At 64.6% G+C, this 107466-nt stretch carries 120 protein-coding genes and 1 pseudogene (1 of these 121 only partly in view); 74 read left to right on the top strand and 47 right to left on the bottom strand.

From position 1 onward, the window contains the following. On the top strand, nucleotides 1-686 hold the 3' end of the coding sequence (gene alaS / locus KJJ24_RS12720; RefSeq protein ID WP_250544785.1) for an alanine--tRNA ligase. The gene continues 1954 nt to the left of window position 1, outside the view; only the last 686 of its 2640 coding nucleotides appear in the window; the start codon falls outside the window, past its left edge; its stop codon occupies nucleotides 684-686. A 105-nt stretch (nucleotides 687-791) separates the two neighbouring features. Then, nucleotides 792-995: a hypothetical protein gene (locus tag KJJ24_RS12725; protein ID WP_214339263.1), complete on the top strand. Its 204-nt coding sequence runs from the start codon at nucleotides 792-794 to the stop codon at nucleotides 993-995. A gap of 28 nt (nucleotides 996-1023) precedes the next feature. On the opposite strand, the gene KJJ24_RS12730 is transcribed toward KJJ24_RS12725, so the two are convergent. Next, entirely contained in the window at nucleotides 1024-1581 is a 558-nt protein-coding gene (locus tag KJJ24_RS12730) for a cyclic nucleotide-binding domain-containing protein (protein WP_214339264.1), read from the bottom strand. Nucleotides 1582-1690: 109 nt separating this feature from the next. On the opposite strand from KJJ24_RS12730, the gene KJJ24_RS12735 reads away from it, so the two are divergent. Continuing rightward, nucleotides 1691-2401 carry a Crp/Fnr family transcriptional regulator gene (locus tag KJJ24_RS12735; RefSeq protein WP_214339265.1) on the top strand — a complete coding sequence of 237 codons (711 nt, stop codon included), beginning with the start codon at nucleotides 1691-1693 and terminating at the stop codon, nucleotides 2399-2401. On the opposite strand, the gene speA is transcribed toward KJJ24_RS12735, so the two are convergent. Next, nucleotides 2386-4323, bottom strand: coding sequence for a biosynthetic arginine decarboxylase (speA, locus tag KJJ24_RS12740; protein WP_214339266.1), 1938 nt, complete (start codon nucleotides 4321-4323; stop codon nucleotides 2386-2388). The genes KJJ24_RS12735 and speA overlap by 16 nt on opposite strands. Before the next feature lie 68 nt (nucleotides 4324-4391). Here speA and ndk point away from each other — a divergent pair, with 68 nt between their 5' ends. Next, nucleotides 4392-4847 carry a nucleoside-diphosphate kinase gene (gene ndk, locus KJJ24_RS12745; protein WP_214339268.1) on the top strand — a complete coding sequence of 152 codons (456 nt, stop codon included), beginning with the start codon at nucleotides 4392-4394 and terminating at the stop codon, nucleotides 4845-4847. A gap of 34 nt (nucleotides 4848-4881) precedes the next feature. Here the strand turns inward: ndk and KJJ24_RS12750 are convergent, their stop codons facing one another. After that, nucleotides 4882-5211: a DUF3307 domain-containing protein gene (locus KJJ24_RS12750; protein WP_214339270.1), complete on the bottom strand. Its 330-nt coding sequence runs from the start codon at nucleotides 5209-5211 to the stop codon at nucleotides 4882-4884. A 107-nt stretch (nucleotides 5212-5318) separates the two neighbouring features. Next, nucleotides 5319-6428: a glycine oxidase ThiO gene (thiO, locus tag KJJ24_RS12755; protein WP_214339272.1), complete on the bottom strand. Its 1110-nt coding sequence runs from the start codon at nucleotides 6426-6428 to the stop codon at nucleotides 5319-5321. Between the two features lie 101 nt (nucleotides 6429-6529). Between thiO and gatB the strand changes: the two genes are divergently transcribed. Further along, on the top strand, nucleotides 6530-8011 hold the full coding sequence (gene gatB / locus KJJ24_RS12760; protein WP_214339274.1) for an Asp-tRNA(Asn)/Glu-tRNA(Gln) amidotransferase subunit GatB: 1482 nt from the start codon (nucleotides 6530-6532) through the stop codon (nucleotides 8009-8011). A 78-nt stretch (nucleotides 8012-8089) separates the two neighbouring features. On the opposite strand, the gene KJJ24_RS12765 is transcribed toward gatB, so the two are convergent. Together KJJ24_RS12765 and coaE are read right to left on the bottom strand one after the other, a co-directional pair. Further along, nucleotides 8090-8425 (bottom strand): hypothetical protein, encoded by a 336-nt coding sequence (locus KJJ24_RS12765; RefSeq protein WP_214339276.1) that lies wholly within the window; start codon nucleotides 8423-8425, stop codon nucleotides 8090-8092. Between the two features lie 167 nt (nucleotides 8426-8592). Further along, complete coding sequence (gene coaE / locus KJJ24_RS12770) at nucleotides 8593-9231, bottom strand: dephospho-CoA kinase (RefSeq protein WP_214339278.1); 639 nt, start codon at nucleotides 9229-9231, stop codon at nucleotides 8593-8595. A gap of 64 nt (nucleotides 9232-9295) precedes the next feature. On the opposite strand from coaE, the gene argJ reads away from it, so the two are divergent. After that, complete coding sequence (argJ, locus tag KJJ24_RS12775) at nucleotides 9296-10525, top strand: bifunctional glutamate N-acetyltransferase/amino-acid acetyltransferase ArgJ (protein ID WP_214339280.1); 1230 nt, start codon at nucleotides 9296-9298, stop codon at nucleotides 10523-10525. 138 nt (nucleotides 10526-10663) lie between these two features. On the opposite strand, the gene KJJ24_RS12780 is transcribed toward argJ, so the two are convergent. Beyond that, nucleotides 10664-10915, bottom strand: coding sequence for a helix-turn-helix transcriptional regulator (locus KJJ24_RS12780; protein ID WP_214339282.1), 252 nt, complete (start codon nucleotides 10913-10915; stop codon nucleotides 10664-10666). A gap of 512 nt (nucleotides 10916-11427) precedes the next feature. Between KJJ24_RS12780 and KJJ24_RS12785 the strand changes: the two genes are divergently transcribed. After that, nucleotides 11428-11727 (top strand): hypothetical protein, encoded by a 300-nt coding sequence (locus tag KJJ24_RS12785; RefSeq protein WP_214339284.1) that lies wholly within the window; start codon nucleotides 11428-11430, stop codon nucleotides 11725-11727. A 32-nt stretch (nucleotides 11728-11759) separates the two neighbouring features. On the opposite strand, the gene KJJ24_RS12790 is transcribed toward KJJ24_RS12785, so the two are convergent. Next, the gene (locus KJJ24_RS12790; protein ID WP_250544786.1) at nucleotides 11760-12020 is read right to left on the bottom strand and encodes a hypothetical protein; all 261 of its coding nucleotides are present in this window, start codon (nucleotides 12018-12020) and stop codon (nucleotides 11760-11762) included. A 594-nt stretch (nucleotides 12021-12614) separates the two neighbouring features. Here KJJ24_RS12790 and KJJ24_RS12795 point away from each other — a divergent pair. Then, on the top strand, nucleotides 12615-13355 hold the full coding sequence (locus KJJ24_RS12795) for a LysR substrate-binding domain-containing protein (RefSeq protein ID WP_214339286.1): 741 nt from the start codon (nucleotides 12615-12617) through the stop codon (nucleotides 13353-13355). An 11-nt stretch (nucleotides 13356-13366) separates the two neighbouring features. Here the strand turns inward: KJJ24_RS12795 and KJJ24_RS12800 are convergent, their stop codons facing one another. Then, nucleotides 13367-14347 (bottom strand): LysR substrate-binding domain-containing protein, encoded by a 981-nt coding sequence (locus tag KJJ24_RS12800; protein ID WP_214339288.1) that lies wholly within the window; start codon nucleotides 14345-14347, stop codon nucleotides 13367-13369. A gap of 127 nt (nucleotides 14348-14474) precedes the next feature. Here KJJ24_RS12800 and KJJ24_RS12805 point away from each other — a divergent pair, with 127 nt between their 5' ends. From KJJ24_RS12805 to KJJ24_RS12815, 3 genes are read left to right on the top strand one after another with little or no spacing between them, the layout of a single operon-like run. Further along, complete coding sequence (locus tag KJJ24_RS12805; protein ID WP_214339290.1) at nucleotides 14475-15008, top strand: hypothetical protein; 534 nt, start codon at nucleotides 14475-14477, stop codon at nucleotides 15006-15008. A 50-nt stretch (nucleotides 15009-15058) separates the two neighbouring features. Beyond that, the gene (locus tag KJJ24_RS12810; protein WP_214339292.1) at nucleotides 15059-15364 is read left to right on the top strand and encodes a hypothetical protein; all 306 of its coding nucleotides are present in this window, start codon (nucleotides 15059-15061) and stop codon (nucleotides 15362-15364) included. Further along, nucleotides 15364-17043, top strand: a complete 1680-nt coding sequence (locus KJJ24_RS12815; protein ID WP_214339294.1) for an AarF/ABC1/UbiB kinase family protein — start codon at nucleotides 15364-15366, stop codon at nucleotides 17041-17043. The genes KJJ24_RS12810 and KJJ24_RS12815 overlap by 1 nt, the downstream gene beginning before the upstream one ends. Nucleotides 17044-17066: 23 nt before the next feature. Here KJJ24_RS12815 and eno read toward each other — a convergent pair whose 3' ends face one another. After that, nucleotides 17067-18359: a phosphopyruvate hydratase gene (gene eno / locus KJJ24_RS12820; RefSeq protein WP_214339295.1), complete on the bottom strand. Its 1293-nt coding sequence runs from the start codon at nucleotides 18357-18359 to the stop codon at nucleotides 17067-17069. A gap of 125 nt (nucleotides 18360-18484) precedes the next feature. Between eno and gloA the strand changes: the two genes are divergently transcribed. The 8 genes from gloA to rplL all read left to right on the top strand — a co-directional run bounded on the left by gloA (nucleotide 18485) and on the right by rplL (nucleotide 25168). After that, nucleotides 18485-18886: a lactoylglutathione lyase gene (gloA, locus tag KJJ24_RS12825; RefSeq protein WP_214339296.1), complete on the top strand. Its 402-nt coding sequence runs from the start codon at nucleotides 18485-18487 to the stop codon at nucleotides 18884-18886. Next, nucleotides 18876-21566 (top strand): ATP-dependent Clp protease ATP-binding subunit, encoded by a 2691-nt coding sequence (locus KJJ24_RS12830; protein ID WP_214339297.1) that lies wholly within the window; start codon nucleotides 18876-18878, stop codon nucleotides 21564-21566. Before gloA ends, KJJ24_RS12830 begins: the two co-directional genes overlap by 11 nt. A gap of 72 nt (nucleotides 21567-21638) precedes the next feature. Next, on the top strand, nucleotides 21639-21851 hold the full coding sequence (secE, locus tag KJJ24_RS12835; RefSeq protein ID WP_214339298.1) for a preprotein translocase subunit SecE: 213 nt from the start codon (nucleotides 21639-21641) through the stop codon (nucleotides 21849-21851). A gap of 27 nt (nucleotides 21852-21878) precedes the next feature. Then, the gene (gene nusG, locus KJJ24_RS12840; protein WP_214343686.1) at nucleotides 21879-22538 is read left to right on the top strand and encodes a transcription termination/antitermination protein NusG; all 660 of its coding nucleotides are present in this window, start codon (nucleotides 21879-21881) and stop codon (nucleotides 22536-22538) included. A 118-nt stretch (nucleotides 22539-22656) separates the two neighbouring features. Further along, the gene (gene rplK, locus KJJ24_RS12845; protein WP_214339299.1) at nucleotides 22657-23082 is read left to right on the top strand and encodes a 50S ribosomal protein L11; all 426 of its coding nucleotides are present in this window, start codon (nucleotides 22657-22659) and stop codon (nucleotides 23080-23082) included. Between the two features lie 93 nt (nucleotides 23083-23175). After that, on the top strand, nucleotides 23176-23883 hold the full coding sequence (rplA, locus tag KJJ24_RS12850; protein ID WP_214339300.1) for a 50S ribosomal protein L1: 708 nt from the start codon (nucleotides 23176-23178) through the stop codon (nucleotides 23881-23883). A 302-nt stretch (nucleotides 23884-24185) separates the two neighbouring features. After that, on the top strand, nucleotides 24186-24719 hold the full coding sequence (gene rplJ, locus KJJ24_RS12855; protein WP_214339301.1) for a 50S ribosomal protein L10: 534 nt from the start codon (nucleotides 24186-24188) through the stop codon (nucleotides 24717-24719). Between the two features lie 62 nt (nucleotides 24720-24781). Beyond that, complete coding sequence (rplL, locus tag KJJ24_RS12860) at nucleotides 24782-25168, top strand: 50S ribosomal protein L7/L12 (protein WP_214339303.1); 387 nt, start codon at nucleotides 24782-24784, stop codon at nucleotides 25166-25168. Between the two features lie 271 nt (nucleotides 25169-25439). Here the strand turns inward: rplL and KJJ24_RS12865 are convergent, their stop codons facing one another. Continuing rightward, nucleotides 25440-26108, bottom strand: a complete 669-nt coding sequence (locus KJJ24_RS12865; RefSeq protein ID WP_214339305.1) for a DUF3747 domain-containing protein — start codon at nucleotides 26106-26108, stop codon at nucleotides 25440-25442. A 62-nt stretch (nucleotides 26109-26170) separates the two neighbouring features. Between KJJ24_RS12865 and KJJ24_RS12870 the strand changes: the two genes are divergently transcribed. The 6 genes from KJJ24_RS12870 (at nucleotide 26171) to KJJ24_RS12895 (ending at nucleotide 32548) form a co-directional block, all read left to right on the top strand. Then, a complete protein-coding gene (locus KJJ24_RS12870) occupies nucleotides 26171-26935 on the top strand; it encodes a ribonuclease H (protein ID WP_214339307.1) in 765 nt (254 codons plus the stop codon). Next, nucleotides 26928-28088: a quinone-dependent dihydroorotate dehydrogenase gene (locus tag KJJ24_RS12875; protein WP_214339309.1), complete on the top strand. Its 1161-nt coding sequence runs from the start codon at nucleotides 26928-26930 to the stop codon at nucleotides 28086-28088. Before KJJ24_RS12870 ends, KJJ24_RS12875 begins: the two co-directional genes overlap by 8 nt. Before the next feature lie 31 nt (nucleotides 28089-28119). Further along, nucleotides 28120-28971 carry a hypothetical protein gene (locus KJJ24_RS12880; protein WP_214339311.1) on the top strand — a complete coding sequence of 284 codons (852 nt, stop codon included), beginning with the start codon at nucleotides 28120-28122 and terminating at the stop codon, nucleotides 28969-28971. Beyond that, nucleotides 28968-29663, top strand: coding sequence for a PilN domain-containing protein (locus KJJ24_RS12885; protein WP_250544787.1), 696 nt, complete (start codon nucleotides 28968-28970; stop codon nucleotides 29661-29663). Before KJJ24_RS12880 ends, KJJ24_RS12885 begins: the two co-directional genes overlap by 4 nt. Further along, a complete protein-coding gene (locus KJJ24_RS12890; RefSeq protein WP_214339313.1) occupies nucleotides 29660-30325 on the top strand; it encodes a hypothetical protein in 666 nt (221 codons plus the stop codon). Before KJJ24_RS12885 ends, KJJ24_RS12890 begins: the two co-directional genes overlap by 4 nt. Nucleotides 30326-30415: 90 nt before the next feature. Beyond that, nucleotides 30416-32548 (top strand): type II secretion system protein GspD, encoded by a 2133-nt coding sequence (locus KJJ24_RS12895; protein WP_371811740.1) that lies wholly within the window; start codon nucleotides 30416-30418, stop codon nucleotides 32546-32548. Here KJJ24_RS12895 and KJJ24_RS12900 read toward each other — a convergent pair. Further along, nucleotides 32545-33345, bottom strand: a complete 801-nt coding sequence (locus KJJ24_RS12900; RefSeq protein WP_214339315.1) for a pentapeptide repeat-containing protein — start codon at nucleotides 33343-33345, stop codon at nucleotides 32545-32547. The two genes, KJJ24_RS12895 and KJJ24_RS12900, sit on opposite strands and share 4 nt — an antisense overlap. An 83-nt stretch (nucleotides 33346-33428) precedes the next feature. On the opposite strand from KJJ24_RS12900, the gene KJJ24_RS12905 reads away from it, so the two are divergent. Beyond that, nucleotides 33429-34547, top strand: a complete 1119-nt coding sequence (locus tag KJJ24_RS12905; RefSeq protein ID WP_214339317.1) for a histidinol-phosphate transaminase — start codon at nucleotides 33429-33431, stop codon at nucleotides 34545-34547. Here the strand turns inward: KJJ24_RS12905 and KJJ24_RS12910 are convergent. Next, the gene (locus KJJ24_RS12910; RefSeq protein ID WP_214339319.1) at nucleotides 34508-35584 is read right to left on the bottom strand and encodes a glycosyltransferase; all 1077 of its coding nucleotides are present in this window, start codon (nucleotides 35582-35584) and stop codon (nucleotides 34508-34510) included. The genes KJJ24_RS12905 and KJJ24_RS12910 overlap by 40 nt on opposite strands. 54 nt (nucleotides 35585-35638) lie before the next feature. On the opposite strand from KJJ24_RS12910, the gene KJJ24_RS12915 reads away from it, so the two are divergent. Beyond that, nucleotides 35639-36373 (top strand): hypothetical protein, encoded by a 735-nt coding sequence (locus KJJ24_RS12915; protein WP_214339321.1) that lies wholly within the window; start codon nucleotides 35639-35641, stop codon nucleotides 36371-36373. Here the strand turns inward: KJJ24_RS12915 and KJJ24_RS12920 are convergent. Both KJJ24_RS12920 and KJJ24_RS12925 read right to left on the bottom strand, forming a co-directional pair. After that, nucleotides 36363-37205, bottom strand: a complete 843-nt coding sequence (locus KJJ24_RS12920; protein WP_250545031.1) for an NAD(P)-binding domain-containing protein — start codon at nucleotides 37203-37205, stop codon at nucleotides 36363-36365. The genes KJJ24_RS12915 and KJJ24_RS12920 overlap by 11 nt on opposite strands. A 59-nt stretch (nucleotides 37206-37264) precedes the next feature. Next, nucleotides 37265-37738, bottom strand: coding sequence for an EF-hand domain-containing protein (locus KJJ24_RS12925; protein WP_214339323.1), 474 nt, complete (start codon nucleotides 37736-37738; stop codon nucleotides 37265-37267). Nucleotides 37739-37867: 129 nt separating this feature from the next. Here KJJ24_RS12925 and KJJ24_RS12930 point away from each other — a divergent pair, with 129 nt between their 5' ends. From KJJ24_RS12930 to KJJ24_RS12940, 3 genes are read left to right on the top strand one after another with little or no spacing between them, the layout of a single operon-like run. Continuing rightward, a complete protein-coding gene (locus KJJ24_RS12930; RefSeq protein WP_214339325.1) occupies nucleotides 37868-38608 on the top strand; it encodes a response regulator in 741 nt (246 codons plus the stop codon). Further along, nucleotides 38586-39872, top strand: coding sequence for an ATP-binding protein (locus tag KJJ24_RS12935; RefSeq protein ID WP_214339327.1), 1287 nt, complete (start codon nucleotides 38586-38588; stop codon nucleotides 39870-39872). The genes KJJ24_RS12930 and KJJ24_RS12935 overlap by 23 nt, the downstream gene beginning before the upstream one ends. A 58-nt stretch (nucleotides 39873-39930) precedes the next feature. Further along, on the top strand, nucleotides 39931-40302 hold the full coding sequence (locus tag KJJ24_RS12940) for a hypothetical protein (protein ID WP_214339328.1): 372 nt from the start codon (nucleotides 39931-39933) through the stop codon (nucleotides 40300-40302). Nucleotides 40303-40308: 6 nt separating this feature from the next. Here the strand turns inward: KJJ24_RS12940 and pgk are convergent, their stop codons facing one another. After that, nucleotides 40309-41514 (bottom strand): phosphoglycerate kinase, encoded by a 1206-nt coding sequence (pgk, locus tag KJJ24_RS12945; protein ID WP_214339329.1) that lies wholly within the window; start codon nucleotides 41512-41514, stop codon nucleotides 40309-40311. 124 nt (nucleotides 41515-41638) lie between these two features. Between pgk and KJJ24_RS12950 the strand changes: the two genes are divergently transcribed. From KJJ24_RS12950 to KJJ24_RS15005, 4 genes and pseudogenes are all read left to right on the top strand, one after another. Further along, nucleotides 41639-42016 carry a universal stress protein gene (locus KJJ24_RS12950; protein ID WP_214339330.1) on the top strand — a complete coding sequence of 126 codons (378 nt, stop codon included), beginning with the start codon at nucleotides 41639-41641 and terminating at the stop codon, nucleotides 42014-42016. Further along, a complete protein-coding gene (gene ylqF / locus KJJ24_RS12955) occupies nucleotides 42013-42882 on the top strand; it encodes a ribosome biogenesis GTPase YlqF (RefSeq protein WP_250544788.1) in 870 nt (289 codons plus the stop codon). The genes KJJ24_RS12950 and ylqF overlap by 4 nt, the downstream gene beginning before the upstream one ends. Further along, nucleotides 42879-43832 (top strand): annotated as a pseudogene (locus KJJ24_RS12960) (RluA family pseudouridine synthase); the annotation flags it as partial. The gene ylqF and the pseudogene KJJ24_RS12960, both read left to right, overlap by 4 nt. A gap of 27 nt (nucleotides 43833-43859) precedes the next feature. Continuing rightward, nucleotides 43860-44093: a Nif11-like leader peptide family RiPP precursor gene (locus KJJ24_RS15005; RefSeq protein ID WP_250545032.1), complete on the top strand. Its 234-nt coding sequence runs from the start codon at nucleotides 43860-43862 to the stop codon at nucleotides 44091-44093. Between the two features lie 68 nt (nucleotides 44094-44161). Here the strand turns inward: KJJ24_RS15005 and KJJ24_RS12965 are convergent, their stop codons facing one another. The 5 genes from KJJ24_RS12965 to KJJ24_RS12985 all read right to left on the bottom strand — a co-directional run bounded on the left by KJJ24_RS12965 (nucleotide 44162) and on the right by KJJ24_RS12985 (nucleotide 48874). Then, the gene (locus tag KJJ24_RS12965; protein ID WP_214339332.1) at nucleotides 44162-44632 is read right to left on the bottom strand and encodes a hypothetical protein; all 471 of its coding nucleotides are present in this window, start codon (nucleotides 44630-44632) and stop codon (nucleotides 44162-44164) included. Nucleotides 44633-44645: 13 nt separating this feature from the next. Continuing rightward, on the bottom strand, nucleotides 44646-46052 hold the full coding sequence (locus tag KJJ24_RS12970) for a hypothetical protein (protein ID WP_214339333.1): 1407 nt from the start codon (nucleotides 46050-46052) through the stop codon (nucleotides 44646-44648). 107 nt (nucleotides 46053-46159) lie between these two features. After that, complete coding sequence (locus tag KJJ24_RS12975; protein ID WP_214339334.1) at nucleotides 46160-46876, bottom strand: response regulator transcription factor; 717 nt, start codon at nucleotides 46874-46876, stop codon at nucleotides 46160-46162. 40 nt (nucleotides 46877-46916) lie between these two features. Beyond that, nucleotides 46917-47072 carry a hypothetical protein gene (locus KJJ24_RS12980; RefSeq protein ID WP_214339336.1) on the bottom strand — a complete coding sequence of 52 codons (156 nt, stop codon included), beginning with the start codon at nucleotides 47070-47072 and terminating at the stop codon, nucleotides 46917-46919. 182 nt (nucleotides 47073-47254) lie between these two features. Beyond that, nucleotides 47255-48874, bottom strand: a complete 1620-nt coding sequence (locus KJJ24_RS12985) for an ABC transporter ATP-binding protein (RefSeq protein WP_214339338.1) — start codon at nucleotides 48872-48874, stop codon at nucleotides 47255-47257. Nucleotides 48875-48988: 114 nt separating this feature from the next. Between KJJ24_RS12985 and KJJ24_RS12990 the strand changes: the two genes are divergently transcribed. From KJJ24_RS12990 to KJJ24_RS13050, 13 genes are all read left to right on the top strand, one after another. Beyond that, nucleotides 48989-51328, top strand: a complete 2340-nt coding sequence (locus tag KJJ24_RS12990; RefSeq protein WP_214339340.1) for a bifunctional (p)ppGpp synthetase/guanosine-3',5'-bis(diphosphate) 3'-pyrophosphohydrolase — start codon at nucleotides 48989-48991, stop codon at nucleotides 51326-51328. Then, nucleotides 51325-52602, top strand: a complete 1278-nt coding sequence (locus KJJ24_RS12995; RefSeq protein ID WP_214339342.1) for a chloride channel protein — start codon at nucleotides 51325-51327, stop codon at nucleotides 52600-52602. The genes KJJ24_RS12990 and KJJ24_RS12995 overlap by 4 nt, the downstream gene beginning before the upstream one ends. Continuing rightward, the gene (locus tag KJJ24_RS13000) at nucleotides 52599-53747 is read left to right on the top strand and encodes a cyclic nucleotide-binding domain-containing protein (RefSeq protein ID WP_214339344.1); all 1149 of its coding nucleotides are present in this window, start codon (nucleotides 52599-52601) and stop codon (nucleotides 53745-53747) included. Before KJJ24_RS12995 ends, KJJ24_RS13000 begins: the two co-directional genes overlap by 4 nt. 14 nt (nucleotides 53748-53761) lie before the next feature. Continuing rightward, nucleotides 53762-54574, top strand: coding sequence for a class I SAM-dependent methyltransferase (locus KJJ24_RS13005; protein ID WP_214339346.1), 813 nt, complete (start codon nucleotides 53762-53764; stop codon nucleotides 54572-54574). 129 nt (nucleotides 54575-54703) lie between these two features. Continuing rightward, nucleotides 54704-54892, top strand: coding sequence for a hypothetical protein (locus tag KJJ24_RS13010; RefSeq protein WP_214339348.1), 189 nt, complete (start codon nucleotides 54704-54706; stop codon nucleotides 54890-54892). Between the two features lie 46 nt (nucleotides 54893-54938). Beyond that, the gene (gene mnmE / locus KJJ24_RS13015; RefSeq protein ID WP_214339350.1) at nucleotides 54939-56297 is read left to right on the top strand and encodes a tRNA uridine-5-carboxymethylaminomethyl(34) synthesis GTPase MnmE; all 1359 of its coding nucleotides are present in this window, start codon (nucleotides 54939-54941) and stop codon (nucleotides 56295-56297) included. A gap of 48 nt (nucleotides 56298-56345) precedes the next feature. Next, nucleotides 56346-56852, top strand: coding sequence for a hypothetical protein (locus tag KJJ24_RS13020; protein WP_214339352.1), 507 nt, complete (start codon nucleotides 56346-56348; stop codon nucleotides 56850-56852). Then, nucleotides 56852-57706 carry a carboxylating nicotinate-nucleotide diphosphorylase gene (gene nadC / locus KJJ24_RS13025; protein WP_214339353.1) on the top strand — a complete coding sequence of 285 codons (855 nt, stop codon included), beginning with the start codon at nucleotides 56852-56854 and terminating at the stop codon, nucleotides 57704-57706. The genes KJJ24_RS13020 and nadC overlap by 1 nt, the downstream gene beginning before the upstream one ends. An 87-nt stretch (nucleotides 57707-57793) precedes the next feature. After that, a complete protein-coding gene (locus tag KJJ24_RS13030) occupies nucleotides 57794-58738 on the top strand; it encodes a DUF3365 domain-containing protein (RefSeq protein ID WP_214339354.1) in 945 nt (314 codons plus the stop codon). After that, entirely contained in the window at nucleotides 58735-59673 is a 939-nt protein-coding gene (locus KJJ24_RS13035; protein WP_214339355.1) for a PhnD/SsuA/transferrin family substrate-binding protein, read from the top strand. The genes KJJ24_RS13030 and KJJ24_RS13035 overlap by 4 nt, the downstream gene beginning before the upstream one ends. Next, on the top strand, nucleotides 59673-61742 hold the full coding sequence (locus tag KJJ24_RS13040) for a protein kinase (protein WP_214339356.1): 2070 nt from the start codon (nucleotides 59673-59675) through the stop codon (nucleotides 61740-61742). The genes KJJ24_RS13035 and KJJ24_RS13040 overlap by 1 nt, the downstream gene beginning before the upstream one ends. A 44-nt stretch (nucleotides 61743-61786) precedes the next feature. Beyond that, nucleotides 61787-63580, top strand: a complete 1794-nt coding sequence (argS, locus tag KJJ24_RS13045; RefSeq protein ID WP_214339357.1) for an arginine--tRNA ligase — start codon at nucleotides 61787-61789, stop codon at nucleotides 63578-63580. Between the two features lie 4 nt (nucleotides 63581-63584). Continuing rightward, nucleotides 63585-64691 (top strand): histidinol-phosphate transaminase, encoded by a 1107-nt coding sequence (locus KJJ24_RS13050; protein WP_214339358.1) that lies wholly within the window; start codon nucleotides 63585-63587, stop codon nucleotides 64689-64691. 25 nt (nucleotides 64692-64716) lie between these two features. On the opposite strand, the gene KJJ24_RS13055 is transcribed toward KJJ24_RS13050, so the two are convergent. The 6 genes from KJJ24_RS13055 to prfB all read right to left on the bottom strand — a co-directional run bounded on the left by KJJ24_RS13055 (nucleotide 64717) and on the right by prfB (nucleotide 68489). Next, nucleotides 64717-65463, bottom strand: a complete 747-nt coding sequence (locus KJJ24_RS13055) for an MBL fold metallo-hydrolase (RefSeq protein ID WP_214339360.1) — start codon at nucleotides 65461-65463, stop codon at nucleotides 64717-64719. Nucleotides 65464-65500: 37 nt separating this feature from the next. Beyond that, a complete protein-coding gene (locus KJJ24_RS13060) occupies nucleotides 65501-66097 on the bottom strand; it encodes an aminodeoxychorismate/anthranilate synthase component II (RefSeq protein WP_214339363.1) in 597 nt (198 codons plus the stop codon). A gap of 23 nt (nucleotides 66098-66120) precedes the next feature. Then, on the bottom strand, nucleotides 66121-66594 hold the full coding sequence (locus KJJ24_RS13065) for a diacylglycerol kinase family protein (protein WP_214339365.1): 474 nt from the start codon (nucleotides 66592-66594) through the stop codon (nucleotides 66121-66123). Nucleotides 66595-66630: 36 nt separating this feature from the next. Next, nucleotides 66631-67206, bottom strand: coding sequence for an rRNA maturation RNase YbeY (ybeY, locus tag KJJ24_RS13070; protein ID WP_214339367.1), 576 nt, complete (start codon nucleotides 67204-67206; stop codon nucleotides 66631-66633). 3 nt (nucleotides 67207-67209) lie between these two features. Next, complete coding sequence (locus tag KJJ24_RS13075; RefSeq protein WP_214339369.1) at nucleotides 67210-67368, bottom strand: DUF3285 domain-containing protein; 159 nt, start codon at nucleotides 67366-67368, stop codon at nucleotides 67210-67212. Further along, nucleotides 67361-68489, bottom strand: a protein-coding gene (prfB, locus tag KJJ24_RS13080; RefSeq protein WP_214339371.1) for a peptide chain release factor 2 whose coding sequence is annotated in 2 segments (ribosomal slippage) — nucleotides 67361-68413 and nucleotides 68415-68489 — 1128 coding nt in all. Because the reading frame shifts where the segments join, the coding sequence is not laid out codon by codon here. The genes KJJ24_RS13075 and prfB overlap by 8 nt, the downstream gene beginning before the upstream one ends. A gap of 93 nt (nucleotides 68490-68582) precedes the next feature. On the opposite strand from prfB, the gene grxC reads away from it, so the two are divergent. Further along, complete coding sequence (gene grxC, locus KJJ24_RS13085) at nucleotides 68583-68846, top strand: glutaredoxin 3 (protein ID WP_214339373.1); 264 nt, start codon at nucleotides 68583-68585, stop codon at nucleotides 68844-68846. After that, nucleotides 68843-69838, top strand: coding sequence for a glutathione synthase (gene gshB / locus KJJ24_RS13090; protein WP_214339375.1), 996 nt, complete (start codon nucleotides 68843-68845; stop codon nucleotides 69836-69838). Before grxC ends, gshB begins: the two co-directional genes overlap by 4 nt. Nucleotides 69839-69850: 12 nt before the next feature. On the opposite strand, the gene KJJ24_RS13095 is transcribed toward gshB, so the two are convergent. The 3 genes from KJJ24_RS13095 to KJJ24_RS13105 are packed head-to-tail and all read right to left on the bottom strand — an operon-like array spanning nucleotide 69851 to nucleotide 72453. Then, nucleotides 69851-70165 carry a hypothetical protein gene (locus KJJ24_RS13095; RefSeq protein ID WP_214339377.1) on the bottom strand — a complete coding sequence of 105 codons (315 nt, stop codon included), beginning with the start codon at nucleotides 70163-70165 and terminating at the stop codon, nucleotides 69851-69853. A 36-nt stretch (nucleotides 70166-70201) separates the two neighbouring features. Continuing rightward, nucleotides 70202-71026, bottom strand: a complete 825-nt coding sequence (locus KJJ24_RS13100) for an ion transporter (RefSeq protein ID WP_214339379.1) — start codon at nucleotides 71024-71026, stop codon at nucleotides 70202-70204. Further along, complete coding sequence (locus KJJ24_RS13105) at nucleotides 71023-72453, bottom strand: isochorismate synthase MenF (protein WP_214339380.1); 1431 nt, start codon at nucleotides 72451-72453, stop codon at nucleotides 71023-71025. Before KJJ24_RS13105 ends, KJJ24_RS13100 begins: the two co-directional genes overlap by 4 nt. Nucleotides 72454-72575: 122 nt before the next feature. On the opposite strand from KJJ24_RS13105, the gene menA reads away from it, so the two are divergent. The 4 genes from menA to KJJ24_RS13125 are packed head-to-tail and all read left to right on the top strand — an operon-like array spanning nucleotide 72576 to nucleotide 75957. Next, on the top strand, nucleotides 72576-73439 hold the full coding sequence (gene menA, locus KJJ24_RS13110) for a 2-carboxy-1,4-naphthoquinone phytyltransferase (protein ID WP_250545033.1): 864 nt from the start codon (nucleotides 72576-72578) through the stop codon (nucleotides 73437-73439). Further along, on the top strand, nucleotides 73436-74413 hold the full coding sequence (locus KJJ24_RS13115) for an o-succinylbenzoate synthase (protein WP_214339381.1): 978 nt from the start codon (nucleotides 73436-73438) through the stop codon (nucleotides 74411-74413). The genes menA and KJJ24_RS13115 overlap by 4 nt, the downstream gene beginning before the upstream one ends. Next, complete coding sequence (locus tag KJJ24_RS13120) at nucleotides 74395-75627, top strand: AMP-binding protein (protein ID WP_214339382.1); 1233 nt, start codon at nucleotides 74395-74397, stop codon at nucleotides 75625-75627. The genes KJJ24_RS13115 and KJJ24_RS13120 overlap by 19 nt, the downstream gene beginning before the upstream one ends. Nucleotides 75628-75675: 48 nt before the next feature. Further along, nucleotides 75676-75957, top strand: coding sequence for a TM2 domain-containing protein (locus tag KJJ24_RS13125; protein WP_214339383.1), 282 nt, complete (start codon nucleotides 75676-75678; stop codon nucleotides 75955-75957). A gap of 162 nt (nucleotides 75958-76119) precedes the next feature. Here the strand turns inward: KJJ24_RS13125 and KJJ24_RS13130 are convergent, their stop codons facing one another. Genes KJJ24_RS13130 through KJJ24_RS13140 form a run of 3 tightly spaced genes read right to left on the bottom strand, consistent with a single transcriptional unit; the run spans nucleotide 76120 to nucleotide 78167 of the window. Then, on the bottom strand, nucleotides 76120-76569 hold the full coding sequence (locus KJJ24_RS13130; RefSeq protein ID WP_214339384.1) for a thioesterase family protein: 450 nt from the start codon (nucleotides 76567-76569) through the stop codon (nucleotides 76120-76122). Continuing rightward, a complete protein-coding gene (locus tag KJJ24_RS13135; RefSeq protein ID WP_250544789.1) occupies nucleotides 76566-76931 on the bottom strand; it encodes a DUF2752 domain-containing protein in 366 nt (121 codons plus the stop codon). Before KJJ24_RS13135 ends, KJJ24_RS13130 begins: the two co-directional genes overlap by 4 nt. A gap of 51 nt (nucleotides 76932-76982) precedes the next feature. Continuing rightward, nucleotides 76983-78167: an NAD(P)H-quinone oxidoreductase subunit H gene (locus tag KJJ24_RS13140; protein ID WP_214339385.1), complete on the bottom strand. Its 1185-nt coding sequence runs from the start codon at nucleotides 78165-78167 to the stop codon at nucleotides 76983-76985. Nucleotides 78168-78292: 125 nt separating this feature from the next. Between KJJ24_RS13140 and rsmH the strand changes: the two genes are divergently transcribed. Then, nucleotides 78293-79147 carry a 16S rRNA (cytosine(1402)-N(4))-methyltransferase RsmH gene (gene rsmH, locus KJJ24_RS13145; RefSeq protein WP_371811809.1) on the top strand — a complete coding sequence of 285 codons (855 nt, stop codon included), beginning with the start codon at nucleotides 78293-78295 and terminating at the stop codon, nucleotides 79145-79147. Between the two features lie 64 nt (nucleotides 79148-79211). Here rsmH and KJJ24_RS13150 read toward each other — a convergent pair whose 3' ends face one another. Together KJJ24_RS13150 and KJJ24_RS13155 are read right to left on the bottom strand one after the other, a co-directional pair. Continuing rightward, a complete protein-coding gene (locus KJJ24_RS13150) occupies nucleotides 79212-79982 on the bottom strand; it encodes a hypothetical protein (protein ID WP_214339386.1) in 771 nt (256 codons plus the stop codon). Nucleotides 79983-80071: 89 nt separating this feature from the next. Beyond that, nucleotides 80072-81220 carry a cysteine desulfurase family protein gene (locus KJJ24_RS13155; protein ID WP_214339388.1) on the bottom strand — a complete coding sequence of 383 codons (1149 nt, stop codon included), beginning with the start codon at nucleotides 81218-81220 and terminating at the stop codon, nucleotides 80072-80074. Between the two features lie 44 nt (nucleotides 81221-81264). On the opposite strand from KJJ24_RS13155, the gene KJJ24_RS13160 reads away from it, so the two are divergent. From KJJ24_RS13160 to KJJ24_RS13175, 4 genes are all read left to right on the top strand, one after another. Further along, nucleotides 81265-81816 carry a hypothetical protein gene (locus tag KJJ24_RS13160; protein ID WP_250544791.1) on the top strand — a complete coding sequence of 184 codons (552 nt, stop codon included), beginning with the start codon at nucleotides 81265-81267 and terminating at the stop codon, nucleotides 81814-81816. Between the two features lie 9 nt (nucleotides 81817-81825). Next, on the top strand, nucleotides 81826-82572 hold the full coding sequence (locus KJJ24_RS13165) for a response regulator transcription factor (protein WP_214339392.1): 747 nt from the start codon (nucleotides 81826-81828) through the stop codon (nucleotides 82570-82572). Then, complete coding sequence (locus tag KJJ24_RS13170; RefSeq protein ID WP_250544792.1) at nucleotides 82565-83620, top strand: pseudouridine synthase; 1056 nt, start codon at nucleotides 82565-82567, stop codon at nucleotides 83618-83620. Before KJJ24_RS13165 ends, KJJ24_RS13170 begins: the two co-directional genes overlap by 8 nt. A 356-nt stretch (nucleotides 83621-83976) precedes the next feature. Then, nucleotides 83977-84240: a hypothetical protein gene (locus KJJ24_RS13175; RefSeq protein WP_214339394.1), complete on the top strand. Its 264-nt coding sequence runs from the start codon at nucleotides 83977-83979 to the stop codon at nucleotides 84238-84240. 75 nt (nucleotides 84241-84315) lie between these two features. On the opposite strand, the gene bchM is transcribed toward KJJ24_RS13175, so the two are convergent. Both bchM and KJJ24_RS13185 read right to left on the bottom strand, forming a co-directional pair. Further along, nucleotides 84316-85041, bottom strand: a complete 726-nt coding sequence (gene bchM / locus KJJ24_RS13180) for a magnesium protoporphyrin IX methyltransferase (RefSeq protein ID WP_214339396.1) — start codon at nucleotides 85039-85041, stop codon at nucleotides 84316-84318. Nucleotides 85042-85085: 44 nt separating this feature from the next. Next, nucleotides 85086-86219 carry an N-acetylglucosamine-6-phosphate deacetylase gene (locus KJJ24_RS13185; RefSeq protein ID WP_214343706.1) on the bottom strand — a complete coding sequence of 378 codons (1134 nt, stop codon included), beginning with the start codon at nucleotides 86217-86219 and terminating at the stop codon, nucleotides 85086-85088. A gap of 53 nt (nucleotides 86220-86272) precedes the next feature. On the opposite strand from KJJ24_RS13185, the gene purE reads away from it, so the two are divergent. The 3 genes from purE to KJJ24_RS13200 are packed head-to-tail and all read left to right on the top strand — an operon-like array spanning nucleotide 86273 to nucleotide 88553. Continuing rightward, nucleotides 86273-86803, top strand: coding sequence for a 5-(carboxyamino)imidazole ribonucleotide mutase (purE, locus tag KJJ24_RS13190; protein WP_214339398.1), 531 nt, complete (start codon nucleotides 86273-86275; stop codon nucleotides 86801-86803). A 55-nt stretch (nucleotides 86804-86858) separates the two neighbouring features. Further along, on the top strand, nucleotides 86859-87467 hold the full coding sequence (locus KJJ24_RS13195) for an oxidoreductase (RefSeq protein ID WP_214339400.1): 609 nt from the start codon (nucleotides 86859-86861) through the stop codon (nucleotides 87465-87467). A gap of 12 nt (nucleotides 87468-87479) precedes the next feature. Beyond that, nucleotides 87480-88553 carry an AI-2E family transporter gene (locus KJJ24_RS13200; RefSeq protein WP_214339403.1) on the top strand — a complete coding sequence of 358 codons (1074 nt, stop codon included), beginning with the start codon at nucleotides 87480-87482 and terminating at the stop codon, nucleotides 88551-88553. On the opposite strand, the gene KJJ24_RS13205 is transcribed toward KJJ24_RS13200, so the two are convergent. From KJJ24_RS13205 to KJJ24_RS13215, 3 genes are all read right to left on the bottom strand, one after another. Continuing rightward, nucleotides 88539-89837: a class A beta-lactamase-related serine hydrolase gene (locus KJJ24_RS13205; protein ID WP_214339405.1), complete on the bottom strand. Its 1299-nt coding sequence runs from the start codon at nucleotides 89835-89837 to the stop codon at nucleotides 88539-88541. The two genes, KJJ24_RS13200 and KJJ24_RS13205, sit on opposite strands and share 15 nt — an antisense overlap. Nucleotides 89838-89854: 17 nt before the next feature. Continuing rightward, nucleotides 89855-90505 (bottom strand): adenylyl-sulfate kinase, encoded by a 651-nt coding sequence (gene cysC / locus KJJ24_RS13210; protein ID WP_214339407.1) that lies wholly within the window; start codon nucleotides 90503-90505, stop codon nucleotides 89855-89857. A 208-nt stretch (nucleotides 90506-90713) separates the two neighbouring features. Further along, nucleotides 90714-91037, bottom strand: coding sequence for a translation initiation factor (locus tag KJJ24_RS13215; protein ID WP_214339410.1), 324 nt, complete (start codon nucleotides 91035-91037; stop codon nucleotides 90714-90716). A gap of 48 nt (nucleotides 91038-91085) precedes the next feature. Between KJJ24_RS13215 and KJJ24_RS13220 the strand changes: the two genes are divergently transcribed. Beyond that, entirely contained in the window at nucleotides 91086-91307 is a 222-nt protein-coding gene (locus KJJ24_RS13220; protein WP_214339412.1) for a hypothetical protein, read from the top strand. A gap of 16 nt (nucleotides 91308-91323) precedes the next feature. Then, nucleotides 91324-92577 (top strand): tryptophan synthase subunit beta, encoded by a 1254-nt coding sequence (trpB, locus tag KJJ24_RS13225; RefSeq protein ID WP_214339414.1) that lies wholly within the window; start codon nucleotides 91324-91326, stop codon nucleotides 92575-92577. Between the two features lie 3 nt (nucleotides 92578-92580). Here trpB and KJJ24_RS13230 read toward each other — a convergent pair whose 3' ends face one another. Further along, nucleotides 92581-93666 (bottom strand): heat-inducible transcriptional repressor HrcA, encoded by a 1086-nt coding sequence (locus KJJ24_RS13230; protein WP_214339416.1) that lies wholly within the window; start codon nucleotides 93664-93666, stop codon nucleotides 92581-92583. Beyond that, nucleotides 93623-93967, bottom strand: a complete 345-nt coding sequence (locus KJJ24_RS13235; protein WP_214339418.1) for a rhodanese-like domain-containing protein — start codon at nucleotides 93965-93967, stop codon at nucleotides 93623-93625. Before KJJ24_RS13235 ends, KJJ24_RS13230 begins: the two co-directional genes overlap by 44 nt. A gap of 77 nt (nucleotides 93968-94044) precedes the next feature. Between KJJ24_RS13235 and KJJ24_RS13240 the strand changes: the two genes are divergently transcribed. The 10 genes from KJJ24_RS13240 (at nucleotide 94045) to KJJ24_RS13285 (ending at nucleotide 101890) form a co-directional block, all read left to right on the top strand. Beyond that, nucleotides 94045-95643 (top strand): DUF3352 domain-containing protein, encoded by a 1599-nt coding sequence (locus tag KJJ24_RS13240; protein ID WP_214339420.1) that lies wholly within the window; start codon nucleotides 94045-94047, stop codon nucleotides 95641-95643. Between the two features lie 3 nt (nucleotides 95644-95646). Further along, a complete protein-coding gene (sixA, locus tag KJJ24_RS13245; protein ID WP_214339422.1) occupies nucleotides 95647-96204 on the top strand; it encodes a phosphohistidine phosphatase SixA in 558 nt (185 codons plus the stop codon). A gap of 62 nt (nucleotides 96205-96266) precedes the next feature. Then, a complete protein-coding gene (locus tag KJJ24_RS13250; protein ID WP_214343707.1) occupies nucleotides 96267-97439 on the top strand; it encodes a citrate synthase in 1173 nt (390 codons plus the stop codon). 73 nt (nucleotides 97440-97512) lie between these two features. Next, nucleotides 97513-98631: an NADH-quinone oxidoreductase subunit NuoH gene (gene nuoH / locus KJJ24_RS13255; RefSeq protein WP_214343709.1), complete on the top strand. Its 1119-nt coding sequence runs from the start codon at nucleotides 97513-97515 to the stop codon at nucleotides 98629-98631. 63 nt (nucleotides 98632-98694) lie between these two features. Further along, nucleotides 98695-99294, top strand: a complete 600-nt coding sequence (gene ndhI, locus KJJ24_RS13260; protein ID WP_214339424.1) for an NAD(P)H-quinone oxidoreductase subunit I — start codon at nucleotides 98695-98697, stop codon at nucleotides 99292-99294. Continuing rightward, entirely contained in the window at nucleotides 99294-99896 is a 603-nt protein-coding gene (locus KJJ24_RS13265; RefSeq protein WP_214339426.1) for an NADH-quinone oxidoreductase subunit J, read from the top strand. The genes ndhI and KJJ24_RS13265 overlap by 1 nt, the downstream gene beginning before the upstream one ends. Then, nucleotides 99893-100222: an NADH-quinone oxidoreductase subunit NuoK gene (nuoK, locus tag KJJ24_RS13270; RefSeq protein ID WP_214339428.1), complete on the top strand. Its 330-nt coding sequence runs from the start codon at nucleotides 99893-99895 to the stop codon at nucleotides 100220-100222. Before KJJ24_RS13265 ends, nuoK begins: the two co-directional genes overlap by 4 nt. Before the next feature lie 27 nt (nucleotides 100223-100249). Further along, complete coding sequence (locus tag KJJ24_RS13275; RefSeq protein WP_214339430.1) at nucleotides 100250-101161, top strand: NAD(+) kinase; 912 nt, start codon at nucleotides 100250-100252, stop codon at nucleotides 101159-101161. An 8-nt stretch (nucleotides 101162-101169) separates the two neighbouring features. Next, nucleotides 101170-101688, top strand: a complete 519-nt coding sequence (locus KJJ24_RS13280; RefSeq protein WP_214339432.1) for a CYTH domain-containing protein — start codon at nucleotides 101170-101172, stop codon at nucleotides 101686-101688. A 28-nt stretch (nucleotides 101689-101716) separates the two neighbouring features. Then, complete coding sequence (locus KJJ24_RS13285; protein WP_214339434.1) at nucleotides 101717-101890, top strand: hypothetical protein; 174 nt, start codon at nucleotides 101717-101719, stop codon at nucleotides 101888-101890. On the opposite strand, the gene KJJ24_RS13290 is transcribed toward KJJ24_RS13285, so the two are convergent. After that, entirely contained in the window at nucleotides 101869-102111 is a 243-nt protein-coding gene (locus KJJ24_RS13290; protein WP_214339436.1) for a response regulator transcription factor, read from the bottom strand. The genes KJJ24_RS13285 and KJJ24_RS13290 overlap by 22 nt on opposite strands. Nucleotides 102112-102258: 147 nt before the next feature. Here KJJ24_RS13290 and KJJ24_RS13295 point away from each other — a divergent pair, with 147 nt between their 5' ends. After that, the gene (locus tag KJJ24_RS13295) at nucleotides 102259-103089 is read left to right on the top strand and encodes a methylenetetrahydrofolate reductase (protein ID WP_371811810.1); all 831 of its coding nucleotides are present in this window, start codon (nucleotides 102259-102261) and stop codon (nucleotides 103087-103089) included. Here KJJ24_RS13295 and KJJ24_RS13300 read toward each other — a convergent pair. The 4 genes from KJJ24_RS13300 to KJJ24_RS13315 form a co-directional block, all read right to left on the bottom strand. Further along, nucleotides 103073-104254, bottom strand: a complete 1182-nt coding sequence (locus tag KJJ24_RS13300) for an NDP-sugar synthase (RefSeq protein WP_214339440.1) — start codon at nucleotides 104252-104254, stop codon at nucleotides 103073-103075. The genes KJJ24_RS13295 and KJJ24_RS13300 overlap by 17 nt on opposite strands. A gap of 46 nt (nucleotides 104255-104300) precedes the next feature. Then, nucleotides 104301-105182: a segregation/condensation protein A gene (locus KJJ24_RS13305; RefSeq protein WP_214339442.1), complete on the bottom strand. Its 882-nt coding sequence runs from the start codon at nucleotides 105180-105182 to the stop codon at nucleotides 104301-104303. A 64-nt stretch (nucleotides 105183-105246) separates the two neighbouring features. Continuing rightward, complete coding sequence (locus KJJ24_RS13310) at nucleotides 105247-105606, bottom strand: LapA family protein (protein ID WP_214339444.1); 360 nt, start codon at nucleotides 105604-105606, stop codon at nucleotides 105247-105249. Nucleotides 105607-105694: 88 nt separating this feature from the next. Further along, nucleotides 105695-107326: an NAD(P)H-quinone oxidoreductase subunit 4 gene (locus tag KJJ24_RS13315; RefSeq protein ID WP_371811741.1), complete on the bottom strand. Its 1632-nt coding sequence runs from the start codon at nucleotides 107324-107326 to the stop codon at nucleotides 105695-105697. Nucleotides 107327-107466 lie beyond the last annotated feature (140 nt).

A 107466-nucleotide genomic window follows, 5' to 3' on the forward strand; every position in this document is an offset into this window, starting at 1 on the left:
TGGTGGATGTGCCCGGTGTGTCGATGGAGCTCTGCGGCGGCACCCACGTGGCGAACACCGCCGAAATCGGCCTGTTCAAAATTGTGAGTGAGAGTGGCGTGGCGGCCGGGATCCGGCGCATTGAAGCCGTGGCAGGCCCCGCGGTGCTCGCTTACCTCAACGAGCGCGATGGGGTGGTGAAGCAGCTGGGCGAGCGCTTCAAGGCCCAGCCCGCCGAAATCGTGGATCGCGTGGTGCAGCTGACCGATGAGCTCAAGGCCAGTCAGAAGGCCCTGGCTGCAGCGCGTGAGGAGCTGGCCCTGGCGAAGTCGGCGGCGCTGGCTGGGCAGGCGGTGTCCGTGGGTGCGCACCAGCTGCTGGTGGCCCGCCTCGATGGCGTGGAGGGTGGCGGCCTGCAGAGCGCGGCCCAGGGACTGGTCGATCAACTGGGCGATGGCGCGGCCGTGGTGCTGGGCGGCCTGCCTGATCCCGCGGAGCTGGGCAAGGTGATCCTGGTGGCGGCCTTTGGCAAGGCGGTGATTGCGGCAGGCCCCAAGGCCGGAGCCTTCATCGGTGGCATCGCCAAGGCTTGCGGCGGCGGCGGCGGCGGTCGGCCCAACTTGGCTCAGGCTGGTGGCCGCGATGGCGCAGCCCTCGATGGTGCCCTCGATCAGGCCCGCGCTGAGCTCACGGCGGCGCTGGGCTGATGCCCCGCCCGCAGGGCCAGCCGGATCGCGAACCGCTCCCTGCGGGTGGCACTCGGTGATAGCCGGGGAATGCTGCAGCTAGTTCGTTCTCAGGAGCTGCATGCCATGGCCAGCAGCTTTTCCATCCATGCCCGCCAGCACTGGACCTTCCAGCTGGTGTTCCTGGGCAGTCGTCTCAGGCTCGAGGGTTGCCGTGCGGCCAACGGCCCGGGCGATGAGCCCCTGCACTGCTCCACCTGGCTGCAGCCGCAAGATGTCCCTTACGACGTAGCGCATGAGTTAATGGCGCATCCGAGCTGCTGCGTTTAACCCAGCTCCACCCGGTTGCGGCCGCCTGTCATCGCCGCAGGTCCTCCAAGTGATCCGCAGCAGCAGCGATCGAATGGCCCCGGCGGCGTAGGGCCGTGCAGGTTTGCTGCAGCAGGGCTGCATCGCCGCTGTGGGCGGCCTTGATTCCATCGAGCAGCAGGCCCACCAATTCGTTGCCCTGCAGGCAGCGCTGGCTGATCAGGTCGAGCAGTTCGATCGAGAGGTCGGCATCAAACAGCATCGCTTTGAGCAGCTGGTCGCTGTCCACGGCGATCAGCTGGGCGGGCGCATCGAGCACCTGCACATCGGCGGAATGCACGCCGTTGCCGAACAGCCCCATCTCCCCCAGCAGCTCTTCGGCTTCCACGATCGCCAGGGTGTGGGGGTGGCCATCGCTCTGTCGCACCTGGATGGCCACCGTGCCTTCGGTGAGGAGCAGCACCCGTTTGGCTGGGGCGCCCTGGCGCAGCAACAGTTCACCGGGTTCGGCGCGGAACTCCACCGGCACGATTTCGCTGTCGTGGGACGCCAGGAGCAGTTTCATCCGCTCCCGCACGATGCTGCGCTGTGTTTCGATCCCCCACATCGGCTGCCCTGCGGCGTGCGCTCATCCTGGTGGGGGTGTCCCCGCTTGGCCACTGGCATTGCCGTGGCGCTTCAACTGGGCTTGGGTGGTTCCGCTCCCCTGCACGGTCATGGCCGATTTCACCCCTGAGCAGCTCCAGGCCTGGCCGCTGTTCGCTTCCCTCAGCGCCGAGCAGTGCACGCAGCTGCTCGATCGCCACCTCCAGAGCAGCCATGGCCCGGAGCAAGTGTTTGTGATGGAGCAGGACTGGGGTGAGTCGCTGTTCCTGTTGCGGAGCGGCATGGCGAAGGTGCGCACCACCACCGCTGATGGCGACGAGGTGGTGATGTCGGTGTTGGGGGAAGGTGATGTGTTCGGGGAGATGGCGGCCCTCGATGGCGCAGCCCGCTCGGCCGACGTGGTGGCGCTCACGCCGGTGACCTTGGTGAAGCTGCGGGCCGCACCGTTTGCGGGCTTGCTACAGCAGGACGCCGGTTTTGCCCTGGCCCTGGCGCGGCTGGAGGCCTCACGGCTGCGGGATCTCAACCAGCGTTTCGCGATCCAGAGCGGAGATGCCACCACACGCTTGCTCGATGCATTGGCCTACCTGGCCCGGCGCAGCAGCAGCGCCAATGATCCCCAGGCGGTGATCCCGGCGCTGGCACAACGGGAGCTGGGTCTCCTGGCCGGCTTGGCGCGGGAGACGGCCTCGCGCACCCTGAGCAAATTGCGCAGTCGCGGCACGGTGGACGAGCTGGAGGGTGGTCTGCGGATCGCAGATCTGCAGCCGCTGATCAAGCGTGGGCTGCTGCCAGCGGATGCGGCTCACTCCTGCAGATAGGTGGTCTGGCGCAGGCTGGTTTCCAGGTGATCCATCAGCCGGCGGGCTTCGTTGATCTTCAGCTGGCCCCGTTGAATGGCCGCTTCGCTGGTCACCCGTAGGCGCTCCAAGAGCAGCTCCGGATCGTGCTCCATCGCCTCCAGCACCTGGGCATTGGTGTTGCCGCGCACCACATGGTCGAGCTGATAGCCGCCACCAGGCGCCAGGCGGATGTGCGCGGCATTGGTGCTGCCAAACAGGTTGTGCAGGTTGCCCATCACCTCCTGATAGGCCCCCCCCAGGAACAGTCCGATCAGGTAGGGCTCCCCGGGGTTCAGGGCATGCAGCTCCAGCAGCGGCTTGGCCTGCCCATCGCCGATGAAACGGGCGAGCTTGCCGTCGGAATCGCAGGTGAGGTCAGCGAAATGGCCCAATTGCGTTGGTTCCTCATCGAGCCGATGGATCGGCATCAGCGGGAAGAGCTGCTCGATCGCCCAGGTGTCCGGGGCGGAGCGGAACACCGAGAGATTGGCGTAATACGTGCCGGCCATGGCGGCCCGCAGCTGGCGTAGATCGTCGGGGATGGCGCCGCCGCGGGGCAGCCGCGCCACGATCGCTTCAGCGCAGGCCCAGGTGAGCTGCTCGGCCATGGCCCGCTGCGGCAGCGAGATGTAGCCCAGGCGGAAGGCGGCGAGTGCGTCGTCTTTGAATTTGATCGCATCGTTCCAGGCCTCCTGCAGCCGCGACAGCACGCCGTCGTCCTCAGCGGCCGTTGCTGTGATGCCCTTCAACGTCTCCCGCAGGTTGCGAACCGTGAGGGGCTCGCTCTCCTCCTCGGCAGGTACAGCTCCAGGCATCGCCGCACAGCCCAGCACGTTGAACACCAACACCGAGAAGTGGCTGGCGATGGCGCGGCCGCTTTCGCTCACCAGGGTGGGCACGGCGACGCCGTGGGGTTCGCAGCACTCGCGCACCGTGGCGACCACGTCGTTGGCATAGTTCTGCAGTGAGTAGTTGGTGGAGGCCGCCGTGGCGGTGCGGCTGCCGTCGTAGTCGATCCCTAAGCCGCCGCCCACATCGAGGAAGCCCATCGGGGCCCCCTGCTTGGTGAGCTCCACGTAGATCTGGCCGGCTTCCTGCAGCGCGTCCTTGAGCACGGCGATGTCGTTGATCTGGCTGCCCACGTGGAAGTGGAGCAGGCGCAGATCCGCCAGTAGATCCGCCTCGCGCAGCGCCTCCACGGTGGCGAGTAAATCCGGGATCGAGAGGCCGAATTTGGCCTTGTCGCCCACGGAGCTGCCCCAGCGGCCGGTGCTGCGGCTGGAGAGCTTGGCGCGTACGCCGATGAAGGGGGCGGCTCCGAGGGTGCGGCTGGCGCTGATGATCCGCTCCACCTCATCGGCCTGCTCGATCACCACCACCGGCTGGCGGCCGAGGCGGCGGGCCAGGATCGCGGTTTCGATGTAGCGCTGGTCTTTGTAGCCGTTGCAGATCAACAGCGCCTCGGGGTCGTCGATCAGCGAAAGGGCGATCAGGAGCTCAGCCTTGCTGCCGGCTTCCAGACCGAAATGCCAACGGCGCCCGCAGCTCACCAGCTCCTCCACCACGTGGCGCTGCTGGTTGCACTTCACCGGGAACACGCCCTGGTAGCGGCCGGCGTAGCCGTATTGAGCGATGGCGCGCTCGAAGGCGGCGTGCAGGCGCTCAAGCCGGTCTTCGAGGATGTCGTCGAAGCGGATCAGCAGCGGCAGGCCCAGGTTGCGCCCCTCCAGCCCCTGCACGAGCTCCATCAGATCCAGGCTGCCGCCGCGCTCGCCCTGGGGCTGCACGCTGATGTGGCCGCGGGCGTTCACGGTGAAGTAGGGCTCGCCCCAGCGGCTGAGGCCGTAGAGCTCGGCGCTATCGGCAGGCGTCCAGGTGGTCAAGGGCCGGGCGGTGATCACGGCACCACTGTGCTTGCCAAGCGGCAGCCCCGCCGCGGACGATGGGCCGGATCTGACGCTTTTCTTCCATGGCTGAACGCACTTTTATTGCCATCAAGCCCGATGGCGTGCAGCGTGGCCTGGTGGGAGAAATCCTCGGTCGCTTTGAGCGCAAGGGCTTCAAGCTGGTGGGCCTCAAGCAGCTCACCCCCAGCCGTGAACTGGCTGAGAGCCACTACGGCGTGCACCGCGAGCGCCCCTTCTTTGCCGGCCTGGTGGACTTCATCACCTCCGGCCCCGTGGTGGCGATGGTGTGGGAAGGCGACGGCGTGATCGCCAGTGCCCGCAAGCTGATCGGCGCCACCAAGCCCCTCGAGGCTGAGCCCGGCACCATCCGCGGTGATCTGGCCGTGAACATCGGCCGCAACGTGATCCACGGCTCCGATGCTCCCGAAACGGCTCAGTTCGAAATCGGCCTCTGGTTCCAGCCCTCCGAGCTGAGCGACTGGACTCCTTCCGACCAAACCTGGCGCGTGGAGGGCTGATCCTTCGGATCGCCTCCGGGCAGTGCTGGCCGGCTCAGGCCTGGGCCAGTGCTGCCCAAATCCCTTTGCACAGCAGATGCAGCCCCTGATCGGCGCCCATGCTGTAGCGCCGCTGGCATTTGCCCAGATCGATCAGCGTGTGCAGACCCCACTCCGCCAGGCCCAGCAGCGGTTGGCCGGTGATCAAGCCCACCAGCAGCCCATGGATGGCGCCATGGCCGGTGAGCCACCAGCGCCACGACACCGCGCCTGAGCAGCCCGGGCATTTTCCCTGGGCCATGCGGTCGTTCTGCAGACCGAAATCTCCCAGGAAATGGCCCATGCAGAGCAGGGCCAGCAGATTGATGAAGGGGAGCGGCTCCATCGCGCAGGCCGATGCGGCTGAGCAGGGGTGCCGCCATGCTGATCGCGATCCCGCTGCCGGCTTTGCAGCTGAGGTGAACCGTTGCGCACCAGTTGGCCGCGGTGGACCTAGCCGTTGAAGCGATCCCAGCGGAAGTCCTCGAGCAGGGCTTGCTGTTCAGGGGTGCAGCCGCCTGGTTGGAGGCAGGCCCCCACGAGCTCCGCCGTGATCGCCGCCAGCAGCACGCCATTGCGGTGATGCCCGGTGGCCAGCCACAGCCCCTCCACGCCACTACGCCCCAGCAACGGCCCCTCATCGGGGGTGCAGGGGCGGAACCCCCACCAGCGCTCCATCGGCGGCCATTGGCTGGCCTCGGGCAGCAGCGCTTCGATCCCGGCCTGGAGCTGCCGCTGGCCAAACGGGGTGAGCCCCTCCGTGAAGCCCGCCTCGCGTTCACTGGTGGCACCCACCACCAGCAGTCCGTCCTCCCGGGGCACCAGGTAGGTGCCGGGACCAAAGATCACGCGTTGCAGCGCCTCGCGCGGCCCTTGCAACGACAGCATTTGTCCCTTCACCGGGAACACGGGCAGCTGCGGCAGCAATTGACCGCTCCAAGCGCCACTGCAGAGCACGGCGGTGGTGGCCTCCAAGATCTGCTCCGTAGCGGCGGCATCGCGGACCCGCACGCCCCTCAGGCGATCGCCCTCCTGCAGGAGCTCCAGCACCTCCACACCCTCCTGGAAGCGCACCCCCAGTTCCACACAAGCCCGCTCGAGGGCGCGCATCAGCTGGCGGCGGTTGTCGATCTGTCCGTCCTGGCGGAACAGCAATCCCGCCTGCCAGCCGGGCCCGATCCCCGGTAGCTCCCGTTCAAGCCCTTCACGATCGAGAGCTTCCCCCCAGGCGGCTGTGGGATAAACATCGCGTTCGGCGGCTGTGGCGAACGGCACCACGATTCCGCAGGGGCGAAGGCCGCAGCTGAGGCCGCTATCGGCTTCGATCTGGGCCACCCAGGCGGGCACCCGCTCGAGGCTCCGCTGGCCAAGCTGCAATAGGGAGCCGCTGAGACCTTCAGCGTGGGGCGCCAGCATGCCCGCCGCCACGAAGCCGGCCGCTTCGCTGCGGCGCCGGCTCAGCACTTCAACCGCCCGGCCGCGGCGCGCCAATTGGTGAGCTACCGCAAGACCCATCAGGCCCCCGCCCAGGATCAGCACCGGTGACTCGGTGGAGGCCGCCATGGCTCGCGGGCAGTTGCAGAGAGCTCTTCAGTGTTTCAGCCCAGCGCTGCCCGTGGCCACCAGGGCCTTCCATAGGATCGGCCAACGCTTGGAGATGAACGATGGCAGCTGAGGCCGCCTGGGAAGCCGTGATCGGCCTGGAGACCCACGTGCAGCTGGGGACCAACAGCAAGATCTTCACCAGTGCCTCCACGGCCTTTGGCGACGATCCCAACACGCACATCGATCCTGTGGTGTGCGGGTTGCCGGGCACGTTGCCGGTGCTCAATCAGAAGGTGCTCGAGTATGCGGTGAAGGCGGCCATGGCGCTCAACCTCAACATCGCGGAGCACAGCAAGTTCGACCGCAAGCAATATTTCTATCCCGATCTGCCGAAGAACTACCAGATCTCCCAATACGACGAACCGATCGCTGAAGACGGCTGGATCGAAGTGGAGGTGGCTGAAAAAGGGAAAGACACCTATCTCAAGCGTATTGGGATCGAGCGTCTGCACATGGAAGAGGACGCCGGCAAGTTGGTGCATGCCGGTAGCGATCGCCTAGCGGGTTCCACCCATTCGCTGGTGGATTACAACCGCGCCGGCGTGGCTCTCGCTGAGATCGTGAGTAAGCCGGACCTACGCACTGGCCGCGAGGCTGCTGAATACGCCTCCGAGATCCGTCGGATCATGCGTTATTTGGGGGTGAGCGACGGCAACATGCAGGAGGGATCCCTGCGTTGCGACGTGAACATCTCCGTGCGCCGTGGGCCCGATGCGCCCTTTGGCACGAAGGTGGAGATCAAGAACATGAACTCCTTCTCGGCCATTCAGAAAGCGTGTGAACACGAAATCCAGCGCCAGATCAAGGCCTATGAGGCCGGTGAGCCTGTGGTGCAGGAAACGCGCCTCTGGGATGAGGGCAAGCAGCTCACCAAGAGCATGCGTAGCAAGGAAGGTGCCAGTGACTACCGCTATTTCCCCGATCCCGATCTCGGCCCGATCGAGGTGAGTGTGGAGCGGCGTGAAGGCTGGCGCGCTGACTTGCCTGAGCTGCCGGCTGCCAAGCGCCACCGCTACGCCGAAACGCTTGGACTATCGCAATACGACGCCCGAGTGCTGACGGATGAGCGCCCCATGGCTGAATACTTTGAGGCCGCCGTGGCCGCCGTGGCCGCCGGCGCCGATGCCAAGGGCCTGGCCAATTGGATCACCGGCGACATCGCCGCCTTCGTGAATGCCAACCGCCTCTCCTACGCCACGCTGCCGTTCCGCCCGGAGCAGTTGGCCGAGATGGTGCAGCTGATCGATGGCGGCAAGATCAGCGGCAAGATCGCCAAGGAGATCCTGCCCGAGCTGCTGGAGAAGGGTGGTTCGCCGGCCGCGATCGTGGAGGCCAAGGGCCTGGGCATGATCAGCGACCCGGCCGCGATCACCGCGATCGTGGAGGAGTTGCTGGCGGCCCACCCGGAAGAGGTGGAGGCGTTCCGCGGCGGCAAAACCAAGCTGCAGGGCTTCTTCGTGGGGCAGCTGATGAAGAAAACCGGCGGCAAGGCCGATCCGAAGCTGGCGAACCAGATCCTCAATCAGAAGCTGAAGGGCTGAGTTTCAGCAGCTAAGCAAACCCCTCAGGACAAAAAACCTCAGGCTTGTGGCCTGAGGTATCGCCAGTCGTGGGGTAGATCAGAAGGGCAGTCGACCGCCCAGGTTGCCAGGAAGGGTGACTTTGCGGGAGGGCTTGGTTTCCGCAGTGGTTTTGTCAGCATTGTTCCCGCGCTTCTGATCGTGGTAGCGATGCACCTCCGTGCGGTTGCTGCCATTGATGGCATTGCCGATCACACCGCCAATGGCGCCACCGAGCACACTGCCAAAGAAGGATTCACCAGCTGAAGGCGCAGGAGTCACAGACGCCTGCTCAGGAACAGCCTGCACATATGACACCTGAGCGCCAACACCGTTTTGCACGCAGGCCAGGTTTTCGTTGCTCAGATCCAGGCAGGGCTGTACCGGCAGCGGCAACGGCAAGAGCAGCGAAACCGGTGATGGCCTTTTGAGCGAAGAAAGCAGGCATGACGGTTAGGGGGTGAGGAGTGGAGGGAGAGGCGTGCTTCCCTCTCGATGACCACAACCTCGCCGAAATCAGAGGATCTCTTGATGACTGGGCTCAAGGCCTGCTGTGATGTTCATCACAGGTCGTCGAACGGTTTGTTGAGCAGTTGCATCAGCTGTTGATTCAGGCCTTCTCTGTCTCCCCTGTTGTTAATGACGTGATCCGCCAGCGACCGTTTGCGCTCCAATGGCCACTGGGCCTCGATACGGGTCTGGGCCTCCTCTGCGCTGAGCCCATCGCGTTCCATCAGGCGCTGCAGCTGCTGTTCTGCTTCACAGTCCACCAGCCACACCTCGCTGCACAGTTGTTCGAGGCCTACCTCGAACAGCAGTGGAATCACCAGCACCACGCCCGGAGCTGACTTGAGCGCTGCAAGCTCCGCATCGAACCGCTCGCGCACCAGCGGATGCACCAAGTTCTCCAGCCATTGCCGTTCCAACGGATCACGAAACACGATTCGCCCCAGCTCAGCGCGATCGATCACGGCTGCAGCTGGCGCGCTCCCCGCCGCTTGAGTCACCTCGCCGTAGCGATCGATCACTGCCTTAGCGCCGGCGCTGCCCGGCGCAAGCGTTTCCCGTGCAAACACATCCGCATCCAGCACGGGTAGTCCTTGCCCCGCCAGCCAACGGGCCACCGTGCTCTTGCCGCTGGCAATCCCGCCGGTCAGGCCAATGAGGCGTTGCGGGCCACGCCAGCGGGGTGAGACAGGCATGTGTAGGCCGGTTGCCGGGCGATCACCGCTCAGAATCGCAGCAGTCCTGTAAGAAGCGCCGGCCGTGACGCAGCCCTGGCACCCCATCTCTGGCGGCATCACGGCCCCGCAAGGATTTCTCGCTGCCGGCATCACCGCTGGTCTCAAGCCCTCCGGCAAGCCTGATCTCTCGCTGTTGCTCGCTCCCGAGGGGGCTGTTTGTGCCGGCACCTTCACCACCTCCCTGGTGCGCGCCGCCTGCGTGGATCTCTGCGCTGAACGGCTGCATGCCAGTGGCGGCAGAGCCCGGGCCGTGCTCACCAATTCCGGCCAGGCCAATGCCTGCACAGGCGATCGCGGCTTGATTGATAGCCAGCGCGCTACTCAGGCCATGGCCGAGCGCTTGGGGCTCTCGGCAGACGAGGTGCTGATCTGCTCCACCGGCGTGATCGGCGTGCCGATCCCAATGAACACACTGCTGGCAGGCCTCGATCCACTGCTTGAAGCCCTCAGCCCAAGCGGTGGTGCTGCGGCCGCCAGTGCCATCCTCACAACCGATCTCACCGACAAGCAAATCGCCCTGGAGGCGGAGCTCGGTGGCCGCACCGTGCGGATTGGCGGCATGGCGAAGGGCTCGGGAATGATCCACCCGAACATGGCCACCATGCTCGGCTACCTCAGCTGCGATGCCGGAGTGCCAGCGGAGGTTTGGCAGGCGATGGTGCAGCGGGCGGTGGATCGCTCGTTTAATGCGATCACGGTGGACGGCGACACCAGCACCAACGACACGTACCTGGCGTTTGCAGCCGGTGAGCCCCTGAACTCCGAGCACTTCGATGCACTGGAGGCCGGCCTGACGGCGGTGTCGCAACACTTGGCCAAAGCCATCGCCCGTGATGGTGAGGGAGCCACCTGCCTCGTGGAAGTGCAGGTGGAGGGTGCGGGCGATGATGCCGCCGCTCGCGCCATCGCCCGCACCATCTGCGGTTCTTCGTTGGTGAAGTGCGCCGTGCATGGCCGGGACCCCAACTGGGGCCGCATCGTGGCGGCCGCGGGCCGCGCTGGTGTGGCTATGGATCCCGATGCAGTGGCCCTGTGGCTGGGGGATCATCAGCTGATGGCGGCCGGTCAGCCGCTCGAGTTTGATCGCCCAGCGGCATCGGCTTACATGCGTGATCGTGCCGCTGGTGCTTATCTCGAGGACGACACGGTGCTGATTCAGATCCAGGTGGGTTCGGGCTCCGGGGTTGGCTCTGCCTGGGGATGCGACCTCTCTGATCAATATGTCCGTATCAACGCCGATTACACGACGTAGGACAAAAATCGTTCTGCTGCAAAGGTTCTGATGGGCACCTGGTCAACGTATGACGCAATGCTTACCTCGAAGTTGGCCGTAAACCCAAGTGGATCGATGGCAAGCGGTTCTGGGATCGCTGAGACGATTGCCATCCAGTTAATCGTCCACAGCCTCCAATAAATCCTCGATTCCGCAATCCAGCACCGTAACAATCTTGGATGCCAAATCTAGTGATAGTGCTGACGCTGCTTTCTCATCGGTTCGCGCCAGTCTGGTCACGGTGGTTGCCGCCACTCCCGCCTGAACTGCTAACGCGTTCATGGTGATGGGTTTCTCGCCTGCTTCAGCGCGGCGCAGGTTTGCCTTGGCGATTGCCTTGGCGAGGGTCAGTCGAACTTGCTTTGCCATCAAGAGCTCCATACTCCCAGCACCCAGAGATCATATGTTGGCGCCAGGAGCATGATGCTTAGCGCTTGGCGCTACGACAGCCTGAGTGCTAACTCCAACGTGAAGAACCCTGCGACGGCGGCGAGCGCCAGCAAGGAAGGCAAGGCGAGCAAGAGATGCGCCCAAAGATCCCATCCTTTCTAAAGCAAATCTGAAGGCGGAACCCGTCACCACACGAGCCAGAACAACTCGGGTCATTTCGCAATGTCTGGCAGCGCCAGAAGCTGGTAATGCTGCGTCATGTGCTCTTTCTATTGCGTTGAGAGCAGGAGGCCTGTAGAGGACTGCCCTTTCAACCCTTCCTCGAGCCCCGCAGGGACTCGGCCCATGCCTTCGGATCTCTCCACGCTTCACCTGGCGTCAGTGATTCAGGCAAACCACCAGAGCGCCAACCAAGCCACCACCCTCTCTGTGGCCTACGCGCGTAGCCCCACGAAAAAAGGGGGTAAGATGTTGCAACTTGTAAAGCGGTTGTGTTCGCCAGTCTCTTCGGATTTCTCTTTGCAATGTTGTCCTTCGTCCAGGTGCCCCAGTGGGACAACGATTGGACCAAATGCTCTGTCTCAGTCCCAGACACCGCTTGCCATTGGTATGTCGTGAATCCCGATAACACCTTTGGTAAAGGCTTTAGTTGGATCACTGCTCCTGAATACGACGTGAAGACCCTTCGTGACATCGGCATGCAGCATGAAGTCACAGTGGCACAGGGTTATCAGACCACCGTTGAGATGATGGATGCCGACTCAACTGTTAAATATGGGGACGACTACTGAACGTTCGGACAACCTGAAGGTTTACCTCGGTATCAGCGGCGGAAGATTCGCTTGAGGTGGACAATTGGATTATTCTGATCGTGACCTCGTACGGTCCAGAATTCTGTGTCACCGCTGGTTAGTAGCGCACGAAAGTCGTCGGCATCAATCAAGATGCCTGTCTCAATTGCAAGATTCACCATCTCCTCTGGCGTGTTGGCGGCATAGAAATCATGCTCAACGTCAGGATCGCCTTCCACCTGATGGCAGAGGTGATCCAGCGCATCCAGTAGTGGTTGCGAGTAGCAGTCCACGCTTCTTCAGCGGGTGCTCATAAGCTTACGAAAGCACCGGCAGCAGCAGCACATAACTTTACAGTGAGAATGTTAAGCGCTATGTCCGTCGCGTCGAAATCTATAAAGGATCCAGTGAATACACAAGCTTGCAATCTATGAAATTCATGCGCCCAGTATCCTCGGTGCCCTCACCTTCGCCTTGTGTCTCACTGCTGAAGCCCTGGCAGATCTGATAGGCCCCATAGACCCTCCTCACCCCAGGATCAGGAAGCAGGGCCAGTCGACGCTGACGGGCTGAGCCTGGAACACAATGGCTGACCAATTTCCTCGCCGGGTCCCTGGGTAGTGATGGAGGTTCCATCGCTTCAGCAGGTTGGTGGAGCTGTGTTAATTGCTGGGTGGATCCGGTACTCGAGTGCTGCTTGCGCAGGTCTGATTGGGTTTCATTTCGTTTCGATTGAGTTGCATTGTAGTTAAAATTGTAGATCTAATCTACTCAGGGCCTATCAGCTTCGCTTTATGTTCTCCTTTCGGCAGCTATGTTGTCTGGACTATTTGGTTTGGCTGAGGTCTGGAAATGAGGCGGCGAAGCGTTTGCATTGTGATCAGTCGTTGATATCCCGCAATGCGGCTCTGATCGTGAAGTCTCTGGGTTTGCGGTCGTTTAAGGGTGATGGTGAGTGGCGGGTTGATGGTGATGCCACTCTCCTCAATCTGGAGCGAGAGGTGCATCAGCTCAGTCGTTGGAAGCAGAAGAGCGGTTTGCGCATCGACGCTATTTATGGAGATGCTCCCCTGTATTTCAAGGAGCCAGTTGATGGTTGGGTTTTGGGAAGCTTTGATTTTATGAACATGGCATTCCCTTTGTCTTTACTCAGGGATGGGGTGATCGATGCCTGGATGGGGATTTATCCAGATGTTCCCGAAGCAGATGATGAAGAGTTTTCTGTTTTTCACTTAACGCGTTTCCCGGCTCATCTGGTGGTTGATCCGGAGCATCCGCTGCTGCGCTCGGCTGAGGGCCTGTCCTGGTCGGATCTGGCCGGCTATCCGTTTACATCGTTGCCGGATCAGGCGTTTCCGAAGATGGCAGCGATGTTGCGCAGTCTTGGGTGTGGCTCTGCAACGCCTGGAATCACGAGATATAGCCATGCGAAGTGGGAGGGACGCACCGCCGATCAGCTCACGATTTCCTACGCCTCTCCATTGACCCTTCAGCAACGTGCAGCTGGTCGGGTGGTGCTACCGGTGGGTAGCCCTTTCTCTCTGGGTGATTCTCTGGTCGTGAAAAGGAAGTTTGCTGATCACGCCACCCTCGCGCACCTGCTGGATGTCTTGAGGGATCGAGCTTAGCAGCTTGCCCGTCAGTTTGCTGAGGTGGAGTTGGTTAATGGTTGAGTCACGTTCCGGTGAATCACCACATCGGGGTGGCCGGCGGCCTGGACGGTGAGGTGATCGAGCAGCTGCGCGCGCAACATCAGCGTGCGGGGATGCGCGCTGAACTCCTGATGCACCATCAGTACATCGCCCGCCTGCACGGGTAGTTGTTGCTCGAGCCGCACCCATCCTGGGCCGTAGGCGTGCAGCGTGAGCGGTGAGCTGTAGCCAATCAGCATCTCCTCCACCGTTCGCTTGCCCCACCAGGGGGCCTGGCGCATGGCTTGTTCTCTCTCGGGGCATGGCAGCAGGCTGCAGCGCTCAAGCACGCTTTCAAACACTGGGAAGGCGCCATGGGGCAGGGGAAGCACTGGATAGGGCAGGAGCTCCTCCCAGGGGATGGTGCCGCGGTGCTCCGCCAACGGATGGCCGATCGGCACCATCAGGTTTATGGGCATGGTGGTGAGTCGCAAAGCACTCAATCCAGGCCGTACAGGTGCATCCGGTTCTGAGCAGATCCAGGCGTCGATCACCCTGTCTTCGAGCAGGGCGAGGGGTTGTTCGTAGTCGAGTTGGTTGAAGTTGCCCCGTTGCCAGTCGGGCAGATCCAATGCGTCCAGCCCGGGTGCCGACCAGTGCTGGGCTTCCAGACGCAGCTTGAGGTTGCGTTCCCAGCGCGTTTTCTGGTGCACCCGTCGCTCCAGATTGATCAGCTCGGTGTCGCCGATCAGGCGCCACTCGCTGCGTTTACGGGCGAGCTCTAGGCCGAACACCTCCAGGCACTTCCGGCTGTTGCGGCTCACCGTGGGCTGCGCGCAGGCGAGGGCAGCGGCGGCGCGTTGACCAGTGCGCAGCCAGATCATGTAATCGAGGGCGGCCAGGCACTCCAGCGAAATCACGGCGGTTTGACCCTGGCTCGAAGCAAAAATAAGGGAAGGAATTGCCAAAACCTGGCTGATTGCCGGCATTCGCACATCGGAGTGGCGCTTGATGCAAAATCTGCATAAGCGGAGGGGGTGGCTGAGTTGGTGCGCTGGCGCTGTTCTGGTGTCGTAGCCGGTTTTTGCTTAAGGTCGCTTCTCCCTTAAACGGCTCATGGCACGGGTGTCTCAGTCAGCCCAGCCCAGGCCGCAGCAGATCTGGCGGGGGCCGTTGGTGGCGGGTCTCTGTTTTGGTGTCGCCTACGGCGTCACCCAGCGGTTGCTCAGCGTCAACGTGGTTGAGCTGATCCGTTTCGGCCCTGGCTTCGATGTGCAGGTGTTCCCGGGCACGAGCCTCGAGAGCATGAAGCTGCGCTACGGCGCCGCCGAGGCGGAGATCCGCGGTGATCTCGAACTGCAGGAGCTGGAGCGGCAGCAGCAGGCGGAAGCGAAGAAGCGGGCCGAAGAAGCGAAGCAGGCCGAGGAAGCGCTCAAGCGTTCTGCCGCCGCTGAGCCCCTGAGCGAGCCCGATCTTCCGGCGGTCGATCCACTCCCCGCACCCGAACCTCTGTTGGCACCGAAGCCCAAGCCCAAACCCAAACCCAAGCCTGATCCGGCTCAGCAACCCAGGCCCGCGGCAATGCCAGCTCCTCTGCCCGTGCCCGCGCCACAACCGGTTCCAACGGCGCCTCCCGCTCCCCAGCTCTGATCTGCCACAGTTTCAGCAGATCTCCCCTGGCCTCGGCCCGATCGGCTGCCATGAGCACACCCCAGACCCTGGTGCAGGCAGCACTGAATCGGCTTTCGGCCCGCCTTGGCAGTGGTTTGGCTGATGTGGCGGCCGGCTTGGCCGTGCTCGCCCAGGACGCGCCTGAGCGGTTTCGCCAGGAGTGGGATCTGTTTCGTGAGGAGGTGGAACTGGAGGCTCAACGGCTTGAGCGGAGTGAGCCTGATCCTGCTGTGGATCCTGAGGTGCACCCCGTGCCGGCGGATCCTCAGCAGCAGATTGATCAGCTGCGCGCCCAGGTGGCTCGGGTGGCGCGGTGCCTGGAGGAGCAGGCCTGATGCCCGCTCTCACGCAGGGCTTTCGCAGCGCTAGCCGGGTGCTGCGCATTTGGTCGGCCGTGTTTCAGCTTTTGCTCTGGCTGTGGCTCGATGCCCGCAACTGGAGCTACCCCGGTGGCGTGAGCGAGGCACGCCGCGCGGCGCGTCAGCGGCGCCGGGCCCGTTGGCTCACGGCTGAACTGCTCGAGCTGGGCTCGGCCTTCATCAAATTGGGGCAGCTGCTCTCGGCACGGCCTGATGTGCTGCCCGCCAGTTGGGTGGACGAGCTCTCTCGCTTGCAAGACAGCGTTCCCGCGTTCTCGTTTGAAACCGCACAGGCGCTGCTGGAGCAGGAACTGGGCGACCGCTGTGCCGAGATCATCGACCTCGACCCCGATCCCCTCGGCGCCGCCAGCCTTGCGCAGGTGCACCGCGCCAGCTTGCGCAGCGGGCGCCAGGTGGTGTTCAAGATCCAGCGCCCAGGTCTGGAGCGGTTGTTCCGACTGGATTTGGAGGTGATGCAGCAGGTGGCCGCTGTGTTGCAGCGCCATCCCAGCTGGGGCGTGGGGCGCGATTGGGTGTCGATCGCCCAGGAGTGCCGGCGGGTGTTGTTGCGGGAGCTGGATTTCCGCCTGGAAGCGGAGCATGCCGCCCGTTTCCGCCAGCAGTTTCTCGACGATCCAGGCATTCGCATTCCAGCGGTGGTGTGGGAGCTCACCACTCGGCGAGTGCTCTGCCTTGATTACGTGCCTGGCATCAAGATCAACGACCGCGAAGCGATTCTTGAGGCCGGTATCGATCCGGCTGTGGTGGCGGAGAAGGGAGCAGCGAGTTATCTGCAACAGCTGGTGCGCTTTGGTTTCTTTCACGCCGATCCCCATCCGGGCAACCTGGCCGTGGCCCGCGATGGCGCGCTGATCTACTACGACTTCGGCATGGTGGGCAGCCTGTCGCAAGGGCTGCGCAGTCGCTTGGGCCGCATGGTGACGGCCGCCGCTGCCAGGGATGCCGGCGCTTTGGTGAGCGAATTGCAGGCCGCCGGTGTGATCGCTGCCGATATCGACCCAGGCCCGGTGCGGCGTCTGGTGCGGGTGATGCTCACCGAAGCGCTCACGCCACCCTTCTCCGCCAATGTGATTGAGAAGCTCTCGGGAGATCTCTATGAGTTGGTATACGGCCAGCCATTCCGGCTACCGCCGGAGCTGATCTTCGTGATGCGCGCTCTGTCCACCTTTGAGGGGGTGGGCCGCAGCCTCGACCCCAGCTTTAGCCTCGTGGCCATCGCCCGCCCCTACCTGCTGCCGCTGATGACTGGTTCTGGCAATGCTCCCAACGACCTGTTCAATCAGCTGGGACGCCAGGCGGTGGAGGTGGGCAGCCGCGCACTGGGCTTGCCCCAGCGCTTGGATGACAGTTTGGTGCGGATTGAGCAGGGTGACCTGCAGGTGCAAATCCGCGCTGGCGAAACCGACCGCCAATTGCGGCGCATGGTGACCGCTCAGCACGCGATTGGTCAGTCGGTGTTGCTGGGGTGTCTAAGTCTGGCCACAGCACTCCTCGCCGCAAGTGCGCGGCCAGCGTTGGCGGTGGCACCGTTGATCCTCGGTGTACCGGTGGGATTGAGCTGGCTGAAGCTGCAGACACGCTTGCGCCGGGACATACGCATTGAAAAGCTGCCCGGCGCAAGCGCAGGCAGCTGATCAAGAAGGCTGAGGCGTGGGGATCAGGCCTTGCCGCGGGGGCCGCGGTCTTCAGCGCCGGCATACACCGCCTGGCTACCCAGTTCGTCTTCGATGCGCAGCAGCTGGTTGTATTTGGCGACGCGCTCGCTACGGCTCAGGGAACCGGTTTTGATCTGGCCGGCGCGGGTGGCTACCGCCAGGTCGGCAATGGTGGTGTCTTCGGTTTCACCGGAGCGGTGAGAGATCACGCTGGTGTAGCCGGCGCGGCCCGCTAAGTCGATGGCCTGCAGGGTTTCGGTGAGGGTGCCGATCTGGTTCACCTTGATCAGGATCGAGTTGGCCACCCCCAGGTCGATGCCGCGCTGCAGGCGGGCGCTGTTGGTCACGAACAGGTCGTCGCCCACCAGTTGCACGGTTTTGCCCAGTTTCTCGGTGAGCAGGGCCCAGCCATCCCAGTCGTCTTCGGCCACGCCATCCTCGATCGAGGTGATCGGGAAGCGGCTCACCAGGGCTGCCAGCTGATCCACCATCTCAGCGCTGGTGTAGTGGCCGCCGTCGAAGGCGTAGCGGCCGTCTTTGAAGAACTCGGTGCTGGCCACATCCAGGGCCAGGGAGATCTGATCGCCAGGGCGGTAGCCGGCCTTTTCGATGGCCTGAACCAGCAGGTCGCCAGCTTCGATGTTGCCCAGGTCGGGAGCGAAGCCGCCTTCATCGCCCACGGCGGTGCTCAGGCCCTTGTCTTTGAGCAGGCCCTTGAGGGTGTGGAACACCTCGGTGCCCATGCGTAGCGCCTCCCGGAAGGTGGGGGCACCGTGGGGCACCAGCATGAATTCCTGAAAATCCAGGCTGTTGGCCGCGTGGGCGCCGCCGTTGATCACGTTCATCAACGGCACCGGCAGCAGGTTGGCCATCGGGCCGCCCAGATAGCGGTAGAGGGGGAGGCCCACGCCGTTGGCGGCGGCCCGGGCGGTGGCCAGGCTCACGGCCAGGATCGCGTTGGCGCCGAGGGCGCTCTTGTTGGCACTGCCATCGAGCTCGAGCATCGCCGCATCCACGGTGCCCTGATCCAGGGCGCTCAGGCCGCAGAGGGCAGGGGCGATCTTCTCTTCAATGTTGCTCACCGCCTGCAGCACGCCTTTACCGCAGTAGCGGCTGCCGCCATCGCGCAGTTCACAGGCTTCGTGGGCGCCGGTACTGGCGCCGCTGGGCACGATGGCGCGGCCGCTGGCCCCGCCCTCGAGCATCACCTCGGCTTCCACCGTGGGGGTCCCGCGGGAATCGAGCACCTCCCGGGCCACGATGGTGTCAATCACGAGGTCGAGGGTGTCGATCACAGCGGCCTAGGTGTGTCTCGGTGGTCCTTGAAGGGGATCCTATGGGTCGCCCCTGCCGCCCCTCTTGTGCCCGTTGGCACCGAACGGTGAGCTCTGGTCAGAATGCGCCTGGCTGATTTGCTTCCATGCGCTTACTCCACACGATGCTGCGGGTCGGCGACCTGGACCGCTCGATCACCTTCTATACGGAGGTGCTGGGCATGCGATTGCTACGCCGCAAGGACTACCCCGGTGGACGCTTCACCCTCGCCTTTGTGGGTTATGGCGAGGAGAGCGACACCAGCGTGCTCGAACTCACCCACAACTGGGACACCAGCAGCTACGAGATCGGTACGGGCTATGGCCACATCGCTCTCGGGGTAGACGACATCGTGGGGGTGTGCGATCAGATCCGCGCCAAGGGCGGCCGGGTGGTGCGTGAACCGGGTCCAATGAAGAACGGCAGCACGGTGATCGCCTTCGTGGAAGACCCCGACGGCTACAAGGTGGAACTGATCGAGTTGAGCTCCCGCACCCATGCGGCCTGACACCCTCACCGCCGAACCCGATCGCTTCAGCGAAGCCGCCTGGGATCTTCTGCTGGCCAGCCAGGAGCAGGCCCGCCGCTGGCGCCACAGCGAGATGGATGTGGAGCATCTGCTGCAGGTGCTGTTCAGCGATGCCCGCTACGCCAGCTGGATCGACCCACTGCCCTTGGATCCCGAGGCACTGCTCGATCAGCTGGATGATTTCTGCGCGGATCAGCCCACCGGCTCGGGCCGTGAGCTCTACATCGGCGAAGCGCTTGAAGCGCTGCTCGACGGCGCTGAGCGCCGCCGGGCTGTTGCCGGTGCCCAGCTGATTGATGTTCCCCAGATCCTGCTTGCCCTCCTGGAAGATCCACGCCTGGGCCGCCCCTTGCTGGTGGCTCAGGGCTTGAGCGAAGACCTGTTGCTGCGTCAGCAACGGCCTGAACCGGTGCGTCGCGCTCCTGAGCCCTCTCCCCCGCCAGCGGCACCTTCCGCGCCGCCTCGCTCGGCGCCAGCTCCGATCAGCGCAGCAGCCCCAGAGCAGCCTGCGCTCACCTTGGAGCAGGAACCCAGCGCTCTCGAGCAGTTCGGCCGCGATCTCACCGCCGCCGCCCGCGCCGGCGAGCTGGATCCCGTGATCGGCCGCGACACCGAGATTCGCCGCTTGATGCAGGTGCTCTCCCGCCGCGGCAAGAACAACCCCGTGCTGATCGGAGAACCGGGCGTGGGTAAAACCGCCATCGCGGAGCTGCTGGCCCAGCGGATCGTGGCCGGTGAGGTGCCCGATGCCCTCAAGGGTCAGCGCCTGATCAGCCTCGATCTGGGGGCCCTGATCGCCGGTGCCAAATTCCGCGGGCAGTTTGAGGAGCGCCTGCGCAGCGTGCTCAACGAGGTGCGCGAGGCCGAGCGGGACGGCGCCGGCGTGATCCTCTTCATTGATGAGCTGCACACGGTGGTGGGGCCTGAGCGCTCCAGCAGCGATGCGGGCAGCATCCTCAAGCCGGCCCTGGCCCGCGGCGATCTGCGCTGCATCGGTGCCACCACCCCTGAGGAGTACAGCCGCACGGTGGAGAAGGATCCGGCCCTCAACCGCCGTTTCCAGCAGGTGCTGATCAAGGAGCCCGGGCTCGAGGAGAGCACCCTGATCCTGCGCGGCCTGAAAGAGCGCTACGAGCTGCACCACGGCGTGGCGATCACCGATGGCGCGGTGGTGGCGGCGGCGCGGCTAGCGGATCGCTACATCACGGATCGCTGCCTGCCCGATTCAGCCATTGATCTGATTGATGAGGCGGCAGCCCAGCTGCGCATGGAGGTCACCTCCAAACCGCGCCTGGTGGAGGAGGCCGAAGCGGAATTGCGGCGGGTGGAGTTGGCACTGCTCTCGGCGGAGAGTGCCCCGGAGGTTGAGCGGGTGACGTTGCAGGAGCAGCGCCGCCTGGCCAGCAGCGCCCTGCAGGAGTTGCAACAGCGCTGGCAGGGCGAGCGCGAGGAGCTGGCCGAGCTGCGTCAGCTGCTGGCCGACGACGAGAGCCTGCGGCTGCAGATCGCGGAGGCCGAGCGCGATGGGGATCTGGAAGAGGCGGCGCGCCTGCAATACGACCAGCTGCATGGGGTGCAGCAACGGCGCAGCACGCTGGAGGAGCAGCTGTTGGAGCAGCAGCGCTCGGGCCAGTCGTTGCTGCGTGAGCAGGTGGAGGAGGGCGATATCGCCGATGTGGTGGCGCGCTGGACGGGTATTCCCGTGCAACGTCTGCTGGCGGGAGAGCGCCAGAAGCTGCTGGAGCTGGAGCAACGGCTGGGCAAGCGGGTGATCGGGCAGCGGGAGCCGGTGGCGGCGGTGGCTGCGGCGATTCGCCGTGCCCGGGCCGGCATGAAGGATCCCCGCCGGCCGGTGGGCTCGTTTTTGTTTCTTGGCCCCACGGGTGTGGGCAAAACGGAGCTGGCCAAGGCCCTGGCCGCGGCCCTCTTCGACGAAGAGGACGCGCTGGTGCGGCTCGACATGAGCGAATTTATGGAGCGCAATGCCGTGGCCCGGCTGCTGGGGGCTCCTCCCGGCTATGTGGGCTACGAGGAGGGTGGCCAGCTCACCGAGGCCGTGCGCCGCCGCCCGTATGCGGTGCTGCTGCTCGATGAGGTGGAGAAGGCCCACCCGGATGTGTTCAATGTGCTGCTGCAGGTGCTCGACGACGGCCGCCTCACCGACTCGCAGGGCCGCACCGTGGATTTCCGCCACACCGTGGTGGTGATGACCAGCAACCTGGCCAGTCGCGCCATCCTCGACAACGCCCGCGGTGGCGGCGATCCTGCGGCGCTGGAACAACAGGTTGATCAGGCCCTGGCCAGCCAGTTCCGGCCGGAATTCCTCAACCGTATCGACGAGGTGATCCGCTTCCAGCCCCTTGGGCCTGAAGAGCTGCAGAGCATCGTGCATCTGCAGCTGGCCGAGCTGGCGGCGCTGCTGCGGGAGCAGGGCCTGGAGCTCCAGGTGGATCCGCCGGTGGTGCCGTGGCTAGCCCAGCAGGGATACGAGCCGGAGTACGGCGCACGGCCGCTGCGTCGTCTGCTGCGTCGCCGCATCGAAAATCCTCTGGCCACCGAACTGCTCGAGGAGCGCTTCCTCGGCGCGGCCGCCGTGCAGGTGAGCCTGGCTGAGGCTGAGGGCGCGCTGCACTTCAGTCCCGTCGGCCAGGCCGTTTGATCACGTCCGGTAGGGTGGCTGTTTGCGCAACAGCGTGAGCGCTCGCTGTGCGAACCCCTTCTGGACACTCCGGTGGAAACCCCGACAGAGCCACAACCCAACCCGCCAGCCTCCGAGGGCTTTGTGGGCAACACCGTGGCCGAGCTCCGCAAGGTGGTGTGGCCCAGTCGCCAGCAGCTGTTCGCCGAGTCGGTGGCTGTGATCCTGATGGTGACCCTCTCGGCCTTCGCCATCGCCGCCATCGATCGCTTCTACAGCTGGGTGAATGCCCAGGTGTTCCGCTGATTCATCGTTCTTCCCTTGCCGTTGCCCGTGTCCGACGTTGATCTGAGCCCCGAAGAGTTGGCTGTTGCCGATGTGGCCGAGGTGGCTGAAGCCCCGGCTCCTGCCGTTGCCGAAGGGCGTGCTCCGATCGCCCGCTGGTATGCGGTGCAGGTGGCCTCCAGCTGTGAGAAGAAGGTGAAGGCCACGCTCGAGCAGCGCGCCGTGACCCTGGGCGTGGACAACCGCATCCTCGAGATCGAAATCCCGCAGACCCCGGCGGTGAAGCTCAAGAAAGACGGCAGCCGCACCAGCACCGAAGAGAAGGTGTTCCCCGGCTATGTGCTCGTGCGCATGGTGCTGGATGAGGACACGATGATGGCGGTGCGCAGCACCCCGAACGTGATCAACTTTGTGGGCGCTGAAGATCGCCGCGCCACCGGCAAGGCCCGCGGTCACATCAAACCCCGCCCCCTCAGCCGCTCCGAGGTGGATCGCATCTTCAAGCGCGCCGCTGAGAAGAAGCCTGTGGTGAAGGTCGACCTCACCGAGGGCGATCAGATCTTGGTCACGGCTGGTCCGTTCAAGGATTTCCAGGGCGAGGTGATCGAAGTGTCGGGCGAGCGCAACAAGCTCAAGGCCCTGCTCTCAATCTTCGGCCGGGAAACCCCGGTGGAACTCGAGTTCTCCCAGATCAGCAAGCAGAGCTGATTCCGGTGCGGCCGTCTCCCTGCGGAGGGCGGCCACAGGCGGTGTTCCGGTCTCCGGGATCCGCCGCACCCGCTGCCCTAGGGTCGCGGATCCGCAGATTGCTCAAGACGCCAGGACGATGGCAAAAAAAGTTGTAGCTGTGATCAAGCTGGCCCTCCAGGCCGGTAAAGCCAACCCCGCGCCGCCGGTGGGCCCTGCCCTCGGTCAGCACGGCGTGAACATCATGGCGTTCTGCAAGGAGTACAACGCTCGGACGCAGGACAAGGCTGGCTATGTGATTCCGGTTGAAATCTCGGTTTTTGAAGACCGCAGTTTCACCTTCATCACCAAGACCCCTCCCGCTTCCGTGCTGATCAACAAAGCAGCCGGCATCGAGAAGGGTGCTGCCACCTCCTCCAAGGGTTCCGTGGGCGCCATCAGCCGCGCACAGCTCGAGGAGATCGCCAAGACCAAGCTGCCCGACCTCAACTGCACCAGCGTTGACTCGGCTATGCGCATCATCGAAGGCACCGCCCGCAACATGGGCGTTGCCGTGAAGGACTGAAATCAGCGGGCCTCGGCCCAACGCTGATCCCCGTCCCCTTCTTGTCCCTTATCGGGGGAGAGCCCTTGGGCTCGCCTGCACCCCACGCCTGACATGCCCAAAGTTTCCAAGCGTTATTCCGCCGCCTTCGGCAAGGTTGAGACCCGCACCTATTCCCCGTTGGATGCGGTGGAACTGGTGAAGGCCAACGCCACCGCCAAGTTCGACGAGACCGTTGAGGCCCACGCCCGCCTCGGCATCGACCCGAAGTACACCGACCAGCAGCTGCGCACCACCGTGGCGCTGCCCCACGGCACCGGCCAGAGCATCCGCATCGCCGTGATCGCCCGTGGTGAAAAGGTTGCCGAGGCCAAGGCTGCCGGCGCCGACCTGGCTGGTGACGACGAGCTGGTGGACACCATCGCCAAGGGCGAGATGGAGTTCGACCTGCTGATCGCTACCCCCGACATGATGCCCAAGGTGGCCAAGCTGGGTCGTGTGCTCGGCCCCCGTGGCCTGATGCCCAACCCCAAGGCAGGCACGGTCACCACCGATCTGGCTGGCGCCATTAGCGAGTTCAAGGCCGGCAAGCTTGAGTTCCGCGCTGACCGCACCGGCATCGTGCACGTGCGTTTCGGGAAAGCCAGCTTCGACGCCGCCAAGCTGCTCGACAACCTCAAGGCCCTCCAGGAGACCATCGACCGCAACAAGCCCAGCGGTGCGAAGGGTCGCTATTGGAAGAGCCTCTACATCACCTCCACCATGGGTCCCTCGGTGGAAGTGGATGTGTCCGCCCTGCAGGACATCAAGCAGGACGGCTGATCGTCAGCGCCTGTCGGCGGGGATCCCCTGCCGCCTTGCCCCCGCTCCGGCGGGGGCTTTGTTGTATGTTTGCAAGCTGGCTAACGCCAGAAGGGCACGCGCCCTACCCAAGACAGCAGGTCTGCCCAAGTTCGGCGTTCACTCCGGTGATTCGCTGCCGTAAGCCGTAAACCCTGCCGAGGTGCACGCGACTGGTTTTGCCCTGGCGGTTCGCTGCTGGGGGAATGCAAGCCGCAGCCCCTCGAGTGCATCCGCACTGGGGCTGCGTACCCGGCTTGTTCCCCCGATCCGATCCGTTTCCTATGGGCCGCACGCTGGAGAACAAGCAACAGATCGTCGAAGAGCTCAAGCAGCTCCTCGGTGAGGCCGAAATGGCGCTGGTTCTTGATTACAAGGGCCTGTCCATCAAGGAGATGTCTGATCTGCGGACCCGTCTGCAGGCCAGCAACGGTGTGTGCAAGGTGACCAAAAACACCTTGATGCGCCGTGCCATTGATGGCGACAGCGCTTGGTCGGAACTGGATTCCCTCCTCACCGGCACCAACGCCTTCGTGCTCGTCAAGGGCGACGTGGGTGGTGCCGTGAAGGCCGTTCAGGCCTTCCAGAAGGACACCAAGAAATCGGAAACGAAGGGCGGCCTTTTCGAAGGCAAGCTCCTCTCGCAGACCGAAATCAAGGCCATCGGGGATCTGCCCTCCAAGGAGGTGCTCATGGCGCAGATCGCAGGTGCGATCAACGCTGTGGCTACCAAGGTGGCTGTGGGCATCAACGAAGTTCCCTCCGGTCTTGCCCGGGCGCTCAAGCAGCACGCCGACGGCGAGGGCACGGCCAACTGAGGCCTGCTCTGCTGAGCTCTCCGCTCCGACTGTTCACACAGATCTGTTGCTGATTCCCAACCATGTCTGCTACAACCGACCAAATTCTCGAGCAACTGAAGTCGCTCTCTCTGCTTGAAGCTTCCGAGCTCGTCAAGCAGATTGAAGAGGCTTTCGGTGTGTCCGCCGCCGCGTCTGCCGGCGTTGTGATGGCCGCTCCCGCCGCTGGTGGTGGTGCTGAAGCCGCTGAAGAGAAGACCGAGTTCGACGTCGTTCTCGAAAGCTTCGACGCTGCTGCCAAGATCAAAGTGCTCAAGGCCGTGCGCGAAGCCACCGGCCTGGGCCTGGGCGAAGCCAAGGCTCTCGTGGAAGGCGCCCCTTGCTCCGTCAAGGAAGGCGTGTCCAAGGCTGATGCCGAGACCCTCAAGAAGGCCATTGAAGAGGCCGGCGGCAAGGTCACCATCAAGTGATCACGCCCGTGGCCCGCTCGTTGGGCCACACCACTCCATCGCCAGCCGGTCCTTCGGGGCCGGCTTTTCTCATGCGGGTCACACCGGTTGGCTGCCCTGCGACCTGCCAATAAAAAAGCCCCGCCGAAGGCAGGGCTTTGAGTTCGGAACGCTTCTGGGAGTCTGTCCTCGTTTCGACCCCGGAAGTGGTGTCCCGCACTCCTCACACAAGAGAAACTTACGGCAGGAGGAAAACATGGGCCAGGGGAGGTGGACCGCTGTGTGAGCTGGCCTACGGCTTGTAGGGGATCACTTGCAGGGCGATGGGGCCGCTGCTGTTGTCCGGTTGCGGTGGCAATGGCTTGAGCGCGCCGAGGGCGGCCGGCATGGCGGTGGTGGTGCTGTTGCGGCTGGCTTTGGCGATCAGCTGGCTGAGAGGGGTGCCGTTGGCGAAATACACGTGGCTCAGGGTCTGGCTGCCGTAGGCGCGCCGCTCCAGGTTCCAGCCCGGCTCCAGCTTGATGGCCACGAAGCCATTGCGGTCGCGCTTGGGCAGGGGCCCTGTGCCCACCAGGAGTTCCGCGGGCTGGCTGGGGCTCATCGCGACCAGTGCCACGCCCTGGCCCTGCTGCTCCAGTCGCAGCCGGTAGCGGCTGGCCAAGTCTTGATCAGCCACCCGTAGCGAGTAGCCGTTGCTGTCCAGGTAGCGGCTGCAGATGCCGCTGAAATCAAAGCGGTTGAGGGCCGGATCGATCAGCCCATCGCCGCGTTGTTCCCAGCAGAGGGGCTGTGGCTTGATCTGCTCGAGCACCAGCAGCTTCCACTCGCTGTTGCCCACGGGCTGCGCCAGCACGGCGAAGCGCTCCTGCTCCAGCGGCTGGCTGCTGAACACACCGGCTGCCCAGGTGGGCGCTGCGGCTGCCGCGACCACGGCCAGGAACGGCAGGTAGGTTCGCTGCATGGGGGTCTCTCCTGCGCTCGGCAACAGGAGAGAGTTGTACCGGACTTGGAGGTGAACGCCCAGTGCCCGATCAGCCAGTGGTGGTAGCGGCCGCCTGTGATGGAGCCTGTAGCGGCAACCCCGGTCCCGGAGGCTGGGGGTGCCTGCTGCGTTTCAGCGATGGTTCGGTGCAGGAGTTTGGTGGCTTTGAAGCCAACACCACCAATAACCGCATGGAGCTCACAGCAGCGTTAACGCTGCTCGAGAAGCTGGCAGTGCTGCCGCGTGATCCCAACCTCACGATTCGCACCGATTCCAAATATCTGATCGATGGCTTCAGCAAGTGGATCAATGGCTGGAAGCGCAAGGGCTGGCGCACCGCTTCCGGCAGCCCTGTGCTCAACCGCGATCTCTGGGAGGCTCTTGATGCCGCTCGCGTGAACGGTCTGCCGTTCTCCTACGTGAAAGGTCACAGCGGCGATCCCGATAACGACCGCTGCGACGCCATTGCCGTGGCCTTCTCGAAACGCCAGCAGCCCCAGCTGGCGCAGGGCGACTACGGCGGTCTGATGGTGAGCGAGCCTGAGCCGGCGCCCGACCTGGCGCCGCCGGCACTGCAGCAGCTGCTCACCCGCCTGGAGTTGGCTGATCGCCTGGCGGATGGTGGCTATGGCCTCAGCCTGATGGAGCTCGCCCAGCTGGTGGAGCAGCCACTCAAAAAGCTTGAGGCGCGCACGGAATCCTGGCGCTGGCGCGACTGGCAGGTGCAGCCAACCGCTGACGCGCGCTGGCGCCTGGCCAGGGACGCGTCAGGATCAGGTGAGGTGGAGAGAGATCTGGATGGCTGAACTCGGCACCGGGGCTCTCTATCAGCGTTTTGTAGGGCCACTGCTCAGCCGCGATGAGGGGGCAGATGCCGAGCAGCTCAGCCAGCTCACCCTCCAGGCCTTAGGCCAGGCCTCGCTGCGGCGCAACTGGCCGCTGGTGAGCGGCAGCCTGGCAGGGTTGGGCGCCGAGCTGGAGGTGCGCGATCTGCGCCTCGAGCAAACGCTGTTTGGTTGCCGCTTCCGCAATCCCGTGGGTCTGGCCGCCGGGTTCGACAAAAACGCCGTGGCCGCTGGCATCTGGCATTTGTTTGGTTTCGGCTTTGCCGAGGTGGGCACGATCACCTGGCATGCCCAGCCCGGCAACCCCAAGCCCCGGCTGTTCCGGCTGGCGGCGGAGCGGGCGGCCCTCAATCGCATGGGTTTCAACAATCGTGGTGCCCTGGCGGCCCGCCGCACCCTGGAGCGGCAAGCCTTGCCAGCGGTGGGTCAGCGGCCGGCGGTGCTGGGGATCAATCTCGGCAAGTCCAAAATCACCTCCCTGGAGCAGGCGCCAGACGATTACGCCTCGTCGCTGGAGCTGCTGGCTCCCCTGGCGGATTACGCCGTCATCAACGTGAGCTCCCCCAACACCCCGGGCCTCAGGGAGTTGCAAGACGATGCCCAGCTGCGCCGTCTGGTGGAGCGGTTGCGGCGCCTGCCTGCCTGCCCGCCGCTGCTGGTGAAGATCGCTCCCGATCTCGAGGATGAAGCCATCGATGCGATTGCCCGCCTGGCCTACGAGGAGGGCCTGGCCGGCGTGATCGCAGTGAACACCAGCCTCAACCGCCTCGGCCTGGAGCAGCGCCGCATCGTGCAAACCGGCCGCAGCCTGGCCGAAGAAGCCGGTGGCCTCAGTGGCGCCCCGCTCCGCGGCCGCGCCTTGGAGGTGCTGCGGCGCTTGCGGGCGGTGGCGGGTCCCGGCCTGCCCCTGATCGGTGTGGGCGGCATCGATTCCCCCGAGGCGGCCTGGGAGCGCATCTGTGCTGGCGCCTCGTTGATTCAGCTCTACACCGCCTGGATCTATGAGGGCCCGCAGCTTGTGCCCACGATCTTGGAGGGGCTGGTGCAGCAGCTGGATCGCCACGGCTTCCGCAGCATCAGCGAAGCGGTGGGCAGCGGCGTGGGCTGGCGATAGGTTGCGCGCAGATGGCAGCTGAGCTGCGGTGGTGCTTGCGGGCGTCCGAGATCGTTTAGCGCCGCTGCAGAGCTGGCTGTTCCCGCGCCGGGTGTACCTCCAGCTGGAGGATCAGGCTCTCGTGGCGATGGTGCTGGAGGCCGAGCGCCTGGTGTGGCATGAGCGGGTGCCTCTGCCTCAGGGCGTGTGTGAGAACGGGGCGCCTGTAGCGGTGGAGGCCTTGGGCGATCTGCTCGGGGATTGGCTGATTGAGCGCGGTTATCCCGGGGCGCATGTGAAGGCCGTGTTGCCTCGGGCAGCCACCGCCTGGCGGGTGATCGAGTGGCCCGATGGGCAGTGGCCCGAGGCTCCCGAGCTGGTGGTGCGCCAGCAGCAGGGAGAGCTGGATCTGCCCTGGTCGTTGCAGGATGCAGACCTGTGGATCGAGCCGTTGCTGGGCGATCCGCCGCGGTCGTTGTTGTTGGCAGTGCAGCGGCAGCTGCTGGAGGCCTGGATCGAGGTGTGCAGCCAGGCGGGCATCGCCCTCGATGGCCTCGAAGCGCTGCCGATCTGCCTCTGGCGCGCCGTGAAGCCTCAGCTCGAGGATGGCGTGCAGGTGGTGCTGCAGCTGGACGACCAGCAGAGCTGGCTCTTGGCCCTTGAGCAGGGTCAGCCGCTGGGGGAGTGGCCCTGCCCACCGGCTGGCGAGCTACTGGAGGCACCACTGCGCCGCTGGGCTCAGCGCTACAGCCCCAGCGCCGGACTCTTGATCGGCTCGGAATCCATGGTGCAAACGTGGCTTCCACAGCTGACGGCCTGGTTGGGCTGCCCGGTGACGCCCTTTGAGCCTGGAGCAGGCACCGCAGCGCTTTGGGGGCTGGCAGCGGGAGAGCGGCAGCCGTGAGCAGGCCGAGCTGGCTGGAGAGCGATGGCGACCTTCTGCGTCAGCGGCGCCTGGAGCGCGGTTTGCCGCCACAGGCGGAGCCGTTGCCGCCGGCCAAGGGGCTGCTGCTGCGTGGGGCTGCCCTGGGGGGAGGGTTGTTGGCGGCTGTGCTGTTGGGTTGGGGTTGGCTGCTGTGGCGCCAGAGCCAGATCAACCAGGAGTTGCAGGATCTGCGGGGCATCACGGCTCAGGTGCAAGCGCTGGAGAGCCAGGCCATGGGCCAGCGCCGCAAGCTCAGCAGCTTGCAGCGCAGCAACGACGGGCTGGCCAAAGGCTTGGTGGCGGTGTCGTCGGGATCGGCTCTGATGGCGCAGTTGGCTGCGATCACTCCTCAGGGCGTTCAGCTCACGGAGGCTCAGGTGCAGGGCAGCAACTTGAAGCTGAAGGGGGTGGCCGCAGATCCGCAGGCGTTTCGGCGGGTGAATGCCTTGAGCCTCTTGCTGGCTGAATCCCTCTTGTTTGACGCGAAGGGTGTGAAGGTGGTGAAGCTCAGCCGTGATCCGGCGAAGCCAGGCGCACCGGTGGATTGGGACCTAACCGCGGCTTTCGCAGCAGTGCCTGCACCGCAGCAGGTTCAGCTGCTCGAGACACTCGGCGCGCAGGGGTTGGCCAGGCGCCTGCAGATCCTGGACCAAGCGGGGGTGCTGCCATGACCAACCTGCAGACGGGGCAGTCGCCCCCCTTCAAGCGCCACTGGTTGCTGGTGGGGTTGCCCATTGCTGCCGGTGTGATCTTGAGCGTTGGGTTGGCAGCGGGGGGAGTGTGGCCCGCCTGGCAGCGCTTGCAGATTGATCAGCGAGAGCTTGAGCAACTGGCGGAGCAGCGCCAGCGCTTGCCTTTGCTGCGGGCCCAGCTCGTGAAGCTGAGCGACAACGTTGCACAAGAGGAGCAACGCAGTCGCCAGATCCTCGGCTTGATTGCAGGCAGCGGCCAGATCAAGACCTTCATGGCCCAACTCAGCGCTGAAGCCCAGCGCAGCGGAGTGGCTCTCGATGGGTATGAGCCGATCACGATCGCGGCACCGAGGGCTGATGCCCAAGCGGCCAAACCCAATGCAGCCAAGGACAAAACCCCAGCTCCCCCACCCGATCCGTTGTTGGCACCAGGTCTGCAGAAAACGTCGTTCCTGCTGAGCGCCAGGGGTTCAGGCCCCCAGCTGCTCAATTTTTTGAGGAGGCTCGAGGCCCTCAGCCTGCTCGTGGTGCAGAGCGATCTCAGCCTGAAGCACGACAGCAACGATGCCGCCACTGCCACGCAACTGCGCCTCAATTTGAGCCTCTACAGCCAAGCCGAGCCGGGCAACGCATCCCCCTGAAGCCTGGCCTGGCCTGGTATTTGCCGATACCATCCGCCTAAAACCGCCTGGGGATCAAGCGTGACGCTGCGTTGTGGCCTGGTTGTGGCCGTGTTGGCCGCCGCGGCAACGCTGCAGCCCATGGCGGCCATCTCCCGACCAACTGGTGCAGCTGCTCCGTCTGCACCGCCATCAAGCACGGGTGGTTCCATGGTGCTCACCCTCAGGCGTTCCACCGAGAGCGTTGAGCTGGTGATCGAAGGCACGGGGGCAGCCCCGGTGTTGCAACAGAGCCGCGATGGACAGCGTTGGCGTGGTGATCTGCAGATTGGTGCCCCGGCAGCGCTGCGTGTGGGGCCACAGCGCATCACGCTGCCTGAAGCCGGCTTGCAGAGCGTGAGTCTGGCCGGATCAGGCCGGGACTATCAGCTTGAGGTGGTGCCGATGCCCGGTGCGCCGCTGAGTCGGCCGGTGGTCAGTGCCGATGGCCGCAATCTGATCATTCGTTTTTCAACGCCGACCCAACCCACGGATCAGTCAGCTCGGTTGAATCTGCGGCAACCCGGCGCTGTTCCTCAGCCCTCCTATGCACCACCGCTTCAGCCCCGGGCGGTGGCACCACCGCTTGGGGATATGGCGGTGGGAACGATGGTGCTCTCCAACCGCAGTTTTCTGAAGCTGGATGGCCCACCGGTCACGATGACGCTGCGGAATGCACCACCCAAAGATGCCCTGATGGCGCTGGCGCAACTGGGGGGATATGGCTTCGTTTACGTGGCAGATGATGCCTCGTCTACGCGGGCCAGTGCTGCTGGCCAGCCGTCAACGGCATCGACGCCTGAGGCATTGGTGTCGTTGGCGTTTCGCGGTGAATCGTATGCACGGGCAGTGAATTCAGTCTTGCTGGCTGCAGGCTTGCAGGGCAGGCTCGAGGGTCGGATGTTGATGGTTGGCCCCTCTGTGTTGGGCAAAACGTTTGGTGCACAACTTTCGAAGGTGTATCGGCTGAATCAGGTCTCCGCTGACTCGGCAGCTAACTATCTGGCCAGCTTGGGAGCGCGGATCACCAAAGTCACCTCGATCACCAATGTTGTGACGTCGGGTCAGTCACTGTCTAATCAGGTTGCAGGTGCGGAGCAAATCCAGCAGAGCAAGCAGGAAACCATCACATCGACTGAAACCTATGGGTCTGCATCGGGTCCGTTGCTGGGTTTGATTGGTACGACCGACTCTCGGCTTCAGACAGTGACCTTGGTTGGTGATGGACAGCTGGTGAGTATCGCAGAGAACTATTTGCGTCAGATCGATCTTCGCCAGCGGCAGGTTGCTTTGACCGTGCGGATCCTGGATGTCACGCTGAAAAATGATACCGACATCAAGAATAGCTTTGCTTTTAGGAATGGAAATAATTTCATCGTTAGCCAGGAGGGGCAAATGGTTGGAGCCTTTAACAGCCGGCTCCCTCCTATCTCGGCGGACCCGTTGATCCCTGGCCCTGTCAATCCTGGCGAGAACTATGCATCCAACAATTTCTACGATCTGGTTCGTGCGCAGATTCAGTCTGAAAATACCAAGGTTTTGGCGAGTCCTACGCTGATTCTGAGTGAAAATTCGGAGCCGATCCAGGGAGGAGCCGCCGTTGCTGCGGCAGCGGGTGAGGGCGGTAATGCCGTGCTCAATACGGCATCGATTGGACGTCCGTTTGCCAATGAATCATTTGTGACTGTTGGCACCCAGGTGATTACGGATTACACAGTTCAGGCTGGGCAGAATGGTGCCCCTAATACCTGCCAGCCTGAGTTTGGTACGGCTGGGCTCACATTTGGCGCCAAGGTGTCCAAAATTGATGACAATGGATTTGTAACCTTTGCCTTGTCGCCGGCTGTTTCGGCGGTGGCTGATACGCCCCAGCAGATTCAGGGCTGTGGCAGCGTCAGTATTTTGCGTGTGCGTCGCCTGGATACGGGATCTGTGCGTGTTCGTGATGGGCAAACGCTGATTCTCACCGGTGTGATTTCGGATGAAGATCGGCAGGCTGTCACCAAGTGGCCGATTCTTGGTGACCTGCCTTTTGTGGGACAGTTTTTTAGGTCCTCGTCGAATACGCGCTCCAAAAACGAGCTGGTGATTTTGGTTACGCCAAGAATCGTTGACGATGTTCAAGGTGGTGCCTTTGGTTATGGTTATCAGGCGACCACTCAGGATGCGCGCCAGTTCATCGGTGCACCTGCGCCTGCGTTTTAGAAGGGGATCGGAAGCATCGTTTTTGCTGCGAGTGGGGCGAGCATTTGAAAGGCGGTGATTGCTGCACCCACCAGTTGTGAGCCTGCTCCATTGCCTCCTTTAGGTCGAGGGGCAGGTTCAAGTAGCAGGGTGGCGGCTTTGTTGAGCGCTTCAGCCTGTTCTGTGTCACCCATCGAGGCGTAAAGCGAGGCTGCGTAGCGGAGGTCGCGAGCGGCCATGGGCACATGGCCTTGTTCGGCTCTGCTCAGGCCTCGTGCAACCCAGCTGATCGCTGCATCGGGCATGCGTTGAATGGCACTGCTAAACCAATGCTCTGCATCAGGGTGGCGCCCTGCTTGAGTAGCCCTGATTCCCGCGTTGTGCAGTTCTGCGTAGCTGTGGGCTGATAGGGAAATTCCCTTCGTTTGTTGCCAGTGGCTTCGGCTCAGGGCCCCGCTGTCCAGTTGGGCACCGCTGAGATCGGCATGACGCAGATCGGTTCCGATCAGCCTGGCTCCGCGAAGATCAGCGCCGCGTAGTGATGCACCTGAAAGGCTGGTGAAGCTGAGATCAGCCTGTTGAAGATTGGCACCATCCAGCCTTGCTCCGCTGAGATTGGCCCGTTGAAGCTTGGCTCCCTGCAGCCGGGAATCTCTCAGGTCGGCGTGAACCAGATCCGCATCTTGCAGGTCGCAACCTTCACATCTTCTCTGCTCCAGTGTGCGGATCACAGCTGTTGCCTCCGCGGCGCCCACCGGCAGGGCGTTCAGGGTCGCGGCAAACGCCAAGGCACGGGCCAGCAAGCCGAGCTGTGGCATTCGCGGCGGGGAGGAGCTCAGCTGTTTTAACGGTTGCTTGGCGTGGCGTCGATCAGGCTGGTGGTCGTGTGTGCTGGTGTGGTGTGCCCGAAGCCCACGGTGGCAATGTTGAGGATGCAGCGCGCCGCTTGGGCTGTCGGCCCGACCAGCTGCTGGATGCCAGTGCATCACTGGCCCCCTTCCGTCTGCCTTGGGGAGCTCGCGCGAGGCGTCTAACTGCCCCGTTCAATGCCTATCCAGATCGCCGATTGGCAGGCCTCACCGGTTGCATCGGTGCAGTGCATCGATTGCCAGCGGCGTATGTGCTGCCCGGGAACGGGGCCGCTGAACTCTTCACCTGGGTGGCCCGCGATGCGGCAGCAGCGGGATCATCCTTGCTGCCTCAACCCGGCTTTGCCGACTATCAGCGGGCTCTGGCGTGCTGGAGCGGTTCCACGGTTGCGTTGCCGTTGCCGCTGAACTGGGGAAGTCCGGGGCCTGCTCCCTTCCCTGCCGTGTCATGTCATGCAGAGGTTGCCTGGATCACCAACCCCCACAACCCCACCGGTCAGCTGTGGAGTCGCGCTTCGCTTGAGCCCCTGTTGCAGCGCTGTGCCCTAGTGATTTGCGACGAAGCCTTTCTACCCCTGGTGCCCGGTGGCGAGGCGCAGTCCCTGATCCCTCTGGTGGAGGTCTACCCCAACCTTGTGGTGATCCGCAGCCTCACCAAGCTGTATGGCATCGCTGGGCTGCGGTTGGGCTACGCCGTGGCCCAGCCTGAGCGGTTGCAGCGCTGGGCGCGATGGCGCGATCCCTGGCCCGTGAATGCCATGGCAGCGGCGGTGGCTCAGGCGTTGCTCCGCAGCCCCGCGCGTCATTCGGCCTGGATGCGCCGTGTTCAGCGCTGGACGGCGGAGGAGGGTGCTTGGCTGACGCAACAGATCGCTGATCTGCCCGGCCTTGTGCCGATGCCTTCGGCGGCGAACTATCTGTTGATCCGTGGTGAGTGTGCTGGGGTGCCGTGCTCGCTTCAGCCCTTGCGGGAGGCCTTGGAAACGCGCCATCGCATCCTGTTGCGCGATTGCCGCTCGTTTGAAGGGCTGGATGACTCCTGGTTGCGCATCGGCTATCAAAACCGACGCGGCAATCGGCGCATCATTCATGCGATGCGCCAGGAGCTTCCTCAGGCGCTCAACTCCAGCAACACCCCCGCCAGCAACTGATCGGCATCGCGCACCGCCAGCCGCTCCATCCCGGCCCGCAGCTGCAGCAGCGGATCCATAGCCGGATCGCAGCCCCGCAGCCGCGGACCGAGCAGCCGCCAGATCGCCTGCCCCAGGGCGGGGTGATCTGGCGGGTGTTGCCACACGATCACGGCGGCGCCAAAGGCTGCGGCGGCACCGGCATTGGCGTCTTGGTGTTTGTCGGCCGCTTGGGGGAAGGGCACCAGGATTGTGGGGCTGCCGCACACCGCCAGTTCGCTGAGGCTGCCGGCGCCGGCGCGGCTGATCACTAAGTCGGCGTGTTGAAGCAGGCCTGGCACCTCATCGCTGAAGCGGCGCTCGCCGTAGGCGGGGTGCTGCAGCTGGCCGCTGTCGGGATCGTTGCTGCCGCTGAGGTGCACCACCCGGCAGCCTGCAGCGAGCAATTGGGGCAGCAGCGGCCGCACCATGCGGTTGAGCCCCACGGCCCCCTGGCTGCCGCCCATCACCACCAGCAACGGCCCGGATCCTGCGGGCATCCAGGCGGGCAGCGGCGCTGGTTCCAAAAACTCCCGTCGCACGGGGGTGCCCGTCACCCGGGGCTGGCAGCCGGGTAGGCGTTCGGCGGCCTGGGGCAACCCCACGGCTACGCGGCTGCAGAGCTTGCCGAGCAGGCGCGTGACCCGGCCGGGCACGCCGTTGGATTCGTGCAGCACCACGGGCACGCCGCACCAGCGGGCCGCCAGGATCGCTGGTGCGGCGATGTAGCCGCCGGTGCTGAACACCACGCGGATCCCCTCGCGGCGGATCAGCTGGCGCACGCTCCAGCTGGCCCCGAGCAAGCGCAAGAGGTTGAGCAGTTTCTGCAGGCCGCGCCCTTGCAGGCCGCCGGCGTTCACGGTGTGGAGCGGGATGTCGGCGGGCACCAGTTCGGTTTCGAGCCGGTTGGGCACCCCCAGCCACTGGAGTTGCCAATCGGCCGGCAGGGCCCGGGCCACCGCCAAAGCCGGAAACACATGTCCGCCGGTGCCGCTGGCCGCGATCAACAGGCGGGACATGGGCGCGGCGGGAAGGCGCGCCTAACTTAAGGGCCGTGTGTTGGTTGAGTTCCAGTGCTGTTGCGCCCTCTCCTGCCGGCTGCCCTTGCCCTGGCCGGCCTGGTGACGGCCGCACCGCTGCGGGCGGCCCCCAGCCTGCAGGCGCTGCAGGAGGCCCTCAACAGCAGCTCCCCTGAGGTGCTCACCACGGTGCTCGAGCCCGGCAAGGGCCTCGACCCCGACGAAGTGGCAAATCGCCGACTCCTGCTGCGCGAGCAGTTCCCCGATGCCAGCTGGACTGTGCAACCCGGTGCTCCGCTGAAAGATGGACGCGCCACCACGCAGATCAACGTGGCGGGCAGCCGCGAGGAAGGGGCTTACCGCTTCCGCTTTGAGGCGCAGCAGCAGCTGGTGCTCGGCGCCAGCGGCGATCGCTTCAACAGCCAGGAGGTGATTCGGGAGAGCTCGATCCTGCGCAGCGGTGACAGCGACCTCAAGGTGAGCCTGTTGATCCCCGATGCCGTGCTCACCGGCCAGCGCTACGACGTTGATGTGGTGTTCGATGAACCCCTCGACGGCGCGGTGGTGGCCGGTGCGCTCCAGCCGGTCTCCGCTGCCGACCTCCTTCGAATGCGCACTCCCGACCTGCAGCTCGAAGCCCTGGGCGGTGGCGGCATCTTCAAGAGTGCCCAGGCGCCTTATCAGCCCGGTACCCAGACCTGGGCTGTGCTCCTGGTGCACCCCAAGGGCATCGTGGCCGCCAGCAAGCAGGTGAAGGTGGTGGCCGATCGGGCCGCGCTCAGCTTCTGAACCAGCGGGCCAGGGCCGACACATCGAGATCGCCGTGGCCGCTGGCGAGCAGGGCGTCTTCCATGGCGGCCACCTGTTCGGTGACGGGCAACTCCAGCTGCTGGGCCGCGGCGGCCTCCAGGGCAATGCCCAGATCCTTGCGGTGCAGCGCCAGCTTGAACCCCAGCGGGTAGTGATCGTTGATCATCCGCTCGCTGCGGTGCTCGAGGGCCCAGGAGCCGGCGGCACCGCCCTTGAGGGCCTCCACCACCTGCTCACGGTTGAGCCCCAGCCGCTCCGCCAGGATCAGGGCTTCGGCCACCGCGGCGTAGCTGCCGGCCACCAGCACCTGGTTCACCGCCTTGGCCTCCTGGCCGGCGCCCACCGGGCCGAAGTGGGTGATCGAGCTGCCGAGCACCTGCAGCAAGGGGCGGGCCCGCTCCAGTTGGTCGGTTTCGCCCCCCACCAGCACCGAAAGCGTGCCGGCCTTGGCGCCTTCTGTGCCACCGGTGACCGGGGCATCGAGGTAGTGAATCTGCTTCTCAGCCAAGGCGGCAGCGAGGCGGCGGCTGGTGGCGGGGGCGATGGTGGAGCAGTCGATCACCAGGGAGCCTGGGCTCAGGCCGTGCAGCGCCGCATCGCGTAAATCCGTACAGTCTGTACAGAAATCGAGCAGTGCGGCCTTTGCGGCGCGATCGTCGCTCACGCACAGCAGCAGCACCTCGGCGTTGCGCGCTGCCTCCGCCGGGCTGGCCGCCACGTGGGCACCGGCCTCCTTGAGGGGTGCGCAGCGGCTAGCGGTGCGGTTGAACACGGTGAGTGCGTACCCGGCTTGCAGCAGGTTGAGGGCCATCGGTGTGCCAAGTGCCCCCAGCCCGATCCAGGCCAGGCGCAGGTGAGATGGATCGGCGTTCAAGGCTGGGCAGGGGCGGAGAGTTGGCGGCGCTGCTCGGCCAGGCCCTGCAGCTCCTGCCGATCCACACTGCCATCACCGTTGCGATCGGCCTTGCCGAAGTGGCGCAGCAGCCAGCTGTAGGCCTCCGCTTCGCGCCGGTCGATGCGGCCATCGCCATTGCGATCGGCCTGGCTGAAGAAGCGTGTTGCCCGTTCACCCCGAGGCGTCTGGGCCGGCATCAGATCCGTTGGGGTGAGGTAGCCGCGCCGGCGGCTGTCCAGCCGCTCGAAGTGCCGTTCCAGATAGGGCTGGCCTTGCACCTCCTGACGCTGCAACCGCTGATCGCTATTGCGATCGAGCTGCCGGAACAGTTGCTGCATCCGCTGCTGATAGCTCTGCTGCTCGGCCGGGGTCTGCCCCCAGGCGGCACCGGACGTGCCCAGGCTGATGCCTAGAACAATCGCCAGGATGGGAAGGCGGCAGCGTCGCATGGCTCCAGGCTATGGAGCGGGCCCGGATGGGAGGCAGCTGGCACCCCGCCAACCTGTGACCAGATCTGTCTGGTGCGGTTGCAGCGCCGTGATCTCCATACAGTCGAGCCAGCCTCGCTGAACCCGTCCATGGTTGTTGCGCAGCGCAGCTCCCAGGCGCGCATCTGGGTGGTCGACGACGACCCCGAACAGCGGCGACTGCTCGGCACCTATCTCATCGATCAGGGTTACGACGTGCGCTGCCTCAGTAGTGGCGAGCAGCTGGTGGCCCGGCTGGAGGGTCAACGCCCTGATCTGGTGGTGCTTGATGTGATGCTCCCCGGCGATGACGGCCTCACCCTGCTGCGCCGTCTGCGCGATGGCGGCGACGATCTGCCCGTGGTGATGCTCACCGCCCGCGGTGATGGTGTGGATCGCATTATTGGCCTGGAACAAGGGGCCGATGACTATCTCGGCAAGCCCTTCCTGCCCCGCGAACTCACCGCCCGCATCGAGGCGGTGCTGCGCCGCCGTGTCGCCCTGCCTGCAGGGACACCCCTGGCTGAAGGCCGCCTGGTGGAATTCGGCGATGCCCGCTTGGATCTGGCGGCCCGCAGCCTCGAACGGGCCGGTGAGCCGGTGGTGATCACCAGCGGTGAATTCAGCCTGTTGGCGGCCTTTGTGCAGCACCCCCACCGGCCCCTCTCGCGTGAGCGGCTGATTGAGTTGGCCCGCGGCCCAGGCTCCGATACCGATAGCCGCAGCATGGATGTGCAGGTGTCGCGGGTGCGCAAGCTGGTGGAGCCCGATCCCGCTCGGCCCCGCTACCTGCAGACGGTCTGGGGCTACGGCTATGTGTTTGTGCCCGATGGCCAGCCCCGCAGCCGTTAGGTACGCCCTGGTGGGGGCCGGCGTGTCGGCCCTGAGCCTGGCGCTGCTGCAGACCCTGCTAGCCCAGCGGCTGGAGCGGGCCCAGATCATCCAGCTCGGCCCTGAGGTGGCGTTCAACCTGCGGCTGGGCGAGCTGGCCCTTGATCGCCTGCCACCGGCGGCTCTCTCCCGCCTCAGTGGCTTGCCGCTGCGGGTGGGGGCCAACCCTCCCTTGAGTCGCGACGGTCGTCTGCAGCGCCAGGCCCGCCAGCTGCAGCAGGAGCTCTGCCGTGAAATCAAGCCCTGCCCGCCTGTGCTGCCGTCGGCGGGTGAGCGACCAGGGGTGTGGGTGGAGCTGCTGTCTCCGCTCGAGCCGGTGTGGTTGTTTACACCACTTGATGTGGCCAGCGGCAGGGCGCCTGATCCGCTGTTGCTCGCGCTGGCGCTGCTCGCGGGCAGCATCTCCAGTTCGCTGCTCTACCTGTGGTGGGAGGTGCAGCGGCCGCTGCAGCAGCTGGAGCAGGCCCTGGCGCAGGTGGGCAACCACGATCCAGCCGCGGTGCCCCTGCCCGCGGCCGGCTCCGGTGCGGTGCGGCGGCTCACGGCACGGTTCAAGGCGATGGTGCAGCGGCTGGCCGCCAACGACCGCGAGCGCGCCACCATGCTTGCCGGCATTGCCCACGATCTGAAAAGCCCTCTCACCCGGCTGCGGTTGCGGCTGGCGGGACAGAGCGAGCAGCAGCGGGCCGAGGCTGATCTCGATGCCCTCGAGCGCATCACGGGTCAGTTTCTGCTGTTCGCCGGTGGTGGTGATGCGGAACCGGCGGTGTCGCTCCCCCTGGATCAGTGGCTGGCGGAGCTCAGCGCACCGATCGAGCCGGATCAGCTGCAGCTGGATCTCGAGCCCCTGCAGGCCTGCGTGCAGCCCATCGCCCTCGGCCGGGCTGTGAGCAACCTCATCGACAACGCCTTCAGCCACGGCCGTCCGCCCCTGCGCCTGGTGCTCCGCTCTGAGCAGGGGAATGGCTTTCGTATTGAGGTCTGGGACCAGGGCCCCGGCGTCAGCGCTGAAGCCTGGCCCCAGGCCCTGCAGCCGTTTCTGCGGCTCGATCGCGCCCGCGGCGGTAGTGGCCACTGCGGTTTGGGCCTGGCGATTGCGGCGCGGGTGGCGGCAAGTCATGGCGGCCAGCTGGAGTGCCGCCGTAGTGAGCTGGGGTTTGCCGTGGTGCTGCGCGGCCGCTCAGTTGCATCTGGTCATAGCTGTGTCGCCAGCGGAAGCATGTAAATGGCTTTGCCTTCCGCAGGATGGGTGGGCTTTGTTTCGTTGCCCCATGGCCCATCGCATGCTTCGTTCCCGTGCCGCCCTTGCCCTGGCTGGTGTGCTGCTGCTCGGAGCTGGATCCAGCTTGAGCAAACCCCAGAAAGCTGACGCAAGCAGCCCGCTGATGGATGCCCTCGGCCGCCTCAGCCCCTCCCAGCGCATGGACTACATCCAGGGCCTGCGCGGCATCGAGGAGGCCCGCAGCAGCGAGCGCCTCCAGCACCTCGATCAGGCCCAGGCCTGCCTGGCCAAGGCCTCCAACCCCACGGCCGTGAAGGGTTGTTGGCAGGGGTTCACGAGCGCTAGCCAGAAGTCGCGTGCTGAACAGGTTCAGCAACAGCAAGCTCTGGCCCAGCGCCTTGGCCTGCCAGCGGGCGACAGGAAGAAGAAATAACGACGATCAGGCTTCGTCGAGGGCGGCCACACCGGGCAGCACCTTGCCTTCCAGCAGCTCGAGGCTGGCGCCGCCGCCGGTGGAGATGTGCGACATCTTGTCGGCCAGGCCAGCCTTCTCCACAGCCGCCACGGAGTCACCGCCGCCGATGATCGTGCAGCAGCCCTTGCCGCTGAGGTCGGCCAGGGTGGTGGCGATGGCGTTGGTGCCGGCGGCGAAGGCGTCGAACTCGAACACGCCCATGGGGCCGTTCCAGATCACGGTCTTGCAGTCGGCCAGGGCGTCCTGGAACACCTTCACGGAATCAGGGCCGATGTCGAGACCCATCCAGCCGTCGGGGATGGCATCCACCTTGGCGACCTGGCTGTTGGCGTCGGGGGCGAAGTTGTCGGCCAGCACCACATCGGTGGGCAGCAGGAACTGCACGCCCTTGGCAGCAGCCTTGGCCTCGAGCGCCTTGGCGAGCTCGAGCTTGTCGTCTTCCACCAGGCTCTTGCCGACGGCCAGTCCGCGGGCCTTGTAGAAGGTGAAGATCATGCCGCCGCCGACAAGGATCTTGTCGCACTTGTCGAGCAGAGCCTCGAGCACGCCGATCTTGGAGCTCACCTTGGAGCCGCCCACGATCGCAGCCAGGGGGCGCTTGGGCTCATCGATAGCGCCCTGCAGGTACTGCAGCTCCTTCTCCATCAGGTGGCCGGCCACGCTGGGGCTCAGGTATTGGGTCACACCCTCGGTGGAGGCGTGGGCGCGGTGGGCGGCGCCGAAGGCGTCGTTCACGTACACGTCAGCCAGGGCTGCCAGCTGCTTGGCGAAGTCGCCCTCGTTCTTCTCTTCCTCAGCGAAGAAGCGCACGTTTTCGAGCAGCACCACGTCGCCTTCGGCCATGGCAGCCACCTTGGCTTCGGCATCGGGGCCGATGCAGCTGTCGGTCTTCACCACGCTCTTGCCCAGCAGCTCGCCCAGGCGCGCAGCCACAGGGGTGAGGCGCATGCTCTCGTTCACCTGACCCTTGGGACGGCCGAAGTGGGCCGAGAGGATCACCTTGGCGCCCTTGCCGCTGAGGTCGTTGATGGTGGGCAGGGCAGCGCGGATGCGGGTGTCATCGGTGATGGCGCCGGCATCGTTGAGGGGCACGTTGAAGTCGACCCGAACCAGCACGCGCTTGCCGCGCAGTTCATCAGCGGAGAGGCTGGCCAGGGAGCGCTTCGCCATGGGGGAGAGCTAGTGGAAAGGTCGGGCGAATTTAGCGGGCCGGTCAAGGGGGGAACCACAACGTTGGGATTCCTGGTGCTCAGCCGTTCTGGCGCTAAACAAAGAGAGCACCGGCCAGTCGGCCATGTTCGAGACCGTTCTCTTCCCGATCGATCGCAGCCGTCAGGCTGCGGAAACTGCTGCCACGGCCCTCAAACTCGCCCAGCAGCACCAGAGCACGTTGGTGCTGCTCTCGGTGGTGGAACCCGAGCAGGACGATCCGGTGGCGGTGGCCGAGCTGCTCGAGCAAGCCCGCAGCCGCTTCCAGGAGCAGGGGGTGAGCTGTGAGGTGATCGAGCGGGAGGGCAAACCAGCCTTCGTGATTTGCGACGTGGCCGATGAGATCAATGCCGATGTGATCGTGATGGGCACGCGAGGGCTCACGCTGGAGGCTGACGAAGCGCCCAGCACCGCCTCGCGTGTGATCCAGCTGGCGCCCTGCCCTGTGTTGGTGGTTCCGTGAGTGAGTTGCTGAGTTCCGCCGCACCGGCTATCCAGTGGTATCCGGGGCACATCGCCAAGGCGGAGCGCTCACTCACCGGCAACCTCGCCAAGGTGGATTTGGTGATCGAGGTGCGCGATGCGCGGATCCCCACTGCCACCGGCCATCCGCGCCTGCAGCGCTGGATCTCGGGCAAGCAGCACCTGCTGGTGCTCAACCGGCGCGACATGATCCCAAGAGTGGCGCAAGACGCCTGGGATGCCTGGTTCCGCAGCCAGGGGCAGACCCCCTGGTGGAGCGATGCCAGGGCCGGCACAGGCGTGAAGCAGCTGCAGCAGGCGGCGATCCGCGCCGGTGATGCGCTGAATGAACGCCGCCGCTCGCGCGGCATGTTGCCCCGTCCGGTGCGGGCCCTGATGCTCGGCTTCCCGAACGTGGGCAAGTCGGCCCTGATCAACCGCCTCGTGCGTCAAAAGGTGGTGGACAGCGCCCGCCGCGCCGGCGTGACCCGCAGCCTGCGCTGGGTGCGTCTGGGGCAGGACTTGGACCTCCTGGATGCCCCCGGCGTGCTGCCTCCCCGTCTCGATGACCAGCTTGCGGCGCTGCGGCTCGCTCTGTGTGACGACATCGGCCAGGCCGCCTACGACGGTGAGGCCGTGGCGATGGCCTTTGTGCAGATGCTGGCGGGCTTGGAGGGCGTAGCAGCCTCTGGCGTGAAGCCCGGCTTGCTCGAGAGCCGCTACGGGGTGCCGGTGCCAGATGCCCACGGTTGGCTTGAAGCGGCCGCTGCTCGCCACACCAGCGGCGATAGGGCGCGTATGGCGCAGCGTTTTCTCGACGATTTCCGCCGCGGCACGCTGGGCCCTCTGGCCCTGGAATTGCCGTGAGCGGATTCGGCGAAGGCGAAGGGGAGCTGCTCACCCTCACCTACCCCAAGCCGCTGCCGATGCGGCTGGATCGCTGGCTGGTGGCCCAGCGGCCAGAGCAGAGCCGTGCCCGCATCCAGAAGTTCATCGAGGCGGGGTATGTGCGGGTGAATGGCGTCACAGGCCGCGCCAAAACTCCCCTGCGCCACAGCGACACGGTGGAGCTCTGGATGCCGCCGCCGGAGCCTCTTCCTTATTTGATCCCCCAGGAGATCCCCCTGGATGTGCTGTTTGAAGACGAGCACTTGATCGTGCTCAACAAACCGGCCGGCCTCACGGTGCACCCGGCCCCGGGCAACAAAGACGGCACCCTGGTGAACGGCCTGCTGCACCACTGCCCCGACCTGCCGGGCATCAGCGGCAAGCTGCGCCCCGGCATCGTGCACCGCCTGGATAAGGACACCACCGGCTGCATCGTGGTGGCCAAGAGCCAGGAAGCGCTGGTGAAACTGCAGGTGCAGATCCAAAAGCGCATCGCCTCGCGGGAGTACTTGGCGGTGGTGCACGGTGTGCCTGCTGCAGAACACGGCACGATCGTGGGGGCGATCGGCCGTCATCCCGCCGACCGCAAGAAATACGCCGTGGTGCACGACGACAGCGGCCGCCATGCCTGCACCCACTGGACCCTGCTGGAGCGTCTCGGCGACTACTCACTGATGCGCTTCAAGCTCGATACCGGCCGCACCCATCAGATCCGCGTGCATTGCGCCCATATCGGTCACCCGATCGTGGGTGATCCGGTGTATTCACGCTGCCGCAAGTTGCCGATGGTGCTGCCCGGGCAGGCCCTGCATGCGTTCCAGTTGGGGCTCGATCACCCGATCAACCGTGAGCGGATGCTGTTTGAAGCACCGCTTCCGGAGGTGTTCGACAAGTTGCTGGCCGTTCTGCGTCGCCGCACCCAGACTGGGGCTTCCTTCCCTCCCGAGGCCTTGTCGATGGCCGAACACAGCCTTCAGGCCTTCATCGTTGCCGTGCGTCAGGATCCGGCTCTACAGCAGCAACTCTCCGGTACGGCTGCGGCCGACGCTGATGAGGTCGCAGCCATTGCCCGACAAGCTGGCTTCGAGGTGCGCTCCTCTGATCTGGTCAACCATGCCGATGGTGCCCTGGTGGATTATGAGGATGAGGACTACTTCATGAAGCCCCAGTGGTGGGAGTTGGCTGGCTGAGTAGGCAAGCAGAAGCCTTATTGCGCGATCGGATGGACCGCCACTGACGTAGGGACCTTGTCTTCCCTCTAGTCGTTATTTCCTTTCCAGCCTGAATCACTCAGCGTGAGGGCCGGCTTGATCACGCCGAGGAAAATTTCCATCGACCAGAGCGCTAGGCCGATGCACGCCAGATTCACCAGCCACCCCAGCAACAATAGTGGGGCTAGAAGAGGTGTAACGCTGGCTGTCATCCCGCTAATCGCCACATCCATGCAGCCATCAATGACCGCCAAGAGTGAGGCGAGGAACATCCGAATTGAAGCGCGATAAGCATCAGAAGCTTCTTTTCGTGAAGCTACGCTGAGAAGTAGGCGTGAAACGCTTACTTGAAAGCTGCCCACCACAAAAAGCACTGCGAAAATGCTGAATGTGGTGAGCTGCCGTAGCTGCGTTATTTCACGCCCTTCCACTGTGAGGTAGAGGGCCGCAAGCGCCCAGATCATCAATCTGGAGCCCTGGATGAGCCAGGAGCGGGATTGTTTCTTGGGTGCTTGCATGGTCATTTGGCGGTTAAGCTAGGTAGTATGAGTCCGCGCCGTTGTTATAGACGATGATGGTGCTTGAGCCATCATTCAAGCCAAGAAGGGAGTCGGTTGTTTGCCGATGGCCACCGATCAGCTCAAAGCTGGTGAGATTCATGGATGTGTTATTCACCGATGTGTTTGTAAGAGCGCCCGTTTCAGTTGTGCTGTCCCAGCTCAGAATATAGGTGCCGTCTGTAAGTCGAATCTGGTCGTTGCCATCGTCTCCGCTGAAGTTGCCTGCGCCGAATCCTGTCACGCTGTCATCGCCAGATCCCATCTTGTAGGTGCCACCTGTGTATTGGCCAGTGCTTCGATTCTTTTTACCGCCAAATCCACCAATCTGAGCGATCAGGCGATCGTCTCCATCGCCCATGTCAATGGTGCCCAGGTTCGTTACCCCCTTGGTATCCGTTGCATAGCCGAGAGACTGGCCCCCTTGCCCTGTGATCAGATCATTGCCATCCCCTGTTTTGATGACTGATGTCGATTCAAGATAAATGCCTGTTCCGATGGCCCCTTGGTTGCCGGCGTTGCCAGTGATTCGGTCGTCGCCATCTCCGGTGTTGATCTTGCTGCCCGATCCACCCCAAATTCCGTAGGCAGTTCCCTTGATAAGTCCTGTCGGCTCTGCATCTGCCAGAAGCGTGTCATCCCCTTTGCCGGTTTTGATAATTCCCGTATTAACGATGCCATTTTGTCCGCCACTACCGATCACTTGATCGTTGCCGCCGCCGGTTTCAATTGTGCCACTGCTAACGATGCCTGATCCTCCATCTGTTCCTTGAATCAGATCATTGCCGGATTTAGTCTTGATCGATGCTCCATCGCGGTTGAGTAAACCGGTGTTCCTGCCAGCCCCGTCGCCCTTGATTATGTTATTGCCGTGACCTCCATCAATCAGGGCTGATTTGTTATTGAGGATGCCAGCATTCGAGGAGGTGCCTTCAACGATGTCATCCCCATCTCCGAGAAGAATTGATGCGTTTTCGTCGTTGTATACCCCTCCTGAATTGGGTACTGGCAATGGGTCTGAGCCTCCTGATCCGATGACTTGATCATTGCCATCTCCAAAGATTAGACTCGAGGTAGGAGCGTTGTAAACGGCAGTTTCTCGAGAGTCTCCAGTAACAACATTATTGCCATTGAGTAGATCGGCAAAGCCTGCTGTGAATGGAATATTCCGGGTCTCTGGAAAGCCATTGGAGATCCGTGCTGGCCGGCCGCCACCCCACTGTTCGGGGACATCATCTGCTTCATTCGTATAGTCGCTGTTGTAGTCAGACGGGTTGACGATCTTTTCGTCATTGATCAACGACTGAGGTTGTGAGGTGATGCCAAGTTCAGCAATCAAGCCTTTGGTGAATCCAATCGCTTTGCCTTTGTTTGCTGGCATGGTGGTTCTGTGTGCACTCTTTTGTATTTTGGAGATGCTCGTGCTGGCTGCCTACCCTCCGTTGAGGGTATTTGGGACAGGGCTTCCAGAGGAGCTTTGGGGCTTGTTTAGCTCGCGATCTTGCTGATCCCCATGGCAACTGCTTTGAGCAGGGCTTTTTGTCTGTTCTTGACACCAAGCTTGGCAAGCAAATCTGAGCTGTATGTCTGAACTGTGTACGTTGAAAGCCCAAGGGCTTGGGCTGCTTCCCGGTTTGTGAGGCCCATTGAATAACAGCGTAGAATGTCATGCTCTCTGGAAGTTAGCTGAATCGCCGAACTGTCGTCGCTGTTTGTCGCGAGGTCAAGCGCTGTATGTAGCTCGAGGATCCCTGTGCTGCGATATTGCGTGTTGGTTAGCATGGCCATTAGGCCTTGGTAAACGGGGAACTCATCGACCCCGATGTCGGCATCAGCGATCAGGGCGTGAAACTGAGTGCAGCGTTGACTGCTGATCGGGTCTTGAAGGATCGCCATCATGCGAAGATTGGGCTGGATTTTGGTTGCCCGTGCTCCAAGAGAAGTGATTTGGCCTTCTTTTAGTCGATCACCTACAACCATCAGTCCGACGCGTTGTTCTTTCAGAGCGTTGATTGCTTCGCTCTCTCCCTCGCAGGCGGCAATCACATTGAGGTGCTTGAACTGATCGGCCAGCAGCCCAAGCAAGGCGCGCGATTGAAACACCAGGATGATGGATCGATCAATGTCAGAACACGCAACCGCATGCATGATCCTTCGCCTGAGGATGCTAAAGCGCTGGTTGGAGCTCGCCTTCAGCGGAAACATCTCTTGGTGCCGGCGAATTCGATCACGTGATGGTTCCCACTTAATTGCTAAAGGTTAGTGCCCCCGCAAACCAAGCCTTCGAATCCAGTGCGACTTCGTCACTGATGTCATCCACGATCTTGCTGGCGAGCTGGTTGTAGCTGCCGTGGGCGTTGATCGGCTCGTCGTCGCCACTCCAAGCGTTGTCTGACCCCAATCAGGTTGAGGTGGTGTCAAACCAGGGTCATGGTTGTTCCCCCTCGGCTACGCCGGGGGGAGGTTGGTTTTGCCAAATCTTGGAGCTGCGAAATAAGGCGACCCAGATACCCCTTCGCGTTTTAGCGATCAGCCCACTTTTGTTTCTGTGGTGAGTGGTTTCAGAGCGACTGCCATGGTGGATCAAGCCGCTGATGGCAACCGTGGGCATGCATCCACCAGCGTGCGGGTGATGGCTGCCTGCGGATGCTCCAGCAGTTGATCGCCGGGCCCCTGCTCCACGATCCGGCCCCCGTCGAGCACGATCACCCGCTGGCAGAAGCCGCTGGCCACCGAGAGGTCGTGCGTCACAAAGATCATCCCGAGCCCCAGCCGTTCCTGTAGCTCCCGCAGCAGTTGCAACACCTCGGCTTGGATCTCAGCGTCGAGCATGCTCACGCTTTCATCGCACAGCAGCACCTGGGGTTGCAGCACCAGGGCGCGCGCGATCGCCACCCGTTGCTGTTGGCCGCCCGAGAGCTGGCGCGGCAGGCGGTTGGCATAGGCCTCTGGTGGGTTGAGCCCTACGGCCGCCAGTAGCTCCCGGGCCCGTTCGCGGGCTTCGGCGCGGCTGGCCATCCCGTGAATCAGTAGTGGATCGGCGATGGCGTCGGCCACGGTCATCACCGGGTTGAGGCAGGCCAGCGGGTCTTGGAACACCATCTGAATGCGTCGCCGTGCCCGCCGCAGCGGCTCGCCTCGCAATCGGCGTAGATCCTGGCCCTGGAGCCGCACGCTCCCGCCGCGCACCGGTACCAGACCCATCAGGGCCCGGCACAGGGTGCTCTTGCCGCAGCCTGAGGCCCCCACCACGCCCACGGTTTCACCCTGGCGCAGTTTCAGGCTGACCCCATCCACAGCCCGGTACCAACGCCGCTGCCAGGGAAGGCCCGGCAGCGGATGCCAGCAGCGCAGATCCTCCAGTTCCAAAAGCAGCGGTGCATCGGCCGGGGCTGCCGGCGTGCGGCTGCCCTCGCGAGCACGGGCTGCGTGCACCAGCCGTTGCCCCAGATCGGATTGCGGCTGGGTGAGCAGCTGGGTGGCGGCTGCCTGCTCCACCAGGCGCCCCTGATCGAGCACGGCGATCTGCTGGCACCAGCGGCCCGCCATGGCCAGATCGTGGCTGATGAGGAGCAGTGCCGTGCCTGATTCCTCGCACAGCCGGCAGAGCTCCTCCATCACCTGCCCCGCCACGGCCACATCCAGGCTGGTGGTGGGTTCATCGGCGATCACCAGCGCTGGCTCCAGCGCCATCGCCAGGGCGATCGCCAGCCGCTGGCGCATGCCGCCACTGAACTCGTGGGGGTAGCTGCCGTAGCGATCGCAGCTGATGCCGACCCGCTCCAGCAACATCTCTGCCCGCAGCCGCACTTGGTGGCGTTTCCAGCTGGGGCGGTGTTGGGCGAGGGTGTCGGCGAGGTGCTCGCCAATGTTCAGCAGCGGGTTGAGCCGCGTCATCGGGTCTTGAAACACCAGGCCCACCGCCTCGCCCCGTAGCTGCCGCAGCGCGCCACGCCGCAACGCCCGCGGATCTTTGCCGCCTAGCTCCAGCCCGCCGCTGCAGGTGCTCCCCAATGGCAGCAGCTGCAGCACCGCCCGGGCCACGGTGCTCTTGCCGCAGCCAGAGGGACCCACCAGGGCCAGGCGCTCGCCGGCGTTGAGGGTCAGCGTCAGCCCGGCCAGCGTGTCGCTGGTGGCAGCCGGGTAGCGCACCACTAATTGATCGAGCTTCAGCACCGGCTCAGCGCTCTGCCGTGCGGCCATCGGTTGAGGCACTGCTAGTCAGTGATCACCTTGCCAGTGGTTTCGCCTGCAAACCCGCACGTGGGGTCGGTTTGTTTCAGCTGCTGCATACGATGGTCTGAACGGCAGAGCGTCATGCTCCAGGCGGTGACCGGCACAGCGAAGGCAGCTGCTCCTGAGCAGACTGTGACAGCTGGTGCGGCACTGGCTCGAGAGCTGGGTCTGCGCGAGATCCATGGGCCAGCCGATTACGGCATCCAGTTGCCCGAGTGGTTATGCCGCTGCATTGAGCACGTGCCCCCCGGTGCCGGTGACAGTTGCCCCACCGACGCTGAAGGCCTGCTCGCTTCGGCCTTCCATTTCGCCTTTCAGTTGCACGACGGTCAGGTGCGTGCCAGCGGCGAGCCCTACATCTGCCATCCGGTGGCAGTGGCCGACCTACTGCGCGATATCGGTGCCAGTGCCGGCGTGATTGCGGCGGGCTTCCTGCACGACGTTGTCGAAGACACCGACGTCACACCCGAGGAGATCGAACAGCACTTCGGCCTTGAGGTGCGCGGTTTGGTGGAGGGCGTGACCAAGCTCGGCGGCATTCACTTCACCAACAAAACCGAGGCCCAGGCCGAAAATCTGCGCCGCATGTTTCTGGCCATGGCCAGCGATATCCGTGTGGTGCTGGTGAAGCTGGCCGACCGGCTGCACAACATGCGCACGCTCGGGGCGCTGAAGCCCGAGAAGCAGCAGCGCATCGCCCGCGAAACGCGCGAGATCTACGGCCCGCTGGCCAATCGTCTCGGCATTGGTCGCTTCAAGTGGGAACTCGAGGACCTGGCCTTCAAGATCCTCGAGCCCGAGGCCTTCCGCGACGTGCAGCAGCAGGTGGCGAGCAAGCGCAGCGACCGCGAGGAGCGCTTGGGTGTCACTGTGCAGTTGCTGCGCGACAGGCTCGCTTCGGTTGGACTCTCCGACTGTGATGTGAGCGGTAGGCCAAAGCACCTTTACGGCATCTGGAACAAGATGGAGCGCCAGCAGAAGGCGTTCCACGAGATCTACGACGTGGCCGCCCTGCGGATCATCTGCCCCAATCTCGAAAGTTGCTACCGGGCTCTGGCGGTGGTGCATGACACCTTCCGCCCCATCCCTGGTCGCTTCAAGGACTACATCGGTCTGCCCAAGCCCAATGGCTATCAATCACTGCATACAGCTGTGATCGGTCGGCATCGGCCGATCGAGGTGCAGATCCGCACCGCGGAAATGCACCGCGTGGCTGAATTCGGCATCGCCGCCCACTGGAAATACAAAGAGGGCGGTTCGCCTGCGGCTCTCGGGGCAGATGCTGAGCGCTTCAACTGGCTGCGTCAGCTGGTGGATTGGCAAAAGGATGGTGTTGGCGACGACAGCAACGACTTTTTGCGTTCGATCAAGGAAGACCTCTTCGATGAAGAGGTGTTCGTGTTCACCCCCAAGGGCGATGTGGTGGGCCTGCGCAAAGGCTCCACGGCTGTTGATTTTGCCTACCGCATTCACTCCGAGGTGGGTAATTGCTGCCAGGGAGTTCGCATTAATGATCGCCTTTGCCCGCTCGCCACTCCGCTGCGGAACGGCGACTTTGTGCAGGTGATGACCGCGAAGTCGGCGCACCCCAGCCTCGATTGGCTCAACTTTGTGGCCACACCCACAGCCCGCAATCGCATTCGCCAGTGGTACAAGAAGAGCCACCGAGATGAGAACATCCTTCGTGGCACCTCGATGCTCGAACGCGAGCTGGGCCGCGATGGCTTTGACGTCTTGCTCAACGGTGAAGCCATGGCCAAGGTGGCGCGCCGCTGCAATCTGGTGGCCACCGAGGATCTGCTCGCGGCCCTTGGTTTTGGTGGTGTCACCCTGCACCAAGTGCTCAACCGTTTGCGTGAGGAGCTGCGGCTGGTCAGCGCCGAGAGCGAGCCGGAGCTCACCAACGAAGAGGTGGCCCGCAAGGTGCAGGCCCCGGTTCAGCACGCGCTCTCCCCCCACGGCGAGACCAGCCCGATCCTGGGTCTTGAAGGGTTGGAATATCGAATGGGGGGGTGTTGCAGCCCTCTGCCCGGCGAAGCAATCGTGGGAACCGTGGCCCTCGGAAATCACGGCATCACGATCCACAGGCAGGACTGCCCCAACCTCGGCGCCGTGCCGGTGGAGCGGCGTTTGCCGGTGCAGTGGAACCCTGTCGCCGCCGAAGCACTGCGTCGCCGCTACCCCGTGCAGCTGCGCATCGAGGTGCTCGATCGTGTGGGCGTGCTCAAAGACATCCTCACGCGCCTTTCGGATCACCGCATCAATGTGAGTGATGCGCGCGTGCGCACCAACCCCGGCAAGCCAGCGCGGATCGACCTGCGCGTGGAGCTGCAGAGCGCCCACCAGTTGCGCGACACCCTCGATCAGATCCGTTCGATGGCAGACGTGCTCGACATCGCGCGTACCGGCATCGGCTCGTGAGCGTCTCCCGCAACGCCCTCGCGGCGCTGCTCACCTGGCTTGGCCTGGGCCTGCTACTCGGCTTGCTGGAGCGGCCGTATCAGTGGCTGTCGCAACTGGGCTTTGCATTGCAACGCCGTCTCTGGCTGGATGAGTCTGGAGTGCCCTGGCACGGGGCGGCGCTGGTGTTCGTGGGGGGCCTGCTGTTGCTCTGGCTGGCCTGGGGGCCGTTGGCCGCTGGTCGCGGAGGCGGGCTCACCCCCGCTCTGGCGATGCAGCAAGGTGCGCCGGACGCGGCGATGCAGGAGCGTCTCAGCCTGCGCACGCAGCTCATCCGCCTCCCCCTGATGGTGCTCACTCACCTTGCGGGCATGAGTGTGGGCGTCGAGTCGCCTTCCGCCAGCCTCGGGGCTGCGTTCTTTCTGGCGATGCGTCGCCGTTGGCCTAGCCATCACGCCTGGGCGGGTATGCCTCTGCCGCTGTTCACCGCCATCGGTGCCGGTGCCGGCCTCGGGGCTGCGTTCCGCTCACCCCTCCTGGGGGTGACCTACGCCATTGAGGAGCTCAGCCGCGAGAAAGGGCTGCCGCTGGTGCTGCCCACCCTTTTGGTGGCCGGCAGTGGTGCGCTGGTGGCCTCCCGCCTCGGCCAGCCGGCTCGCCTCGCAGGCCTGGAGCTTGGGGTATTGCCTGGGCATCTCTGGGGATGGGCGCTGCTGGTCACCGTGCTGGGTGCGCTGCTCGGTGCTCTGTTTGTACGCCTCCTGATTCCCCTGGCCGGTTGGCTGGGCCGGTGTCTGCGGGCGCAGCACCTGCCGGCTGCGGTGGCGGTTGCAGGCGTGCTCACCCTGCTGGCGTTGCTCAGTGGCGGCCTCAGCCTTAACGACGGTTCCCTGTCGCTGGCGGCTGAGCTGCAGGGTGAGCCGGGCGGCACGGTCGCCACGCTGCTCTGGCGCTATCTGGCCTCGTTGCTGAGCATTGCGGCGGGGTCGCCCGGGGGCCTGATGCACGACAGCATGAGCCTTGGGTCGCTGCTCGCGGCACCGCTGCGATTCCTGCCGCCTGAGGCCCAGGCCCAGCTGGCGGCCATTGGTGCCACCGCTTTGTTTGCGGCTGCCAATCGCACCCCTTTGTTTTGTGCCCTGTTCGTGTTCACCCTGCAGGGAGATCCGCAGCTGGTGCTTCCGTTGTTGCTCGCGAGCTCGATCAGTGCGGCCCTGGCCGAGCCGCTGCGGGGCATCACATGGAATGAAGCGCAGGTCGACACGTCTTTGGCGTTGGTGCAACGCAGGCCATGAACCTCCAGGTGCTGCTGGTTGATTCCCCCGAGCAACGGGAGGCGATCTATGCAATCCGCTACGCCATTTATGTGGAGGAGATGGGCAAATCGCCTCCGGCGGCCGATCACCAGCGCCGCTGGATCCGCGATGGTCTTGATCCCAGCGCCCGGCTCTATGCCGTTCACAACGAGGCCGGTGGCCTGGTGGGCACGTTGCGCCTCAATCGCCTCAGCGATCTAAGCGATCCGCTTAGGGAATTGGAGCCTCTGCCAATTGCGTCGCTGCTCGAGCGTTTCCCGCCGGAGGCGATCTCCTACACCTCGCGCCTGATGCTCCTGCCCGCCTGGCGCGGCGGTGCGGCGCTTGGGATGCTGTTCAACCGCTGCTATGGCGATGCCGCTGAGGCCGGAATCCGCGTGGATCTGTGCCACGCCAAGCCAGGCCTGGTGGAGCTCTATGAGCAGCTGGGCTACCGCCGCTTCTGCCCCGGTCTTGATCTGGTGGGGGTGGGCTATCAGGTGCCGATGCTGCTGGCTCTGCACGACCGCGAGCATCTGCGCCATAGCCGTTCTCCGCTGCTCCGCCACCCGGCCAGTCGCCAGGGTGAAGACCGCTGGGGTGATGCCGGCTGGATGGCCTCGATCGGCGAGAGCTACCGCGGCCTCAATCACCGCCTGGTGGAGCCCGACGACTTCTGGGCAGTCGTGGGGAATGCCCTGCGTGAGGGTGTTCAGGAGATCCCGCTGTTCCGAGGGCTAAGCGACGAACAGGCGCGCGCCCTGCTCAAGACCGGCACCGTGCTCAGCTGCGAGCCCGGTGATCGCTTGGTGGGCGAGGGGGAGCCGCAACAGGAGCTGTTCGTGGTGCTTGAGGGGGTCGCTGAAGTGTGGCGTCAGCAGGACGGCCATCGGCTTTCCCTGGCGCTGCTGGAGCGGGGCGCCGTGTTCGGGGAGATGGGCTTCCTTGGCCGGGCGCAACGCAGCGCTGATGTGATCGCTGTGACGCCGATGCAGGTGCTAGTGCTCACCCAGCCCTTTCTGAATCGTTCCATTCGACATCAACCGGATGCAGCGGCGTTGCTGCTCCGTAACCTCTCGATGGTGCTGGCGGAGCGGTTGGCGCAGACCACCGATCGCCTCTGGCAGCTGAGCCAATCCACCTGAACCCCGCGCTCCCGATGGCTGCTGCCTCCTCTGCCGGTTCCTACGACTTCAACGCCCTCGGCACCGCCAGCGGAGAGCTGGACCGTCTGCAGCTGCAGGCCCGCCGCTCCGCGGAGCTTGAGCGCAGCCTGCTGCTGCAGATGGGCTTGCAGGATGGACAGGACGTGCTGGATCTGGCCTGCGGTCCGGGTGTGATCAGCCGCCTGATCGCCGAGACCCATTCCGCCAGCCGGGTGACGGCGATGGACCTCAATGGTGACCTCTTGGCTGCCGCGCGCCAGGAAGCCGCCGCCGCCGGCCTGGAGCGGATCACCTTTGTGCAGGGCGATGTCTACGCCCCGCCGCTGGAGCCCGGTCGCTTCGATTTCATCTACGCCCGGCTGCTCTTTCAGCACCTGGAGGATCCACTGCGGGCCTTGCAGGCGGTACGCGCCCTGCTCAAGCCCGGCGGCAAGCTCTGCATCATGGACATCGATGATGCCTGGCTGACCTTGGTGCCCGAACCCAAGGGCTTCCGTGCCTTCACCAAGGCTGCCGCCCAGGCCCAGGCCCGCCAAGGGGGTAATCGCAACATTGGCCGCGAGCTGGGCCGGCTGCTCGAGGCGGCGGACTTCAGCGATGTCGAGGTGCACGTGGAAACCGTCAGCTCCCGCCAGCTCGGCATGCGTGCGTTCCTCGATATCACCCTCGGCTTCAAACGCCTGTTGCTAGCCGGTGACGAGCTCGATGCCGCTGCCAGCACGCTCGCGGCGGCGGATGCCTTGGTGGATGACCCTCAATCCTGGGCCTTTGTCGGGGTGTTCCTGGCCAGCGGTTGCCGCCCATGAGCTCGTCGGCGTTCCTCTTGTTGCTGCCGGCAGCGTTCTGATCCCCCCACACAAGCCAGGCCCGGTGGCGTGCACTACAGCTCCACCCTGTTGCTGCGCCTACGACGGTGCCACGCTGCAGCCGATGCCATGACCTCTGAACAGGCCGCTCAACTGATCGACGACACCCTCGATCTGGTGCATCAGCGATTGATCTCCCTGGAGCACGAGGAGCAGACCCAGGCCCACCGGGCCCTTGCGGAAGAGTTCCGCGAGTGGCGCCATCCCAGCGGGGGCCACATCGATCTGATGGTTTGCCCGGGATTCCCGCAACCCTGAGCCGCGCAGCGCCGGGAGACACTGGAGGCATCGCCTGCCTCTTGCCTTGCCGGACGACACCATCGCTGCTGTGGCCACGGCCATCGCCCCCGGCGAGGGCAGCGTGGCGATTGTGCGGGTGTCGGGCCCAGAGGCAGAAGCGATTGGCCAACGGCTGTTTTCAGCACCGGGAGAACAGCCCTGGGAGAGCCATCGGGTGCTCTATGGCTACGTGTGTGATCCCGCCAGCGGCGAGCGGGTGGATGAGGCGCTGCTGCTGTTGATGCGCGCGCCGCGCAGCTTCACCCGCGAAACGGTGGTTGAGTTTCATTGCCATGGCGGCTTGATCAGCGTGCAGCGAGTGCTTGCCCTGGTGCTGGCCAGCGGTGCACGGCGCGCCCTCCCTGGCGAATTCAGCCAGCGGGCCTTTTTGAATGGCCGCCTCGATCTCACCCGCGCTGAGGCGATCAGCGAGTTGGTGACGGCCCGCAGCCGCCGAGCCGCACAGCTAGCGATGGCCGGCCTCGATGGCGGTTTGCAGGTGCGCATCGGCGCCCTGCGTGAGCGCTTGCTCGATCAGCTGGCGGAGCTGGAGGCGCGGGTGGATTTCGAAGACGATCTGCCGCCCCTCGATGGCGCGGCTGTGGCGCATGCGCTGATTGGGGTGCGAACGGAGCTCGAGCACTTGGTGGCGGATGCCGAGCGCGGCCAGCTGCTGCGTGAGGGTCTGCGGGTTGCCATCGTGGGCCGGCCCAATGTGGGTAAATCCAGCCTGCTCAATCGGCTCAGCCGCCGAGAGCGCGCGATCGTGACCGACCTGCCCGGCACCACCCGCGATCTGGTGGAGAGCGAGCTGGTGCTTGAAGGGGTGCCCCTCACCCTGCTCGATACCGCCGGTATCCGCACCACCACTGACCGCGTGGAGCAGATCGGCATTGAACGCAGCCGTGCTGCCTTGCAGGCCGCCGATGCGGTGTTGCTGCTGTTTGATCTCAGCGCCGGCTGGTGCCGTGAGGATGAAGCCCTGCGTGCGTTGGTGCCTCCTGGCGTGCCCCTCCTGCTGGTGGGCAACAAAGCCGATCAGCTCGCCTCGGGCGATCGCGATCGCGATGTGGTGGCGGATGTGTGCATCAGTGCCCTCACCGGTGCTGGGCAAGACACGCTGGTGCAGCAGCTGCTCAGGCGCTGCGGCCATAGCGATCCTCAGGGGGTGCAGTTGGCGCTGAACCGCCGTCAGCAAGATCTGGCAGCTGCAGCTGCAGCGAGCCTGGCCGCCAGCCTGGAGGCAGCGCAGCAACAGCTGCCCTGGGATTTCTGGACCATCGATCTGCGCGCAGCGGTGCGCGCCCTGGGGGAGATCACCGGCGAGGAGGTGAGCGAGGCGGTGTTGGAGCGGGTGTTCTCCCGCTTCTGCATTGGTAAGTGATGGAGGTCCATTGCCGGCACACAATGAGGCCACGTCGCCGCTTCTTTGATGGCTGATCCGTTGGCCGGCCTGAGCCCCTCGCAGCAGGCGCAATTGCGGTTGGTGTGTTGGGTGGCTTGTGTGGATGGAGTGTTTGCGGAGGAGGAGCGCGAGCTATTGAGTCGCCTGGCCTCACGCCTTCTACCGAGTGTTGATCCCTACGAGGCTGTGGCGGCGCTGGTGGCGCAAAACTCCGATGATCTCGATCAGCTGGTGGCGCAGTTGAGCGGTCACGATCAGCGCCTGGCTCTGGCGAAGCTCGCCTTCGAGATGGCGTGCAGCAGCCAAGACCCTGGCGACACCAGCCCCATTAACAACGCTGAGCGCGGTGCCTATCGGCGCTTGCTGGAGGCCCTGGATCTGCCAGAGGCCGAGGTGAACGAGGCGGAATGGGCTGCACGGCAGGCCATGCAGGAAGCGCCCGCTCTGCTGGATCGGTTCAATCGCATCCTGTTTGGCTGGGGGGCCTGGCCTTCGGTGGACTCCCTGGAGTTCGCGGGCACCCACTGGCTCTGATGGCCTTGTCTCTGGCTCTCACCCCACAGCTGCGCGCCCAGCTCCAGGCCTGGCTGATGGAAGATCTCGGCCGCGGCGATCTCAGTGCTGCCGCGTTGCAGGGATGTCAGGGCCGCGCCCACTGGATCGCCAAGGCTCAAGGGCGCTTCTGCGGAGGTGTGCTGCTCCAGCCCTTGCTGAAGGAGCTGGATCCCAACGGGCAGGTGCGGTTGCTGGTGGAGGAGGGGGCGCCGGTGCTATTGGGCCAGCGCTTGCTCGAGCTGGAGGGTTCGGCGGCGGCGTTGGTGGGCGTGGAGCGCACGGCACTCAATCTGGCCATGCGGTTGTCGGGCATTGCCACGGCCACCGCAGTCCTGGCGGCGGAACTGCTCCACACGGGGGTGCACCTGGCGGACACCCGCAAAACCACCCCAGGGCTGCGGGTGTTGGAGAAATACGCGGTGCGTTGCGGCGGCGGGGTGAACCACCGCATGGGCCTCGATGATGCCGCCATGCTCAAGGAAAACCACCTGGCCTGGGCCGGTGGTGTGCGCCAGGCCGTGGCGGCGGTGCAGGCCTCAGCCCCTTGGCCCGCGCGGGTGATCGTGGAGGCGGAAACGGAGCAGCAGGCCCATGAGGCGGTCGAGGCGGGGGCTGATGGGGTGCTGCTGGATGAGTTCACTCCGGAGGCTTTGGCTGCCCTGGTGCCAGTGCTACGCCGGTTGGCGGCCGGTCGGTCGGTGATCCTTGAGGCTTCCGGCGTTCAGCCCGAGCAGCTACGGGCCTATGCAGCCACGGGCATTGATCTGATTTCCACCAGCGCGCCTGTTACCCGCAGCCGCTGGTTGGATCTGAGCATGCGCTTCGAGAACTGAGTTCAGCCCGCTTGTGTGCGGTCGCATCGGGGGCTGTTGCTTTTGCAGCGCGCCCCTTACCTTGTGGGGGCGAACTGTGGCTGCCACATGAAGTTTCCGGTGCTTCAGAGCTGGATGGTCGGCTCCGGACAGCGGCCGCTCCGCAAGCAGTTGGCCATCACGTTGTCGGCCATTTTCTCGGTGTCGATTCTGGTGGCTGTGCTGCTGTTAAATCAGCTCTTTGGCCTCCAGGCACGCAGCCTGATTGATCAGCGCTCCAGCTTCTTCATGGATGCGATGTTGGCCGTTCGGGAATACACCAGTAAAGACGTTAACCCCATTGTTGCGCCGCTGAACGAGGGGCCGGGTGCGTTTCGTCCTGAGTCTGTACCCAGCTATTCCGCTCAGACGGTCTTCTCGTATCTGAAGGCCAAGCCCGAGTACAGGGACTATTCCTATCGCGAAGCGGCGCTCAATCCCACAAACTTGCGCGATAAGGCCGATAGCTTTGAAACAGGGGTGATCGAGCGCTTTCGCAATGAACCATCGCTGACCACGCTGGCGGGGGAGAAGAGCACACCGCTTGGCCCGATGCACTTTGTGGCGCGGCCGATCAAGATCACCAAAGAGAGTTGCCTGGTTTGTCACTCCACTCCGAATCGGGCGCCCGCCAGTCAACTGCTCACCTACGGCGATAGCAGCGGCTTTGGCTGGAAGCTCAATGAGATCGTGGGCGCTCAGATTGTCACGGTGCCTCAGAAAGCTGTGTTTGCGGCGAAAGACCGTTCGCTGTTCACCACAGCCTTGCTGTTTGTGATCGCGTTTGTGGCCGTAGGGCTGATCACCAACAGCGTGCTGAATCAATTGATCTTGCGCCCGATGCGTGAGATCAGCCGTAAGGCGGAGGAGGCCAGCGTCACCCCGGCCACCGTGTCGTTTGATGAGCGCAGCCGCAGCGATGAGATCGGTCTGCTGGCCCGCAGCTTTGAGCGCATGAAGCAGAGCTTGGCCATCTCGATGCAGATGCTCAAAGACCGGCAAGGGCGTCCATGAGCGTTGCTGGGTTGGGGGTGCGGCGGCCGCTGCTGGCCGTTGCGTCGATGCTGTCGATCTTGATGGGCTGTGGGCAGCGACCTTCTGCGCAGGTGAGCCTGTGCGGCCCGACTGGTCAACTACGGGTGGGTTATGTGGGTGCTGAAGAAGGTCGTGGATCGGCGGGGCAATCCGTGTTGCTTGACCCCGATATCTCCCGGCTGCGCGATCTGCTCACCATCGCCAGTCGTTGTGAGGTGTCTCTGGAGCCGGTAGCCAGCCCGGAGCAGGCACGGCAACGGCTCGGGGCCGGCGAATGGGATCTGGCATTCCTGCCGCCGGGTCTGGCCGCGTTGGCGATGGAGGGGACAGGCAACCGTGATTACAGTCTGCTGCGCCCGCTCGGGCAGCGCAGTCAGTCACGCTCGCAGTTGTTGGTGTCGTCCGGTAGTGATCGGCGTACGCTCGCGCAATTGAACGGCGCCCGGTTAGGCCTGTTGCCGCGGGGTTCGCTCACGGGTTTTTATCTGCCCCTTTACAACCTGCACGGGTTGCGTCTGCAGTCGGTGCACTATGCCCTCAGTTACCAAGAGTTGCTCGATCAATTGCAGGCCGGCAGGCTGGATGTGATCGCTTGGGATGCTTCGCTGCCTGATCCCGGCGTCGATGTTCGGGTGATCGTTGATGATCCAAATCTGATCCCTGTGGGTGCGCTGGTGCTCAGTCAGCCCCTGGTGGCAGCTGACCACCAACCGTTTCTTAAGCTGCTGGATCAGAGTGCTGCCCAGCTCCCTCCCGGCCTGGGTTATGTGGCTGGAGTGTTGCCGGAAGCGCAGCGTTTGCAACGGCTACGCACGGTGGTCACCAACGTGGAGAGCTGGTCATTGCCGTTGAAAGGGCAGCCTTATGCCGTCTACGGTCGTAAACAGCAACTCAATGCTGAGGGAGCGAATTGATGGCCGGGCGTGAACGCCAGCTCAAGGCCATCGTGTTCAGCGATGTGGTCGATTCCTCCGTGAAGATCTTTGCCGATGAGCTGATTGCCATTCAGCGCATCAAAGAAGATCTGGCGTTGATTCGTGATGAGCTGCAGCGCCATGGCGGGTCCTTGGTGAAATCGCTGGGTGATGGCCTGCTGGCCACGTTCGATGGCCCCACACAGGCGCTGGAGTTTATTCAGTCCTGCGTGCAAAACCTGTCAGCGAGGGGGCGTCAATCACTGGCCCATCGCTTTGGTCTGCATACCGGCGAGATTTACGCCGATGGTGACGACATCCTCGGGCAGGGGGTGCATCTGGCCTCGCGTCTGCAGACCGTGAGCCCTGCCAATGGTGTGGCGTTTGTCCGCTCCACCTACGACCTGATCGATCCCCGTTTCCGTCGCCTGGCGCAGCCCATGGGTGAGGTGGAGCTCAAGGGGTTACCGGAGCCGATGCAGGCCTATTGCCTGGGCCAGGAGCAGTTGCTCGACTTTGCCCAGGGCCATGCGACTGAGGCGGTGCAACTGGAGATGCTGCTGGCGCATACGCCGTTTGAGCTGGTGCGCCCGTTGGGACGCTCTTCCGCTCAGCAGACCCTGCTGCTCCAGGAGCGGCAACGGGAGCGCCAGGCGGTGATGAAGCTGATCCCTGCGGGACCCACGTTGGTGGAGGCCCTGCAGGTGGAGGCTGCCTGTCTGGATCGGCTGCGCCATCCCCGTATCCCGCGAGTGCTGGATGGCTATGCCCGCTCAGGGATGTTCTGCTTCATTCAGGAATACATTCCTGGCCCATCCCTCCAGGGATCGCTGGATTTGCTGCGTCGTAAGCAGCGGTTGGCAGAGTTGCTGCGGCAAGTGCTGCACGTGCTCGAGCAGGTTCATGCTGCCGGCCTGGTGCATGGCGATTTGCATCCCGCCAACCTGATCCCCCCTCAGGAGGAGGGCCCCCTCTTTCTGGTGGATTTCTCGTTGCTGAAGGCCCGCCTGGATACGGGATCCGATCAACGCTCCGCAGGGTTCACGGGTGTCTCGGAGGCGGGGCGTCCGTTTTTCTCAGCGCCGGAGCGTGCTCGCTTCGGCCGGCTGACACCAGCCGCCGACCTTTACGCCTTGGGGGTGTCGGCCTTGAGCCTCTACACCGGTCAAGATCCCGCCAGCCTCTACGACGAAGCCCAGGGCTGTTGGTCACTACAGGGGGTAGAGGCGGAGGTGGCCGGTTGGCTGGCACCCCTGCTGGAAGACCTGCCGGCCCGGCGTGTGCAGCAAGCGGCCGATGCCCTGCGGCTGCTCGATCAGCCGCCCACCGCTCCGTTGGCCAGCTCCCTCCCTGCGCTGGGGAGCCCGGCGCCCGGCCTTGGTGCACTCAGCAAGCCCGTGCTGCATCAGCAGCTGGTGAGCACCTACGGCCCGATGGTGGAGTTGCTGCTCGACAGCCAGCCCAGCGTGATTGCGGCCGTGCAGGTGCCTGCGCTGCAGGAGCGGTTGGTGGCGGCTGGCTTGTCGCGCGCTGACGTGGAGGAGGCCTGCCGCACCGCGCAGGTGCAGCCGGAGCCGGCGGTTGCGGTCGAGCCTGAGCTCCCGCAGGCCTCCGTGCCGTCCCCTGCTCAACCGGCGGGGCCTGACCTGGGCTATATGCCGGCGCTGCGCCTTGCGATTGGTCCGATCGCTGATCTGATCTGGACGGCGGAGATGGAGCGGGCTGCGGCTGCTGATCCTCGGCGCTTGCGCGAGTTATTGCTCCAGGCCAGCGTTCCTGAGGCCGCTGTGGAGTTGTTGTTGCAGCAGGTTTCAGAGGCGGTGGCTGAGTCGGTTCCTGTCGTGGTGGAAGCCATTCAGCCCACCACCCCCGAGCAGGAGGCGCCTGCGGCCGTCGATGGGGAGCAGTTGCTGCTGCGCCTGATCGGCCCCATTGGCAGCACGGTGTGGCAAGAGGTGGCCCACTTGCCGGCGGAGCAGCGGCTGGTGGCTCTGGAAACCACCCTGCGGGGCTACGGCCTGGATGCGTTCACCCTCGCTGATCTGCGCCGGCAGCTTCAAGGGGGATGATCACATCACCTTGAAGGCCGCCCCTGGGGGTGGTGGGTGATCCCATGCTCCGCATCGCTGCAACCCTGAACAATCAGCTGCGAGCAGCGATGGAGCGTGCCTTTCCTGAGGCGGCGCCGCCGGCGGGAGGGTTCGATCCCCAGTTGGCCCCCGCCAGCAAGCCCGAGTTCGGCGATTTTCAGGCCAATGGAGCCCTGCCGCTGGCTAAACCGCTGGGGCAGCCGCCGCGGGCGATTGCCACGGCGGTGGTGGAGCAGCTGAAGGCGGATCCGAGCTTTACGGAGCTGTGCCTCGAGCCCCAGATCGCAGGACCTGGGTTCATCAACCTCACCCTGCGCCCCGAGCGGCTCGCGGCTGAAGTGCAGGCCTGCCTCCAGGACCAACGCCTTGGGGTGCCGGCTGTGCCGGGCGGCGCACCGGTGGTGGTGGATTTTTCCAGCCCCAACATCGCTAAAGAGATGCACGTGGGGCACCTGCGCTCCACGATCATTGGCGACTCGCTGGCGCGGGTGCTCGAGTTTCGCGGCCACCCGGTGTTGCGGCTCAACCATGTGGGCGACTGGGGCACCCAGTTCGGGATGCTGATCACGCATCTCAAACAGGTGGCCCCTGAGGCGCTCGAGACTGCAGATGCGGTGGATCTGGGCGATCTCGTGGCCTTTTACCGCCAGGCCAAGCAGCGCTTCGACGACGACGAGGCCTTCCAGACCACCTCTCGTGAGGAAGTGGTGAAGCTGCAGGGCGGTGATCCGGTGTCGCTGAAGGCCTGGGGTCTGCTCTGCGATCAGAGCCGCCGTGAGTTCCAGAAGATCTACAACCGGCTCGATATTCGCCTCAGCGAGCGCGGCGAATCCTTCTACAACCCCTATCTCGAAGCAGTGGTGGCTGATTTAGAGGCCACCGGGCTGCTGGTGATCGACGACGGCGCGCGCTGCGTGTTTCTCGAGGGTGTGAGCGGTAAGGACGGCAAGCCGCTGCCGGTGATCGTGCAGAAGAGCGATGGCGGTTTCAACTACGCCACCACGGATCTGGCCGCCATTCGTTACCGCTTCGGCTCCTCTCCCGATGGAGATGGTGCTCGCCGCGTGATTTACGTGACCGATGCCGGCCAGGCCAATCATTTCGCCGGAGTGTTCCAAGTGGCACGCCGCGCCGGCTGGCTGCCAGACGACGGGCGACTGGAGCACGTGCCCTTCGGCCTGGTGCAGGGGGAAGACGGCAAAAAACTCAAAACGCGTGCGGGCGACACGGTGCGTTTGAAGGATCTGCTCGATGAGGCGGTGGAACGCGCCGAAGCGGATCTGCGACGTCGTCTGGACGAGGAGGGCCGCGAAGAAGACGATGCCTTCATTGAGCACGTGGCCACCACCGTGGGATTGGCGGCGGTGAAGTACGCCGACCTCAGCCAGAACCGGATCACCAATTACCAGTTCAGCTTTGATCGGATGTTGGCCCTGCAGGGCAACACGGCCCCCTACTTGCTCTACGCGGTGGTCCGCATTGCCGGCATCGCCCGCAAAGGTGGTGACCTGGAAGGAACATCGGCGCCGGAAGCCCAATCCCTCAGCTTCACCGAGCCGCAGGAGTGGGCCCTGGTGCGGGAGCTGCTCAAGTTCGATGCGGTGATCGCTGAGGTGGAGGAAGAGCTGCTCCCCAACCGCCTCTGCACCTATCTGTTCGAACTGAGCCAGGTGTTCAACCGCTTCTACGACCAGGTGCCGGTGCTCAAGGCGGAAGACCCGGCCCGTTCCTCCCGCTTGGCTCTCTGTCGCCTCACCGCCGACACCCTCAAACTGGGATTGGGCCTGCTGGGGATTTCCACCCTGGAGCGGATGTGAGCGCATGACGCACGATCAGAGCAGCGCGGTGGGCTCGTTTCCTCAGCCCCGCGCCGAGGTGGAGAGCCTGCACGCCTACAGCGCACCGCTGGAGGGGCGGCGTCAGATGCTGCGGCTCGATTTCAACGAGAACACCATCGGCCCGAGCCCGCAGGTGGTGGAAGCGTTGCGCGCCATCCCTGCTGATCACATCGCCATTTATCCCGAATACGACGGCCTGCAACAGGCGGTGATCGCCAACCTGGATTTGCCGCTGCAGCCCGATCAGGTGGGCTTGTTTAACGGCGTGGATGCCGCGATTCACGCCATCTTTCATGCCTATGGCGACCGTGGTGAGACGTTGCTCACCACATCTCCCACCTTTGGTTATTACACCCCCTGCGCGCAGATGCAGGGCATGGTGATTCAGGCCATTCCCTATGAAGGCGCCGCGTTTGCCTTTCCGCTCGAGGCGATCCGCAACGCGCTGGAGTCCACCCCTCGGCTGCTGTTGATCTGCAACCCCAATAACCCCACCGGCACGCGCCTGGCGCCGCAGCAGATCCTGGAGCTGGCTGCCGCTGCCCCGCAAACCTTGGTGGTGGTCGATGAGCTCTACGAGGCCTTCACCGGCGACAGCGTGCTGCCCCTGGCCGATTTCAGCGCTCTGTCCAATCTTCTGGTGCTTCGCTCCCTGGCTAAAACGGCCGGTTTGGCAGGCCTGCGCATCGGTTTTGCCATCGGCCACTCCGCCGTGGTGGATCGCATCAGCCGGGTCACTGGCCCCTACGACATCAACAGCTTTGCGGTGACAGCCGCCTTCGCCGCGCTTCAGGATCAGGCCTACACCGATGGCTACGTGGCTGAGGTGATCGAGGCCCGAACCTGGATGGCGGAGCAGTTGCAAGCTGCCGGGGTGCGCCATCACGTGGAGGGTGGCAACTATCTGCTGCTCTGGCCTCAACATGATCCGGCTGTCGTGGATCAGCAGCTGCGCGCAGCCGGGATCCTGGTGCGGGCGATGACGGGTAAGCCTTTGATCGATGGTTCCCTCAGGGTGAGCATCGGCACAAGGGAACAGATGCAGCGGTTCTGGGCGGCCTACCGGCAGATCGAATCGATCCCGGGATAAAGCCCCCTGCTTTGTCGTCGAACGATCAGCGCATCACGTCGATCTGGGTGCCATCGCCGAGGGTCGCCGGCAGGGTGAGCACGCGCCCCACGCGCTTCACCGGTGTGCCGCTCATCGCCTGCAGGAAGGGATCCACGCTGCTTTGATCGCAGTCTTTCGGGGTGGTGCCGCTCACGTATTGCACCGGGATGACGCGGCGGGGGTTGAGTTCGCGCACGACGGCGGCTGCTTCAGCGCCGGTGTACACCTTCGCGCCGCCGCCCACCCCGATGATCAGCACATCGGGTTTGCCGAGCAGCACCCGGTCTTCAGGCGTGAGCTGGGCTGCGGTGCCTCCCAGATGGGCAAACTCAAGGCCACCCTGCTTCCAGCGCCAGAGGGTGGATTGGCCGAAGCGACGGCCACCGAAGCGGTCGTGGGGGGCGGAGATGCCTTCGATCTTCAGACCGGCCACCCGGTAGGAGCCGGGGCTGCTCAGCATGCGGCCACTGGCCACGGGGGCGCCTTCATCCAGCAGGCGACTGCTAGCCAGGATCACATTGGCGCTCACGCGCGGCTCCGCCAGACCCGCTGCACAGGCCACGGCCTTGAACGGATTGAGCAGCACCGTGGCGCCACCACCGCGGATCAGCAGTGCGCTGTGGCCGTAGCTGGTGATCGTCACCCCCGTATTGGCACTCGCTGCCAGGGGCAGGGCGACGGCCACTGCCGCCAGGGCACGGACCGGCAGAAATGAGGAGCTGGGCCGTGCCGTGGTGGTGGGCTGGGCCATGGTGGAGAGGATCGCCCGGGTTGCGTCGGGCGGAACACTAGCCGGCTGCAGCTTGAGCCAGAAAATTGCTCAGCAGCTGGTGCCCGCTCTGGGTGAGCACGCTCTCGGGGTGGAACTGCACCCCCTGCAGGTGGGGGTAGTGGCGGTGGCGCAGGCCCATGATCGTGCCGTCTTCCAGCCAGGCGGTGATCTCCAGGCAGTCGGGGAGCGATTCCCGCTCGGCGATCAGGCTGTGATAGCGGGTGGCGGTGAGGGGATTCGGTAAGCCGGCGAACACGCCCGCCCCCTCATGTAGCACCGGCGAGGTTTTGCCGTGCATCAGCTCCTTCGCTCGCACCACCTTGCCGCCGTAGACCTGCGCAAGCGATTGGTGGCCCAGGCATACCCCCAGGGTGGGGATGGTGGGGCTCAGATCCCGCAGCACGTCAAGGCATACGCCGGATTGGTCGGGGTCACCGGGGCCGGGGGAGATCAGGATCGCGTCGGGGCTCAGTTCGCGGATCTGCTCGAGGGTGAGGGCGTCGTTGCGCTCTACCCGTAGCTCGTCGGTGATCGGGTGATCGCTGGCGAGCTCACCCAGGTACTGCACCAGGTTGAAGGTGAAGCTGTCGTAGTTGTCGAGAACGAGAAGCATCGCCGCGCCTGGCCAGGCCCTATTCAAACGCCCAGACGCGCGATCAGGGCGGGCAACAGCAGTAGCGCCGCGATCACCAGGGAGCTGATGGCCGCCACGAGCACTGCGGCCGCGGCGCAGTCTTTAGCGATGCGGGCCAAGGGGTGGAAGCGGCGGCCGATGGCCAGATCCACCACAGCCTCGGTGGCGGTGTTGATCAGCTCCAGCACCAGGACTGCCGCCACCGTGAGCACCAGCACCGCCAGCTGGGCCAGGGGCAGCTGCAGCCAGAGCCCGAGGGCGAACACCACGGCTCCCGTCACCACATGGATGCGGAAGTTGCGCTGGCTGCGGAAGCTGTAAATCAGCCCCTGGGCGGCGTAGCGAAAGCTGGCGGGCAGGTCGCCGGCCACGGTCCAGGCGCCGAGGCGGCGCACTTTGGGGTGCTCAGACGGTCTCTCTTGCACGTCGCGCAGGGCCGGTCTCAGGTCCGGGCTGGGTTCCTGGGGAACGAGCATGCGCAGAGGCCCCCGGTCGGTCTGAATGGCCGCACCTTACCGCTGGTGTGTAGCGGAAAGAAGTCGCTCTTGCCGCGCCAGCATCGCCGCCAGGCTGGCCTCATCGGGGTGATCCCAGCCCAGCAGGTGCAAGAGCCCGTGGGTGACGAGAAACAGCAGCTCATGGGGCAGGTCGTGGCCGTGCTCCACCGCTTGGCGAGCCGCAGTGTCTAGGGAAATCACCACGTCGCCGAGCTCCAGCGGTTCGATGCTGTCGTCGTCCAGGTCGGGCATCGGCAACGGTGGTGCGTCATCGAGGCCGTCGTCCTGGGCGGCGAAAGCCAGCACATCCGTGGGGCCAGCTTTGCCGCGCCAGTCGCTGTTGAGCTCCGCGATCTCCGCATCGCTCACCAGGCTCAGGCCCAGGCTGTAAGCCGGTGCTTGCAGCTCAGCTGGCAACTCGGGAGCAACCTGCTCCAGCCATTGGCTGATGCGTTCATGCCACAGCTCAGCTCCGGCCAGCGGGTCGGCCAGATCACCGGCAGCGGCTAGCACCGCTGCCGCCAGGCTGTCGTCAGCCTCGAAGGCCAGGTCCAGATCGGGCGACAGGTCGCTGCTCTCGCTGAATGGCATCGCTCAGCCACCTGGGATCTGTGGCCGGCCCAGGTAGGCCACCAGCACGATGAAGCCGAGGAAGCCCAGGGCTGTGAGGCCGAAGTGGGTGAGGCTGAGCTTGCCTTTGCGCACCATGTTGCGCATGGCCAGCTTGGTGAAGCTGGGGTTCTCTTCAGTCATCGCTGGTGCCTCCGGCTACGTCGACGCCCGCATGCAGCAGGCTCTGGATGAAGGGATCGAGGTCGCCATCCATCACGCCCTGCACGTCGGTGGTTTCGTGTTGGGTGCGCAGGTCTTTCACCATTTGGTAAGGGTGGAACACGTAGTTGCGGATCTGGTTGCCCCAGGCCGCTTCCACGATGTCGCCGCGGATGTCGGCGATCTCGGCGGCGCGTTGCTCTTGGGCGATCACCAGCAGCTTGGCCATCAGCAGGGCCATGGCCTTTTCCTTGTTCTGGAGTTGGGAGCGCTCCTGGGTGCAGCGCACGAACAGTCCAGTGGGGATGTGCAGGATGCGCACGGCCGTTTCCACCTTGTTCACGTTCTGGCCGCCAGCGCCACCGGAGCGTGAGGTGGTGATCTCGAGGTCTTTATCGGGGATGTCGAGCTTCACCTCCTCCTCGATCTTGGGCATCACCTCCACGCCAGCGAAGCTGGTTTGGCGCTTGTCGTTGGCATTGAAGGGTGAGATGCGCACCAGGCGGTGGGTGCCCTTCTCGTTGCGCAGATAGCCGTAGGCGTAGCGGCCCTCGATCTCGATCGTGCAGCTCTTGATGCCCGCTTCTTCCCCTTCGCTGAGTTCGTCCACGGTCACCTTCATGCCGTGGTCTTCCGCCCAGCGCGTGTACATGCGCATCAGCATCAGGGCCCAGTCCTGGGCGTCGGTGCCGCCGGCACCGGCGTTGATGCTGATCACGGCGCCTTCCTTGTCGTAGGAGCCGCTGAGTAGGCGCTCCAGCTCCCAACGATCCAGATCAGCACGCAGGTTCTGCAGAGCCTCGTTGGATTCGGCCAGCAGCTCCTCGTCGGGCTCAAGCCCATAGATCTCCACCGTGGCATCGCCATCGGCCACGGCGCTCTGCCACTGAGCCAGTTGCTCGAGTTGGGCTTTCACCTCATCGAGCTGACGCATTTTGGCCTGGGCCAGCTTCTGGTCGTCCCAGAAATCGGGCTGCGAGGCCAGCTGTTCGAGGTCTCGCTGGCGTGCTTTCAGTGCAGGAACGTCAAAGACAGTCCTGGGCATTGCCCAGGCGGTCAGTGAGCTCGGAAAGGTCGCGTTTGAAGTCGGTGAGATCGAGCACCGGCAGGTGTTGAACGTTGAATCGACCGTACCTAATGGCGAGCCTTGCAGTGACTTGCCGCTTCTAAGATCACCATCACCGAAGAGCGCCCTGATGGCGAACGTTGAGATCTACACCTGGCGTGCCTGTCCGTTTTGCGTTCGGGCGAAAGGGCTGCTGGATCGCAAGGGTGTGACCTACACCGAATACGCCATCGACGGTGATGAAGCAGCCCGGGCTGAGATGGCAGCCAAGAGCGGCGGCCGGCGCAGCGTGCCGCAGACCTTCATTAACGGTCAGCACGTGGGCGGCTGCGACGACCTGCATGCCCTGGAGCGCAGCGGTCAGCTCGATGCGCTGCTTGGAGCGGCCGCTTGAGCCTGATTGACCGTGGGCGTGAGCCCCAGTTGTTTGTGATCGATCCGATCGCACAACTTCGCCCCACCAAGGATTCCAGTGTTGCGCTGATGCAGGCGGCCCAGAGGGCTGGTCAGCAGGTGTGGGTGTGCACGCCGGCTCAGTTGGCAGTGCGCGGCAGCGATCAGGCCCATGAGCCGATGGTGCTGGCCCAGCCCATTCGGCTGGCCGATATCCGACCAACCGAGAGCGGTTGGGAACTGCCTGAACCCTGGTTTGAGGCGGAGCCATCGCGTTGGCTGCCGCTCACGGCCTTCCCGCGGGTGTGGATGCGCAAAGACCCCCCCGTTGATGAGGCCTACCTCTACGCCACCCATTTGCTCGAGCTGGCAGAGCGCCAGGGGGTGCGCGTGCTCAATCGCCCCGCTTCACTGCGGGCCTGGAATGAGAAGCTCGGCGCCCTTCGCTGGAGCCATCTGATGGCGGCCAGCGTGGTGGGCAGCAACGTTGAGCACCTGGCTGCCTTTGCCGCCGACCATGGAGAGGTGGTGCTGAAGCCCCTGGGCGGCAGGGCCGGTCAGGGTGTGGTGCGCAGCCATGCCGGCGCCCCTGGCTTCAAAGCGCTGTTGGAGCTGGTCACCAACCAGCAATCTCTGCCGGTGATGGTGCAGGCGTTTCTGCCGGCGGTCACGGCCGGCGACAAGCGCATCCTCCTGGTCAACGGTGAGCCCCTGGGTGCAGTGAACCGCAAACCGGCCCCCGGAGAATTCCGGAGCAACTTGGCGGTTGGCGGAGAGCCGGAAGCCACCGAGCTGAGCGATCAGGAACGCCGTATTTGCGCGGAACTGGCCCCGGCGCTTCAGGCGGAGGGGCTGTTTTTCGTGGGGATCGATGTGATCGGCGGCCGCCTCAGCGAGATCAACGTGACCAGCCCCACAGGTGTGCGCGAAGTGGAGCGCTTGGGGGGCATCGCCCTGGCGGATCACACGATGTCGCGCCTGTTGGCGGCCTGAGTCGAGCCCGATTCAGCGTTGTTTGGCTCGCAGCGCCAGCAGCCCCAGGCTGAATCCGGCGGGTGAGAGCCCCAGGGCGAAGGCCATTCCGCACTGAAGGGTGTAATCAGGTAAGCCAGTGGGTTGATCGCTGAATAGTGGTGCGCTGACGAGCGCCGCGGCGGCGAAGGTCAGCGCAAACCCCAGGAGCGCCAGGCCCAGGAACATCAGGGGATTGCGCCGGTTGCGCCGGGCCTTGAAGACGAGGAACCCAGCGATGCTGGCCGCGGCGATGGCCAGGCCGATCACAGCGCCGAATAGGCCGCTGAGCACTAGGACGAGCCCCATGAGGTTTGCGGATCCGGCTCGCGCCTGGTGTTGGGTTTAGTGCTTGGTGAGGTCCGCACCACAGTGCGGACAGGGGTTGGTGTTGGATGGGCGCCTCTGGCGTTGCGCCTCCTGCAGGCTGGCGGTCACGATCCCTGTTGGCACCGCAATGATGCTGTATCCCAGCAGCATCACCAGGGAGGCCACGAAGCGGCCCAGGGTGGTCACCGGGGCGACATCGCCGTAGCCCACGGTGGTGATCGTGACGATCGCCCAGTAGATCCCCACCGGGATGCTGGTGAAGCCGCTGCGCTCACCCTCGATCACATACATCAGCGTGCCGATCAGCACCACCAGGGCCACGATCGTGAGCAGAAACACGCTGATCTTGCGCCGGCTGGCGATCAGGGCCTGGCGCAGCACCTCCGCCTCATCGAGGTAGGAGCCCAGCTTGAGGATCCTGAACACCCGCAGCAGCCGCAGCACCCGCACGATCAGCAATGACTGAGCGGCAGGAATGCCCAAGGTGAGCAGCGGCGGCAGGCTCGACACCAGATCCACCAGCCCGAAGAAGCTGCGGGCGTAGCGCCAGGGCTGGTTGCTGCAGAGCAAGCGCAGCAGATATTCCAGGCTGAACAGAGCGGAGAACAGCAGCTCGCACGGCTCAAACAGCAGGCGGTACTGGCCCCGGAGGCGTGGATCGCTTTCCAGGGCCACCAGAACCACACTGAGCAGAATCCCGATCAGCAGGGCCAGATCAAAGCGGCGGCCTGCTGGGGTATCGGCTTCAAAGATGATCCGCTCCAGCTTCTGGCGTCCCACCCAACGGCGGATCGCCAGGGCTAACACCACGAGCCCGGCCAGAAGTCCGACAGACGTCACGGCTGGCTGGCGTGCCCCACGCAGGGCAGATCCAGTTGTTGTTGGAGCACGCCCAGCTTCAGGGCCACTTCGGCAAGCTCCCGCTCCACAGCAGAACCGCACACCAGTCCAGCGCCGGCGGTGAGCTCCAGCCGCTGGCCTTGCAGGCTGCCGCTGCGGATCGCGACCCGTAGTTCGGTGTCACCTTCGCTATCGATCCAGCCAATGGGTGCGGCGTAGTGGCCGCGTTCAAAGGGCTCGAGGCTGCGCAGCGCGGCCATGGCCTGGCGTCGCGGCAGACCTGCTACCGCGGGTGTGGGGTGCAGCGCGGCCGCGATCGCGAGCGGCAGCTGATCGCCCAGCGGGCTGGTGATAGGAGTGTGCAGATGAACCAGCTGGCCGTGGCGCGCCAGTCTTGGGTGGCGGGGCCGCCGCGGGCTCAGGCCCGCCTCTTGCAGCACCGATGTGATGGCTTCTACGACCAGTTCGTGCTCACGGCGGTCTTTGTCTGAGTGGAGCAGCTGCTCTGCATCTGTGTCCACTGGTGCGGTGCCAGCCAGGGCATCGCTGCGCAACTGGCCCTGACGCACGGTGAGCAACCGCTCTGGTGAGGCGCCGACCAAGGCGGATCCGCTGGCCTGCTGCCAGAGGAAACGGCAGCTGCCGGGTTGGCGTTGGCGCAGTTGTGCCAGCAGCTGTAGCGGATCAAGCGGTTGGGCTAGGTGCAACTGCTGGCGCACCGCCAGCACCAACTTGCGCAGCTCTCCGCCCTCCACCAGGTCCAGGCCCCGCTCCACCACGGAGCGATAGCCCTCCTGCCAAGCGGAGCTGCGCAGGATGGCGGGCCCGGGGGCATCGCCTTGCTGGGCCGAGGGATCAGCTGGTAGAGCCGTCAGGCGTTGGGCCTGCTCCCAGAGCTCTTCCGCCAGGGAGCGGGCGCTCACGTCGCCGCCGAGGGTGCGCTGCAGCCGCAGCCAGCAGTGCCGCCCCTGGCGACTCAGCTGCCAGCGGGGCAGGACGGCCTGCACTCCGGGCACGCCATCACCCTCTTGCAGAGGGCTGTCGAAAAAAGAAAAGGCCAGTAGCACCCGCGGCCTCGCCAGCGGCGGGCAGGGTTGCGGGGCCGCCAGGCGCCCCAGGCTCACGGCGCTGAAGCGTTGGGCGAGTTCAAAGCGGCGCGGGCCACTCAGGTCCAGGCTGTTGCAGCGGCCGCTGGCGGCCAGACAGAGCCCCGGGGCGCTGTCCCACAGGAACCGAAAGCGCTCGCCCTGTTCCAGCTGGCTCAGCAGAGCCATCGGATCGCGGCCCGCCAGCGGAATCGCCAGGCTGAGCACGCCATCTCCCTCCAGCAGGCGGGCGCCATCGGAGGCAGCCGCCAGCAGATCGCTGAAGCTGGTTGTGACGCTGGATGGAGCCTGCACCCGAAGCGGGCAGAAGCGGCTGCTCAAATGTATGGGCCTTGCAGCGTCGCCAGTTGCCCCTGCCCGCGTCCGAGCCTCAGGTCGTCGCAAGCCTTCATGCCGATCCGGCTCAGCGGCGCCGGCTGTGGAAGGCCGCCATCAAATGGCCGATGTACTCGGTGGCGATGATGCCGGTGCTGCTGGCAGCCGGTTGGCGGGCTGGGCAGGGTTTGTCGGTGCGACTGGATCAGTTGCTGCTGTTTCTCTTGGCGGCGGTGTTGCTGCTGGCCTGGGAAAACCTCGCCAACGATGTGTTCGATGCCGATACGGGTGTGGACACCCAAGGCAAACCCCATTCGGTTGTGAATCTCACCGGCCGGCGCGATCGCGTCTCACTGCTGGCCAACGGTGCGTTGCTGCTGGGGCTGCTCTTGATGGCTGTGGTGGCGCTGCGCAGTAGCTCTGCCGTACTCGCCCTCGTGCTCGCTTGCTGCGGTATTGGCTATGCCTACCAAGGCCCACCGCTGCGCCTGGGTTATCGCGGCCTGGGCGAGCCCCTTTGCTGGATCGCCTTTGGCCCCCTGGCTACTGCAGCGGCCCTGCTGGCTTTGGCGCCTGCTGGAACAGGGGTGGTGCCCTGGTGGGCAGCGTTGCAGCTGGGCAGTGGCCCGGCCGTGGCTACCACGTTGGTGCTGTTCTGCTCTCACTTCCATCAGGTGGAGGAAGACGCCGCCCACGGCAAGCGTTCGCCGGTGGTGCGCCTGGGCACCGGGGCGGCCGCAGCGTTGATCCCTTGGTTTGTGGCGGCTGCGCTGGCCCTGGAGTGGGCGCCGGTGCTGGTGCACCAATGGCCGCTCACGGCCCTGCTGGGTGCCATTGGGGTCCCGCCCGCCCAGGCGCTGATCCGCTTGCTTCGCCAGCACCACCGGGCGCCGGAGCGGATCGTGGCCAGCAAGTTTTTGGCGTTGCGGTTTCAGGCCCTCAATGGCCTTGGTCTGGCGGCAGGCTTGGCCTTGGGCCGCTGGCTGGGATGAGCGCCGAGGGCCTGCTGCAGCTGAGCTGGCGCCCCTATCGCTTTGTGCTGCCCCGCAGCTTGATCACCAGTCGTGGGGATCTGGTGGTGCGCAGCGGTTGGCTGCTGCGGCTGGTCGGTGCGGATGCGGCACCCGCCTGGGGGGAGGTGGCCGCACCGTTGCTGCAGCCACCCGATCCCGCCTTGGCCGCGGCTGTGGCTGCATTGCCGGCTGAGCTCGAGCGTGAGGCGCTGGAGCAGCGGCTCCTGCAGCTGCCGATGCCGTTGGCGTGTGGGTTGGGGATGGCCCTGGCCGAACTGGATGGCTTGGGTTCGGCGGCTCACGGTGGTTGGCGTCAAGCTCCGCCTTCCGCTTGGTTGTTGCCAGCTGGAGCAGCCGCTCTCGCTGTGCTCGATCAGGTGCTCAATGCTGATGGGTGTTCATTCGCCTTCAAGTGGAAGGTGGCGGCTTTGGCCGATGGCCTGGAGCGGGAGCTGTTGGAGGCGCTCCTGCAACGTTTGCCCGCTTCTGCGCGATTGCGCCTGGATGCCAATGGTGGCTGGAACCGGCTTACGGCCAGCCGCTGGGCTGATCGCCTCAGCCAAGACGGACGGCTCGACTGGTTGGAGCAGCCCCTCCCTGCTGCAGACCTGGAAGGGTTGCAGGCGGTGGCGGCCCGGCTGCCGGTGGCCCTAGATGAATCACTGCCACTGCTCTCCTCCCAGCAGTGGCAGGCCTGGCGGGGATGGCTGGTGCGCAGGCCCCTGCAGGAGGGCGATCCTCGCCCCCTGCTGCAGGCGCTGCAGGCTGGGGTGCCGCGCCAGATGATCAGCACAGCCTTTGAAACCGGCATTGGCCGCCGCTTCGTGGAGCATCTCGCTGCGCTGCAGGCAGATGGGCCGACCCCCTGCGCCCCTGGCCTGGCTCCAGGCTGGCGCCCGGAGGGAGCCTTGTTTGCCACAGATCCCGAACGGGTGTGGGAGGCCGCGCTGTGAGCAAGCCGTTGCTCCTGCTGGCTGATGGCGATCGCCGCACCTTGGCGACAAGGCTGGAGCAGGCCTGGCGCGATGGCTGCACCACGGCGATCACCACGCCGCAGGAGGCCGCGTTGCTGGCGGCGGCACTTCCCGCTGAGGTGGATCCGGCTTGGGGTGCGGCGGTGGTGCTGGGAACGGGCGGCAGCAGCGGCGGACGGCGCTGGTGCCTGCAGCCCCTGGCGCATCTGCAGCTGGCCGTGGATGCCACAGCCCACTGGCTACGCGAAATACACCTCGATCCGGCCAGGCTGGAGCTGTTCAATCCCTTGCCGTTGCAGCATGTGAGCGGCTTGATGCCGCTGCTGCGGGCTCGCCGTTGGGGTGCTGTGCTGCATTGGCTCTCGCCCGAGCAAATGCGCCAGCCGGAGTGCTTGCCACCTGCCCAGGGTGAGGCCGTGATCTCGCTGGTGCCCATTCAGCTGCAGCGCTTACTGGAGAGCCAGGCAGGTCAGCGCTGGCTGGCGGACTTCAGCGTGATTTGGGTGGGCGGAGCTGCGTTGCCTGCGGCATTAGCCCAGCAGTGCCGGCGGCTGGGGCTGCGGCTGGCTCCTTGTTATGGCAGCACTGAAACGGGCGCGATGGTGGCAGCACTGGCGCCTCACCAGTTTCTGGCGGGAACCGCCGGCTGCGGCCATCCCATGCCCCATGCCCAGCTGCGTCTCGATTCCAGCAGCGGTGCCTTGCAGATCAAGGCGCCAAGCCTTGGTTTGGGTTGTCTGCAGGCAGGCCAGCTTCAGCCCTTGCCGCTTCACCAGGGCTGGTGGAGCAGTGGTGATCGTGCCAGGCTCACAGCGGATGGCTGGCACCTGGAGGGCCGCCTCGATGGCGCCATTCAGAGCGGGGCTGAAACCGTGTTCCCCGACCAGGTGGAGCAGCGCCTGCTGGCCTTGAGCCGCTCGGTGTCTCTGCCGTTGGCGGAGTTGCTGCTGCTGCCGGAGCCCGATCCATTGTGGGGGGAGCGCCTGGTGGCGCTGGTGAAACCGGCAGCTGTTGGGGCCGATGCTGCACAGGATCTTTTGGCTGCTCTGGCCGCCTTGGCTCTGGAGCTCCCCCCCAGCCAGCGGCCGCGGCGATGGCTGCTCTGCCCTGCCCTGGAGCGCACGGCCTTGGGGAAATGGGAGCGGGGCCGGTGGCGCGGTTGGCTGGTGTCACAGGCTGCAGCAACTCCCTGACAAGGTCCGGCATCGCCGCTAGAGCGGGTGGGAATGGATCACCGGTGGATGAGCAACAGCGATTGGAGTGCTCTTGACCTCACCGAGGTGAGCAACAAGAAGCTGGCGGCGGGGCTATTGGGAATTTTTCTCGGATCCTTTGGGATCCATAAATTCGTGCTCGGCTACACCAAGGCGGGTTTGATCATGCTGCTGCTCACCGTGCTCACCTGCGGTGTTGCAGGGTTTGTGATGGGTGTGATCGGTTTAATTGAGGGAATTATCTATCTCACTCAAACGCCCCAAGAGTTCAAGGCCACTTACCTCGAGGGTCGCAAGGAGTGGTTCTGAGGGTGGCACAGGGTCGCCGGTTCGCCGTGCTGTTGTTGGTGTTGGCGGCTGGGATGAGTGCAACCGTTAGCCATGGCAGTGTTCAGGCCGGCTTTCATCCCTTTGCACTGTTGGCATCGCTGTTGCCGCTGCAGTTGGCTGCTCTGTTGTGGTGTTTGGCGTCTACAGGGGCTTCACCCCGCCTTGCAGCGATGAGGCCTCCAGCCAGCGATTGATGGAGGCGGGCAGTTCTCGGCGCACGCGTTCCTGGCTGCTGATGGCCAGATGCCGGGTGAGTGCTGTGGCTGCCGGAGCGCCATCGCTGCTGAAGCGATAGCTCACTTCAAAGCAGCCAGGATTCAGTCGCCGAGGTTCCAGCGCGATCGCCAGTGGATCACCGCACACCAGGGGCCGCAGGAAATCGGCATTGCAATGCACGATCGGAAGTGCCACCTCCAGGCAAACACCAGGACCCGGAAAGATTTCCGCAGGTGGAATGCCGAAACGCTCCAAGCTTTCCTCGTAGGCCTCGTGGCACCAGTGCAAGAGCTGCGGAAAGTGCATGACGCCGGCGGCATCGGTGTCGCCGAAGCGCACGGTGCGGCAGAGCAGCAGCCAGGTGTCGGGGTTCATGGCGCAGTCGCGGAGGGGAAGGCGGCTATCCCTTGCCAACTGAGGGCTAGCCGCAGGGCCCAGTAGGCGAGCAGGGTGGCGAGGCCCCAGCTCAGGATTGAGGGCTTCGGCGGCCGGGGCAGAAGCGCACCAGTGCGAAGCGCCGTGATCGACCACCAAAGCAGGGCTGCAGCCATCAGCGGACCGAAGGCATGCAACTGGAGCGAGCCGGCCAGATCACCGCTCAGTGCTGCACTGGTGGCACGGCTCAAAAAGCAGGTGGGGCAGGGAACGCCGGTGAGTGCCCGCAGCGGGCACGACCAACCTGGCAGCGCCGGATGGAGCCCCTTCAGCCACAGGTAGCCCGTCAGGCTGAGCGGCACTAAAACGCCAGCGTGATGAAGTCGGCGAAGGAAGCGATTCAGAGCCGCTGATCAGCGATCCACAGAGCCCATGATCACGTCGATCGAGCCCAGGATCGCCATGATGTCGGCCACCTTCGCTCCCTTGAGGATGTGGGGCAGGATCTGAAGGTTGTTGAAATCGGCAGCGCGGATCTTGAAGCGCCAGGGGGTCACGTCGTCGTTGCCCTGGATGAACACGCCGATCTCCCCCTTGCCCGATTCCAGGCGGGTGTAAAGCTCACCGCCGGGAATCTTGAAGGTGGGGGCAACCTTCTTGGCCACGATCTGATAATCGAAGCCGGCGAATTCGCTGGTTTTGCCCTCCGCCATGCGGCGGGCTTCCAGCTGCTCGGTGGGGCCGCCCGGGATCATGGCGCAGGCCTGGCGCAAGATCTTGAGCGATTCGCGCATTTCCTGAACGCGCACCCGGTAGCGCGCAAAGCAGTCGCCCTCCTTCTCCGACACCACATCCCAGTCGAAGTCGTCGTAGCACTCGTAGTGATCAACCTTGCGCAGATCCCAGGGCACGCCTGAAGCGCGCAGCATCGGGCCGGAGAGACTCCAGTTGATCGCCTGCTCGCGCGTGATCACACCCAGACCTTCAATGCGCTTGCGGAAGATCGGGTTGTTGGTGATCAGCTTTTCGTATTCATCAATCTTCGGCCCGAACCAATCGCAGAAGTCGAGGCATTTCTCCAGCCAGCCGTAGGGCAGATCTGCTGCTACACCGCCGATGCGGAAGTAGTTGTTGTTGATTAGGCGCTGGCCAGTGGCCGCTTCCCAGAGGTCGTAAATCATCTCCCGCTCGCGGAAGATGTAGAAGAACGGCGTCTGGGCACCCACATCCGCCAGGAAGGGGCCAAGCCAGAGCAGGTGGTTGGCGATGCGGTTGAGCTCCAGCATCAACACGCGGATGTAGCTGGCGCGCTTCGGCACCGGCACGTTGGCGAGGCGCTCGGGCGCATTCACCACGATCGCTTCGTAAAACATGCCGGCCGCATAGTCCATGCGGCTCACGTAGGGCACGAACATCACGTTCGTGCGGTTCTCGGCAATCTTCTCCATGCCGCGGTGTAGGTAGCCGATCACCGGCTCGCAATCCACCACGTCTTCGCCGTCGAGGGTCACCACCAGCCGCAGCACCCCGTGCATGGAGGGGTGATGCGGGCCGAAGTTGACCACCATCGGCTCCGTGCGCGTTTCCAGCTGCGTCATGGGGCCGATGAAGATGGGCTCGTTGGCGGGATCTTAGGAAGGAAGGGCCGCTGCTTCTGCCACCACGCTTGGGCGATTCGCCGGATCCTTCCACCTTTGCTCACGTTCCGGTGCTGGCGGAGCCCGTGCTGGCTGGGTTCGCGGAGCTCGATCGCCTGCTCGATCAGCACAGCAAGGCTGCCCTGATCGACTGCACCCTTGGTGGGGGTGGCCACAGTGCGCTGCTGCTGGAAGCTCATCCACGCCTGCGGCTCATCGGTCTGGATCAAGACCCCACCGCCCGTGCCGCAGCCGCTGAGCGTCTGGCCCCCTTCGGTGATCGCGTGCAGATCGTGGCCACCAACTTTGCTGATTACTCCCCCGTGGAGCCTGTTGTGGCGGTGCTGGCGGACCTTGGGGTGAGCAGTCCCCAGTTGGATGTGGCGGAGCGGGGCTTCAGCTTCCGCCACGATGGCCCTCTCGACATGCGGATGAATCCTGCTGCCGGTGAAACCGTGGCGGAGCTGATCGAGCGGCTCGAGGAAACGGAGCTGGCGGATCTGATCTATGCCTATGGCGAGGAGCGCCTCTCCCGCCGCATTGCCCGGCGCCTCAAGCACGATCTGGCCGAGCAGGGCTCCTACAGCGGCACCGCTGCGCTGGCCTATGCAGTGGCTGGTTGTTATCCACCCAAAGCCCGACGCGGCCGCATTCATCCCGCAACCCGCACCTTCCAGGCCCTTCGCATCGCGGTGAACGACGAGCTCGGCGTGCTCGATCGTTTGCTGGAGGCTGCTCCCGACTGGCTGCTGCCGGGCGGGCTTTTCGGTGTGATCAGCTTCCATTCGCTCGAAGATCGCCGCGTTAAGACCGCCTTTGTGAGCGATGAGCGGTTGCAGCGGATCACCCGTAAGGCCGTGCAGGCCACCGCCGAGGAAGAATCCCTCAACCCCCGCAGCCGTAGTGCGCGGTTGCGCCTTGCGCGCCGCCGCGACGCGTGAACCCCCATGCAGCGCTCGCGCCCGCTTTTCGCGCAGCGCTATCGCTGCCGGCAGCCAGCCCGGCTCAGCCGTTGCTGAGGATGCCTGTGTGGTCTTGGCTGCCGAACAGTTGGCGGTAGGCGGCGGTGCTGATGCAGATCACCACCGGAACGATCACAAACAGTCCGCCGTAGCTGAACAGGGCGGCTATGGCGTGGATCACGCTCTCCACGATGCCCAGCCAGAGCACAACCCACCAGCTGGGGTTCACGCCATTCACGCCTGCCTGGATGGTTTCCACCGGACGCTTCACGCCAAACAGCGAGAGCTGCAGCAGAAACTTCTGGCTAATCAGGAACCACACGTAGAAGACGCCGAACACCACCACTGGGATCACGGTGAGGGTGGTGTTGAGTGCGTTCAGGCCCGTGCCGATCAGCGCTGCGAGTGCGCCCACGACAGCCAGCACGATGGTCAACAGGATTCCGGAACCAAGCAGGCGACTACTTGCGGCCCCATCCCAGCGGGTGAAGTTGCGGAAGGATGGCCGCTGACCATCCAGGCTCATCCAGGCACCACGGGTGATGCCCACCATGCCCCAAAGGCCCACGATCACGTAGCCAATCACGCCCACCACCACGGCGATGCCGGCGGCTACGGGGTGCAGGAAGGGCAGTTCACCGCCCTTCAGTCGCAGCAGGCCACCCACGAGCAGCGCCCCGAAGGGCACCAGGATCAGCGTTACCAACACCTGGAACAGCAGGAAGGGCCAGGGAGCACGGCAGAAGGCTTGCCAGCCGTCTTCCACGGCGCGCAACACCTGCAACTTGTTGGTGCCGGGGGTCGGCAAGCTCATCAGTCATCGGCAAGTGCCCGGAAGGTAGCGATTGCTGCAGTCCCCGCCCAGCTTTTGTCGTGATTGATGGGCAAATTGAACCTGTGGCGTCAGAGCTGCCGTGCCTCGGTGATGGCGTGTTCGAGGGCAGCCACTGCGGCGTTGATCTCCGCGCTGGTGGTGTGGCGCCCAAGGCCGAATCGGATGGCTGCAGCCGCCTGTTGGCGGCTCAGCCCGAGGGCCTGCAGCACGTGGGAGGGCTGGCCGCTGCTGCAGGCCGAGCCGCTGCTCACCGCCAGCACGGGACGCAGGGCCCGCTGCAGTTGAGCGCCATCGAGGCCTTCAATCCAGAGGTTGAGGTTGTGGGCCAGGCGCGGAGCGGCGGCACCATTGCGGTGAACCCCCCCCAGTGCCGCCAGGCGCTGCCACAGACGATCGCGCAGGGCCTCAAGCCGCTGAGCCCGCGCCTCTCGATCGTTGAGCGCTAGCTCCAGCGCCTTGGCCAGTCCCACGATCAGCGGCACCGGCAAGCTGCCAGCCCGCAGACCCTGCTCCTGGCCGCCACCGTGGAGTTGCGGCGCCACCTGCACCCCCGGCGCAATCCAAAGGGCTCCGATGCCTTTGGGGCCATACAGCTTGTGGCCGCTGAAGCTGAGCAGGTCGATGCCCAGGGTCGCTGGCTGCAGAGGGATGTGGCCGATGGCTTGGGCGCCGTCGCAATGGAAGCGGATACCGCGGGCACGGCAGAGCTGGCCGATGGCAGCCAGAGGCTGCAACACGCCGATCTCGTTGTTCGCGGCCATGGTGCTGAGCAGGAGCGTGTCGGGCCGCAAGCTGGCCTGCAGGCGTTCCAGATCCACCAGCCCATCGGCTTGCACGGGGAGGAGCGTGAGCTCGAAGCCATGGCGGCTGAGGTAATGGAGCGGATCGAGCACGGCCCGATGCTCGGTGGCCAGGGCCACCAGGTGGCGCCGCTGGCCTCCGGCCTGCAGTTCTGCTTCCGCGAGCCCCTTGAGCGCCAGGTTGTTGGCCTCTGTGGCGCCGCTGGTGAAGACCACCCCTGCCGGCTCCACGCCCAGCCCTCTCGCGATCTGCGTGCGGGCCTGCTCCACGGCCGCGGCTGCCAGCAGGCCTGGTCGGTGGCTGCGGCTGGCGGGGTTGGCGAACTGATCGCTCCACCAAGGCTCCATCGCCGCCACCACCGCCGGCTCACACGGCGTGGTGGCTTGATGGTCGAGGTAGATGACGGGATCAGCCATTCCCGCCCATGCTGGCAAGCAGCGTTGTCAATGTGGCTGCTCTGATGGTTGTTGCTTCCCAGCGCAGGTGGCGTCTGGCTGGATTGGGTTGTGCTCTGTTGCAGCTGGGTTTGCTGGCAAGGTCCGCTGGTGCGCAAACCTCACTCGGTGCACCGGATCCCAGCAATCCCCACCGATCCTCCACAGCACAGCGACCGGCCGATTTGGTGCTGCTGCGGGAGTGGACCACCATGGAGGGCGACTTCGCCATCGGTGTGAACGGCGTTAAGCCCGATCCCCGCGATGCTGCGGCCCGCACGATTGTGGTGTGGGTGGAATCGCCCGGAGAGGTGAAGCTGGCGCTTGACACCCTGCGTTGTAGCCCGGAGGCGCCGATGCGGCTCACCCGTAAGGGCAGCAATCTGCTGATTAAGGACCTCAATCCCGGCGGCCAGATCACCGAGGCCAATCGCCTTGATCATCAGATCTGGTGGGCGGCCTGCTTCCCCGAGCAAGCTGGCAAGGACCCTGCCACCCTTCAGACCACAGCTCGCCAGCTCGGCTTTAGCGGGCTGCTGCGCGAACAGCAGCAGGTGCTGCCGAATAACCCTCGATAGATTGCGGCCATGAGCCTCGAACCCGACCCCCAGGCTGCCGAGCAGGCTGCTGAAGTTCCACTGCAGCCCCCGGCCCGGCTGTTGCTAGTCGATGACGAACCGGGCCTGCGCACGGCGGTGCAGGCCTACCTGGAAGACGAAGGCTTTCAGGTGACCACCGCCGTGGACGGTGAAGACGGCTGGGCGAAGGCCCAGGAGCTGCTGCCTGATCTGGTGATCAGCGATGTGATGATGCCCCGCCTCGATGGCTACGGGCTGCTGCGCAAGCTGCGCGACGACGAGCGCCTGGGTGGCACGCCGGTGATCTTCCTCACCGCCAAGGGCATGACGGCCGATCGCATCGAGGGCTTCCAGGCCGGCTGCGACGACTACATCCCCAAGCCGTTCGATCCCGATGAGCTGGTGGCCCGCGTGCGCAACGTGGTGCGCCGCCAGGAGCGGCTGCTGCAGGAAGCCGCCCGTTTTGCTGATGCCGATATCGGCCAGATGGCGAAGCAGATCACCGAGATTCGTTCGCTGCTGGCCACAGGTGGCAGCAAGCAGCAAGGCGCTGCGGTGAAGCATGAGTTCACGCCGCGTGAGGCCTCTGTGTTGCAGCTGGTGGCGGAGGGAATGATGAACAAGGAGATCGCCCGGCGTCTGGAAACCTCCATCCGCAACGTGGAGAAATACGTGAGCCGCCTGTTCACCAAAACCGGCACTGCCAGCCGCACCGAATTGGTGCGCTACGCCCTCGAAAACGGCCTGGTTGATTAAAACGGCTCCGAACGAAGGCTGGCTGCCGGCTGCCTTCAATGGTGGCCACGCTTATCGCGATCGCGTCAGCGCTGCATACCCGAGCGTTGTCGCGTTCTACGCCGGGCGCTACACCCATTCGGATCGGGCGGTGTGGAGCGAGCGCCTTGCCGCCGGTGAGGTCTGGCGGAACGGCCAGCAGCTCCTGGCCGATGCGCCCCTCGCCGCTGGGGATCGGCTGGTGTGGCATCGGCCGCCCTGGCAGGAGCCTGCCGTGCCGGTGCTGAACAAGGCCTCGGTCGTGTTCGATGACGGCGATCTACTGGTGCTCAACAAGCCCAGCGGCCTGCCGGTGCTGCCCGCCGGCGGCTTCCTGCAGCACACGCTGCTGTCGCAGCTGAATGTCTGGGCCCCGGAGGCTCGCCCGGTGCATCGGCTGGGGCGCTTCACCTCAGGGGTGTTGGTGTGCGCCCGCCGTCCTGCCAGCCGCGCTTGGCTGAGCGCCCAGTTACGCGAGAGCACCGCGGCGGCTCAGCCTCACAGCGATCAGCAGCACTCGGGCGCCGAGGAGCATCCCTCCTCGGGTTGCCGCAAGATTTACCGAGCCCTCACGCAACCGTTGCCAGCGGACTGGCCAGTGGGCGAATCCCGCGACGTCACCACCGCGATCGGCCGACGTCCCCATCCGCTGTTGGGGGAGATCTGGTGCGCAGCAGATTCCTCCGCCACCGCTGCGTTGCCTTCCCGCAGTTGCTTCACCCTGCTGGAGCGCCGGCTGGAGAGCTGTTTGGTTGAGGTGGCGATTGCCACGGGCCGCCCCCATCAGATCCGCATTCATGCCGCTGCGATCGGGGCACCGTTGGAGGGCGATCCGCTGTATTCCGCCGGTGGTCGTGCGCATCCGCAGGTGCTGCCCGGCGAGGGCGGATATCTTCTGCATGCCCGTCGCTTCGTGTTGCGACCTCCGGCGCGCGCACCGCTGCACCTGGAGGCGGCGCCCCCTCTTCGTCTGAGAATCACCCCGGGCAACACGCCGATAGTCGGCGAGCGTTGGTTTACCGAGGCTTAATCCCTAGTGGTTAGACACGTGTGAGCCGTCAGATCCCCATGCGCCGTTGTCTTGCCCCGCTGGTGGCTTGCTCGTTGTTCACGGTCGCGGCCTGTTCCACATCGCTGGGGTTGCGGACTGGTTCGGAGTAAGGCCAGGCCACTGATCTGACCCTCACGCTTTGCAAGGTGCAACGGGCCTCATTCGATGACAGTGCCAGCGATGACGGCCGGCCAACGGTCGGTGATAGTTACGCCTATGCGGTCAATGTTTCGACGGCTACGGGGCCCAAGGCCTGTGACGAGGCAAGTGGCCAATTCTTTGGTGTTGAAGAACTGGTTCAGGAGCTGCCGGCTGGTGAAGGTGCTTCGAATTTCTTGACGAATTTTCAGGGCACCCTTGTGTTCCCTGATGGCAACTTGCAGCTGCGCTCCATGGGCTACGTGAGCGTGAAAGCTGAGGAGTTGGCGCAAATCAAACGCACGGGTCCGGTGGCCTTGGGGCTGGGCGATTTGTTCCCGAAACAGCATGAAGCCTCCGTGATCGGGCAGGGTGGGGCCTACACCGGGCAGATCGGGAGTGCTGTTGTGGAGCCAGGTAATCCCCCTGTTGTTCAGCTCAAACTGTTCAAGCGCTTTTAACTCAGCGCGCGGGCGCCAGGGCGATCACATCGCCGGCGGCCAGCACAACGGTGGGCGAGCTTCCGGGCGATCGGCTCAGGCCTTTTCGAAGGCCAGCAGGCGGGAGAAATAGAAGGGGGCCTGGTTGAGGCTGCGCTGCTTCAGCACGAAGCCAGCCTCTGCGGCAGCTTTCACGATGCCGGCTTCTTTGAGGGTGTAGGCGCGGGTTGTTTTGCTGGGGCCGGGAAACAGCTGGCCGATGCCCTTGAGCAGGGCCAACAGCGGTGTGTACGGGGCAAAGCTCACGATCAGGTGCTGCTCGGCCATCGAGGCCAGATGGCGCACCATCTCCTCTGCGGGCTCCTGGGGGTAGTGGATGAACACATCCAGGCAGACCACGGTGTTGTAGCTGCCGCTCAGGCTCTCCAGGTCGGAGGCCAGGAAGGTGATCTGCCCCTTTTGCACGCCCGCTTCGTTGGCGCGCCGCTCGGCTTCCTTCGCCATTGCTTCCGAGAGGTCAGAAGCGGCGATGGAGCTGGCTCCCAGTTCGGCCAGCGGCAGGGTGAGGCTGCCCACGCCGCAGCCGGCATCACAGAAGCTGCGGCCCGCCAGGTTGCCCTGCTCCTTGAGCCAGGCCAGCACGTTGTCCACCGTTTTCTGGTGGCCGATGCGGATGTTGCGCTGCACCTTGTTCACGTCGTCCGATTCGCTGTAAATGCGGTTCCAGCGATCGAAACCGGTGGTTTCGAAGTAGCCCTTCACCTCCTGCTTCTCGGCGGCTTTCTGGGCCTCGGTGCTGTTGAGAAGCTGCTCGGCGGGCATCGGTTTGAGCCTTGGGGCGTGATGGGATGTGGCGCGGATCCTATTCAGCCCGCCCAGCCCCATCGCAGTTGATCGCCTTGGCCGCTCCAGCGCAGGCAGTGGGCCAGGGGTCTGCCCCTCAGCAACGCGCTTGTGGTCGTTGCTGCACCCAGCACACGTCTCGGCAGCACTGTGGCGGCGGCGATGGCTTGATCCGCCTCCCCGCTCCAGCTGGCCAGGCGCCGCACGGCTTCCAGCAGCGGCAGGGTCACACCGGCCAGGGTGCCGTCTTCCAGCCGGCAGCTGCCCTGCTCCACGATCAGGGACCGCTCATCCCAGCGGTGCACTCCATCGGCAAGGCCATAAGGGGCCAGCGCATCGCTGACCAGCAGCACTTGCTCAGGCATGAGCCGTTGCAGAAGCACCGCCATCGAAGGGGCCACGTGCACGCCATCGGCGATCAGCCCTAAGGCCACATCCCCCCGCAGAGCCGCCGCCGCGATCGGGCCTGGGGCGCGATGGTGCAGCCCGGGCATCGCATTGAAGGCGTGGGTGATCATCCCCACTCCCTGGGTGAAGGCGGCGCTGGCCTGAGCTTCTGTGGCGTCGCTGTGGCCGAGGCTCACCAGGATGCCCAGCTGCTGCAGCGCCTCGATCACGTCTCCGGCTCCGGGCAGTTCCGGCGCCAGAGTGACCAACGCGATCTCCCGCTCGAAGCCGGCGATGCGCTCGTTCAGGCCCTCCAGGCTTGGTGCTGCTAGGTGCTGGCGGGGATGAGCGCCGCGCCGGGCCTCCGCCAGGAAGGGGCCTTCCAAGTGGGCCCCCAGCAGCAGGCATCGCCCAGGTTGATGCTGGGCCCGTGCCTGCCGCAGCACCTCCAGGGCCATGCGCAGCTCCTCCACGCCGCAGGTCACCAGGGTGGGCGCGATCGCTTCCACCCCATCGCGCCAGAGCAGCTCCAGGAGTTCCTGCAGCTTGGGCAGGTCGGCCGGGGTGAGCTCCGGGAAGGCAAGCCCCAGGCCGCCGTTGATCTGTAGGTCGACGCCCATCGGGCTTAGCCAGTCGCCAGCCCAGGGGTCGCCAGCGGCGCTGCTGTCGTCGGGCAGGGGGTGCACGGCGCTGATGAGGCCGTGGTTGTTCACCCCGATCCGCCAGAGACCGGGCTCACTCGGCAGACGCACGCAGCTCAGCCAGTGCATCGAGGCGCAGGGCAGGAGAATGCCATCCTCGCTGCCCTTGCTGGATGCCGCCGATGCCTGAACAGTCAGCACCTCGTGTGGCCGTGGTGATGGGTAGTGATTCCGACCTGCCCACCATGCAGCCGGCCGTGGCGATGCTTGAGCGCTTCGGTGTGGAGGCGGAGGTGCGGGTGCTCTCGGCCCATCGCACTCCCCTGGAGATGGTGGTGTTTGCGCAGCAAGCTGCTGGGCGGGGCTTCAAGGTGATCATTGCTGGCGCCGGTGGAGCAGCCCATCTGCCGGGCATGGTGGCCTCGCTCACCACGCTGCCGGTGATCGGCGTGCCGGTGCAGACCCGTGCGCTCTCCGGTGTGGATTCTCTGCATTCGATTGTGCAGATGCCAGCCGGTATTCCCGTGGCCACCGTGGCGATCGGGAATGGCGCTAACGCCGGTCTGCTGGCTGCACAGATTTTGGCCACCGCTGATGCAGCCCTGGCTGAGCTGGTAGCGGCCTACCGGCAGCAGCTGCACGATCAGGTGGTGGCCAAGGATGCCCGCCTGCTGGAGCTTGGCAGCGCCGCCTATCTCCAGCAAATGCCCTGAAGCGGGGCCTTTTAACCACCGCTTAATTTCCATGGATTGATCGAGCTGTGCAGCCATGCCCCCGCGTTCTTTGCTTCGGGTGCTCCAGCTGGCGCTGCTGCCAGCCCTGGCGGTGTATGTGCTCGCTCTGCTGCTCAGTGCGGCCGCGGGCATTCGCACCCAGCTGGTGATCCGCGACCTGGCCCAGACCTGTGACACCGCCCTGGGGGTGGGGCTGCTCTCCAATCTGGGCTATCTGGGGTGGATCGCGGCTGCAGCCATTGCTCTGTTCACCGCGCTCTCAGGGGTGGTTGAGGTGCGTGGCCGAGTGCGTCAGCTGCTGCTCAGCGGCGGGTTGTTCTCGCTGCTGCTCTGTCTTGATGACATGTTTCTGCTGCACGACCGCTACATCGGCAGCACTTTTCTCTACAGCCTCTACGCGATCTTTGCCCTGCTGATCCTGTTTCGCTTTCGCAGCCAGGTGAACGCCCTCGCTGGTGGCTCCTTTCTGCTGGCAGTGGTGCTGCTGGGGCTCTCGGTGATCATCGATCAGCTTCAGGAGGTGATCCCGGTGCCTTATTCCACCTTGCAGCTGTTCGAGGAGGGGGCCAAATTCCTGGGGATTGCCACCTGGCTCGCCTTTTGGTGGCAGGCCGGGGCTGGGGCAGGCAAGCTGAAAGGGTGAGGTCACGCGTCGATGCTTGAGCGCCTGGTGTTGCCGCTGTGGCTGCGGCTGAGCCTGGCCCTGCCGCTGCTCACTCTCAATCTCTGGGTGCTGCGCCAATTGCTGTTGCCCCTGGCGCCTTTCCCTGCGCTGTTTCTGGCGGCTGCCTTGATGGCGTTTTTGCTGGATCTGCCCACCCGCTGGCTGGCTGATCGCGGCCTGCCCCGTTGGCTCGCCGTGCTTTTGGTGATGGGGGCGGGGCTCGGCGTGCTGGTGCTGGCTGCGCTCTGGCTGCTGCCCCGCTTGATCGAGCAGCTTGGTGAGCTGATCAATGCTTTGCCCTCTTGGCTGGTGGAGGGTGAGATCTGGCTCGATCGCCTGGAAGCCTGGGCGGTGGATCACGGCCTGCCCACCGAATTCACTGATCTCAGCAGCACGCTCTTCGCCCGGGCGAGTCAGCTGGCCAGTCAGCTCAGCCAGCGGCTGCTGGGCATCCTTGGGGCCACGCTCGGGATCACGGTGAACACCGTGATCGTTGTGGTGTTGGCGGTGTTCCTGCTGCTGGGCGGTGAGCGGATCGTGGCGGGGTTGGCCCGTTGGCTGCCTGATGGTGTGCGTGATCTGGTGATCACCACCTTGAATCGCACGTTTCGGGGCTATTTCGGGGGCCAAGTGTTGTTGGCCGTGATTCTGAGCGCTCTGCAGATCGTGGTGTTCGCCCTGCTGGGCATTCCCTATGGGGTGCTGTTCGCCGTGGCGATCGGGTTTACAACCCTGGTGCCCTATGCCAGTGCGCTCACCATCGTGCTGGTGAGCGTGTTGCTGGCGCTGGAAGATCCACGCACTGGTCTTGAAGTGCTCGCCGCGGCGATCAGTGTGGGCCAGCTGGTGGATCAGGTGATCCAGCCCAGGCTGATGGGGAGCATCGTGGGGTTGCAGCCGGCCTGGCTTCTGGTGTCACTACCGGTGGGCGCCCGCATCGGCAGCTTGATGGGCTTTGGCGACCTGCTGGGGCTACTGCTGGCGGTGCCAGTGGCCAGCTGCATCAAAACCTTTTTTGATGCCTGGCGGCCTCAGCCCCAGGTGGATGGATCAGCCGTGCAATAAAGGTTCCAGCAGTTGATCCAAGTGGCGCCCCAGCCTCGGGATCTCCTGGGTGTAAGCAATGGAAGGGTTGCCATAGAGGGGATAACTCTTGGCGTCTGCGTGCTCTCGATCGGTGTAGCGATAGCCCAGATTGCTGTTGAAAGCCACCACGTAATGCCAGCCCATGTCGGCATCAAGCGGCCGCACGATTCCCCCGTCTGATCCAAAGTTGTAGGTGAGGCCGGTTTTATGGCTGAACTCCCGCGTGGAGCCGTCGCGATTGAAAGGGCGAACATCCTCCCCGTAATCAAACAGTGTTCCATCGCTCTCAAAGCGCACCACTCCTGTGATCGGATCAATCCATCGCGCCGGTGCTCGCCCGGGAATTCCAGCCTGAATCTCGGCAGGCCCTCTGCGACGACCGTCCTGGCGGTAGACGCCGAAGTTTGAGGTGGAGAGGGCCTCGTTGAATGCTTCCTGGGTGAGCAGCTTTTGAAGGAACGAACGGGAGGATGTATTCAGGCTGCTGCGCACCGGCTCTCCCTTGGCATTGCGCCAGAGGATTTGCTGCGGTTGGTCATTGGTCAGCAGCCAAAATAGCTTCGTGGTGTCGAGGCTAGTCATGGTGATCTTGTCCACTTGCCAGTCACCCCCAGTGGCGGGATCAGTGCCCTTGATCTGAATCGTTCCTAACCCAAGTTGCTCAAAACGGCGATTCATTCTGTTCACTAAGCCGCGCTCGTGAAGCAGTTGCAGCAGTTCGCGCGTGGCTTCGTTGCTTGATACGCGAATCGCATCGGCCAGTGGTCGTCTCACCCGCTTGAAGTTCAGCGTGCCCCGCTCAACTTCCTCCATAACGAAGTAGGCCAGCGGCACGGCAAACAAGGACGCTGGATATGGGCTCATAAACGGAAGATCGCCCGCCTCCGCATCGCCTTTCAGCAGTTGATCTTTGCGGGTACCAGATGTGGCTTGTGCCCAGTCTTCGTTGTCGTCCCAGCGCTGTTGATTCCAGCGTTGCCACACCACGTCAGTGGCCTCAAGATTCTCGCTGAGTTCAGCGATAAAACCCTTGGGTGCATCGCGGGAGACCAGCACATTGGCAGCGGCAGCCAGCTGGTTGTTCTGATCGAAGGCAAGAACCGCGAGATCGATATTGGGCCGCACGTTCAGCACCGGTGCGGGCCCTTCTGGAAAGCTGTCTTCCGTGGGACCGAAATCGTGAATCCTGCTCCAGCGGATATCACGAAGAATCTTGCGCAGCCCCTGCTCAAGGCTGCGCTGCAGGTTCGTCTTGAAAGCCATGCGTCCTGGGCGGCCCTTCAGCTTCCCTCAGGAATCACGCCCTGGGCGCTCAGGTGGGCCAGCACCTGCGCCACGCTCTGCTCAAGGCTCTGGCTGCCGGTGTCCACCTTCAGCTCGGGGGCTTCCGGTGCTTCGTAGGGGCTGGAGATGCCAGTGAATTCCTTGATTTCGCCAGCGCGGGCCTTGGCGTAGAGGCCTTTGGTGTCGCGCTGTTCGCACACGGCCAGATCGGCCGCACAGTGGATCTCCACGAAGTCGCCGCTGGTCACGAGGGCACGGGCTCGGTCGCGGTCTGCCTTGAAGGGCGACACAAACGCGGTGAGCACCACCACGCCTGCATCGAGGAAGAGCTTGCTCACTTCGCCGATGCGGCGGATGTTCTCTTCGCGGTCGGCATCGGAGAAGCCGAGGTCTTTGCAGAGGCCGTGGCGGATGTTGTCGCCATCGAGCACATAGCAGGCCAGGCCGCGTTCGAACAGCGCCGCGTTCACCGCATTGGCCAGGGTGCTCTTGCCGGAGCCGCTCAAGCCGGTGAACCAGAGGATGGCGCTGCGGTGGCCCCGCTGTTCAGCGCGGCCGGCCCGATCCACCGAAGCGTGGTGCCAGGCGATGTTGGTCGACGCTCCTTGGTTGGTGAGCTCGCCGTAGGGAACCGAAGGGGCGGCCATCGTGCGCTGCTGGAAGCTGTGAGGCCAAGTATCTCCCCTGGTCGGTGCGCCACCGAGGCAATCCGCGCTAACCCCGCTGCATCTGCACCAAGCGCCACGCCTTCAGAATCAGCACGCTTCTTCAGGCCAGGATCGCCAAACTCACGCCGGCGGCAGCGATGTCCTTGGTGGCGCCGATCTGAGCAGCTCTGCTGCCAGCATGAAGGCGTCAGCCGCCCGCCTGCTTGGGCCGGTAGCCGGCCTTCTCAAGGGCGGCCAGGGCAGGTGCCACTTGGTCGCCCTGGAGTTCGATGACGCCTTCTTTCACAGTGCCGCCTGTGCCTGCAGCGGCCTTGAGTTGCTTGAGAAGTGCCTTGAGCTCAGCCTCGGGAGCGTCCAGACCGGTAATCGCGGTCACCATTTTTCCGCCTTTACCGGCCTTGGTGCGCTGGACGCGCACCCGTTGCTGGGCCTTGGCCGTGGGTTCTGTGGCAGGGGTGCCGCGTTGCAAGCTCTCGACTCGACTGAATTCCTGCCAACCGCCCTTGGCCATCGCCCCTGTGTTCGTTAAACCCAGTTCAGCGCATCATTGGCTCGGGCCATGGATTTACCGCCCCTGAATGTCGAGATGGTGCGCTTGGGTCTGCAGGGCCAGCCGCCTGCAGCGGAGTGCCGCCCCGCTACCAGCCAGATGAAAGCGAGCCTGGTGGGGCTGTGGGGGGATGCACCAGGGCCTAGCTGCCCAGGCACGGCTCGCATTCGCATCGATGAACCGGCGGGTTGGCCGGCGCTGCCGCCGCCGCCAGTTCCTACGCTGCACTGATTCCGCTCAGGCGCCGGTGACCAGCAGCGTTTCCCAGGTTGACCCCGCAGCGCTGGAGCTTGCTGCCAGGCCCAACACGCTGGGCCGTTACGGCCAGTTCGGTGGGCAGTATGTGCCCGAAACGCTGATCCCCGCTCTGGCAGAGCTCGAGCAGGCCGCCGCTGAGGCCTGGAAGGATCCCTCCTTCACCGATCGGCTCAACCACCTGCTCCGTACCTACGTGGGGCGCCCTAATCCCCTCTATGAGGCCGAACGGCTCAGCGAGCACTATTGCCGCGCTGAGGGAGGTCCGCGCATCTGGCTGAAGCGCGAAGACCTCAACCACACCGGGGCTCACAAAATCAACAACGCCCTTGGGCAGGCTCTGCTGGCCCTGCGCATGGGTAAACAACGCATCATTGCCGAAACCGGCGCCGGTCAGCACGGCGTGGCGACTGCCACGGTGTGCGCTCGCTTCGGCCTCGAGTGCGTGGTCTACATGGGCGCTGAAGACATGCGCCGCCAGGCTCTCAACGTGTTCCGTATGCGGCTACTGGGCGCCAAGGTGCAGCCCGTCACCGCCGGCACCGCCACCCTCAAGGACGCCACCAGCGAGGCCATTCGCGACTGGGTGACCAACGTGGAAACGACGCACTACATCTTGGGTTCAGTCGCGGGTCCGCATCCCTTCCCGATGCTCGTGCGCGATTTCCACGCCGTGATCGGTGAAGAAACCAAGCGTCAGTGCCATGAAGCCTTTGGCCGCAACCCCGACGTGCTGGTGGCTTGCGTGGGTGGTGGCTCCAATGCCATGGGCCTGTTCCACCCCTTTGTGCAAGACACCGCCGTGCGCTTGGTGGGTGTTGAGGCTGCCGGCGATGGTGTGGCCACTGGTCGCCATGCCGCCACCATCACTGAAGGCCGTGTGGGCGTGCTTCATGGCGCCATGAGCCTGCTACTCCAGGACGGTGAAGGCCAGGTGCAGGAGGCTCACTCCATTAGTGCTGGTCTCGACTATCCCGGTGTGGGTCCTGAGCACAGCTACCTGAAAACGATCGGCCGGGCTGAATACGGCGCTGTGACCGACGCTGAAGCCCTCGATGCCCTGCAGTTGCTCTGCCAGCTCGAGGGCATCATTCCAGCCCTAGAGACGGCTCATGCCTTCGCTTGGCTCGACAAGCTCTGCCCCACCCTTGCCCCGGGTACCGAGGTGGTGCTCAACCTGTCCGGGCGTGGCGACAAGGATGTGAACACCGTGGCTGATCGGCTTGGTAGCGCTCTCGGCGGCTGACCCTCAGCTCAATAACCGCTCCAGCGTGGTGGCAACTGCCTGCACAGCGGAGCGGGCGGTGGAATAGGCCATGCGCATGGGGCCGATCAGCGCGACTTGGCCGGCTCCTCCCCCGGCTGTGCCGTAGCTGGCCTGCACCACAGCACATTGGTGCAAGGCCTGGTCGGGATGCTCCGCTCCGATCCACACGCCTCCTAGTGCCCGCACCTGCTCCGGCTGCAGCACGCGCTGGGGTTCGCATTCCACGAGCTCCAGCAGCGGCCTGAGACTCTCACTCCGCTCAAATTCCGGCTGCCGCAGCAGCCCCCCCAGCCCGAGGGTCACGGCACTACTGGGCTGGCTGGCTCCAGCTTGCTGATGGCTGATCAGTCCTTGGCGCAGTTGGTAGCCGCAGCTTTGCAGCTGCGGTGGCAGGCTCTGCCAGTTGATGGTGCCCTCTGCCAGCTGAGCGCTCACCCAGCGTTCGAGTGCCGGCAGTTCGTCTGCGCTGCCGAGGGGCAGGCGCAGGTTGAGGCTGGTGGCAGAAGCTCCGCCTTCCACCAGAAACACCAGCAGACGATCACCGCTCGGCACCAGGCGCAGCGCCTGCAATGCAGGGCTTGGCCGCTCGGGCCGCGTGATCAGGCTGAGCAAACCGGTGAGGTCGGCGAGGCGCCGGGCTAGATGCAGCAGCAGGTCGTCGAGGGCAGCCCATTGCAGGCTCAAGCTCATCAGTTCCCGCTGCAGTTGGCCGGCTGCTGCACCGGGCGCTGGCAGCAGGCAATTCACGTAGTGCCGATAGCCCAGGGGGCTTGGCACCCGCCCGGCGGAGATGTGGGGTTGGGTGAGGAGCCCCCGCAGTTCGAGGGCGCCCATGGCCGAGCGGATCGTGGCTGGGCTCGCCTTCAGCCCGAAGCGCTGCACCAGGGTTTTGCTGCCCACCGGTTCCGTGGTGTCCACGTAGTGGCGCACGGTGGCCTGCAGCACCTGCTCTTGCCTGTGGGGCAGCGGCTGCACGGGTTGGGCGCCGGCGGCGGAATGGCTGGATCGTAGGTGTGCTGTGGGCTCAGTAGCGCGGCACGCTTGGATCCACCTCCACGCTCCAGGCATCGATGCCTCCCTGCAGGTTCCACACCTGTGGGAACCCCTGGGCCTCCATCAGCCAGCAGCCGAACTGCCAGCTGCGCACACCGGCATGGCAGAGCACCACCACGTCGCGCTGGGGATCCAGCCGTTCCTGCAAGCTGCCGATCCACTGCTCGGACGTGCTGAGCGGTAGATGAATGACCGGTTCGCTCAGGCGGGCCAGCTCGAGCTCCATCGGCTCGCGTACATCCACCAGCTGCAACGGTTCACCGGCCTCCAGCCGTTGCTGAAGCGCACGGGCGCTGAGTGGGGTGGGGCTGCTCATCCCCAGAAACTAGATCGAGCTGGGGTGCCAAAGCTTGCCGCCATGCATAAAGATGAGGCCAGTCCTGCAGGCAACCGATGAAGGCCCGCCCCTTCCTGGCGGCAGTGTTGGCGGCCGCCGTGGCGCTGCTGAGTCTGGGGGGTGCCGGCTGGTGGTTGCTGTGGCAGCGCAGTCCGCTTGGGTTGCAAAGCCAGAGGTTGGAGTTGCCCCTGGCGGCCCGGTTTGTGCCCCGCACAGCGCCGCTCAGCCTGCATTGGTTGCTCGCTCCCGATCAGCCCGCTGCTTATGCGCGCGCTGTGGCGGCGCCACGGCAGCGGCGCGCAGCAGCAGCAGCAGCGGATCGCCTCCGTGATGGAGCTTTCGCTGCTGCTGGCCTGGATTACGCCAGTGAGCTGGCCCCCTGGCTCGGCCGCGAAAGCAGCTTTGCCCTACTCACACCGCCGGCGGCCCAGGAGCAACCCGGTTGGGTGTTGGCCCTGCGCAGCCGCGACAGCGAGGGTGCTCGCCGTTTTCTGCAGCGTTTCTGGCAGAGCCGCAGCCTGGCTGGCACGGATCTGCAGATCAGCAGCTATCGCGGCATGGGCCTGATCAGTGGCCGCGGCGCCCTGCTTGGCCAGGACCCCCAGCCGCTGGCCACAGCCCTCATCAATGACGATCTGGTGCTGATCGCCTCCGGTCGGGGTGTGCTCGAGCAGGCCCTCGATGTGTCGCAGATTGATGAGCTCAACCAGGCTGCCAGTGCCCCGCTGCAGCAATCCGTGGATCGGCTGGGCCGCGGTGTGGCGATCCTCACGGCCCGGCCGCAGGCCATGCAGCAGTGGCTGGGGCTCCCGGCGCCTGATGATGCAGACCCCGGAGTGTCGGTGGAGTTGGTTGCAGGCCTCAGCCCTTCGGGCCGAGGCTTCCAGCTGGATGCCATCACCCAGTTGCGTGATGGTTTGCCCGCCCTGCCGGCACCGCCGCAGGCGCTGCAGCAACAGCTGCAGCTGCCCGTGGCCAGCCTGGCTCTGATCAGTGAACCAGCAAGGCTGCTCAATCCTGCTGAACCCGATCCTTGGGGGCAGTTGGTGGGTCCGCTGCTGCGGGACGCTCTGGCCCAAATGCCTGGCGCCCTGCCTGCCCTTGTGGCTGGTGCTGATCAAGGTCCCCTGCTCTGGGCGCAAGCGCGTGAGGGCTGGTTGCTCGGCACGACCCCACAGCAGCCGCCGCTTGAGGGCCTTGAGGCGGCACTCGCAGCGGAGGGATACAGCAGCTCACCGCTGCAGAGCCGCGGGCTCAACCTCCAGGCCTGGACGCGCCTCGAATCCAAGCCCGTGAAGGGCAATCCCGATCAGCTGCAGGCCCAGCTGGCCGGTGCGCGTTCACTTCAGAACGGCTGGGCCTGGTGGGGGCAGGGATTGGCTGTGCTCAACGAGCAGAGCGAGGGCCGTCAAGCTCCCCCCCAGCGGATCGACCAGCTGGAGGCCCTCGGTACACCAAAAGCCCCGCTGCAGTGGGCGATGGATGGGGCCACCGCCCAGCGGCTGCTGGCCGGTTGGCAGCCCTGGCGGCTGATCAGCGCCCTCTCCAGCAGCTCGCTCACCCCGCTGGTGGATGGCGCTGCCCTCAGCCTGGAGGCCGATGGACCTGCTGCTAAGGCCCTGCGCCTGCGCGGCTACCTGCAGCTGAAGGGTTGAGCGATGACACCTCGCAAGCGTGAGTTGCTGCTCGTCCGGCATGGCATCGCCGAAGAGCGTGCCGATGCGGCGGACGACGCCCAAAGAAGCCTCACCCCCGAGGGGCGCGAGCGCACCATCGCCCAGCTGCGCAGCCTGGTGGAGCTTGATCTCAGCTGCGATCTGGTGCTGAGCAGCCCGCTGGTGCGTGCCCGCCAAACGGCGGAGCTGGCTGTGCAGGTAGGCCTCGCGCCGGAACTGGAGCTGGCGGCAGCCCTGGCCCCGCTCGCGGATCCCCTGCCGCTGCTGGAGCGCTGGCTCGGGGCCGTTTCCCCCAGGCCAGCCTGGCGCCGGCTAGCGCTGGTGGGCCATGAACCCGACCTCAGCACCCTGGCGGCTCTGTTGATCGGCGTGCCCATGGCTCTGGCACCGGAAGCCCTGCAGTTGAAGAAAGCGGGCGCAGCCCTGTTGCAGTGGCCGAAACCACCCCAGGCCGGCCTGCTCGGTAGCGCCCGGCTGGCTCTGCTGCTGCCGCCGCGGGTGCTGTTGGGCCGCCGGTCGACAACACCATCCGGTGGCTGATGGCACCGAAGCCCGCAGCCCAGCAGCCTTAGGTTGCCGAAACGGATTGGGTGGATGCCCCCATGGTGAGTGCAGCACCGGCTGGTGCCGGTTTGAAGGCCGCGGCCCCGCAATACCGCCCGGGTCTTGAAGGGGTTCCCGCCACGCAGTCGGCGGTGTGCGACATCGATGGCCAACGCGGCCTGCTCACCTACCGCGGCTACAGCGTGGAGGAGTTGGCCCAGCACAGCACGTTTCTGGAAACCACCTACCTGCTCATTTGGGGTGATCTGCCCACGGCGCCCCAGCTGCGCCAGTTTGAACACGAGGTGCAGATGCACCGGCGGGTGAGCTTCCGCATCCGCGACATGATGAAGAGCTTCCCCTCCCAGGGGCATCCGATGGACGCGCTACAGGCCAGCGCTGCCTCGCTTGGTCTCTTTTATTCCCGCCGCGCTCTCGATAACCCGGAATACATCGTGTCGGCGGTGGTGCGCCTGATCGCCAAGATCCCCACGATGGTGGCGGCCTTCCAGCTGATCCGCAAAGGCCAGGATCCGATCCAGCCCCGCGACGATCTGCCCTACGCGGCCAACTTCCTCTACATGCTCACCGAGCGGGAGCCGGATCCCCTGGCGGCCCGCATCTTCGACGCTTGCCTGATCCTGCACGCTGAGCACAGCCTCAACGCCAGCACCTTCAGCGCCCGGGTCACCGCCAGCACCCTGACCGATCCCTACGCGGTGGTGGCCTCGGCGGTGGGCACCCTGGCCGGCCCGTTGCATGGCGGTGCCAATGAAGACGTGCTGGAGATGCTCGACAGCATTGGCAGCGCTGATCAGGTGGAGCCCTGGCTGGATCAGGCCATTGCCGAGAAGCGCAAGATCATGGGCTTCGGCCACCGCGAATACAAGGTGAAGGATCCGCGGGCGGTGATCCTGCAGAAGCTGGCCGAGCAGCTGTTTGATCAGTTCGGCCATGACCCTCTCTACGACCTGGCCCGCAAGCTCGAGGAGGCCGCCGCCGTACGCCTCGGTCCGAAGGGGATCTACCCCAACGTGGACTTCTATTCCGGCCTTGTGTACCGCAAGCTCGGCATCCCGGTGGATCTGTTTACGCCGATCTTTGCCATCGCCCGCACAGCCGGCTGGCTGGCCCACTGGAAGGAACAGCTAGGGGCGAATCGCATCTACCGACCCACGCAGATTTACACCGGCTCCCAGGGGCGCGACTGGGCGCCATTGGAGGCCCGCTAACCCGAGCGCGGCTGCGGCCGCTTAAGTTGCCCCCATCCACAGGCCACCCATGGTGTTTGCCAATCCCGCTGTCGTGAGCGCCGGCCTCGACCTGGAGGCCAGCTTCACCGATCTGCTGCAGGGTCTGGGCCTGTCGCCCGGAGCCGCCCACTTGCTCTGGCTACCGCTGCCCATGCTGCTGGTGCTTGTGGCTGCCGTTGTGGGTGTGTTGGTGAACGTGTGGCTGGAGCGCAAGATCTCCGCTGCGGTGCAACAGCGCATCGGCCCCGAATACGCCGGTGCCCTGGGCATCCTTCAGCCCCTGGCCGATGGCCTCAAGCTGCTGTTCAAGGAAGACATCATTCCGGCGCGGGCCGACGGTCTGTTGTTCACCCTCGGCCCGGTGCTCGTGCTCGTGCCGGTGATCCTCAGTTGGCTGGTGGTGCCCTTCGGCCAGAACCTGCTGATCAGCAACGTGGGCGTGGGGATCTTCCTCTGGATCTCCCTGAGCAGCATCCAGCCCATCGGTTTGCTGATGGCGGGATATGCCTCGAACAACAAATATTCCCTGCTCGGGGGCCTGCGGGCTGCGGCTCAGTCGATCTCCTACGAGATTCCACTGGCCTTGGCTGTGTTGGCCGTGGTGATGATGAGCAACTCGCTCAGCACCGTCGACATCGTCGACCAGCAGACCGGTGCCGGCATCCTGAGCTGGAACATCTGGCGTCAGCCGGTGGGCTTCGCGATTTTCTGGATCTGCGCCCTGGCCGAGTGCGAACGCCTCCCCTTCGACCTGCCTGAGGCGGAAGAGGAGCTGGTGGCCGGCTATCAGACGGAATATTCCGGCATGAAGTTTGCCCTCTTCTATCTAGGCAGCTACATCAACCTGGTGCTCTCGGCCCTGCTGGTGTCGGTGCTTTACCTGGGTGGCTGGGGTTTCCCTCTGCCTGTGGAGTGGATCGTCAACCTCACCGGTCAGTCGATCGATGCTCCGCTGGTGCAGGTGATCACGGCTACCACAGGCATCGTGATGACCGTGCTCAAGGCCTACCTGCTGGTGTTCTTTGCGATCCTGCTGCGCTGGACCGTGCCACGGGTTCGCATCGACCAGCTGCTTGATCTGGGCTGGAAGTTCTTGCTGCCGATCGCCCTGGTGAACCTGTTGGTGACCGCCGGCCTCAAGCTCGCCTTCCCCGCCTTCTTCGGCGGCTGATCACCCCATCCCTTTAGAGCCGGGCCATCATGGTGCCGGCGCTTTTGCCCCTGCTCGCCAGTCATGTTCGGGTTTCTCAAAAAAGTCGGTGACTACACCCGCGACGCGGTGGGTGCGGCCAACTACCTGACCCAGGGCCTTTCGGTCACGTTCGACCACCTGAAGCGGCGGCCGGTCACCGTGCAGTATCCCTACGAGAAGCTGATCCCTTCCGAGCGCTACAGGGGCAGGATCCACTACGAATTCGACAAGTGCATCGCCTGTGAGGTGTGTGTGCGCGTCTGTCCAATCAACCTGCCAGTGGTGGATTGGGTGATGAACAAGGCCACGAAGAAGAAGGAGCTACGCAACTATTCGATCGATTTCGGGGTCTGCATCTTCTGCGGCAACTGCGTGGAGTACTGCCCCACCAACTGCCTTTCCATGACCGAGGAATACGAGCTGGCGGCGTTCGATCGCCACAGCCTCAACTACGACAATGTGGCGCTCGGACGCTTGCCTACGAGCGTCACCAGCGATCCGGCGGTGATCCCGCTGCGCGAGCTGGCCTACCTGCCCAAGGGTGAAATGGATCCCCATGGTGTCGACCCTGCCCGCCCCCGGGCTGGTCAACTGCCCTCCCAGGTGCAGACTGCCCCCGCAGCCAGCGAGGACAACGCCTGATGACCATCGCTTCCTCCACCCAGCTGATCTGCTTCACGGTGCTGTCGGCCGTGGTGGCCATTGGAGCCCTGGGCGTGGTGCTGCTGCCCAACATCGTGTATTCCGCCTTCCTGCTCGGCGGGGTCTTTCTTTCGGTGGCGGGTCTCTATCTGCTGCTCAATGCGAGCTTCGTAGCCGCCGCCCAGGTGCTGGTGTACGTGGGTGCGGTGAACGTGTTGATCCTGTTCGCGATCATGCTCGTGAACAAAAAGGAAAACCTCGCGGCGATTCCTGGTCTTGGGTTGCGCCGCCTGCTCTCCGGTGCTGTCTGTGCCGGCCTGTTTGCTCTGCTGCTGCGGGTGGCCTTCACCACCCCATGGGCCACTCCAGGGCCTGAGCCCGTGGGCGACGAAGCCACGATCCGCATCGGTGAGCACCTGTTCAGCGACTACCTGCTTCCCTTCGAGCTGGCGTCTGTGTTGCTGCTGATGGCCATGATCGGCGCCATTGTGCTGGCACGCCGTGATGTGCTCACCGCAGACATCGCCACAGGAGAGCCCGCCGATCAGGGCCTGATCGAAAAATCGCGCACCCCCCTGCTGGTGGAGAAGACCAACTCATGAACCTCGAGATCCCAACGACCGTTCCTCTCCAGGCCTATCTGGCCCTGGCGGCCATCCTCTTCTGCATAGGTGTGTGGGGCTTGATCAACAGCCGCAATGCCGTGCGGGTGTTGATGAGTATTGAGTTGATGCTCAATGGTGTGAACATCAACCTGATGGCCTTCTCCAGCTACCTCGATGGCCAGCTGATCCGCGGCCAGGTTTTCGCCATCTTTGTGATCACCGTGGCTGCCGCTGAGGCCGCCGTGGGGTTGGCGATCCTGCTGTCGCTCTACCGCAACCGTGAGACGGTCGACATGGAGCGTTTCAACTTGCTGCGTTGGTAGCCAGGCTGGGGCCACTGCCCGTGTGCAATGCGCCTTGACACTGTTTGGTTGATTCACCGGGCTGCAAGCCAGGCGGCCCTTCGTCAGGCTCGCCGCAGCGCTGAGACCCTGCGCGAGCAGGGTGTGAACGTGGCGGTGGCCATGAGCGGTGCCACCGCCAACCCCTTCCCCGGTCTGCTCGCCGATGAGGGCGGTCCACCGGATCTCGCTGTGGTGCTCGGCGGTGATGGCACGGTGCTTGGTGCCGCACGCCATCTGGCGCCCCTCGGGATCCCGATCCTCTGCTTCAACGTGGGCGGGCACTTCGGCTTTCTCACCCACGAGCGCAAGCTGCTCAGCCAGGGGCTGGGCCCCGATGGGGAGCGAGATCTGTGGGATCGCCTGCGCGACGATCGCTTTGCCCTCGAGCGGCGGATGATGCTGGAGGCCCGCACCGACCGCAGCGACGCGGTGTATGCCGCTCTCAACGACTTCTATTTCCGGCCAGGTCTCGATGAGGTGTCCCCCACCTGCGTGCTCGAGCTGGAGATCGATGGTGAGGTGGTGGATCAATACCGCGGTGATGGCCTGATCATTTCCACAGCCACTGGCTCCACCGGTTACTCGATGGCCGCTGGCGGCCCGATCCTGCATCCGGGGGTGGAGGCGATCGTGGTGAATCCGATCTGCCCGATGAGCCTCTCCAGCCGGCCTGTGGTGGTGCCACCGCGTGCGCAGTTGGCGGTGTGGCCGCTTGGGGAGGCCAGCCGCCGGGTACGCCTCTGGAATGACGGCGCCCATGCCACCGTGCTCGAGCCTGGCGATCGTTGCGATGTGAGCCGTTCCCCGCACCATGCGCTGATGGTGCTGCTTGAGCAGAACCCCTCCTACTACCGCACGCTCAGCCGCAAACTGCACTGGGCCGGCAGTCTCACTGCTGCTGAACCCTCCCCCAACTGAGGCAAGTGATGGCCCTGGAGATCGAACGGCGTTTTCTGGTGGCCGGGGAAGGGTGGCGGGAGCACATCCGCTGGGATCGCCACCTGCTGCAGGGTTATCTGGTTGGATCCGCCGATGGCCTCACCCTGCGGGTGCGCAGTGATGGTGCCAATGCCGCCTGGCTCACCCTGAAATATCCAGCCGCCGGTATCGCACGGCATGAATTCGAATACGCCATCCCGCCATCTGATGCGGAGGCCCTGCTGGAGCGCAGTGAGGCCAGCCTGATCAAGCGGCGCTTTGGGTTGGATCTGGCGGGGGGCGATTGGGTGCTCGATGTCTTTGAAGCAGCGAATGCTCCGCTGGTGATCGCCGAGGTGGAGCTGGAGAGCGAGCAGGATGTGGTTGCGATTCCACCTTGGTGTCGCTGGGAGATCACCGGAGAAGGTGCGTTCAGCAATGCAGCCTTGGCGCGATGCCCCTTTCAGGCCTGGGCTGCCCAGGAGCAGGAGGCCTGGCTGTTGAAACTGGGAGCGCTGCAGGCTTAGGATTTGCTTAAGGATTTCGAGGAGTGCGGTGCTCGGCCTCTACGACCAGCAAGGGCTGTTGCGCTTCAGTGGCCGCGACCTGGCCGATTGCCTTGCTTATGCCGAGCTGTTTGCCTTGGCTGAAGGCAGCTTCAGCCTGGAATCGTTGTCGCACGATTCCTGCGCTGATCGGCTAGGAGCTCAACCCGGCGTGCCCTCCTGAGGCAGGTTGCAACAGTTGAAGCCATCGCGGCAGATCTTGCCGTGATCCATGGCCCAGTTGAGCAGCGCTACCCGGTTTTTAGCGCCCGTTTTGGTGAACACGTTGCTCACGTGGTTGTCCACCGTGCGCTTGCTGATCATCAAGCGCTCGCCGATCTCTTGGTTGGTCAGCCCCTGAGCCACCAGATCGATGATCTCTAGTTCCCGCTCCGAGAGATCCATCCACGCCTGAGGCCTGAACCCTCACTCTAGGGAGAGCGTCGCGGTGCGAACAGGCCGGTGGTTGATGATGGGCCGGATCTGAACACGGGCGTTTTGGGGCTGCAGCAGGCACTGGAGGTGGGCTCCCTCGCCATCACCGCTGAGGTGATGCCACCGCGGGGCGGTGATGTGAGCGGCACCATGGCCCACGCGCGTCTGCTCAAAGGGCTCGTGCATGCCGTGAACGTGACCGATGGAAGCCGGGCCGTGATGCGGATGAGCAGCCTGGCCGTGTGCAGGCTGCTGCTGGAGGAGGGGATCGAGCCTGTGTGGCAGCTGGCCTGCCGCGACCGCAACCGCATTGCCCTGCAGGCTGATCTGCTGGGTGCCCACGCCTTGGGCATTCGCAATGTGCTCTGCCTCACTGGCGATCCCGTGCGCGCAGGAGATCAGCCCGGTGCGCGTTCTGTGAACGAGCTGGAATCGGTGCGTTTGCTGCAGCAGCTGCAAGCGCTGAACCAGGGCCTCGATCCAGTGCAGGGCTCCTTGGCGGATGGTGCTACTGCTCTGTTCCCCGGCGCGGCTGCTGATCCCCAGAGCCCCAGCTGGAGCGGGCTCAAGAGCAGGATCGCGCGGAAGCATGCTGCCGGTGCGCGGTTTCTGCAAACTCAGATGGTGATGGATGCGGAGTGCCTGAAGCGCTTTGTGGGTGAGATCACCGGCCCGCTGGGGCTGCCGGTGCTGGCCGGGGTGTTTCTGCTCAAGTCGGCCAAGAATGCGGCCTTCATTAACCGCGTGGTGCCGGGCGCCAACATCCCGCAGGCGATCATTGATCGCCTGGCTGCTGCGACGAACCCAGCGGATGAAGGCATCAGCATCGCTGCTGAGCAAGTAGCGGCCTATGCCGGCATCGCCCAGGGGGTGCACCTGATGGCGGTCAAGGCCGAGGAGCGCATCCCCCTGATCTTGGAGCGCGCTGGGATCAGCTCGCGTTGCTAATCGATAGATCGGTGCCAAGCAGTTCAGCCATGGCTTTCTGCTGTGGTGATGGAGTGGCGTGATCCTGGCGACGCACGTCGGTGATCAGCCAGTCGAGAGCGGCTTCCTGAAGATCAAAGTGATCGCCATTGCGATCCACGCAGTAGCGGCCGAACACCAGCTTTTCCACCAGCCGGACGCCAGGGCCGATGCGGGAGTAGTCAAAGATGATCGAGTTGTCGATCGTGGCACCTTCACAAATGTGGCAACTCGGGCCGATCATGGCTGGCCCAATAATCGTGGCGCCATCTTCGATGCGGCTCATCCCACCCACGTAGATGGGGCCTTCAACGTTGATTTTGTCCCAGTTGGCCGCCACATTCAGGCCGGCGTAGATGCCGGGGCGCACTTCCTTGCCCGGGATCTGCACTTGGCGCACTTGGCCCTGCAGCACGCTGCGGATGGCTTGCCAGTAGTCGGGAACCTTGCCGATATCCACCCATTCGAATTCCATCGGCAGGGCGTAGAACGCGGCATGGTCGGCCACTAGCCGGGGGAAAAGATCCGAGCCGATATCGAACGGCACACCGTCTGGCACGTAATCGAGCACCTCCGGCTCGAAGATGTAGATACCGGTGTTGATCATGTCGCTGGCGGCCTCATCCACCGCCGGCTTTTCCTGGAAGGAGCGCACCAGTCCGTCGTCGTCGGTGACGACCACGCCGTAGCTGCTCACCTGATCGCGCGGCACGCGCTTGGTGATCAGGCTGGCCATGGCCCCTTTGGCTTTGTGGCGGCGTACCGCCTCGCTCAGGTCGAGGTCGATCAAGGCATCGCCGCAGAGCACCACAAAGGTGTCATCGAAGAAGCGCTGGAACGTCTGGATCTTCTTGAGGCCGCCGGCTGAGCCCAGGGCATCGCCGATCAGCTCGCCATCTTCAATGCGGCCTTCAAAGCTGTAAGCGATCTCTACGCCGAAGCGTTGGCCATCACGGAAATAGTTTTCGATCTCCTCGGCCAAGTGGGAGACGTTCACCATGATTTCGGTGAAGCCGTGTTCCCGCAGTAACTCCAGCAGAAACTCCATCACGGGTTTCTGGAGGATCGGGATCATCGGCTTGGGGACGATGTGGGTGATCGGTCGCACCCGGGTCCCCTTACCGGCCGCCAGGATCATCGCCTTCATCGGCGCTGTCTGCTTTCGGTGAGTTAGGCCACCTTACGCACCGCGGCTAAGCGGCCAGTGGCTCTCGAGCCGGCCCCCGAGCTGACCCAAGCTCGCTGGGCAGGGGTAGCTGCACGGTCTCGCGCTCATCAAGCAGGCGCTTGAGCTGCAGAGGTCCGAACAAGCCGCCCTGCTGGTCCAATTCAACCTTGCCTTGGGAGCACAGGAACAGCAGCGCCCAGAACACCCCCACCCGATCGCTGTCGAGATCGGGTGGAGCCACGGCCCGCCAGGCTTCCACCAGGCCTTCAAAGCCCGTCCACTCCAGCGACTGTGGCCACTGCAGCAGGAACTGACTGAGGGCTGCGGTGGTTTCCGGCAGCTTCTCGCGGTGAGCCAGGGCCGCCACCTGCTCGATCACCGCCCGATCGCTGTAGCGCTTCGGGCGCTGGCGTCTGCTGCGTTGCCCCTCCTCCTGCTCTAGCCGCTCGGCGATGTCTTCCAGCTGACGGATCAGCTCACCCAGGGTCACCGGCCGCTGCAGGGGTGGCGGTGCCACCGGCCGCCTCAGCAGATGGCGCTCAGGCCGCCTCGGCAGTTCCACTCCAGGGCTGAGCAGCCAGCCCTGGCCTTCGGCATCGAAATCAAAACTGACGTCATCGTCGAGTAGTGGTTCGGGCGGGAAGGTTTGCGCCTCCAGCACTTCTGCTTTGAGGCTCACCAGCATTGAGGCGGCCAGAAAGGCTTCGCTGGTTTCGGCCAGATCCTGCTCGTAGCTGCCGCCCCGGCCCATGGCCGCCACCAGCCTCGGCACTTCGATGCGCTGCCGTAGCTGATCGAGAAAGCCGTCCACGACGGCGATCACATCCACATCCCAGGGATCAAGCTCACCGCGCTCTGCGGCGTCCTGCAACAGGCGGATGGCCAACCTGGCGCCATCTGTAGCCACGGATTAGCGCGCACTGGCCCGACCATATCGGCTCGGATCGTGAAAAACCAGGTCGGCGCTGCCTTCAGGCAGGTTCGCTTTGGGCCGAACTCTCCCCTGCGGCCGGCAGCAGGCCCAGCTGGGCGTCCACCGCAGCCCGGTAGCGCTGCACATCGTCTTCCAGTTCGCGGATGCGCACCTGCTGCGCTTCAGCTTCGCCAGGATTGACCTGACTCTCCACGCGTTTCACCACACCGGTCCACACAGCAAACACCCAGGCCGCCGTAGCGCCGATTCCACCCACCAGCAGCAACAGAGCTGCCAGCGGCATGGTGGTGCTGAGGCCAGGGAGGAACTGAACGGTGGTGGGAGCGGTGTTCTCGAGGGTGAACATCACCATGGCCAGGCCGAAGCTGAAGATCAGCAGGAAGTTCAGCTGCTTCATCGGTCGCGATTCGCCGGGGGCGTGAGCCTCGAGATTAAAGACAATCCCCCTGGCCTCTCCCCAGCTGGCACCGAGCCTGAAAGCTTTGTTACCCAGCCAGAACAGGGGCTTTCAGAGGGGCTTGGCGGATTAGACCAGCTCCGGCGGGGGCATTGAGCGCTTTCATGGCGCTTTCATCGCGGGCGACCAGCACCTCCATGGTGGCCTTGTAGCTGTCGGTCATCAGGCGCGGATAGAGGCCGATGCCGATGATCGGTACCAGCAAACAGCCAATGATGTAAATCTCGCGCGGCTCGGCATCCACCAGGTTGGTGTGGCCAACCAGCTCAGCTTTCTCCTGGCCGTAGAAGATCTCGCGCAGCATCGAGAGCAGATAAATCGGCGTGAGGATCACACCGATCGCGGCCAGACCATCGATCACCACACGGAAGGGCAGGGTGTAGGCGTCGTCGGTGGCGAAGCCCACGAACACCATCAGCTCGCTCACAAAGCCGCTCATGCCCGGCAGCGCCAGCGATGCCAGTGAGCACACGGTCCACAGGGCGAACATCTTGCGCATCTTCTGACCAACGCCGCCCATCTCATCGAGCTGAAGGGTGTGGGTGCGGTCGTAGGTGGCTCCCACCAGGAAAAAGAGCGAAGCACCGATCAGGCCGTGGCTGATCATCTGCAGCATCGCGCCGCTGGATCCCAGGGCACTGAAGCTGCCGATGCCGATCAGCACGAAGCCCATGTGGCTGATCGAGCTGTACGCGATCTTGCGTTTGAGGTTGCGCTGGGCGAACGAGGTGAGCGCTGCATAAATGATGTTCACCACGCCGAGCACCACGAGTAGCGGCGCAAACACCGCATGGGCATCGGGAAGGATCTGGCAGTTGAAGCGCAGCAGGGCATAGCCGCCCATCTTCAAGAGGATGCCCGCCAGCAGCATGTGTACAGGCGCCGTGGCTTCACCGTGGGCATCGGGCAGCCAGGTGTGCAGTGGCACGATCGGGAGTTTCACCCCGAACGCGATGAGTAGGCCGGCGTAGGCCAACAGCTGGAACTTCGCGGAGAAGCCCTTCTCCATCAGATCGGTGTAGTTGAAGCTGATGTGGTCGCCGTAGAAGGCCATCGCCAGGCCAGCCAGGAGGATGAAGAGGGAGCTGCCAGCGGTGTAGAGAATGAATTTGGTTGCGGCGTATTGGCGTTTCTTGCCGCCCCAGATCGCCAGCAACAGGTACACCGGGATCAGCTCCAGCTCCCAGGCGAGGAAGAACAGAAGCATGTCCTGCACGGCAAACACGGCGATCTGGCCGCCATCCATCGCCAGCAGGAGGAAATAAAACAGCTTTGGTTTGAAGCTCACTGGCCAGGCCGCCAGCACCGCCAGGGCCGTGATGAAGCTGCTCAGGAGGATCAGCGGCATCGAGATACCGTCGGCACCCACCGACCATTCCAGCCCCAGATCCGGCAGCCAGCTCACCTTCTCCACCAGCTGGAGATCAGGATTGCTGGGGTCATAGCCGGTGAGATACGCCCCCACCGTGAGCAAGAAGGTGCAGAGGGCAATGCCCAGCGCAAACCAGCGCACCTGCTTGCCGTCACCTTGATCAGGCACGAAGGGGATGCAGAGCGCAGCGCCGATTGGAAACAGAATTGAGGCGCTCAGCCAGGGAAAGGCTGTGCTGCTCGCCTGGTCCGCCGTTGCGGCCAGGAGCGTGGCGACATCCAGATGCACAGACGGGGCAATGGCTCTGGCCGGAGTGTAGAAATCACATCCGCTGCTGTATCGGCGGCGTGGCGGATGTCACACAGAGCGTTGTGGCCTGGGGTGTGTTCCCGGGGCGATCACCGCTGGGGCGGACATCGCCCCGGGAA

The sequence above is a fragment of the Synechococcus sp. LA31 genome, from assembly GCF_018502385.1.
Lineage (GTDB): Bacteria > Cyanobacteriota > Cyanobacteriia > PCC-6307 > Cyanobiaceae > Vulcanococcus.

Excerpts from the sequence above, each read along its gene's own strand:
- KJJ24_RS12725 (WP_214339263.1), top strand. The coding sequence starts at position 792 with ATGGCCAGCAGCTTTTCCATCCATGCCCGCCAGCACTGGACCTTCCAG.
- KJJ24_RS12730 (WP_214339264.1), bottom strand. The coding sequence starts at position 1,581 with ATGTGGGGGATCGAAACACAGCGCAGCATCGTGCGGGAGCGGATGAAA.
- KJJ24_RS12735 (WP_214339265.1), top strand. The coding sequence starts at position 1,691 with ATGGCCGATTTCACCCCTGAGCAGCTCCAGGCCTGGCCGCTGTTCGCT.
- ndk (WP_214339268.1), top strand. The coding sequence starts at position 4,392 with ATGGCTGAACGCACTTTTATTGCCATCAAGCCCGATGGCGTGCAGCGT.
- KJJ24_RS12750 (WP_214339270.1), bottom strand. The coding sequence starts at position 5,211 with ATGGAGCCGCTCCCCTTCATCAATCTGCTGGCCCTGCTCTGCATGGGC.
- thiO (WP_214339272.1), bottom strand. The coding sequence starts at position 6,428 with ATGGCGGCCTCCACCGAGTCACCGGTGCTGATCCTGGGCGGGGGCCTG.
- gatB (WP_214339274.1), top strand. The coding sequence starts at position 6,530 with ATGGCAGCTGAGGCCGCCTGGGAAGCCGTGATCGGCCTGGAGACCCAC.
- coaE (WP_214339278.1), bottom strand. The coding sequence starts at position 9,231 with ATGCCTGTCTCACCCCGCTGGCGTGGCCCGCAACGCCTCATTGGCCTG.
- KJJ24_RS12780 (WP_214339282.1), bottom strand. The coding sequence starts at position 10,915 with ATGGCAAAGCAAGTTCGACTGACCCTCGCCAAGGCAATCGCCAAGGCA.
- KJJ24_RS12800 (WP_214339288.1), bottom strand. The coding sequence starts at position 14,347 with ATGCCGGCAATCAGCCAGGTTTTGGCAATTCCTTCCCTTATTTTTGCT.
- KJJ24_RS12805 (WP_214339290.1), top strand. The coding sequence starts at position 14,475 with ATGGCACGGGTGTCTCAGTCAGCCCAGCCCAGGCCGCAGCAGATCTGG.
- KJJ24_RS12810 (WP_214339292.1), top strand. The coding sequence starts at position 15,059 with ATGAGCACACCCCAGACCCTGGTGCAGGCAGCACTGAATCGGCTTTCG.
- KJJ24_RS12815 (WP_214339294.1), top strand. The coding sequence starts at position 15,364 with ATGCCCGCTCTCACGCAGGGCTTTCGCAGCGCTAGCCGGGTGCTGCGC.
- gloA (WP_214339296.1), top strand. The coding sequence starts at position 18,485 with ATGCGCTTACTCCACACGATGCTGCGGGTCGGCGACCTGGACCGCTCG.
- KJJ24_RS12830 (WP_214339297.1), top strand. The coding sequence starts at position 18,876 with ATGCGGCCTGACACCCTCACCGCCGAACCCGATCGCTTCAGCGAAGCC.
- rplK (WP_214339299.1), top strand. The coding sequence starts at position 22,657 with ATGGCAAAAAAAGTTGTAGCTGTGATCAAGCTGGCCCTCCAGGCCGGT.
- rplA (WP_214339300.1), top strand. The coding sequence starts at position 23,176 with ATGCCCAAAGTTTCCAAGCGTTATTCCGCCGCCTTCGGCAAGGTTGAG.
- rplJ (WP_214339301.1), top strand. The coding sequence starts at position 24,186 with ATGGGCCGCACGCTGGAGAACAAGCAACAGATCGTCGAAGAGCTCAAG.
- rplL (WP_214339303.1), top strand. The coding sequence starts at position 24,782 with ATGTCTGCTACAACCGACCAAATTCTCGAGCAACTGAAGTCGCTCTCT.
- KJJ24_RS12865 (WP_214339305.1), bottom strand. The coding sequence starts at position 26,108 with ATGCAGCGAACCTACCTGCCGTTCCTGGCCGTGGTCGCGGCAGCCGCA.
- KJJ24_RS12875 (WP_214339309.1), top strand. The coding sequence starts at position 26,928 with ATGGCTGAACTCGGCACCGGGGCTCTCTATCAGCGTTTTGTAGGGCCA.
- KJJ24_RS12890 (WP_214339313.1), top strand. The coding sequence starts at position 29,660 with ATGACCAACCTGCAGACGGGGCAGTCGCCCCCCTTCAAGCGCCACTGG.
- KJJ24_RS12900 (WP_214339315.1), bottom strand. The coding sequence starts at position 33,345 with ATGCCACAGCTCGGCTTGCTGGCCCGTGCCTTGGCGTTTGCCGCGACC.
- KJJ24_RS12910 (WP_214339319.1), bottom strand. The coding sequence starts at position 35,584 with ATGTCCCGCCTGTTGATCGCGGCCAGCGGCACCGGCGGACATGTGTTT.
- KJJ24_RS12920 (WP_250545031.1), bottom strand. The coding sequence starts at position 37,205 with ATGGCCCTCAACCTGCTGCAAGCCGGGTACGCACTCACCGTGTTCAAC.
- KJJ24_RS12925 (WP_214339323.1), bottom strand. The coding sequence starts at position 37,738 with ATGCGACGCTGCCGCCTTCCCATCCTGGCGATTGTTCTAGGCATCAGC.
- KJJ24_RS12930 (WP_214339325.1), top strand. The coding sequence starts at position 37,868 with ATGGTTGTTGCGCAGCGCAGCTCCCAGGCGCGCATCTGGGTGGTCGAC.
- KJJ24_RS12935 (WP_214339327.1), top strand. The coding sequence starts at position 38,586 with ATGGCCAGCCCCGCAGCCGTTAGGTACGCCCTGGTGGGGGCCGGCGTG.
- KJJ24_RS12940 (WP_214339328.1), top strand. The coding sequence starts at position 39,931 with ATGCTTCGTTCCCGTGCCGCCCTTGCCCTGGCTGGTGTGCTGCTGCTC.
- pgk (WP_214339329.1), bottom strand. The coding sequence starts at position 41,514 with ATGGCGAAGCGCTCCCTGGCCAGCCTCTCCGCTGATGAACTGCGCGGC.
- KJJ24_RS12950 (WP_214339330.1), top strand. The coding sequence starts at position 41,639 with ATGTTCGAGACCGTTCTCTTCCCGATCGATCGCAGCCGTCAGGCTGCG.
- KJJ24_RS15005 (WP_250545032.1), top strand. The coding sequence starts at position 43,860 with ATGGCCGAACACAGCCTTCAGGCCTTCATCGTTGCCGTGCGTCAGGAT.
- KJJ24_RS12965 (WP_214339332.1), bottom strand. The coding sequence starts at position 44,632 with ATGCAAGCACCCAAGAAACAATCCCGCTCCTGGCTCATCCAGGGCTCC.
- KJJ24_RS12970 (WP_214339333.1), bottom strand. The coding sequence starts at position 46,052 with ATGCCAGCAAACAAAGGCAAAGCGATTGGATTCACCAAAGGCTTGATT.
- KJJ24_RS12975 (WP_214339334.1), bottom strand. The coding sequence starts at position 46,876 with ATGTTTCCGCTGAAGGCGAGCTCCAACCAGCGCTTTAGCATCCTCAGG.
- KJJ24_RS12985 (WP_214339338.1), bottom strand. The coding sequence starts at position 48,874 with ATGGCCGCACGGCAGAGCGCTGAGCCGGTGCTGAAGCTCGATCAATTA.
- KJJ24_RS12990 (WP_214339340.1), top strand. The coding sequence starts at position 48,989 with ATGCTCCAGGCGGTGACCGGCACAGCGAAGGCAGCTGCTCCTGAGCAG.
- KJJ24_RS13000 (WP_214339344.1), top strand. The coding sequence starts at position 52,599 with ATGAACCTCCAGGTGCTGCTGGTTGATTCCCCCGAGCAACGGGAGGCG.
- KJJ24_RS13005 (WP_214339346.1), top strand. The coding sequence starts at position 53,762 with ATGGCTGCTGCCTCCTCTGCCGGTTCCTACGACTTCAACGCCCTCGGC.
- KJJ24_RS13010 (WP_214339348.1), top strand. The coding sequence starts at position 54,704 with ATGACCTCTGAACAGGCCGCTCAACTGATCGACGACACCCTCGATCTG.
- KJJ24_RS13020 (WP_214339352.1), top strand. The coding sequence starts at position 56,346 with ATGGCTGATCCGTTGGCCGGCCTGAGCCCCTCGCAGCAGGCGCAATTG.
- nadC (WP_214339353.1), top strand. The coding sequence starts at position 56,852 with ATGGCCTTGTCTCTGGCTCTCACCCCACAGCTGCGCGCCCAGCTCCAG.
- KJJ24_RS13030 (WP_214339354.1), top strand. The coding sequence starts at position 57,794 with ATGAAGTTTCCGGTGCTTCAGAGCTGGATGGTCGGCTCCGGACAGCGG.
- KJJ24_RS13035 (WP_214339355.1), top strand. The coding sequence starts at position 58,735 with ATGAGCGTTGCTGGGTTGGGGGTGCGGCGGCCGCTGCTGGCCGTTGCG.
- KJJ24_RS13040 (WP_214339356.1), top strand. The coding sequence starts at position 59,673 with ATGGCCGGGCGTGAACGCCAGCTCAAGGCCATCGTGTTCAGCGATGTG.
- argS (WP_214339357.1), top strand. The coding sequence starts at position 61,787 with ATGCTCCGCATCGCTGCAACCCTGAACAATCAGCTGCGAGCAGCGATG.
- KJJ24_RS13050 (WP_214339358.1), top strand. The coding sequence starts at position 63,585 with ATGACGCACGATCAGAGCAGCGCGGTGGGCTCGTTTCCTCAGCCCCGC.
- KJJ24_RS13055 (WP_214339360.1), bottom strand. The coding sequence starts at position 65,463 with ATGGCCCAGCCCACCACCACGGCACGGCCCAGCTCCTCATTTCTGCCG.
- KJJ24_RS13060 (WP_214339363.1), bottom strand. The coding sequence starts at position 66,097 with ATGCTTCTCGTTCTCGACAACTACGACAGCTTCACCTTCAACCTGGTG.
- KJJ24_RS13065 (WP_214339365.1), bottom strand. The coding sequence starts at position 66,594 with ATGCTCGTTCCCCAGGAACCCAGCCCGGACCTGAGACCGGCCCTGCGC.
- ybeY (WP_214339367.1), bottom strand. The coding sequence starts at position 67,206 with ATGCCATTCAGCGAGAGCAGCGACCTGTCGCCCGATCTGGACCTGGCC.
- KJJ24_RS13075 (WP_214339369.1), bottom strand. The coding sequence starts at position 67,368 with ATGACTGAAGAGAACCCCAGCTTCACCAAGCTGGCCATGCGCAACATG.
- grxC (WP_214339373.1), top strand. The coding sequence starts at position 68,583 with ATGGCGAACGTTGAGATCTACACCTGGCGTGCCTGTCCGTTTTGCGTT.
- KJJ24_RS13095 (WP_214339377.1), bottom strand. The coding sequence starts at position 70,165 with ATGGGGCTCGTCCTAGTGCTCAGCGGCCTATTCGGCGCTGTGATCGGC.
- menA (WP_250545033.1), top strand. The coding sequence starts at position 72,576 with ATGTACTCGGTGGCGATGATGCCGGTGCTGCTGGCAGCCGGTTGGCGG.
- KJJ24_RS13115 (WP_214339381.1), top strand. The coding sequence starts at position 73,436 with ATGAGCGCCGAGGGCCTGCTGCAGCTGAGCTGGCGCCCCTATCGCTTT.
- KJJ24_RS13125 (WP_214339383.1), top strand. The coding sequence starts at position 75,676 with ATGAGCAACAGCGATTGGAGTGCTCTTGACCTCACCGAGGTGAGCAAC.
- KJJ24_RS13130 (WP_214339384.1), bottom strand. The coding sequence starts at position 76,569 with ATGAACCCCGACACCTGGCTGCTGCTCTGCCGCACCGTGCGCTTCGGC.
- KJJ24_RS13140 (WP_214339385.1), bottom strand. The coding sequence starts at position 78,167 with ATGACGCAGCTGGAAACGCGCACGGAGCCGATGGTGGTCAACTTCGGC.
- KJJ24_RS13150 (WP_214339386.1), bottom strand. The coding sequence starts at position 79,982 with ATGAGCTTGCCGACCCCCGGCACCAACAAGTTGCAGGTGTTGCGCGCC.
- KJJ24_RS13155 (WP_214339388.1), bottom strand. The coding sequence starts at position 81,220 with ATGGCTGATCCCGTCATCTACCTCGACCATCAAGCCACCACGCCGTGT.
- KJJ24_RS13160 (WP_250544791.1), top strand. The coding sequence starts at position 81,265 with ATGGTTGTTGCTTCCCAGCGCAGGTGGCGTCTGGCTGGATTGGGTTGT.
- KJJ24_RS13165 (WP_214339392.1), top strand. The coding sequence starts at position 81,826 with ATGAGCCTCGAACCCGACCCCCAGGCTGCCGAGCAGGCTGCTGAAGTT.
- bchM (WP_214339396.1), bottom strand. The coding sequence starts at position 85,041 with ATGCCCGCCGAGCAGCTTCTCAACAGCACCGAGGCCCAGAAAGCCGCC.
- KJJ24_RS13185 (WP_214343706.1), bottom strand. The coding sequence starts at position 86,219 with ATGCACTGGCTGAGCTGCGTGCGTCTGCCGAGTGAGCCCGGTCTCTGG.
- purE (WP_214339398.1), top strand. The coding sequence starts at position 86,273 with ATGCCTGAACAGTCAGCACCTCGTGTGGCCGTGGTGATGGGTAGTGAT.
- KJJ24_RS13195 (WP_214339400.1), top strand. The coding sequence starts at position 86,859 with ATGCCCCCGCGTTCTTTGCTTCGGGTGCTCCAGCTGGCGCTGCTGCCA.
- KJJ24_RS13200 (WP_214339403.1), top strand. The coding sequence starts at position 87,480 with ATGCTTGAGCGCCTGGTGTTGCCGCTGTGGCTGCGGCTGAGCCTGGCC.
- KJJ24_RS13205 (WP_214339405.1), bottom strand. The coding sequence starts at position 89,837 with ATGGCTTTCAAGACGAACCTGCAGCGCAGCCTTGAGCAGGGGCTGCGC.
- cysC (WP_214339407.1), bottom strand. The coding sequence starts at position 90,505 with ATGGCCGCCCCTTCGGTTCCCTACGGCGAGCTCACCAACCAAGGAGCG.
- KJJ24_RS13215 (WP_214339410.1), bottom strand. The coding sequence starts at position 91,037 with ATGGCCAAGGGCGGTTGGCAGGAATTCAGTCGAGTCGAGAGCTTGCAA.
- KJJ24_RS13220 (WP_214339412.1), top strand. The coding sequence starts at position 91,086 with ATGGATTTACCGCCCCTGAATGTCGAGATGGTGCGCTTGGGTCTGCAG.
- KJJ24_RS13230 (WP_214339416.1), bottom strand. The coding sequence starts at position 93,666 with ATGCCTGGAGCGTGGAGGTGGATCCAAGCGTGCCGCGCTACTGAGCCC.
- KJJ24_RS13235 (WP_214339418.1), bottom strand. The coding sequence starts at position 93,967 with ATGAGCAGCCCCACCCCACTCAGCGCCCGTGCGCTTCAGCAACGGCTG.
- KJJ24_RS13240 (WP_214339420.1), top strand. The coding sequence starts at position 94,045 with ATGAAGGCCCGCCCCTTCCTGGCGGCAGTGTTGGCGGCCGCCGTGGCG.
- sixA (WP_214339422.1), top strand. The coding sequence starts at position 95,647 with ATGACACCTCGCAAGCGTGAGTTGCTGCTCGTCCGGCATGGCATCGCC.
- KJJ24_RS13250 (WP_214343707.1), top strand. The coding sequence starts at position 96,267 with ATGGTGAGTGCAGCACCGGCTGGTGCCGGTTTGAAGGCCGCGGCCCCG.
- ndhI (WP_214339424.1), top strand. The coding sequence starts at position 98,695 with ATGTTCGGGTTTCTCAAAAAAGTCGGTGACTACACCCGCGACGCGGTG.
- KJJ24_RS13265 (WP_214339426.1), top strand. The coding sequence starts at position 99,294 with ATGACCATCGCTTCCTCCACCCAGCTGATCTGCTTCACGGTGCTGTCG.
- nuoK (WP_214339428.1), top strand. The coding sequence starts at position 99,893 with ATGAACCTCGAGATCCCAACGACCGTTCCTCTCCAGGCCTATCTGGCC.
- KJJ24_RS13275 (WP_214339430.1), top strand. The coding sequence starts at position 100,250 with ATGCGCCTTGACACTGTTTGGTTGATTCACCGGGCTGCAAGCCAGGCG.
- KJJ24_RS13280 (WP_214339432.1), top strand. The coding sequence starts at position 101,170 with ATGGCCCTGGAGATCGAACGGCGTTTTCTGGTGGCCGGGGAAGGGTGG.
- KJJ24_RS13290 (WP_214339436.1), bottom strand. The coding sequence starts at position 102,111 with ATGGATCTCTCGGAGCGGGAACTAGAGATCATCGATCTGGTGGCTCAG.
- KJJ24_RS13295 (WP_371811810.1), top strand. The coding sequence starts at position 102,259 with ATGCCACCGCGGGGCGGTGATGTGAGCGGCACCATGGCCCACGCGCGT.
- KJJ24_RS13300 (WP_214339440.1), bottom strand. The coding sequence starts at position 104,254 with ATGAAGGCGATGATCCTGGCGGCCGGTAAGGGGACCCGGGTGCGACCG.
- KJJ24_RS13310 (WP_214339444.1), bottom strand. The coding sequence starts at position 105,606 with ATGAAGCAGCTGAACTTCCTGCTGATCTTCAGCTTCGGCCTGGCCATG.